Source organism: Nonomuraea polychroma, from assembly GCF_004011505.1.
Lineage (GTDB): Bacteria > Actinomycetota > Actinomycetes > Streptosporangiales > Streptosporangiaceae > Nonomuraea > Nonomuraea polychroma.
In genome coordinates this window covers 11,004,760-11,119,430 of the sequence record NZ_SAUN01000001.1, presented here as the reverse complement: position 1 = coordinate 11,119,430, position 114,671 = coordinate 11,004,760, and the positions used below count along the sequence as shown (strand labels likewise).

The window sequence follows — 114,671 nt, the reverse complement described above, 5'->3', positions numbered from 1 at the left end:
AGTCGTACTCCCAGACGTGGTCCAGGATCTGTCTCTTGGTCACGACCCGTCCGGCGTTGGCCACGAGGAAACGCAGCAGCTTGAACTCGGTCGGGGTCAGGTCGAGCAGGACGCCGTCGCGGCGCACCTCGTAGGCGTCCTCGTCGATGACCAGGTCCTCGAAGCCGAGCAGGCCGCTCTCCGGCTCCGCCGGCTTGGTACGGCGCAGCACCGCGCGAATCCGGGCGATCAGCTCCTCCAGGCTGAAAGGCTTGGTCACGTAGTCGTCGCCGCCGACGGTCAATCCGCCGATCTTGTCCTCGGTGGCGTCCCGCGCGGTGAGGAACACCACGGGGACCTCCGCCCCCGTGGCGCGGATCCTGCGGCACACCTCGGTCCCCAGCACATCGGGCAACATGACGTCCAGAACGATCAGGTCAGGCCGGAAGGAAGCGGTCATGGCCACGGCCGCCGCACCCGTGGCGGCCGTCGCGGTTTCGAAGCCTTCGTATGTCAGTGCGGTCGAAACGAGATCAGCGAGGTAGGGTTCGTCGTCCACGACAAGGATGCGGCTCACGCGTTCAGTCTCACCCGGCGGGCGGGCGACGTCGCGCGGAGATCCACGATTCACATAAGCGTCTAAGAACGCCCGCACGGCCGATGAAGATCATTTTGCTGCACTGGAGTCATGGAGAGACTCTCGGCCTTTGTCCTGCGACGTAAGGGACTGGTCACGCTGCTCGCCGTCCTGGCGTTCTTCGTCGGCATGGGAGCGACCCCGATCGCGATCCAACGTCTGTCCGAGGTGTACGCCCACCCGGGCATGCCCGCCTTCGACGCCAACCAGGAAATCGTCACGATCTATGGCAACGGCGGCTACCAGCGGCCGTTCGTGCCGGTCGTGGTGCTGCCCGAAGGGCAGCGTGCCGACGCGAGCAAGGAGGCGCTCGGGCGGGCCTTCGCCGCCGTGGCGACCAAGCTGCCTCAGTCCCGCGTCGTGTCCTACGCCGACACCGGCGACCCCCGCCTGGTCGGCAGCGACGGCCGGACCACGTTCGGCCTGGTGTTCCCCGGGACCTACTCCGACGGCAGCCCGCCCGGCGGCGGCCTCGGCGAGACACCCGACGAGAGCCCGGTCATCATCGAGGCGATGACCCAGCATCTGCCCCCCGGCAGCAAGATCCACGTCACTGGCCTGGACACCCTGGCTCCCAGCGTGGACGCGGGCGGTGTCGACGTGCCCGCCAAGATCGGTATCGGCGTGCTGGCCGCGGTGCTCGTGCTGTTCCTGGTGTTCCGCTCGATGCTCGCGCTGGTCCCGATCCTCATTTCCGTCTTGTCGATCTTCGCGTCGTTCATCGTGATCCTGCTGCTCACGCTGGTCATGACCGTGCATGATGTGGCGCTGACCACCATGCCGCTGCTCGGCCTCGGCATCGCCGTCGACTACTCGTTGTTGCTGGTCGCCCGATGGCGCGAGGAGCAGGCCAACGGCTTCCGCGGTGACGAGGCGGTGCATCGCGCCATGGCGGGAGCGGGCCGCGCGGTGCTGTTCAGCGGTGTCGCGGTCGCCATCGGGCTGGTGACCATGGTGGTGCTCCCGGTGCCGTTCCTGCGGAGCCTGGGCATCGCCGGCATGATCATCGCCGCGATGAGCGTGGCCGCGACGCTGACCGTCCTGCCGGTCCTGCTGGCCCTCACCGGCCAGCGGCTCGACCGCCGCGCCACGACCGGCAAGCGGTTCGCCCGCGAGGCGGACGCCGGCCGTGCCTGGTCGGCCTGGGCTCGCGGCGTCGTACGGCTGCGCCGGCCCGCCGCGCTGGTCTCCGGCGGCCTGCTGGTGGCACTGTCGCTGACCGCTCTCGGAGTCGACCTGGGCCTGCCGGAGAGCCGCCACCTCAAGACGACGGGCCCCGGCCATGACGGGCTGGTCGCGTTGACCAGCGCGGGCATCCCGGCTGGTGTGGTCACGCCGATCGACACCCTGGTCACCGGCGACCCGGCCGCGGCCATCGGGCAGATCAGCCAGGTGGAAGGGGTGGCGACCGTGCTCGCGCCGGAATCGGCCGCCTGGCGGCGGCAGGGGTCGGCGGTCGTCTCGGTGCTGCCGGTCGCGGAGAACGGCACCGCCGCCGGCGAGGCGACCATCACCAGGATCCGCGAGACCGTGCCGGACAACGTCCGGGTCGGCGGCAATGCGGCGCAGAGCATGGACTTCCAGTCCCGCACCTACGGCGCGTTCCCTTGGATGCTGGCGCTGATCGGGCTGGTCACGTTCGTGATGCTGACACGGGCGTTCCGCTCGCTGCTCCTGCCGCTCAAGGCGATCGTGCTCAACCTGCTGTCGCTCGGCGCGGTGATCGGCGCGATGGTGCTGCTGTGGCAGTTCGGCTGGGGCACCAGGGAGCTCCTCGACATCCAGCCCACCGGCTCGATCGGCGAGTTCGTCCCGCTCACGATCTTCGCCTTCCTGTACGGGCTCAGCATGGACTACGAGGTGTTCATCCTGGCCCGCATGCGTGAGGAGTACGACAGGACCGGCAACACCCACCAGGCGGTCATCGAAGGCGTCGGGCGCACCGGGCGGCTGGTCACCTCGGCGGCGCTGATCCTGTTCATCTCCTTCGCGGCGCTGGCCATGACCCCGGAACTCGATGTCAAGGTCTTCGCCAGCGGCCTCGCCCTGGGCATCCTGCTGGACGCCACCCTCATCCGGGGCGTGCTCGTCCCGGCGGTGGTGGCGATGATGGGCCGCTGGAACTGGTGGCTGCCGGGCTGGGCCGCCCGGCTCCTGCGGGTGCGGCCCTCTGCCATGAAGGACGTGGCGCCGGACGGCGTCCCCGCCCACGGCTGAACAGCGGATGCCCCTCGACACGTGCGGCCATCCAAGATGGTGATGAAGGCGTCATGGCCGGGACCCCGCTATGCCGCCACACCCCGGCCCAGTTCCAGGCGGGAGCCGGTGAACGTGGCCCGCATGCGCCGATCGTGCGTCACGACCACCAGCGCTCCCTGGTAAGAGGTCAACGCCTCCTCCAGTTGCTCCACGAGCAGCGGCGACAGGTGGTTGGTCGGCTCGTCGAGCAGGAGCAGGTCCACGGGCTCGCTCACCAGCCGGGCCAGCTCGATCCGGCGCCGCTGACCATAGGAGAGCTCCTCGAGGCGCAGACGCAGGTCGGACGGCCGGAACAACCCCAGGGCGAGCAGCGCGTCGGCGTGCTCGTCCAGGGTCCCGGGACGCCCGTGCGCGTAGGCCCGCAGCACGGTCCAGTCCGCCGTCCCGACCAGGTCCCCGTGCTGCAGGGTCCCAGACCGGCCCGCCCGCCGCACGTCCTCAACAGCCGGCTCGTCCTGGCGGAAGAACCCGACCCGACCGGTCTGCCGTACCTCGCCCGCGTCCGGCCGCAGTTCCCCCGCGAGCACCCGCATCAGTGTGGTCTTGCCGGCTCCGTTCGGGCCGGTGACGAGCAGCCGCTCACCGGCGCGGAGGGCCAGCGAGTCCAGGCGGAGTCGCCCCGCGACCACCACGCCGTCGAGCGCGGCCACCTCGGCCCCGGCGGCTCCCGCGGTGGCGAGGGTGGCGGTGAAGCGCAGCGGCTCGGGCGGTGGGGGCGCCGGGTGGTCGGTGAGCTGGCGCAGCCGCTGCTGGGACTGCCGGATACGCCCGGCTGCCCCATGCGTACGCGAGCGCGCCCGCCAGGCCCCGGTGCCCATGCCCGCCTTGGCCGACTTGCGCGGGATTACCGCCAGCCTGCCCGCGTTGGCCGCCACCAGCGTGGCATGCCGGTCCAGCTCCGTCTTCCACTCCTCGTACGCCCGCGCCTGGGCGAGGCGTTCGGCGGCCTTGGCCGCGAGGTATCCGGCGTACCCGTCGCCGTAGCGGCGCACCTTCCCGTCGGCGACCTCCAGGATGGCGGTGGTCACCCGCTCCAGGAACACGCGGTCGTGGGTGATCGCCACGACCGTGCCCCGGTGGGCGCGCAGACGTTGTTCGAGCCATGCCACGGCCTGGTCGTCCAGGTCGTTGGTCGGTTCGTCGAGCAGCAGCAGTTCAGGAGCGGACGCCAGCGTGGCGGCCAGGGCGAGCCTGGAGCGTTCGCCACCGGAGAGCGTGCCAAGCCGGCGGCTCCGGTCGAGCCCGGGCAGCCCGAGCCCATGCAGCGCGACCTCGACACGAGTGTCGGCCTCGTAGCCGCCCCGCGCCTCGAACTCCGCCACCAGGCGTGCGTAGACCTCCATCCCGTCACGAATCGCTGTCCCCGCCCGACCCTCCGTCCCTGCGCCGCTCGCCGCGCCTGCGCGAGCCTCCACGCCTGCCTCCCCGAGCGACCGTTCGGCCACCCGCATCCGGGCTTCGAGCTCTCGCAGGTCGGCCAGCGCCAGATCGACGGCGTCACCCACCGTCGCGTGCGGCGGAAGCGCGAGCGACTGCGGCAGGTATCCGACGCCGCCTGGCGCGACGGCCACGAGCTCGCCGTTGTCCGGCCGCTCGACGTCCGCCATGAGCCTGAGCAGCGTGGACTTGCCCGACCCGTTGTCGCCGATCACTCCGATCCGCTCGCCGGGTTTGACGGTGAGCGACACCCGGTCCAGGACGACGCGCGTGCCGTAACGCTTCGTGATCTCGGTGAGTGCCAGTTGGGCAGCAGTAGGCATAGGGCCCACCTCCTCTTCTCTGCGCGGACAGGACTCCTCAGCCCATCTGATGACGGTCAGCCGGGCGCCTTCCGGCTGAGGTGCTCCCAGGCCCGGTACTCCTCCGCGCGGGCCTGGTCCTTCTGCTGGACCAGGTCGTACGAGGCGCCACCGACGATCAGCCGCAGCGGCGGCTCCGCCAGGTCGACCAGCTCCATGATCACCGGCGCGGCGGTGCTCGGGTCGGGACCGGCGTCCTCCCCCCACATCTCGGCCAGCCGGGCACGGAGCGACTCGTACTCCTGCCGCGGCTCCGTCATCGTGGTGCCCCGCGTGAACAGGTCCGTGCCGTACCCGCCCGGCCCCACGATCGTCACCTTGACCCCGAACGGCGCCACCTCCATCGCCAGGGCCTCACTCACCGAGTCGAGCGCTGTCTTGCTCGCCGAGTAGAACCCGACGGACGCGAACCCTCCACCGGCCCCCATCGACGTGACCTGCAGGATGTGGCCGGACCCCTGCGCCCGCAGGTACGGCACCACGGCCTGGGCCACCCAGACCGCGCCGAAGAAGTTGACGTCGAAGTGGGCGCGGATCTGCTCCTCCGTGGCCTCCTCCACCATGCCGAGCAGCATCACGCCGGCGTTGTTGACCACGACGTCGAGCCGGCCGAACGCCGCCGCCGCCTGGTCCACCACCTTCCGCACGGCCGCACGGTCGGAGACGTCCAGCGTCAGCCGTACGAGGCTGTCCGGGTGGGCGGCGGCCAGGTCGGCGAGCGGGTCGAGGTCGCGTGCGGCGGCCACGACGCGGTCTCCGGCGGCGAGCGCCGCCTCGGCGAAGGCCCTGCCCAGGCCTCTCGACGCGCCGGTGATGAACCATACTCGGGCAGTCGTCATGCGGTCTCCTCGCTCCAAAGAGACGATACGCTCCGTCTCGTCACGCGAGACTATGGGCCGAGCCATCCTGCTGTCAAGACGAACCGTATCGTCTCGTCTATCCGACGTCACACTCCCGGACGGTCCGGTCCCCGACCACCGAGCCCGGCTCGGTCGCCGGCATCGGCGGCAAGGCCGAGACCGGCGACGCCGAACCGCTGGTCAGGCAGGCCCGGCCGCCCTGCGGTACCGCGCGAGGACGGCCGCGCCGGACTGCTCTGCCGACAGGCACTCGAGGTACGTGGGCGGGCCGCCGGCGGGAAAGAGCCGCTCTCCGGTGCTGAGGGCCGCGGGGAAGGTCAGCAGCCGGTACTCGTCGATCAGGTCCGCGGCCATCAGGGTGTGCACGACGCTCAGGCTGCCGGTGATGACCACATCGCGCGGCTCCCGTTTGACGGCGTCGATGAGGTCGCCTCCGACGACCTGGGAGTTCGCCCACGCCGACACGTCGGTGACCGTACGGGAGGCGACCAGCTTCGGCACGGCGTTCATCCGCGTGGAGAAGGGGTCGTCGCGCCCCGGCCAGAGCCGGGAGAACAACTCCCAAGTCCGCCGCCCCAGCAGCAGGACCCCCTCGTCCAGCACGCTCCCCAGCCGGAACTTGTCCCCGGCGACCGCCTCGGGGCCGTGCCGGAACGCCCAGCCGCCGGTCGGCGTGCCGCCGGATCCGTCCGGGTCCGACACGATCCCGTCCAGGGTGATGAACTCAATGACGATGACGCTCACGATGGCTTCCCTTTCGCTCGATGCTCACCCGTACGTACCGGCGGCATCGGCCCGGCTCATCGCGCCTGACGAAAATTCGTTGAACTAAATCTTTTCGGGCAGGTCGAACGCCTCGAACACGCCTGGATCGGCGAACACGACGTTGTGCGAGACCCGGCCGCCGGTGACCGTGACGACCTGCAACGTGTGCAGCCGATGCCCGCCGCCGGGATCCGGCACGTACGCGGCGAGCGCGGGCTGCCCGTTGGCGGTGAGGTCCCTCATGCGCCAGCCCGTCCCCCGCATCTCGAACACACGGCGCATGAACAGGCCGTAGTCGCGGCTGCCCCGATACCACAGCGGCACCGGCGGCATCTCCAGGACCGCCTCGTCGGTGAGCAGGCGCACGAGCGCGGGGACGTCGGCCGCCTCGAACGCCCTCACGTACCGTTGGATGACCGCGCGCACCTCGGGATCGTCCGGCTCGGTGACCTGCCCCACGTCGCCGACGTCCGCGAGGGCGGCGCGGGCCCGCTGCAGAGCGCTGTTCACGGCCGTGGCCGTGGTCCCCAGCTGGGTGGCGACCTCGGCGGCGCTGAACTCCAGCACCTCGCGGAGCACGAGCACGGCCCGCTGCCGCGGCGGCAGCACCTGCATCGCCGCGACCAGCGCCAGCCGCAGGTCCGCCCGTGCCCCCATATCGAACCGCGCGTCGGGAAACGGCTGCAGCCAGGGGATGTCGAATGCCGGGGTGAGCGGCGCCCCGGGATCCTCGCTCGGCGCGCCCAGCCCGGACGGCAGCGGCCGCCGTGCCCGCCCCTCCAACGCGGTCAGGCACACGTTGGTCGCGATCCGGTACAGCCAGGTCCGTACGGACGCGCGCGTGCTGTCATACCGGTCACGGGCCTTCCACGCCCGCAACATCGTCTCCTGCACCAGGTCCTCGGCCTCGTGGTACGAGCCCAGCATCCGGTAGCAGTAGGCCACCAGCTCACCCCGGTAGGGCTCGAAATCCACGACCCCATCATGGCGTACACGACCCGGTGGCGACGACTCAGCGGTCGCTACTCGGAGGCCTTCGTGGCGTCGTCGGCCACGCCGGGCTCGGCGGGGTAGAGGAGTTCCGCGCCGAACTCGACCTGGCACGTGCCGGCGGTGGCGAACGTGCCGGTGCCGGCATGGGCGGGGAGCGATGTGCACGCCTGGGCTGGTGCGGTACGTCAGCGGTCAGGACGTGGTGCCAGGCGGTGGACCGACGCCGTGGTCCGCGACGCCGCGGCCGGCGACTCGGACATGGCCGCCCAATGGGCCACCAACAGCGAGCAGCGGCACACCGCTCACGGGGAGTTCGTCGCCATCCTGGACCGCCTCCAGGCCCTGCGACCCGGCCTGACCAGCAGGCGAGCCACCGACATCACCGTCGGGCTACTGTCGCCGGATCTGTTTCTGGTGATGGCCCGCGAATGCCGATGGACCACGGCGCAGTGGAAGCCGGAGCGCCGATCAGCTGTCCCACGCCCTGCTGGCACCCTGACGGCCCTCCTCCGGTCAGTGTGCCGACCGGACGTTCTCGCGGACGTCGTTGGTCGCCACTCCCAGTAGCTTGCCGGTCAGATCGATCAACGCGCGACCGACGGCCAGCTCTTCGCCGATCCGCGGGGCGGGCGGGTCGGCCGGGTTGCGGTGGGCTTCACCGCAGCCGGTCAACCGTACGTCGGCCGGGCTGGTCAAAGTGACGTACGCGGTGGCTAGGTCTCCGGACTCGGCGATGTCGATTTGAATGGACCATTCCTTGCCGGCCATGGATCTCACCTCCTGGCCCTTCACTGTTGGGCTACCCCAGGTCATGGTGGCAAACGCGGCCTCCTGGGGGTGGCGGGACAGCGGGGCCGATCAATTACCCCCATAGAAACCGATTTGATTCAACTTCGATCACTTTCGATCGCTACTATGGGGGCGTCGCGAGGAGGACCATGACGAAGAGTGCAACCGACCGGACCGAGAGCAGCCGGGAGGATGGGGCCGTCGGTCCTCTGGGTGTCGTCTGGGGGACCGCGATGTCGCCGGAGGCTCTGGTCCGGAGCTTGCTGCCACCTGAAGCGGCCTTGCCGGTGCCTGGCGCCGGGCATTCTTCCTGGGATCGGGTCGCGACGTCCGGCATCCTGGTCGCCGTGCGGGAGCGGGCGGAGGCGGAGCTGGGCACACCATGGCCGCAGCCGCTGGCCTCGCAGTACGCGCGTTACTTCCGTGACGGCAACCGCACCGGCTACGAGAGCCAGGTGTTCCAGCGCCAGGACCGGCTGACCCGGGCTGTGCTCATGGCGGCCGTGGCGAGCGGCGAAACGATCGGCCGTGAGCAGGGCTGGCTGGACGAGGCCGCGGACGGGATCGTGCAGCTGTGCGAGCAGAGCTCGTGGTGCTGGCCGGCGCACGAGGACACCTGCCGGCCCCGCGGGACCGTTCTCCCCGATGTGGCGACCCCCTGCCTCGACCTGGGGGCCGCTGATGTCGCCGCCCAGCTGGCGTGGGCCGACCAGGTGCTCGGGGACCGGCTGGCCGAACGTTACCCGGGCTTGCGGGAGCGCATCCGGTCCGAGGTGCGCGTGCGGGTGCTCGACCCGTTCGTCCGGCGGCGCGACTGGCACTGGCTGGGGCTGGACGGCGACGTGCACAACTGGTGCCCGTGGATCTGCGGCAACGTGCTCGTCGCCGCGCTGCGCCTGGCCGAGCCGGGCCCGGAGCGGGCGCACCAGGTCGCCTGGGCAGTGGCGGGCCTCGATCGTTACCTCGCGGCGCTGCCGGCGGACGGCTCCGTCGACGAGGGCTACGAGTACTGGTGGAACGGGGCCTGCCGGGCGATCGAGGCGCTCGACGTCCTGGCGCACGCCACGTCGGGACTGCTCGACGCCGCGGAGGTGCCGGTCGTGCGGGAGACGGTACGGTTCCCGCACCGGATGCATCTGGGCGGGCCGTGGTATCTGAACCTGGCCGACGCGCGGGCTCGGCCGCCGGCCGAGCAGCCGTGGCAGGTGCCGCACCGCTGGGCTCGCCGGCTCGGCGAGCACGACGCCCGCCGGCACGCGGAGTCGCAGCGTGCGGCCACGATCTCCCCTTGCGCCGAGCTCGGGCGGGCGCTCTGCGAGCTGGCCGACGTCGAGTGGCAGGCCGCGGGGCGCGGCGATCCGCCTCTCATCGCCGGGGTCTGGTTGTCCGGGACGCAGGTCGGACTCGCACGTACGGCGACTGGGACGGCGCACGGCCTCGCGCTCGCGGTCAAGGGCGGGCACAACGGAGAGCACCACAACCACAATGACGTCGGGTCCGTCGTCGTCGCCGTGGACGGGGTTCCCGTGCTGGTCGACGCGGGTCGGCCGACGTACACGGCGCAGACGTTCGGGCCGGACCGCTACGCGATCTGGACGATGCAGAGCAGCTGGCACAACGTTCCCGAGGTACGCGGCGCCCCGCAGGGGCAGGGGCACGGGTTCCGGGCCCGTGACGTCGAGGTGGTGGACGAGCCGGGCCGGTTCGAGGTGCGGATGGACCTGGCCGCCGCCTACCCCGTACCGGAGCTCGAGCGGTGGTGGCGGACGGCGGCGCTGGATCGGCACGCGTCACACGTGACGATCGGGGACGCCTGGGCCTTCACCGGCGACGGCGCCCCGAGCGTGCTGCATTTCCTGGTGAACGGGCAGGTGAATCAACCCTCCGCCGGCCAGGTCGTCGTCCGGCCGCCACACGGCGCGCGGGCGGTGCGCGTCGCGTGGGACCCTGGGGTCGCGACAGCCGCGTTCACGGTGCGCCGGCTGGCGGATCCCATGCTCTCCGAGGTGTGGGGCGAGCAGCTGACCAGGCTGGAGCTGCGCCTGCCCGGCACGGCGCGGGGCGCCATCGAGGTCCGAGTGGGGGTGGGGGAATGACCGTGTCCGATGCGCCCGGCGCGCTGCCGGACGAGCGCCGCGCCCAGATGGTGGAGTTGCTGCGCCGGCGCGGTGTCGTACGCGTCAACGAACTGGCGACCGAGCTGGACGTCTCGGCCATCACCATCCGGCGCGACATCGCGCTGCTCTCGTCCCAAGGGCTGATCCGCCGGGTCCGCGGTGGGGCCGTGCTCCACGACGGGCCGGTGGCCGAGGCGCTCGCCGGAGCCGCCGAACCGGAGGACACACCGGAGGCAACCGACGCGGAGGGGCCGCAGATCACGATCGGCATGGTGGTGCCTTCGTTGAACTATTACTGGCCCGACGTGATCCGCGGCGTCCGGGAGGCCGCCGCGGCCGCCGGTGCGCGGCTCGTCCTGCGTGGCGCCACCTACCGCGCCACCGACGAGCGCCGCCACCTGTCCCGGCTGGTCGAGGCGGTGGGCGTGGACGGGCTCCTCGTCGCGCCCACCACGACCGGCGACGAAGGGGCGGAGCTGGTGCGGTGGTTGCAGGACGCCGACATGCCCATGGTGCTCATCGAGCGCACCGCCGCCTCCGGCCCCTACCACGAGGCCATGGAGTCGGTCGTCAGCGATCACGAGCTCGGGGCCGCAATGGCCGTACGGCACCTGGTCGAGCTCGGTCACCGGCGGATCGGACTGGTCACCACCATCCCGAGCCCGACGAGCCCGCACCTGCGGCGCGGCTGGCGGCAGGCGTGCGAGGAGTTCGGCCTCCCGCTGGACGACTCGCTGGACATCAGGACGGTCGATCAGTGGGCTCCCGAGTGGCCCAAGACGGTCGAGAGCCTGATCGAGCGGTGCGTCGCCTCCGGGACGACGGCGCTGCTCGTGCACTCGGATCCGGAGGCGATCGATCTGGTCGAACGTTGCCAGGAACGCGGCATCCGGGTGCCCGGCGATCTCGCGGTCGTCACCTACGACGACGAGGTGGCCGAGCTGTGCGAGCCGCCGCTGACCGCCGTCCGCCCGCCCAAGACGGCGATCGGGCGGGCGGCGTTCGGGCTGCTCGCGGCGCGGCTGACGGACCCGGACCCGGAGCGGCCCACCCACCGCATCGTCATCGAGCCGCGCCTGATCGTGCGCTCGTCCTCGGCGTCATGAGGGCGTCGTGGGCGGCGTCACGCGCGGACCGCGCCTGATCGAGCACTCGGTCACGGCACGCGGAGCGCGGCGGACGGGTCCAGGAGGTCGGCCGTCCCGTCCGGCCACGTCACGCGGGCGAGCGCCGGGCCGTCCCAGGACAGGACCGGCGGCCGGCCCGGCTCCTGCGCGCCGAGGAACACCGCCACGTCGTACCACGTGTCCGGCCGCGCCGGCCCCGTGGTGGCGCGCCAGGGGACGAGCGTCCAGGGGCCGAGCGGCGCGGAGTCCCCGGCGCTGACCACGCCGCCCAGGTCCAGCCCGATGACCTGGGAGCACATGGTGCCGTTCGACACGGCTGCCGTGCCGGTCCGGACCGGCTCGGCGGCGGGGAGCGGCCATCCGCCGATGCGCAGCGGACCGCGCTCCAGTTCCGTGGCCGGCACCCGGATCAGCCGCAGCTCCCAAGGGCCGCGCACGGCGGAGATCAGCTCCATCCAGGGCCCGAGGTGCACCGTCCCCGGCCGCCCGTAACCGTGGTCCCCGCGGTCGTCGCCCTCCGGGGTGACCCAGTGGGCCTGCCAGCGCGAGGCCCCGATCATCGTGCCCGAGGGAAGGCGGTCGAGGAGGAGCGTCTCGAATCCGGTGCGGTGGCTCGGCCGTCCGTGCTCGTCCAGGAGCACGACCGACTGGTCGAGGGGATCGGCGGCGTGCTCACCGGCGAGCACGGGCGAGGTGGCGGTCGAGTAGCCCAGCCGCGCGTACAAGGGCGAGTCGGTCAGGTGCGTCCCGGGATGGGAGTGATCGGTGCCGTGGTTGATCACGCGTACGACACCGTCGGATCGGGTGCCGCTGACCAACCAGCCGGGCGCGCGCACGACGCGGTGGTAGTCGCCGGACTCCACCGGCAGCGGCTCCTCGACGGCCGTCCACACCGGATGGTCGGCGGGCAGGGACAGGCCGAAGAAGCCCTTGGCGGCCCAGTACGGCGAGCCGGGCCCGGAGTAGGACTGGGCTATCGGGCGCCAGGCTCCATGCCAGCCCAGCGTCAGGACCCCGTCCTCGTCCGGCGCCCCGTGTTCGGTGAAGTGGCGGGCGATGCCGGAGGCGGCGCGCCGCAACAACCCGGGGGCGGGCGTCGCCGTCCCGGCGCGGGCGCCGGTCCAGAACTGGGTGGCGGCGGCGAACCGGTAGGTCAGGCTGCGCCCCTGGACAAGGGGGGATCCGTCGGCGCCGACGAGGTGGACGGCGTCATGCAGGTAGCGTTCGAGCCGGTCCAGGTAGAGCGGTCGCCGTGAGTCCGCCGCCGGGTCCCCGGCGGCCATCTCGCTCCACATCACCGGGTAGAACTGCAGCGCCCAGCCGGCGTAGTGGTCGTAGGCGCGTTCGGCGCCGTCGGCGTACCAGCCGTTCTCCCTGGCGAAGCCGTCGGTGAACGCGAGCCCGTCCTCGATGTCCTTGCGTTCGAAGGGGCCGCCGACGGAGGCGAGGAACTGCTCGACCACGATCTGGAACCAGATCCAGTTGATCGGCGGGTAGTCGCCGCCGACCGCGGGCGCGAGGTAGTCGACGATCTGCTCCTGCACGATCGGATCGAGCCGGTCCCACAACCACGGCCTCGTCAGGTGCAGCACCAGCGCGAGGGACGCGGCCTCCACCTTCGCCTGGCCGTGCTCGTCGAGGCGCACCCAGCGCTCGGGCGAGCGCGGGTCCGTCCCGGTGGCGAGGCCCTGCGCGTACCACTCCATCAGGCCCAGCGGATCACGCCCGTGCTCCCCCGCCACCCGGAATCCGGCGGCCAGGAACGTCCGCGCGAACCCTTCCAGCGCGTCGACGTCGGCGCCATATCCGCCCGGCGGGCCGGGGAAGGAGATGCGCGCGTGTGAGGCCGAGGCGTAGCGCCGGGCGGACAGGAGGAGATGATCGGCGAGCGCCGCCCAGTGGTCACGGGTCCATCCGGTGTAGGGCGAGAGCCGCCGGTCGTCGAACTCCCGCAGCATGAGCATGGATCCTCCTGATCGTGATCGCGCACGTGTGTCCCGGGAGTCAACGCGAACGTTTCGTCCCACGTCAAGACGACACACTATTCGTTTTCGTACGAGAGCGATCAATATCGATCAGATAACGTGATCGTTCTGATTAACCGGGTATTGACGTGATTGTAACGATCAGACATGATCAGCGGCACTGGTAAGCGCTTGCCGCCGAAGGGACGCTAGTGAGACGACCCCCTGCCCTGCTGGTCATGGACCCCGCGAAGTTCAGCGTGCAGTTCCAGGAGCCGCAGCTTCGCCGGTTGCATGATCTGGTCGAGGTGGGCGATCCGATCGTGACCACCGACCTCGACGCACCCTCCGTGCGCCGCAGGCTGCGCGAGGTCGAGGTGCTGGTGACTTCATGGGGCTGCCCGCCGCTGACGACCGAGCGGCTGGCCGACGCGCCGCGGCTGCGAGCGATCTTCCACTGCGCGGGAACGGTACGCACGTTCGTCACCGACGAGGTCTGGCGGCGCGGGATCCTCGTCACCAACGCCGCCGACGAGAACGCGATCCCGGTGGCCGAGTTCACCCTGGCGGCGGTCATCTTCGCCGGGAAGAAGGCCCCGTTCCTCGCCCAGGACGCCCGCAGGTTCCGTGCGGACTGGTCCTTCGGCTCCAGCCGCGGCGAGCTGACCAACCGCGGGCGCACCATCGGCGTCGTCGGCTTCTCCCGGGTCGGACGCCGGGTCGTCGACCGGCTCCGCAGCCTCGAGGTGGACGTCCTCGTCGCCGACCCCTACGCCGACCCGGCCGCGGTGCGAGCGCTGGGCGCCCGGCTGGTCCCGCTGCCCGAACTGCTGCCGCGTTGCGACGTGCTCACGCTGCACGTCCCGGCGCTGCCGTCCACGCACCACCTCATCGGGGCGCCCGAGCTCGCCCTGCTGCGTGACGGGACGACCGTCATCAACACCGCGCGCGGCGCCGTCCTGGACACCGCGGCTCTGGAACGGGAGTGCGTCCAGGGCCGGCTCGACGCGATCCTCGACGTCACCGAGCCGGAGCCGCTGCCCTCTTCCTCACTGCTGTACGACCTGCCCAACGTCATGATCACCCCCCACATCGCCGGATCTCTGGGATCGGAGACCCGGCGCATGAGTGAGAGCGCGCTCGACGAGCTCGAACGCTACCTGTCCGGTCAGCCGCCCCGCGCGGCCGTGACCCCCGACGACTTCATGGTGAGCGCCTGAGCCCTGAGACCGGCTCAAATGAAAGGAGACCGGAGCAATGACCGCTTCGAACACGCCAGCAAGGGTGCGCCACCCCCTGGTGAAGGCCCTGGCCACCGCGGCCGCGCTCTCGCTCGCCGTGACCGCCTGCGGCGGGTCCGCCGAACCCGCGGCCGGCGGCGACGGAAACGTCACGCTGTCGGTCACGGTGTGGAACATGGCCAAGACCCCCGAGTTCAAGGCGCTCTTCGACGCGTTCGAGGCGGCGAACCCCGGCATCAAGATCAAGCCGGTGGACATCCTCGCCGACGACTACGCCGAGAAGGTCACCACGATGCTCGCGGGTGGTGACAAGAGCGACGTGATCACGATGAAGAACGTCACCGACTACTCGCGTTACTCCAGCCGCGGGCAGCTCCAGGAGATCACCGACCTGGCGAAGTCGGGCGACGCCGCGAAGCTGGCCGGCCTGGACGCCTTCGACGTCAGCGGCAAGTACTTCGCGCTGCCGTACCGGCAGGACTTCTGGCTGCTCTACTACAACAAGACGTACCTCGACAAGGCCGGCGTCAAGGCCCCCGAGACCCTGACCTGGGACGAGTACGCCAAGCTCGCGCAGCAGCTCACCAAAGACGAGGGCGGCAAGAAGGTCTACGGCACCTACCACCACACCTGGCGCTCCGTGGTGCAGGCCATCTCCGCGGCCCAGACGGGCGGCGACCAGCTCAGCGGCGAGTACTCCTTCTTCACTGACCAGTACAACGTGGCGCTCGGGCTGCAGAAGGCCGGCGCGACCCTCGACTTCGGCACCGCGATGGCGCAGAAGTCGGACTACAAGACGATGTTCGAGACCGGTGCCACGGCCATGCTGCCCATGGGCACCTGGTACATCGCCGCCCTCATGGAGGCCAAGAAGAGCGGCAAGACCGACGTCGACTGGGCGCTGGCCCCGATGCCGCAGCGCCCGGGCGGTTCGGGTGTGACGACGTTCGGCTCGCCGACCGCCTTCGCCGTCAACAAGAAGGCCGAGCACGCCGACGCGGCCAAGAAGTTCGTGCAGTTCGCCGCGAGCAAGGCGGGCGCCGAGGCGATCAGCAAGGTGGGCGTGGTGCCGGCGCTGCAGAGCCCGGAGATCACCAGCGCCTACTTCGCGCTCGACGGCATGCCCACTGACGAGGTGTCCAAGAAGGCGTTCGAGCCGGACAAGGTCAATCTGGAGATGCCGGTCAGCGAGAACACCTCCGACATCGACACCATCCTCAAGGAAGAGCACGAGCTCATCATGGTCGGCGACAAGTCGGTCGCCGACGGCATCAAGTCGATGAACGAGCGCGTCAAGAGCGAAGTGCTCAACTAAGGACCGGCCGGGGCGGGCCCGGAGGCCTCCAGGCCCGTCCCATGTCGCCGTATGTCCTGCAGGAGAAGGAAGCCACGAAGGACGGCCATGGCTCACGTCGCAACACAACCGGCGCCCACCGCCCCACCCCGCCGCCGACGGGCGTGGCGCCACATCCTCGTCGGATGGAGCTTCATCCTCCCGAACTTCGTCGGCTTCGCCCTGTTCACGCTCGTCCCGATGCTCGCGGCCTTCGCCCTGGCGTTCCTGGACTGGGACTCCTACAGCACGCCGGAGTGGGTGGGGCTGAAGAACTTCCAGCGGCTGTGGGCTGACGAGAACTTCCACGTCGCCCTGCGCAACACCCTCTACTACGCGGCAGGCCACATCCCGTTGACGCTGGTGGCGGCGCTCGGCCTGGCCATCGCGCTCAACCGGAAGCTGCGCGGGGTGGCGTTCTTCCGCACCGCGGCGTTCTTCCCGTACATCACCTCGCTGGTCGCCGTGGCGATCGTGTGGAACACGTTGTTCAACCCGACGGCGGGGCCGATCAACCAGATCCTCGAAGCGCTCGGCGTGGCCGACCCGCCCCGGTGGGTGGCCAGCACCGACTGGGCGATGCCGGCCGTGATCGTCACCAGCGTCTGGCGGGACATGGGGTACTACATGGTGCTCTACCTGGCCGGGCTGCAGACGATCCCCAAGGAGTACTACGAGGCCGCGCGGGTGGACGGCGCGAGCACCTGGCAGCGCTTCTGGAACATCACGCTGCCGTGCCTGCGGCCCACGACGTTCTTCGTCCTCGTCATGCTGACGATCCAGAGCTTCAAGGTCCTCGACCTCATCGTGGTCATGACCGACGGCGGCCCCGGCCGCAGCACGCTGGTGCTGGCCCAGCTCGTCTACCGGGAAGGCATCACCGAAGGCAAGTTCGGCTACTCGTCGGCGGTCGCCCTGGTGTTGTTCGTCATCGTCCTGACCGTCACCGTCGTCCAGTTCCGTATCAACGAGCGGAGGAGCGCCCGATGACGTTCCGTATCGACGCGGGGAGGAGTGCCCGATGACCACGCTGCACGACGCTCCCCCGGCCGCCGCCCGGCCGCGCCCGCCCGCGACGTCCGAGCACGGGGACCGCTCCGGCGGCAGCCCCGTCCGCAAGGCCCTGGCCTACCTCTCGCTCACCGTCGTCACGCTGCTCGTGCTCGTGCCGTTCGCCTGGATGTTGTCGTCCTCGCTGAAGCGCGACAACGAGGTCTTCGCCATCCCCATCCAGTGGATCCCCGAGGAGCTGCGCTGGTCGAACTTCGTGGACATCTGGGAACGCATCCCGCTGCTGACCTACCTGGGCAACTCGGCGTTCCTGTCCATGACGATCACGCTGTTGCAGGTGCTCACCGGGAGCTTCGCGGCCTACGGCTTCTCCAAGGTGCGCTTCCCCGGCCGGGACGCGCTCTTCCTCGCCTACATCGCCACCATCGCGGTGCCGTGGCAGGCGTACATGGTGCCGCAGTACATCATGATGCAGCAGGCGGAGCTGACGAACACCTACTGGGCGATCATCCTGCTGCAGGCGTTCGGCGCGTTCGGCGTGTTCCTCATGCGCCAGTACTACATGTCCATCCCGGACGACCTGTGCGAGGCGGCCAGGATCGACGGGCTGAGCGAGTACGGCATCTACTGGCGGATCATCCTGCCGCTGTCCAAACCGGCGCTCGCCAGCCTGGCCCTGCTCACCTTCGTCAACACGTGGAACGACTACATGGGGCCGTTCATCTACCTGTCGGACAACGAGTTGTGGACCGTCCAGCTCGGCCTGCGCTCGTTCGTCGGGCAGTACGACGCCGACTACGCGATGATGATGACCGGCGCGGTGGTGTCGGTGCTGCCGATCCTGGTCATCTTCCTGCTGGGGCAGCGGTACTTCATCCGCGGCATCGCGACGAGCGGGCTGAAGGGATGAGCGGGCACGATGCCGGGTCGGCGGTCCGCCGCCTGCTCCGCCCGGCCGAACAGGCGACGTACGAGAAGCTGTTCTCCACCGTCTACGTCGGTCTCATGACGAACGTCCTGCTCACCGTCGCGTGCGCGCCGCTCCTGGCGGCGCTCGCGATCGTCCGGGACCCGCTGGCGTCGTGGCCGTTCTTCACCGTGTTGTCGTCGCTGTGCGCGCCCGCGCTGACCGGGGCGTTCAGCTGCTTCACCGCGCTGGGCGACGGCTCGACCGCCGTCTTCCGCACGTTCTGGCGCGGCTACCGCCGCTGCGCCGGCCGCGCGCTACTGCTCTGGGCGGCCGGCGCCGCTGCCGTGAGCATGCTCACCGTGGACGCCGTCATCGTGGCACGCACCACCTGGGGCCCGGCGCTCGCGCCGTTCTTCGCCACGGCGGCGGCCCTGGTCATGGCCGTGGTCTGGGCCTCGCTGGTGCTGCTGGCCGAGCCCCGGCACGAGCCCGTACGACTGCGCGACCTCGTGCGCCCCAGCCTGTACCTGGTGGCGCGGCGCTGGTACCTGGCCGCGGCCGGCATCGCCGTGCTCGCGCTGGCCGCGGCCGTCATCCTGGTCAAGCCGGTGATCGGCCTGCTGGTGGTGTGCTCGCCCCTGCTGTACCTGGCGTGGGCCACGACCAGGTTCGTCCTCGCCCCTGTCCTACCGGATTCCACCGCGGTCGGTGTCAGCCCCCCTTCGTGACGGGGACCGCCGCCGCGGTGAGCTCGGCCTCGTCAGGACACGGCTCGTCGACGTGGATCGCAGCAATAATCCGGCCCCCCGATAAATACGGCATGTCTTCAAATTTGATGCTCGGTCGAGGTAGAACACCGGCATCGAGCCGGTGTGGTTCTCGGCCAGGTTGGCCATGACGAAAGTGCGGAGTCCGCGGTCGCTGATCTCAGTAATGCCGCCTCACGCATGCTTGCCGACGAGGGGGACGAACTGGGCGGGCGTCACCGTTCGCCGCTGTTCCAGGCGGTCGTGCCGCTTGGCGTACAACGTGACGATGTCGGCCACGCCCGCCGCGATGGGCATGACCAGGCGACCACCCTCCACGAGCTGCTCGGCCAGCGGCCCCGGCACGGAGGCGGCCGCTGCGGAGACGATGATCGCGTCGAAGGGAGCGTGCTCGGGCAGTCCGGCAGTGCCGTCGCCGACCACCACCTCGACGTTGGTCACCCCCATCGCGTCGAGGTTGGCCCGTGCGTGCTCGGCCAGGTCGGCATAGCGCTCCACCGAGTACACGCGATCGGCCAGGTGCGCCAGCAGGGCGGTCTGGTAGCCGTACCCGGTGCCGATCTCCAGGACGGTGTCCTCGCCCGTCGGCGCCAGCGCGTCGATCATCTGGGCGACCAGGGACGGCTGGGAGGTGGGCTGCCCGTGGCCGATCGGGATCGGCTCGTCCCGCTCGGCACGCGCGGCCGAGCGTGGCGGCACGAACTGCTCGCGCGGTGTGGCGGCGACGGCGGCCAGCAGGCGGGGGTCGGTCATCCCCATCCGCCGGACGATCTCCACCAGATTCCCGGCCATGACTTCCCGCTCCCCCGGCACCCGGGAATCACACCTGGTCAGGCCGGTGGTATCTGCTGTGCCGGTCCCACGTCCCGGACGCCCGGCGGCGTACCGGATCGACCGGGTGCGCGGCGTGGAGGTGCTCGACGACGCCTTCAGCCCGCCCGCCGGCCTTGACCCGGTCGCGATGCTCGAGGAGCATCTCGCCGTCGAAATCCGGGAGGCGGCCCGTGTCCCCGGGCGGCGACTGCTAGGGGCGGGTGAGCACCCCTAGGGTCAGTCGGTGCCGGACTCCATCGCGGCGTGATCGAGCAGCTCGTCGCCAGGGACCTCGCCGGTGGAGGCGATCGCCTCGGCCCCGCCCTCGGGCATGGCGCCGATCAGCTCGGTCGGGGACGCCTGTGCGGCGCCGATCAGGGTCGGGTGCGGGCTGCCGACGATGCCGATCCGGGAGTACTGCTCCAGCTTGGCTCGGGAGTCGGCGATGTCGAGGTTGCGCATGGTCAGCTGGCCGATGCGGTCGACCGGTCCGAAAGCGGAGTCCTCGGTCCGTTCCATGGAGAGCTTGTCCGGGTGGTAGCTGAACGCCGGTCCGGACGTGTCCAGGATCGAGTAGTCCTCGCCACGCCGCAGCCGCAGGGTCACCTCGCCGGAGACCGCCATGCCGACCCAGCGCTGCAGCGACTCGCGCAGCATCAGCGCCTGCGGGTCGAGCCAGCGGCCTTCGTAGAGCAGCCTGCCCAGCCGCCGGCCCTCGACGTGGTACGCGGCCAGGGTGTCCTCGTTGTGGATCGCGTTGACCAGCCGCTCGTATGCCGCGTGCAGCAAGGCCATGCCCGGCGCTTCGTAGATGCCCCGGCTCTTGGCCTCGATGATCCGGTTCTCGATCTGGTCGGACATGCCCAGGCCGTGCCGGCCGCCGATGGCGTTGGCCTCCAGCACGAGGTCGACGGCGGAGGGGAACTCCTTGCCGTTGATGGCCACCGGCCGTCCCTGCTCGAAGCGGATCGTGACGTCCTCAGCGGAGATCTCGACCTCGGGGTCCCAGAACCGCACACCCATGATCGGTTCGACGATCTCGATGCCCGTGTCGAGGTGCTCGAGCGACTTGGCCTCGTGGGTCGCGCCCCAGATGTTCGCGTCCGTGGAGTAGGCCTTCTCCGTGCTGTCCCGGTAGGGCAGGTCGCGGGCGAGCAGCCACTCCGACATCTCCTTGCGGCCGCCGAGCTCGCTGACGAAGTCGGCGTCCAGCCACGGCTTGTAGATCCGCAGGGAGGGATTGGCGAGCAGGCCGTAACGGTAGAACCGCTCGATGTCGTTGCCCTTGAAGGTGGAGCCGTCGCCCCAGATCTGCACGCCGTCCTCGAGCATCGCGCGCACCAGCAGGGTGCCCGTGACGGCCCGGCCCAGCGGGGTCGTGTTGAAGTAAGTGCGGCCGCCGGAGCGAATGTGGAAGGCCCCGCAGGCCAGCGCCGCGAGTCCCTCTTCCACGAGGGCGGCACGGCAGTCGACCAGCCGCGCGACCTCCGCGCCGTACGCCGTGGCGCGGCCGGGCACCGAGGCGATGTCAGGCTCGTCGTACTGGCCGATCTCGGCGGTGTAGGTGCACGGCACTGCACCTTTCTCGCGCATCCACGCGACCGCTACCGAGGTGTCGAGGCCGCCGGAGAAGGCGATGCCGACACGTTCACCGACAGGCAGGGAGGTGAGTACCTTGGACACGAGCAGAAGTATATACACATCAATGCATGACCATGCAATGCGGCCGTGCGGCCGTGGGCGGGGCCGCGCGCGGGGCCGCCGAGGTAGGCGATGCGGCGGTGACCGAGGGCCAAGACAGACCGGCCGAGGCGGCGACGGTGGCCAGCGTGGTCCGCCGGGATCTGCTCGGCGATCTGCTCGGCATCGATTCCTCCCTCACGCACCCGCTCAGTGCTCGGGCAACCGGCCATCACGGCTCCCCGATGCACGTTGCACCCGCGATGCCAGTCAGGAACCCCGCGCTGGCGACCGGGCCGGGCTGGCGGCTGTCGATCCTCCCCCGTGGCCGGCGCGTTGTTCGGCGTCGTGAGCTCGATCTTCGGCGTGGCCCAGCTCAGCTACCGCCAGCGCGTCACCCTCGAGCGGTTGCTCGGCCGGGTCAACGCCGGCCTGCGTTTCCTCATGTGGGGCGCGGTGCCGCTCGGCGGCCTGGCCGGCGGGAGCTCCGGGGTGCTGGGCGAGTGGCTCGGCGGGTACGCGGCATTTGCCACGGGCATCGCCGTGATGAGCCTCGCCCACCTGTCCGTGGTCTCGGCACCCGCGATCATGCGCAGGGCCGCCGCGACACATCAGACGAGGGCTGCTCCCTGCGAGCCCCGCCGAGCGGCTCCGGGCCCTCGTCAGCGGCGGATGCCGATGGCCTCCAGGTATTCGCCGTCGGCCAGCACGGTCCCGTCGTCGGCCCGGTTGAACTTCTTGGGCACCTCGGCCAGGTCAGCGGCGAAACGCGCCCGCGTGGCCTCGTCCAGGGTGCCTCCCAGGCGGTGGATCGGCCCGTAGTTCGTCAGGAACCATTCCGCGAAATGCTCGGGAGAGCGATAGCAGAACTCGAACGTGCGCGTCTCGAGCGCGACCCACTCCACCTCGTCGCCGAACAGCTCCCGCAGCCGGTCAGGCGTGCCCCACAACATCGGGGACCTGACCTGCGGCGGGGGCGGCGCGTACGTCCCGATCGTCCGGAACAGTGCCCCCACCGCCCCGTCAGGCGTCCAGCTGGCCAGCCCGATCGTCCCGCCCGGGCGGGTCACCCGCGCCAGCTCCGCCGCGGCCCGCTCCTGGTCGGGCGCGAACATCACGCCGACCGTGCTGAGCGCGACGTCGAAGGACGCCTCGGGGAACGGCAGCCGTTCCGCGTCCCCTTCCGTGAACGTCACCTCCAGGTGCTCGGCGGCGGCCCGCTCGCGGCCCTGATCGAGCAGGCCGGCCACGTAGTCGACGCCGGTCGCCGCGGCGAAGCGCCGCGCGCCGGCGATGGCCGCGTTGCCCTGGCCGCAGGCCACGTCGAGGATGCTCTGCCCGGCGCGTACGCCGGCCGCCTCCACCAGGCGTTCCGCCATGATCTGCAAGGTGACGCCGACGCGTGCGTAGTCGCCGGACCCCCACGCCACACGCTGACGTTCCTTGAGCGCGACGAGGTCGACGCTCGCGGGCGCTGGTGATGTCCCCATGATTCCTCCCCTGATCCAGGCGCCGTCCCACACGGAGGCGCCCCCATCACCTAGGGCGTTCCATGCCGTGACATCACATGGAACGGAGGGGCGGAAGCATCGTCCAGCGGCCCGTTCGAGTACGACAAGAACGGTTTCGTGGAGGATGGAAGCGCGCCCATCGTTTCCGGCACCGCGCAGGAGGAGCCCGCATGACCACCGCACTCCCGGTCACCCTTGACGACGTCCACGACGCCGCCGCCCGGCTCAAGGGCGTCGCCCACCGTACGCCCGTGCTGCGCTCGCGTACGCTGGACGCCCTGGTCGGGGCGGAGGTCTTCGTCAAGTGCGAGAACTTCCAGCGCATCGGCGCGTTCAAGTTCCGCGGCGCCTACAACGCCGTGTCCAGGCTGTCGCCGGAGCAGCTGGCCAGGGGCATTGCCGCGTACTCCTCGGGCAATCACGCCCAGGCCGTCGCGCTCGCCGCACGGGAGCTGGGCAGCACCGCCGTGATCGTCATGCCCGAGGACACGCCCCGCTCCAAGGTGGAGGCCACCGCCGGATACGGCGCCGAGATCGTCACCTATGACCGCTACACCGGCGACCGGGTCGCGATCGGAGAGGCGCTGGCCGCCGAGCGCGGGCTGGCGCTGATCCCTCCGTACGAGCACCCGCACGTCATCGCCGGTCAGGGCACCGCCACGCTGGAGCTGATCGAGGAGGTCGGCGAGCTGGACGCGCTGCTGGTACCCATCGGCGGCGGAGGCCTGATCGCCGGCAGCGCCACCGCGGCCAAGGGCCTGCGCCCACGCATCCGGGTGATCGGCGTGGAACCCGAGGCCGGCGACGACACCAAGCGCTCGCTGAGCGCGGGCCGGCGGGTGTCGATCCCCGTCCCGCGCACGATCGCCGACGGCCAGGCCGCGGAGATCCCCGGAGAGCTGACCTTCTCCATCAACAAGCACCTGGTCGACGACGTCGTCCTGGTCTCCGACGACGAGATCCGGGCGGCGATGCGGCTTGCCTTCGAACGCATGAAGATCGTCATCGAGCCGAGCGGCGCCACCCCGCTGGCCGCGCTGCTGGCCGGCCGCCTGGACCGCGTACCGCCCCGGATCGGCCTGATCGTCTCCGGTGGCAACATCGACGCCGGCCGCTTCGCCGAACTGTGCTCATAGAGGGTTGGCGGGCAGCCACCCTCGCCCGCCCGATGATCCACTAAGCATGCTAACGCTCCCAGGCCCGGAATGTCCCGAGTCGCCGACTACTACGAGGCACGCTAGTGGCCGGCGGCCGGCCCGCCTCGCTCCCGTTGCGGGCGCGGTGCGCGACTACGACGGCCGGTAGCATCGACGGCATGATGCGCGGGTTGGGCGAGCTCGAGTCCACGATCATGGATCGGATGTGGGCGCGACGCCGGCCTGCCTCCGTGCGCGAGGTGCTGGAGGAGCTGCGGCAGGAGCGCGAGATCGCCTACACCACCGTGATGACCGTGATGGACAAGCTGCACACCAAGGGGCTGCTCAAGCGCCGGGCGGTCGGCCGGGCCTACGTGTACGAGCCGGTCGCCTCGAAGGAGGCCTACACCGCCGACCTGATGCGCAGCGCGCTGGCCGGCAGCGGCAACCAGGCCGCCACGCTCGTGCACTTCCTCGAACGGCTCACCCCCGAGGAGGCGACCGCGCTGGAGGCGGCGCTGCAGGTCTTCCCGCCCAAGGGCAAACGGTCGTGATCGCCGCCGCCGTTCTGACGCTCTACGCGGTCGCCGCCGCGGTCGGGTTGCCCGCGCTCGGGCGGCGGGTGGCGAGCCGGGCCGACCGGGCGCCGCGCCTGGCGATCGTGGTGTGGCTGGCGGCGGCCGGCTCCGTGGTGGCCTCGGCCGTGCTGGCGGCGCTGGCCTTCGCGGTGCCCGCCGACGTGGTGGCGCACGGCCTGGCCGGGTTGTTCGAGATCTGCGCCGACATGTTGATCCACGGCTCCGCCCTGACCTGGGCGGGCGTCGCGGCGTTGCTGGTCGCGGGCGCGGTGCCGGCCCGGCTCCTCTGGTGCGGCGTTGCCGTCCTGGCCAGGACGGGGCGGGAGAGGCGCGAGCATGCCGCGTTGCTCGGGCTGCTCGGCCGGCGCGACCGCGATCTCGACGCGATCGTGCTGGACTACGAGGAGCGGGTGGCGTACTGCCTGCCGGGCCGGCACGCGGAGACCGTGATCACTACGGGCGCGCTCCGCAGCCTGTCGCGTGCGCAGGTCGCCGCCGTGCTGGCCCATGAGCAGGCCCACCTGCGGGGCCGTCATCACCTCGCGGTCGCCGCCGCGCACGCCTTGACCAGGGCGTTTCCCAGGGTTCCCGTGTTCGAGGCGGCCCGGGTGGAGATCGCGCGGCTGATCGAGCTGCGGGCCGACGACGTGGCGGCCCGCCGCCATCCGCGCGTGCAGATCGCCGCCGCGCTGGTCGGCCTGGCCACCGGCCGGGCGCCGGCGTTCGCGCTGGGTGCGGGCGGCGCGACGGCACTGGTCCGCGTACGCCGCATGCTCAACCCCGAGCGCCCGCTCAGGCGGACCGAGCGCCTGGTCGGGCTGCTGGCCGTGGGCGCGTTGCTGGGTGGCCCCGCGCTGGTGGCGCTGGTGCCCGGCATCGCCTCGTTCCTCGCGCACCACTGCCATTCGGTGCTGGATTCGTTCTTCGCGTAAGCCTCACGCGCGGGGCAGCCCGCCGGAGGCCACGAAGATCGGCAGGGCCAGGAACATCCGGTGTGCCCGGGCGCGCTCGGTCTGCTCGGACACCCAGGCGGTCTCCTGCTCGGCAGTGATGGCCCCGGCGGCGCGCACGGCCGCGGCGTGCCGTACGAGCAGCGGCGCCATCGTCACGTCGGTGAAGACGGCCGTGTGCACCTCCACGGCCACGTCCTCGAATCCGGCGTCCAGCAGCAGATTGCGGTAACGGCGGGCGGCCCGGGGATCGGGGAGCAGGTCGGCGCGGGCGTGCACGATGGTCCTGGTGAGCGCGGGGTCGTCGGAGTCGATGACGAGCGTGTCCCAGTCCTGGCCGATCAGCACGGCCCGCCCACCCGGCGCGAGCACCCGCCTGGCCTCGGCCAGTGCCTTCGCGGCGTCGGCGAGCAGGTGGAAGACCTTGTCGGCGCGGTATCCGGCCACCGCGCCGTCCCCGAGCGGCAGGTCGCAGGCGTCCCCCACGCGGAAGTCGGCCTGGGGCCAGCGTTCGCGGGCCACCGCGATCATCTCCTCGCTGAGGTCCACGCCGGTCGCCCGCGCCCCGCGCTCCGCCAGCTCGCCGACCGCCCGCCCGGCTCCGCACCCCACGTCCAGCACGCCCGCTCCCTCTTGGAGGTCGAGCAGCTCGTACGAGCGGGCACGCAGCCTGGCGACGGCCGGCATGGCGTCGGCGGCGTCCAGCACTTGGATGAGATCTGTATTCGACATGGCAGCCAGCATGCGACTTCAAGCCGACTTGAAGTCAACGGCACGATCACCAGTTCCCGGTCTCGGGGCCCATGGCGCCGTACTTCACCTCGCCCTCACGTGCGTACGTGCTGACCACGACACCGGTGCTCGTCGTCGTGCCACCGATGAGCCGAGGCCGGCGGGCACGGTCCCGGCTCCGAAGAGCCTCTTGCCCGAGCTGTGGCACGGCCCAGCCGGCGTGCTCGAACCCGCCGTCGCGGTCTTCGTCGGGCCCGCCCGGCCCCTGCACCACGCAGTCCAGCGTCATGAACGACGTCACCATGAGCCTGCGCATGTCGATTCCCTTTCGCTCGGGTGCCTTGTCGACTCGACCAACGGGACGGGCCGAAATCGACAAGGCGCGCCGAACTTTCTGGATCCCGGGTTCAGCGGGTGAGTGTCGCCAGGCGGGCGATCGCGGCGGTCTCCGCCTCGTATATGGCGCCGAGCCGGGCGCTGAGGTCAGCGAACAGCACGACCGTGTCGGCGGCGGCGAGTGACTCGTTCGCGGTGGCCCGCGCCTGCCACAGCAGCCGGCCGCTCTCGGCCGCCTCCTCGCCGCCCGCGCTGCCGTCTGCCAGAACGCTCTCCTTGATCGCGGCGGTCAGCTCGCGGACACGGGCGAACTCCGGCACCTCGGCCGGGAGCGCCGCCTCGGCCAACCCGTGCCACAGGTCGGAGATCTCCCTGAACCGGCCGGCCAGATCGGCCAGCTCCGGCTCGGCCAGCAGCAGGGCGGCCTCGTCCAGGGCGTCGGCGAACAACTCGCGCAGGTTGCCGCCGTCCATGCCGACCGGCTCCGCGCCCTCCCACACCGACAGCAAGGCGTCGGCCAGACCGCGGCCGTCGGCGAAGACCTTCGGCCAAGCCTTGGCGTTGCGGGTGTCGGTCAGCAGCCGCGCCCACTTCCGCCAGGCCGGCAGCGAGAACGAGTCCGAGGTCGCCGACAGGTGGGCGGCGCAGTCCCGCAGCCCCTCGCGTGTCGCGTCCGCCAGCGTCGCCTCGTCCAGCTTGGCCTCGCCGAGCACGTGCAGGACGTTCCGGTACGAGGGCACCCGCGCCCGCGCGGCGTCCAGCCGCTCCCGCGGGATGCGGATCGGCGCCTGGCCGCGGTCGTCGAGGTATACGCCGCTCTCGTCACGCCGGTAGGCCACCACCGGGCCACCACCGTGCCCGTCGAACGTGGCGGGCAGGTGCCAGTAGCCGAGGTGATAACGGTCGGGCAGGATCACGCACGGCCGCCCGGCATCCAACTCGGCGGCGAGCCTGTCGCTTGCCGCCCGGTTGCCGCCCGTCCGGTGCTCCTCGTACGGCACGCCGAGCCGGCCGAGCGTCTTGGCCATCCACCGGTCGTGGTACTGCCACTGGTTACGGAAACCCAGGGTCACATGGCGGGACTGGTCGTGCTTGAACTCCCACAGTATGTAGCCCGCTCCGATACCGCCGCCGGCCAGGAACACCAGCGGCTCGCTGACGGAGGCGCTCTGGTTGACCAGGATGGCGGTGATCGCCGCGCTGGACGGATGCCGCCCGCCGGCGAAGCGCCACCCCGCGTCGGTGCGCGCCTCCGCCTGGCCGACCACGTGGTCGCGGGCTGTCGTGTAGCTCTCGCCGGTCTTGGCCATGCGCGCGCGGATGCGTGCCTTGAGCTGCTTCTTGCTGGTCATGACGGCTCTTCCTGCGACCGTTGCCAGGACCCGGCCCACGCCCGCGGCCCGTGGCGGCCGCGAAAGCATCGCCTGCCGGTCAGACCACCGCTCCCGAGGCTCCTTGCGTCCCCTTTGCCCCCGCAACCGGCGCGTCGCGTGGGGACGCGCTCAGGGGGTTGGGCGGGAGAGCACCGCCACGCACCGGATCGTAGTACAGCCACCGGCACGCGGCCAGCCACCGACTTTTGCTGGGGTAGTTGGGGCACAAGGTTATGGTCTGCCCCAGAATGGGGGGATGGCATACCCTCCACAGCCTCCGCAGCCCCACCAGCCACAAGGACCGTGGGGCCCGCAGGCACAGGGAGCACCGCAGGGACCCGGCCAGCAGCCCCCTCAACCGGGCTATGGCCAGCAGGGCCCCTACGGCCGACAGCAAGGCCCAACGGCCCCCCAGCCGCCCGGGCACGGCCAGGGCGGCGGCACTCCGTACGGGCCGCCGCAGAACCCCTACGGCCAGCAGAACCCGCACATCCCGCAGGGCCAGTACCCCCAGAGCCAGTACCCGCAGCACAACCCGTACGGCCCAGGCGGGCAGCACCGCCCGCCGCCCCAGCGGAACAACGGCCTGATCATCGGCTTGTCGGTCGCTCTGGGGGCGCTCCTCCTGGGTGGCGGCACGATCGGCGCGGTCGCCTACCTCGGCTCTCCCGACCCGGCGCCGACCGTGGCCCTGCAGAGCGCCGCGCCGTCCGCCCCCGCGACGACGCCCCAGCAGTCGGATCCCCCGTCAGCCACCCCGTCGGACCCGCCCTCGTCCGATCCCAGCACGCCCCCCTCTGACACCCCGCCCACGTCGAAGCGGGCCCAGCCGGGCTCGCCGATCACTCACAACGAGTTCGACGACTGGAACTTCGGCCTGAGTGGCGTCAAGTTCAAGGCCAACAAGGTCGGCGGCTGGACGTACAACACGTGCGACCCCGTGGACGGCGAGGGTGTGCTGGCCAGGTACGACTGCGAGCGCGCCATCGAGATCGCGTACTCGGCGTACGGGGGCCACCTCAAGGCGGTGCAGCTCATGATGGCGTTCCCGAACGACAAGGCGGCGAAGAACACCGCCACGCGGCTGGCCAAGCTGACCTCGGACGCGGTGACGTGGCGCAAGGACAAGGCGCACACCAGGTACGCGTACGGGAAGATCCGATCGGGCGCTTCCAAGAAGTACCTGATCATCACGATCGTCACCGCGGACAAGTCAGCCAAGAGCCAGGCCGAGAAGTTCCACGCGTACCTGCAGACCGACCACGCGAGCTACTTCCTGATGCGCGACCTCACGATCACCAGTTGACTCGGCCGCCGGCATCGAGGACGACAGCGGGCCGGCCCCGTACGCCCCCGAAGCCGGCCCATTACGCGCTCAAACCATTCAGCCGATGCTGAAGGCGCCCTTGAACTCGGCGTTCATGACCCCGCCGTAGAGGGCTGCTGCCGAGCACTTCCCCGCGCCCGTGAGCAGGCTCGTGTTGAACTTGCCGGTGAACCGCTGGCCCGCGAACGGGCCCTCGGTCACCACGCCGGACACCTGGGCCGTGTTGAGCACGGTGTCGTCAATGGTGATGTCGGCGTGGCTGGTCTGCCTGGCGCCGTTCGCGTCCCACACGATGGTGGCCACGCCGGTGCCGGTGCCGAACCTGCTGGCCACGCAGCTCAGGTCGACGTCGTCGAAGCTCGCGGTGATGCGGGCGGAGGTGATCCCGAGGCCGCTGTGGTCGACGCAACTGCTGCTGACGCCCCGGTACGTCACGAACTGCGACTGCTGGAACATCTGCACGCCGGGCGTGAAGTGTGTCTCACCGGCGGCCTGACAGGAGACCGAGTCAGCGGCGTACGCGGCCTGCGGGGCGGCGAGGAAGAGAGCGGACACGCCGAGTGCGGCGACGGCGGGCAGGGTTTTGCGGAGAGTGGACATGGAACTGCTCCTTTCGAGGGCAGGACGAGCACGGCGAAGGGGCGATGTGCGGCCGCCGCTCCTCCGTTGAGAGGGTTCTCGGTCACTGGACGCTACGGGCCGTAACGCAAAGGCCCCTCAAAACGACCGCCCGTGGCGGACAAGATGTCCTGGGTCGCTATGCCAGCAGTCCGCGCCGGCGTGCTGCCGCGGCGGCCTGGGTGCGGGTCGAAACCTCCAGCTTGGCCAGGATGTTCGACACGTGCACGCTCGCCGTCTTCTGCGCGATGAACAGCCGCTCCGCGATCTCCCTGTTGGTCAGCCCTTCGGCGACCAGCCGCAGCACCTCGGCCTCCCGAGCCGTCAGCCCGGCCTCGCCCTGCCGCGGGCCGTCCTCGGCCTGCGCCCCGCCGCCGAACCGGGCCCGCCGCCCGAACTCCAGCAGCGCATTCTCCAACGGCGCCGCCCGCAGCTTGCCCGCCGTCTCCCTGGCCAGCTCCCACTCCGCCTGCGCGGAGGCCCGGTCACCGGTCGCGAGCAGCGCCTCGGCCAGGCGCCAGCGGGCCCGGGCCACCTCGTAGACGAAGCCGAAGTCGAACGCCGACACCACCTTGCGCCACAACTCCACCTCGTAGCGGCCATGAACGCGGTGCCACTCCGCCTCGGCCCGCAGCGCCCACGCGATTCCCTCGGGCCCCAGTTGTCCGCGTTCGCCTGTGGGGCCGCGCTCGACGGAGAAGCGGACGCGCTCCAGCAGGTCGTCGGCGCCTTCGGTGGTGCCGAGCTCGGCCAGCGCCCACAGCCCGACGGCGGCCGTCCGCAACACGCCGTTGTCGCCCGGGACCAGCGTCGCCAGGACCTCGCGCACGTGCTCCAGCGCCCCGGCCGGGTCGCCGTGCCACAGGGCGTGCTCGGCGGCCAGGCCTCTGGACATGTAGCCGGCCAGCTCATTCGACCAGAACGGCCGCACCCAGCTCAGCCTGCTCTCGACCGCGGGCAGGTCTCGCCCCACCTCGATGAACAACGCGAACGACGACAGGACCGCCTCGGAGAGGGTGCCGACCCGCACGGGGAAACTGCTTGCCACGTTCTCCGCCTGGTCCCACTCCCCCGCCACGTAGTGAATGAGGAACCGCAGGAAACGCAGGTCGGTGCCGTAGGTGCTCCACTTGAGCCCCGCGTCGAAGGCCATGTGGATGCCGTCATCGGCTATCTCGGCGGCCTGGGCCAGCAGCCCCTGCTCGTAGTGAACGCGTGCGTGCTGAAAGCGGGCCCGGAGGTCCATGGCCAGATCGCCGGTCCTCTCCGCGGAGGCCAGCTCGAACAGCTCATGGGCCCTGGCCACGTCGCCCTGGTGCTCGACGAAGGAGGCCAGCACGATCAGCGCGCCGACCTCGGCGTCCTTCGTCCCCGCGGCGCGCGCCGTCTCCAGCGCCCTCGTGGCACGGGCCTCCACCTCCCGGTGACGGGGGCTCCAGAGCAATGTGCGCGTGTGGGTGGCCAGGGCACGTGCGAGCGCGGCCTGGTCCTCGGCGCTCTCCACGGCCCGCTCGGCCGCCACGATGGCGCCCGGCTGATCGTCGATCTCGTAGAGGTAGTAAGCCAGGCGCTCGCTGACCTCGGACGTCTGCGGCAGGGCACGGAGCTGGACGATCGCCCGGTGGTTGTCGCCGCTGTCGGCCGCCGTCACCGCGCTGCGGAACGCCAGCGCGATCCGGCTCTCCCCGGCCAGCTCCTCCGCGCCGTCCACCCGATCCCACAGGCTCAGCGCCTGGTCGTAGTGGCTGTGCGCCTCGGCGGGAGCGCCCAGCCGCTCGGCCAGCCGGCCCGCCTCGGCGGAGGACGCGAGCGCGCCGGCCAGGTCGTGGCCCGCGAGGTGGTGGTGCGCCAGCTCGGCCGGGGACGTCAGCAGGCGGGCGAAGGCGGCGTGCAGCCGGGTGCGCTCGCCGGGCAGCAGGTCGGTGTAGACGGCCTCTTGCAGCAACGCGTGGCGGAAGGTGTAGCCGAAGCCGTCGACCCTGAGCAGGCCACGCGAGACGATCTCCCTCACCGCGTCCTCGAACTCGGCCAGCGGCAGCCCCGACACCTCCCGCAGCAACTCGTCCTCCACCCGCCGCCCGGCCACGGCGGCGGCCCGCAGCACCTGCTGGCCGGCATCGGGCAGGACCTCGACCCTGGACATGAGCAGGCTGGCCAGCCCGTCGGGCAGGCTGTCGCCCTCCGCCACGGCCGCGAACAACTCCTCGGCGTAGAACGGGTTGCCGTCGGCCCGCGCGACGATTTCCCCCAGCTCACGGGCGTCGACCTCGCCCAGCGTGGTGACGTAGTCCGACAGGTCGCCCCGGCCGAGCGGCCCCAGCTCGACGCTCGTCACCGTCGGCAGGCGCTTGAGCTCGGCCAGCACGGACCGCAGCGGATGACGGCGGTGGATGTCGTCGGTGCGGTAGGTGCCCACCACGCAGACCTGCTCGGTCTGCACCATGCGGCTCAGGAAGACCAGCAGGTCGCGGGTGGAGCGGTCGGCCCAGTGCAGATCCTCGATCACGAACAACACCGGCTGCACGTCGGCCAGCAGCCCGAGCAGCGAGCCGAACAGCCGCTGCTGGGTGAGCCCGGTCGAGGGCGCGCTCTCCGTGCCGGGCAAGAGCTGGCCCAGCATGGGGTGGGCGGCGGCGGCCTCGCGCACGGCCGACTGCGCCCCGCGCAGGGCGTCGGCCAGCGGCAGGTAGGGCAGCGCGTCGCCCAGCTCGGCGCACTGGCCGACCAGCACGTGCACGCCGCGCTCGCGGGCCTGCCCGACCAGCTCGGCGACCAGCCGCGTCTTGCCGATGCCCGCGTCCCCGCCGACGAGCGCGACGCCGGCCGTGCCCTCGATGGCGGACTGGAGCACCCGCACGAGTCTGGCCAGCTCAGCAGAGCGCCCGACGAGAAGACCGTTCACGCCAGCAACTATGCCACGCCGCACCGACACTCGATTGGTCCAGAAGACTGACCTGACATTGGCTCTCATCGCCATACCAAAGCCGCTCTAAGCTGCCTGTTGTGATCTCCCCGACGACGTTCGCCTTCTTCGTCAGCGCCTCGCTGGCCCTGGTGATCATCCCTGGTCCCAACCACCTCTACATCACCGCGAGAGGGCTGGCCCAAGGCCGTGCGGCCGGCCTGGCCAGCGCGTTCGGCGTGGAGGCGGGCACGCTCGTGCACATCGCCGCCGCCGCGGCCGGCCTGTCGTATGTGATCTCGCAGTCGGCCACACTGTTCGCCCTCGTCAAGTGGGCCGGCGTCGCCTACCTGGTCTACCTCGGGATCCGCGCGTTCACCGGCACGCAGGAGGAAGGCCGCACACCGCCCCCGCAGCCGCTGCGCAAGGTCTTCCTCGAAGGTGTGCTGGTCAACGTGCTGAACCCGAAGGTGGCGCTGTTCTTCCTGGCGTTCCTGCCGCACTTCGTGGACCCGGACGCGGGCTCGCCCGCGCTGCAGGTGGTCGTGTTCGGCCTGACGCTGCTGCTCCTGGGCCTGATCTCGGACATCGTGTACGCGTGCACGGCCGGTGCCCTCGGCGCCCGCCTCACCAAGCAGACCAAAGCGCTGCGGTACGTCAGCGGCGTCGTCTACCTCGGCCTGGGCGTGGCCACGGCGTTCGCCGGGAGAAAATGACCCGTATGGCGCCGAGGAAGCAGCAGGAGATCTTCGATGCGACGTTGCGGCTGGTCTCCGAGAAGGGCTACGACGGGCTGACCGTGGAGGGGGTCGCCGAGCGCTCGGGCGTCAACAAGACGACGATCTACCGGTGGTGGCCGTCGAAGGCCGCGCTGCTGGGGGCGGCGCTGGTGGAGGCCGACGTGCTGGAGTTCGACACGCCGGACACGGGCAGCCTGCGCGGTGACCTGGTGGCGCTGGTCGAGGCCGTCATACGGCTGCTCACCGAGCCTCCGGCCAGCGACATCGCCGTCGCCGCGCTCGCCGCCGCCGTGCGCCACCCGGAGCTGGACGGGCGCCGGTTCTTCGCCGACCGCTTCGCGCGGGAACGAGAGATCTTCGAACGCGCGGTACGCCGGGGCGAGCTCAAGGAGTCCGTGGACCCGATGCTGATCGTCGACATGCTGGCCGGGGCCGTGTGGATGCGTGCGGTGTTCCGCGGCCTGCGCGTGAGGGACGACTTCGCCGACGAGGCGGTCGCGGCGCTCCTCGACGGCATCTGAGTCAGTAGATGAGCTCGTACGCGTCTGGCCGCACCCGCCTGGTACGCGCCCAATACTCGAACGTGAACCCCGGCCAGATCGTCCGGTTCACTCCGTGCTCGTCCAGATACCAGGAATGGCAGCCGCCGGCGTTCCACACCAGCGGGTCGAGCCGCGCCCGCAGCCGCCGGTTGAACGCCCGCTGCGCCTCCGTGCGCACGTCGAGGGCCCTGGCCTGGGTCCTGGAGAGCAGGCGCAGGCATTCGACGACGTAGCGCGCCTGCGATTCGATCATGAACACGACCGAGTTGTGTCCAAGGCCGGTGTTGGGGCCGAGCAGGAAGAACAGGTTCGGGAAACCGCTCGTGGCGATGCCGTAATAGGCCTCGACACCGTCCTTCCAGGCGTCCTGGATCGTCAGTCCGCCCCGGCCGGCGACGCGCTGGTCGGCGAGCGCGTCCACCACCTTGAACCCCGTGCCGTAAATGATCACGTCTACCTCGTGCTCGACGCCGGCGGCGTCGATGATCGAGCGCTCGCGGATCTCGATGATCCCGTCAGTGACGAGGGAGACGTCGTCCCTGGTCAGGGCCGGATAGTAGTCGCTGGAGATCAGGACGCGCTTGCAGCCGATCAGGTAGTCGGGGGTGAGGGCGCGGCGCAGCTCCGGGTCGGGGACCTGCGCCCGCAGGTGCCTGAGCGCGAGCCTCTCGTGCGGCTTCATCAGGCTCGGGTGCACGGCGAAGCCCAGTGCCCTGGTCTCCAAGGCCCAGTAGATGGCGTTGCGCAGGGTCCTGGTCGCGCCGGGCAGACGCAGGAGTTTGCGCACGCCGGGTGAGAAGGCGAAGTCGGGCTTGGGGATGAGCCATGGCGGCGTGCGCTGGAAGACCGTCACGTGGGCGGCCGACGGGGCGATCTGGGGGATGAACTGCACGGCGGAGGCGCCCGTGCCGATCACGGCGACGCGCTTGCCGGCCAGGTCCACCGTGTGGTCCCACTCGGCTGAGTGGAAGGCAGGGCCGGCAAACACCTCGCGCCCCGAAATTTCAGGGAATTTCGGGATGTGGAGGGCGCCTCGGGCGGCGACCACCGCATTGGCCCGCAGGATCTCGCCGTCCTCCGTGGTGACCGACCAGGCGCGGCGGTCGTCGTCGTACTCGAGGGCCGAGACGTTCTTGCCGTACCGGATGTGCGGGGTCACGCCGTATTTGCCGGCACACGAGCGCAGGTAAGCCTGGATCTCCTGCCGCGGGGCGAACATCCGGGACCAGCCGGGGTTGAGCTCGAACGAGAAGGAGTACATGGGCGACGGCACGTCGCACGCGCAGCCGGGATAGGTGTTGTCGCGCCAGGTGCCGCCCAGCTCGCCGGCCTTCTCCAGGATGACGAAGTCGTGGTACCCGGCTTCCTTCAGCTTGATGGCCATGCAGATCCCGGCGAAGCCGGATCCGACGATCACTAACCCTGGGCTGCCCACGAGGACCTCCTATTGGACTCTCAGTCCAATGTAGGTCAACAAGGGAACCACGAAAACCCGCCACGGCGTCGGGGCGGGTGATCCTGGTCTCGGGGCCTACTGGAGGAGAAGGAAGGCGGCCACTCCGACGATCACGATCGCCGCGACGACCGCGATGATCGGCAGCAGGGGCGACTTCTTGGGCTTCGCCGAAGCCTCCTGCTCGCGCGCCTGCGCGAACGCACGGAACGCCTGGGTGTTGCCCGCGGGGTCGATGTGCTGGTCAGACATGGGCAGCAGCCTAGCGTGATCGGCTGTGCCGTTTGTGCCGTTTGGCGGGATCTTATGGACAACCCCTGATGGGAGGACCACCCCATTCGGCGGATAGCTTTGAAGCATGCTCAGGACCCTCCTCTCACCCCGCGTCATGGGGTTGCATGTGCTCACGATCGGGGTCCTGATCGCCTTCATCCTGCTGGGACGCTGGCAGCTCGGTGTCTTCCAGGACTCGGGAAAGCCTCGCGCCGCCGCGGATCCCACGCCTGTCGCGGTCGCCACCCTCGCTCCGGTCGGCGCTCAGATGGACGGCGAGGCCGTCGGCCGCAGGGTAACGGCGGAGGGCGTCTACGAGGCCGATCGCCAGTTGCTGGTGGCCGACCGGCGGGCCGACGTGGACGCCCCCGGCGGCAAGGCCTCGCACGATGCCGGCTTCTGGGTGCTCACCCCGCTCCGGCTCGACGACGGCACACTGGTGCCGGTGGTGCGGGGCTGGGTCGCCAAGGGCGACGACCCGGCGGTGTCCGCGGTGCCACAGGGCAGGGTCGCGGTGGCCGGGCGACTGCGGCCCCAGCAAGGCACCGACAGCGTGCAGCGGCGCGCCGAGGGGCTGCCGGCCGGTCAGGTTCAGACGGTGTCCACGGGCGAGCTGATCAACCTGTGGACCGGGCAGAAGGTACGCACCGGCTATGTGGTGGCGCAGCCGCCGTCCGGTTCGCTGACTCAGGTCAAAGTCGCGCCGCCGGAGGTCGGTGGCACGCTGACCTGGCGTAATCTGGCATATGCCGCTAACTGGTGGATCTTCGCGGGATTCGCCGTTTTCATGTGGTTCCACTTCGTCCGCGACGCCGTACGGACGGATCGGGACCGCGCCAAGTCCCCTGAGATGGCTCTGGAAGGTTAAATCGTGGAATCGGCTCTGAAGCCCTTCCGGGTGCTCGCCTACGTGGTCGGCGTCATGCTGCTCGTGCTCTGCCTCGCCATGGTGCTGCGTTACGGCTTCGGCGACGCGACCATGTCGAAGATCACCGCGCCGATCCACGGCGGGTTCTACATGATCTATCTGCTCACGGTCATGAATCTGGGTATGAAGGCGCGCTGGACGTGGCAGTACATGCTCGGCGTGATGCTCGGCGGCACGGTGCCGTTCCTGTCGTTCTACGTCGAGCGCAGGGTGACCCAGCGCGTGCAGTCGGCGCTGGCCGCGGCGGAGGCCTGAGCGGCCCCCGCCGGCCGCGGGCTCAACGGCCGATGCCGCGCCTGCGGACCCTCTTGAGCCGCTCGCGCTGGGACGGGTCGAGCATGAAGTAGCCGACCACCGGCGCGGCGATCACGCCGAGCACGACCAGCAGGGTGATCGTGCTCCACCCGAAGATGATCAGTGAGAGCAGGACGGCGGCACCCGCGCCGATGGCGTACTTCTGGACTGGCGACATAGTCAACTTCCTCCGAGCCTCTCGAGCACGGAGCGCACGCCCCGCCTCTCCCACATTGTGCGTCGTGGATTCAACGAGTGAGCCTATTGTCTTGGTTCCCCATCGCGATGTATCTCAATGACGCGCCAGGATTGTCAGCTCCCGGCGCAGCTCGTCCAGTGACGGCCGGTCGGCCGGATTACCCGACAGCAGCCTGAACAGGATCGGGGCCAGCGGTCCCGCCCTGCCCAGCGACGCGCCCGGCGCGGGCGGCGTGCCCTCGACGGCGGCGAAGAGCGTGGCCCCCAGCGACCACAGGTCGGCCGCCGGGCTCTGCACGCCTTCGGGGGCCGTGTACGCGGGCAAGGTGCCCGAACGCAGTGACGGGAGCAGGGTCGCCCGGCCGTGCGCGTCCATGAGAACGTTCCCCGGCTGCACCCCGCCGTGGATCCCCCGCTGGAGCCGCTCCAGTGCGGCCAGGCCGATCGCGGCCACCTCGGCGGGCGGCAGCGGTCCCAGCGACTCGATGAGCAGGTCCAGCGGCTGCTCCAGGGCCAGCCGTTCGAGCGTCTCGCGGATCAGCTCGACCGGCGGCGGTCCCGAGGGGTGCAGCGTCGCCCTGATCAGCGACCTGAGCGGGTCCGGGCCCTCGGCAGGGGTCTGTCCCGGCGGCCGGCCCTCGATCGCGAAGTGCAGCGTGGCGCCCAGCGACCACAGGTCGGCCGACGGCCAGGTGCTGCGGCTCGGCAGCCCGAACCCGGTCAGCACCGCCCGGCCCGTCCTGGTGAGCAGCACGTTGCCGGGTTCGACGTGCCCGTGCACGATCGCCGCCGCGTGCGCGGCGGTCAGCGCGGACAGCACACCGACGCCGACCCTGGCCGCCTGCATGACAGGGAGAGGACGGCGCGAGCGCACGGTCTGCTCCAGCGACGACCCCGAGACGAACTCCGTGATCAGCCACGGCGTGCCGTCCTCGACCACCACGTCGAGCACCCGCACGATCGAGGCGTGCCGGAGCGCCATCGCCCGGCGTGCCCGGTGCAGCACGGCGTCACGCAGCTCCGCGGCGATCCGCAGTTGCCTGACCGCGACGTCGCGGTGCCCCGCCTCGTCGAAGGCCAGGCGCACGGAGCCGTCGCCCAGGGTGTTGAGCAGCCGGTATCTACCGGCTAGCTTCCTGGTCTCTCCCATTTCGAGGTGCACGATAACCTCCGTCCGCACCCCGTGGCCATCACGCCGAGCCGCCGGCCAGCCAGGCCTCGTGCGCGTCGTGCACCTTCCGCCAGAGCTTGTCCTTCTCCTCGGTGCTCACGTCGTCGAGCGGCAGCAGGAAGATGTCCGCCAGGGCCGCGTAATAGTCGCGGGACGTGCTCAGCGTGACGGAGTTGGCGCCGGCGCCGATGCGGGACAGGACGAGCCCGCGCAGGCTGTCCACGCCCCACGCGTCCCGCCGCTGCACCGCGGCCACGCGGACGAAGCCCGACGTCGGGGAGGTGGTCAGGTGTTGGTGCATCTCCACGAACGCGGACATGTCCGTAGGGGTGGGATCGAAGTCCATGCCTTGGAACGAACCACTCGGATCGTGGTCGAACCGCCAGCCGCCGGGCGCGATCTCCGACGGGCGCAGGACGTACTCGAAGGGCCCCTGCCGGTACGTGCCCGCCACCAGCGGCAGCGGCTCGTGCAGCGCGTCGCCGAGACCGAGGTCCACCAGCCACTCGCCGCCGGGATTGTCGTCGGACGGCAGGCCGCGCACGGTGAGCACGAGGTGGTTGGCGGTGATGCCGGGCTCGCCGCCTCGGTTCTGCACGCCGCCGACGTGCCTGGTCACGTCGTAGCCGAGCGCCGTGGCGAGCGCGGAGAAGCCGCCGTTGAGGTGGAAGCAATAGCCGCCCCGGCCCCTGATGATGCGCTCGGCGGACTCGAGCGGATCGACCGTGGTGGGGCGGCCCAGCCAGATCTCCAAGGCCTCGTACGAGACCTTCTCGATGTGCGCGATGTGCAGCGCGCGCAGGTTCTCTGCGCTGACGGGGGCGTTGAGCAGGTGGGGCAGACCGATGCGGCGGAGGTATCCGGCTGTGTTCACCCGCCAAGTCTGCACCGTATATGCACGCTTAAGGAGGTGTCGTCTGCACAGCGCGCTTCTAGTCTTTCGTACGTGGCAGAGCAGCGACGCATCCTCGTGGTCGAGGATGATCAGACGATCGCGCTGGCCGTACGGAATCGGCTGGCCGCCGAGGGCTTCGACGTCAGGGTGGCCGGCGACGGGCAGGACGCCCTCGTCCAGTACGGCAAGGCGGAACCCGACCTGGTGATCCTCGACCGGCTGCTGCCGGGTATCGACGGGCTGGAGGTGTGCCGCCGCATGCAGGCGGCCAGGCCGGTGCCGGTGCTCATGCTGACCGCGCTCGGCGAGGAGACCGACGTGCTGGTCGGGCTCGGGGTGGGCGCCGACGACTACCTGGCCAAGCCGTTCAGCATGCGCGAGTTGGTGGCGCGGATCCACGCGTTGTTGCGCAGGGTGGAGCGGGCCGCCCAGCTCGCCGTCGAGGACACCGTGATCAGGGTGGGCGAGGTGGAGATCGACACCGCGGCCCGCCGGGTGTTCGTACGGGGCATCGAGGCACAGCTCACCAGGACCGAGTTCGACCTGCTGCGCCGCCTGGCCGAGCGGCCCGGGCACGTCTTCGAGCGCGACCGGCTGCTGTCCGACGTGTGGGGCTTCTCCGAGGCCGCCGCGACCAGGACCGTGGACAGCCACGTCCGGGCCTTACGCCGCAAGCTGGGCTCCGACGTGGTGCGGACCGTGCACGGCGTCGGCTACGCGCTGGTGCGCCGATGAGGCCGCTCGACTTCCTCGGCCGGATCAAGGTCAAGCTCGGCATCGTGATCGTGCTGGCCGTGGGCACGGCCTTCGTCGTGAACGAGGTCGGGCTCAACTCCGGGCTCTCCCGCGAAGTGCGGATCGCGGTGGCCGTCGTGCTGGCACTGATCATGGTGCAGGTCCTGGCCATGGGGATGACCAAGCCGCTGCGCCAGATGGCCAGCGCCGCCCAGACGATCGCCAAGGGCCGCTACGGGCTGCGCGTCAACGCCACCTCGCGGGACGAGGTGGGCGAGCTGGCCAGGGCGTTCAACGCGATGGCGGCCGACCTCGGTGAAGTGGACAGGCAGCGCCGCGAGCTCGTCGCGAACGTCAGCCACGAACTGCGCACCCCGATCACGGGGCTGCGGGCCGTGCTGGAGAACGTCGTGGACGGCGTCTCCGCGCCCGACCCCGTCACCATGCGCACCGCGCTCGCCCAGACCGAGCGCCTCGGGCGGCTCGTGGCACAGCTGCTGGATCTGTCGCGGCTGGACTCGGGAGTGCGGCTCATCGAGCCCGAGGCCGTCGCGCTGGCGCCGCTCATCGAACAGGCGGTGCGCGAGGCGGCGCTGTCCCGTGAGGACGTCGTGATCCGGGCCGTGGTGTCCGGCGATCTGGTGGTGCGGGCCGATCCCGACCTGCTCGCGCAGGTCCTGGCGAACCTCCTGGACAACGCGGTACGGCACAGCCCGCCGGATGGGTTGGTGACCGTGAGCGGGGCCGCAGAGGGGTCCGGAATGCGCATGGTCGTCGCCGACCAGGGGCCGGGGATCCCGGTCTCGGCCCAAGGACGCGTCTTCGAGCGCTTCTCCCGGCTGGACACGGGGCGGGCGGCCGACTCCGGGGGTGCGGGGCTGGGCCTGGCCATCGTGAAGGAGATCGTCGAACTGCACGGGGGTTCCATTCGCATCGACGATGGTGCGGGGTGCCGCATGGTCGTCGATTTACCAGGGAGGACGACGATGGCTGACGCGCCGTTAGAGGCCGGGCAGCATGCGGCGGAGGTACGGCGGCCGGTCGCGGCCGCCGTACCCGCCGAGAGGACGGGGGAAGCCCCGACCGACGGGCGCGCCTCGGATGACCGGCGCGCCTCAGATGACCGGCGCGCCTCAGATGACCGGCGCATCCCGGACGACGAGCACCCTCCGGAGGGCGAGCGTGCCGCAGGCGACGGGCGCGCCTCGGAGGACCAAGCTGCCGCAGCAGACACGACTGCCTCGGAGGACCAGCGTGCGACCGGCGACCGGCGCGCCACAGGCGACCGGCGCGCCGCCACGGACGATGCCGTGCCTGCGTGGCCGGTGACCGCAGGAGGCGCCATGGCCGCACGAGGCACCGCGGCCGCAGAAGGCGTGCTGACAGCAGGCAGCGCGGCTGCGGATGCCGGCGCCCTCACGGCCGGCCTCATGGGGGCGGTCGCGACGGCGGACGGCGCCGGCACAGCGGTGGGTGCGGGCACGGCCGTGGGGCCGGGCACGGCGGCGGCCGCAGGCACAACCGTGGGCGCAGGCACAACGGCAGGTCCGGGCACAACCCTCGGCGCAGGCACAACGGCAGGTCCGGGCACGACGGTGGGCGGCGGCACGGTGGTGAGGGCGGGTGATCGGCGGGCCGGTGCGGGAGCGCCGATGCCGCCGACGCCGGGGAGCGCGTTGGCCAGGATGATCGGTGGCGGCGTCGTCGGAGTGCTGCTCGGCTTCCTCGTCGGCATGTTCGCCGCCGTGGTGGTCAGCGTGACTGTCAGTGACGCGATGGCGCTCGTCACGTTCGTCCTCTGCACCGCGATCATGGGAGCACTCGGCGCGGCGCTGGGCGCCGGCTCGGCCCGTCGCGCGGCCGACGCGGCTTACCGGTCGGCCTACCACGCGCCGACCCACCCCGTGGCGCAGGCGGCCCATGGGCCGGCCCCTGTTCCGGGTCAGCCCGCAGGCCGGCCGGGAATGCAGGCGGGTGGCCGGTTGGCGGCGCAGGCGGGCGGCGACCCCATGAGCCAGGCAGCCGTCCAGGGAGCTGAAGAGCCCGCGGGCCAGAGGGTGGTACATGCCGGGCAGGCGGCGACGCATGCGGGCGAACAGCCCCGAGGGCAGGGGGCGGCGGCAGGGCATGCCGCCGAGCCATACAGGGGACAGGCGGCCGAGGCATATCGAGGGCAAGCGACCGAGCCATACAGGGGACACGTGACCGAGGCATACCGAGGGCAGGCGACCGAGCCATACAGGGGACAGCTGCCGCCGCCTCCCTACGTGCCGCCGCCGTTGTTCCCGAAGCCCGAGTTGCCGGAGCCGCCGCGATGGTTGTTGCCCGCCGCGGCCGGAGCCGGGGTGTTCGCGGCCGTGGCGCTGCCGGAGGCGCAGGTCGGGCTGGGGATCGTGCTGGTGTCCATGGTCCTGGGCGCGGCGGCGCTGCCGGCGGTCGCGCGGCGGATGACGCCGTGGACGGTGGCGTTCGGCCTGACGGCGTACTGGCTGATCGCCATGGCGGCGGTGCGTGATGCCGACTGGCTGGTGACGATCCTGCTGATGGCGGGGACCGGACTGGGCGCGCTGGCCGTGTCGGGGGCGGGCGCCGGATGGCTGGGGGTGATCAGGGGCGGCGCGTCCGTGCTTCTGGCGCTCGGCCCGGTGCCGTGGTTCCTGGCCGTCCCGATGAAGAAGCTGACGGCCCGGCGGCGCGTCATGCCGATGCTGGCCGCGCTGGGCATCACGGCGGTGCTGCTGCTGGTGTTCGGGCTGCTGTTCAGCTCGGCGGACGCGGTGTTCGCCTCCTACGTGGAGCGGCTGACCACCGCGCCCGCCTGGGCCGAGTCGGCGCCGATGCGGATCTTCCTGTTCGCGGTCTTCGCCGTGGTGCTGGCGGCCGTGGTGCTGGTGGCGCTCAGGCCGGTGGTCGACCCCGTCGGCCCGGACACCAAGTTCACGGTGAGCAGGAGCGTCTGGATGGTCCCGCTCACGGCGGTGAACCTGCTGTTCGCGTCGTTCGTGGCCGTGCAGATCACGGCGTTGTTCGGCGGCAACACGTGGGTGCTGAAGACGGCGGGGCTGACCTACGCCGAGTACGCCAGGGAGGGATTCTTCCAGCTCGTGATGGTCAGCGTGTTCGTGCTCGGCATGGTCGCGGTGGCCGGCGGGCTGCTCAAGACCGAACGCCGCGAGCGCTGGGTGCTGGCCTGCCTGCTCGGCGTGTTGTGCGGGCTGACCATGGTGGTGCTGGCCTCGGCCCTGCACCGCATGAACCTCTACACGGAGGCCTACGGCCTGTCCCGGCTGCGGATCTCGGTGCAGGCCACGGTCTGGTGGCTGGGCGCGGTGTTCGCGCTGGTGCTGCTGGCCGGGGCGGTACGGCTCGCGGGCCGCGGCTCAGGCTGGCTGCCGCGCACGATCGTGCTGGTCACCGGCCTCGGCCTGGGCGCGTTCGCGATCGTGAACCCCGACCTGCGGGTCGCGTACACCCAGGTGGAGGTGCGCGGCGTCACCAACATGGACTCCGACTACCTGGGGGACCTCGGCGCGGAGGCGGTGCCGGCGCTGGACCGGCTGCCGGAGCCGCAGCGCAGTTGCGTGCTGGCCGACGTCGTCAAGGTCAACGGGCTGGATCGGCCGGACCCGTGGAACGGGTGGAACCTGGCCCGAGCCCAGGCCCGCGACCTGCTGGCGGCGCGGCCGATCGACAAGTCGGTCAACTGCGCGGGAGCGGTGTCGCGCTCTGATTGAATCTTGAGGTGAGGTTCGACGTAGTCATCAGCGGTGGGCGGGTGCTCGACGGGACGGGCGCCCCGCCGTACCGGGCGGACGTGGCGATCGCCGGCGATCGGATCGCGGCGGTCGGCCGGCTGGACGGCGCGCAGGCGGAGACCGTGGTCGACGCGGCAGGGCGGTTCGTCGCGCCGGGCTTCGTGGACTGCCACGCCCACGGCGACGCGGCCGTGTTCGATCCGGCGGTGCAGCGGGCGGCGCTGCGGCAGGGGGTGACGACGTTCGTGCTCGGGCAGGACGGGGTGTCGTTCGCGCCCGGGTCGGCCGAGACCGTCGCGTACGCGTCGCGTTACTTCGCCGCCGTCAACGGCCCGCCGGCCACGAGTGCCCGGTCCGGCGAGCACCCGCAGCCGTTCGACGGCCCCTTGAGCGTCGGCGAGTTGCTCGGCTCGTACGACCGCGCGGTGGCGCTCAACACCGCCTACCTGCTCCCCCACGGCACCATCCGCTACGACGTCATGGGCCCGTCCCCGGATCCGGCCACACCGGACGAGCTGGCGGCGATGTTGCGGCACGTCGAGCGCGGCCTGTCGGAAGGCGCGGCCGGGCTGTCGAGCGGGCTCGAATACCTGCCGGGCCGCTACGCCACCGCCGAGGAGCTGGCCGCGTTGTGCGCGCCGCTCGGCGACCTCCCGTACGTCACCCACATGCGGGCCTACGGCGCCCGCGCGGGCGTGGGCATGGCGGAGGTCATGGACATCGCCGGGCGCTCGGGCGCGCCCGTGCACGTCTCCCACCTGCACGGACCGGCCGACGTGCTGCTGCCGCTGGTGGAGAAGGCACTTGCCCGGGACGTGGACCTGACCTTCGACACCTACCCCTACCTGCGGGGCAGCACGATCCTGGCCATGATGGTGCTGCCGCCGTCCGTGCCGGGCGCCGACACCGGCCGCGCGCTGAAGATGATCGCCTCGGAGGAGCTGGACGACTGGTGGCCGACGCTGGCCGAGACGTGGCCCCGGCTGACCGTCTCGCACGCTCCCGGAATGGAGTGGGCCGAGGGACTGACCATCGTGGCGGCCGCTGAGCAGGCGGACATGGAGCCGGCCGAATTCTGCCGCCGCCTCCTGACGGAGACGCGGCTGACGGCGGGCGTCGTCTTCGCCCGGCCGGACGAGGGTCCTGAGGGCGAGGAGTCGGTACGCCGGATGTTGCGCCATCCTTCGCACACCGGCGGCTCCGACGGCATCTACGTGGGCGGGCACCCGCATCCGCGCGGTTTCGGGGCGTTCGCCAGGTTCCTCGGGCGGCATGTCAGGGAGCTCGGCGACTGGACGTGGGAGCAGGCCGTCGTGCACCTGGCGTCGCATCCGGCCCGGCGGTTCGGGCTGGCTGACCGGGGGCTGGTGCGGGCGGGGCTCGCGGCCGACGTGGCGGTGTTCGACCCGGCCGAGGTGGGTGACCGGGCGACGTACGCGGCGCCGCGCACGCTCGCGACCGGCGTCGACGACGTGCTCGTGTCGGGGGTTCGCGTGCTGGCCGGGGGCGAGCTGACCGGAGCCACGCCGGGGCGCGCCCTCGGGGCCTGACCTGGGGGCGCTGGACGCGTTCCCTTGCTGATCGGTGGGATAGGGTCGGACCCGGATGAAGGGGGTGCTGTGCAGTCCGTCCTCGAGCAGGCCATCCTCGATCAGGCCGCGCGGCGGCTGTCGATTTTCGACGGGGGCCTCGGCTTCCCGCTGATGGTGGTGCATCGGGACGCGCTGGAGCACAACGTCGCGACGATGGCGGCGTTCGTCCGCGACCACGGGCTGGAGCTGGCCCCGCACGCCAAGACGCACATGTCGGCCGAGATCGCCGCCCGGCAGCTCGCGGCGGGCGCCTGGGGGCTGACCGTGGCGACGCCGCGGCAGGCGCAGACGGTCCGGGGGTTCGGGGTGGATCGGATCATGGTGGCCAACCAGGTCGTCGATCCGGCCGGGCTCGCCTGGGCGGCCGGGGAGCTGGAGCGGGATCCGGCGTTCGAGTTCCTGAGCTTCGCCGACTCCGTGGCCGGGGTGGACCTCCTCGCCCGGCACGCCGGGCCGCGGCCGTTCCGCGTGCTGGTGGAGGTGGGACACGAGGGCGGGCGGGCCGGCTGCCGCACGCTCGACGAGCTGCTGCGGGTGGCCGGGCACGTGCAGGAGACGCCCGGGGTCGAGCTGGCCGGGGTGGCCGGGTACGAGGGCGCGCTGAAGAGCGCCGCCGAAGTCCGGAAATATCTGGACTCGCTGCAGGAAGCCGTCGAGTACGTCCGGGTCAAGAGCCCGATCCTCAGCGTGGGCGGCAGCCAGTGGTTCGACGTGATCGGGCGGGAGCTCGTCGCCGCCCAGGCCAGGATCCTGCTGCGCAGCGGCGCGTACGTGAGCCACGACGACGGCTATTACCGCGAGCGCACCCCGTTCAACCGCATCGACGGCGAGCTGCGCCCGGCGCTGGAGGTGTGGGCGCACGTGTTGTCCACCCCGGAGCCCGGATTGGCGATCGTGGGCATGGGCAAGCGGGACGCGCCCTACGACGAGGGCTTGCCGATCCCCCGGCGTGCCGGCGTCACCGTCGTGAAGATGCAGGACCAGCACACGATCGTGCGGGCCGACGGGCTCAAACCCGGTGACCTGCTGGCCTTCGGCATCTCCCATCCCTGCACCGCCTTCGACAAATGGCGCGTGCTGCCCCTGGTGGACCCGGACTACCGTGTCGTTGGCACGATAACGACCAACTTTTAGGGAGATCGCGTGAAAAAGGAGCTCCGGACGAGCGAGGGGGCCGCCCCGATCGGCGCCTACTCGCAGGGCCTCGTGGTGGGCGACTTCGTCTACACCTCCGGCATGGGGCCGCTCGACCCGCAGACCGGCGAGGTCGTCGGCGACGACGTGGCCACCCAGACGCACCAGGTCATGCGCAACCTCGGCGCCATCCTCGCCGCGCACGGCCTCGGCTTCGACGACGTGGTCAAGTCCACGGTCCACCTGCAGCACCTCAAGCGCGACTTCGCGGCCTACAACGAGGTGTACCGGTCATACTTCAACGCGCCCTACCCCGTGCGCACCACTGTGGGGTCCGAGCTGCTGGACATCCTCGTGGAGATCGACTTCGTCGCGCACAAGAGCGCATAAGGTCGGCTCGTGGACAGTTCGGTTTACGTCTTCGTCGAGGACCTGCGCGGCGAGGGCGTCGAGCGGGTGCTCGACAGGATCAGCGGGTACGGCGTGGCCGGCATCACCGTCGGTGCCGTGCACCACGCCTCCCGCGACGTCACCCCGCACGGGCTGTCCAGGCTGACCGTCCGGCAGGACGGGGCACACTTCGCCCCGTCGGCCGGCTTGTTCGACGGGCTGCGGCTGTCCCCGGTGCCCGGCTATGCGGATGCGTTCGACGGTCTTCGGGAGGCCTGTGCGAAACGGTCCATGAAGCTCCACGGTTGGACGGTCTTCCTGCGTAACGCCACGATCGGCATGGAGCATCCGGACGTGACCGTACGCGACTGCTTCGGCGACCGCGGCTCACCGGCCGACCTGTGCCCGGCCCATCCGGACGTGCGCGACTACGCGGTCGCGCTGGCCAGAGCGGTGGCCAGGCTGGGGGTCGACAGCGTGGTGGCCGAGTCGCTGCACTTCCGCCAGTTGGAGGCGCAGCGGTCGTTCGTGCCGCTCGGGCCGATGGACGCGTACCTGTTCGGGCTCTGTTTCTGCGACTACTGCATGCGCCGGGCCACCGACCTGGGCGTGCAGGCCGAGGTGGCGCGGGAGGAGTGCGCCGGGATCGTGGGGCGCGTGCTCGACGGCGACCCGCCTGCGCAGGGCGAGGTGACCAGGGCGGCGCTGACCGCGTATGCGGGGCCTGATGTCGTGGCCTACGCGCGGGCCCGCTCCGAGACCGTCACGACGCTGGTGTCCGAGGTGGCCTCCGCGGTGGCAGAGGAGGGCTCCAAGCTGGTGTTCGTCGACTCGACGGGCGCGGTCAAGGGGTACGCCGACGGGCTGCCGACGCCCGGACTCGCGGCGCACGACGCCTGGCAGCTCGGGGTCGATCTGGTGGCCCTGGGTGACCTGGTGCCGGCGTTCGGGGTGCTGGCGTACGCGCGGGACGCGGCGCGGGTCGCCGACGACGTGGGCGCCTACCTGCGGTCCGTGGGCAAGGACCGGGAGGTGCGGGCGGTGTTGCGGCCGGGCCATCCCGACAGCGACTCCGCCGACCGGCTGGTCGCCAAGGCCCGCGGGGCGAAGGCGGCCGGGGCGCTGGCCGTGGACTTCTACGCGTACGGGCTGGTGCCGCACCCGGTGCTCGACCGCATCCCGGCCGCCCTGTCAGAAGCTCTGTGACTCCCCTCGGCCCCTTTTCCCGCACGTCCACGCTCCCCGCCGTGCTTCGGTGGCGGCCCTTGGAGGTTGGGGGTCCACTCGCAGGGCGGGCGCGGGCGTCTACGGCGGCGGCGCTGCGATGAAGCGGCAGGCGCGGAACCCGGGACTAGGCGGTGCTGAACAGGCAGAACTCGTTGCCCTCGGGGTCGGCCAGCACCACCCAGTCGTCGTGCGTGGCCTGCAGGGTGGCGCCCAGCGCGGTCAACCGGGCGAGCTCGGCGTCGGGGTCGGGGCTCTCCAGGTCCAGGTGGAGGCGGTTTTTGACGATCTTGCGTTCGGGCACGCGCTGGAACCACAACCGCGGCGGGCCGCCCTCCACCAGCACCGTCGGATCGTCTTCCGGGTCGTCGACACCTTCGGCACGCAGCCGCGCCAGCTCGGCCTCGTCGTAGGGGGCGACGGCATAGCCGTCCAGCACGGCAGCCCAGAACCTGGCCAGCGAGGCGGGGTGCCGGCAGTCGATCACGATGTCACGCAGCCTGGCCACCGGGCCTCCTCGCCTCGATGAGGAACCTGCTGGAATGCGCCACGAACGGCCCCTCGGCCTCGATGCGCTCGTGCAACGCCCGCAGCTTGTCCTGGTGCCGCTCCACGGAGAACCCGGGCACGATCCAGATCACCTTGCGCAGGAAGTAGATCACCGCGCCGATGTCGTGGAACTCCATCCGCAGCCGCTCATGCCTCAGGTCCACGACCTCCAGACCGGCGGACTCGGCCGCCTCCCTGGCCCGCTCGGGGTCGCGGCCCGAGCCGTCGTGCGGCCCGAGGAAGTGGTCCGTGAGCTCGGCGACGCTCCACGGCCCGACCTGCTGGGAGAAGTAGGACCCGCCGGGCCGCAGCACCCTGGCGATCTCCGCCCACCACGTCGCCACCGGGTGGCGGCTGCTGACCAGGTCGAAGACCCCGTCGCCGAACGGCAGCCGCGGCGCCTCGTCGTCGGCCACCACCCACGCCCCGCGCGGGCGCAGCCGGGAGGCGGCCAGCTGAAGGTTGGGCGGCCACGACTCGGTGGCCACGGTCACCGGCGGCAGGGTGGGCAGACCGGCGAGGATCTCGCCGCCGCCGGTCTGGATGTCGAGCGCGGCACGCGCCCCGGCCATCCGACCGGCGAGCAGCCGCGCGTATCCCCACGAGGGCCGTTCCTCGCTGGCCCGGCCGTCGAGCCAGGAGAAGTCCCACCCATCAACGGAGACGGTACTCGCCTCCTGGACCAGGTCGTCGTACGTGCACCGCATCCTTTGACCTTGTCAGCGGACAGGCACGGCGCTCAACCGAATTTCGGTCATGCGAGGCGGCCGCGTACGGCCGCCCGGTCGATCTTGAGTTGGTCGATCAGCTCCGCGACGGGGTCCGGCCGCCGCTGCGCCAGCAGGGTGAGCGCCAGATGCCGCGGCGCCTCCTCGGCCCTGGTCTTCGCCGGCGTGGCTTTGACGGCCTGGTTGATGACCTCCCGGGCGCTGGACGTGAGCGCCGTCCCGGGGACCGGCGGATGGTTGTGCGGCGCCTCTGGCATGTCGGCGACGTCCAGGCCGAGCATGCGCAGCGCCGCCTGGTCGAGCGCTTTGAGCGCGGCCCGCGCCCCCTCCAGATCCACGCCGAGTGCCCGCGCCGAGTCCGGGTGGTGCAGGAGGCCGAGCAACAGGTGCTCGGTGCCCACCCGCCGGTCACCCCGCTGCCTGGCCTCCTCGAACGAGGCCGTGACGACCACATGAAACGGGGTTTTTTGCTTGCCGAACATCGCGAGTCCTCATTTCCCGTACTTGGCGTGCACAGACTGCCGCGACATGCCGAGTGCGTCGCCGATCTGCTCCCAGGTCCAGCCCTGCTCCCTGGCCAGCCCCACCGAAACCGCCTCGACCTGCTCGGCCAGCCGGTGCAACGCTCCCACCGCCCGCAGGCCCATGGCCGGGTCATTTGCCCTGATCTGCCCGAAGAAATCTGCTCCATCCACGCTGTCAGTCTAGCTTGACAACTCGAGGCGTGTCAACCCAGCCTGACATCAGGGAGGATGGACCGTCACACCCAGCCCGGCTTGACCAGCCCGGACTCGTAGGCGATCACGACCAGCTGGGCCCGGTCGCGGGCGTGCAGCTTCATCATGGCCCGGCTCACGTGGGTCTTCGCGGTGGCCGGCGACATGAACAGCTTGGCGGCGATCTCGTCGTTGGTCATGCCGGTGCCGACCAGGGTGAGCACCTCGCGTTCGCGCTCGGTGAGCTGATCGAGGCCGTCGGTGGTGACCGGCTCCTTGGCACGGGAGGCGTACTCGGCGATCAGGCGGCGGGTCACGCTCGGCGACAGCAGCGCCTCGCCGGCCGCGACCACGCGGACGGCCTGGATCAGCTCGGCCGGCTCGGTGTCCTTGACCAGGAAGCCGCTGGCGCCGCCGCGCAGTGCCTCGAAGACGTATTCGTCCAGCTCGAACGTCGTCAGGATGATGATGCGCGGCCCTTCGGGCATCTGGCGGGTGGCGGTCAGCCCGTCGGTGCCCGGCATGCGGATGTCCATGAGCACCACGTCGGGCCGGTGCTGGGCCGCCAGCCGCACGGCCTCTGCGCCGTCGGAGGCCTCGGCCACCACGGTCATGTCCGCCTGGGCGTCGAGCAGCGCCTTGAAGCCCGCCCGGACCAGCGCCTGGTCGTCGGCCAGCAGCACCTTGATCATGAGGTCTCCTCGGGTAGGGGCAGCCGGGCCTCGACCTGGAAGCCCGCGCCTGACGGGCCGGCGACCAGCGTCCCGCCCAGCGCGGCGGCCCGCTCGCGCATGCCGGGGATGCCGTTGCCGCTGCCGGACTCGGACAGTACAGCAGGCGTGGTCGCGCCGGTGTCGGTCACGCGGACGGCGAACTCGCGTTCGCCGTACTCCAGCCGCACGGTCACCGCCGCGCCGGGAGCGTGGCGGGCGGCGTTGGTGAGCGACTCCTGCACGATCCGGTACGCGGCCCGCTCCACCGAAGGCGGCAATGGGCGTGAGCCGACCCGCTTGAGCGTCACCTCAAGCCCCGAGCGCTCGATCAGCTCGTCGAGCCGGTCGAGCCCGGCCGTGGGCGAGCGCGGGGCGCCCTCGCGCAAGACGTTCAGCACCGAGCGCATCTCGCCCAGCACCTCCTTGGACGCCGTCTTGATGGCGGCCAGGGCCGTCCTGGCCTGTTCGGGGTTGTCGTCGATGAGGTGCAGCGCGGTCGAGGCCTGGACGTGGATGAGCGAGATGTTGTGCGCGAGCACGTCGTGCAGCTCCTGCGCCATGGTCAGCCTCTCCTCGCTGGCCTGCCGTCTGGTCTCCTCCTCGGCGGCGCGCTGCTGCTGGGCGCGGCGCTCACGGGCGATCCTGACCAGCTCGGCGGCCACCATGGTGAGCAGGATGAACGAGGACACCGCCAGGTCGTGGAAGAGCCCGCGCTCCGGCTGGGTGGTGGCCCAGGGATAGACGATGAAGGTCACGAGCGTGGCCCCGGCCAGGATCCAGGCCGTCAGCCGATGCCGCCGCAGGACCAGCAGGACGAGCATGACGATCGGCGAGATGAAGACCCCGCCGTAGGGATAGCCGCCCCAGACGTAGACGTAGGTGGCCAGGAGCGTGACGACGGACGTGGTGATCGGGAACTTCCGGTGCAGGGCGATCATCAGCGGCCCGACCAGCAGCAGCCCGTAGGCGAACGGGTCGAGCGGCTCCCTCCACGTCTGCCCGCGCTGCGCACCCTGGGACAACACCACCTGGAACACGGCGGCGATCAGGGCGAGGTAAGGGGCGAAGCCGGACTTCGAGCGCACGCCTCAACGCTAGGTCACCACCCTGACCAGCGCATCACCCTCATGTCGCAGGGGGCCCTACCACGACGGGCGTACCTGGTGACATGGTGGAGATCATGCGTCGCATGCTCGTTCCCGCAGTAGCAGTCCTCATCACGCTCGTGCCCGCGTCTCCCGTCGCGGCCGAGCCCCAGCAGAAGGTCCCGGTCGCCAAGGGGTACGGCGGCGCCGTCGCCACCGTCGACCTGGACGCCAGCAAGGCCGCCCTCTCCGTGTTGAGAAAGGGCGGCAACGCCGTGGACGCCGCGGTCGCGGCCGGGGCGGTGCTCGGGGTCACCGAGCCGTACTCGGCCGGGCTGGCCGGCGGCGGCTTCATGGTCTACTACGACGCCAGGCAGCGTAAGGTCTTCACGATCGACGGCCGCGAGACCGCCCCGCAGGCCATGACCTCGACCTCGTTGGAGGGCATCCCGTTCGCGGAGGCCGTCACCAGCGGATTGTCGGCCGGCGTGCCGGGCACGGTCGCGAACTGGGACCTGGCCCTGCGCCGATTCGGCACGATCTCGCTCAAGCAGGCGCTCCAGCCGGCGATCGAGGTGGCCTCCAAGGGCTTCCTCGTGGACCAGACCTTCCACGACCAGACCGCCGCCAACGCCGACCGCTTCAAGGACTTCACCTCCACGGCCGCGTTGTACCTGCCGAACGGCGCCCCGCCGCCCGTCGGCTCGGTCTTCAGGAACCCTGAGCTCGCGGACACGTACCGGGAGCTGGCCAAGCGCGGCCCCGGCTGGTTGTACGGCGGGCAGCTCGGCAAGGACATCGTGGCCACCGTCAAGCAGCCACCGGTCACCCCGGGCACCACCCGCAACGTGCGACCCGGCCTGATGGAGCTGGCGGACCTGCGGGCCTACCGCGCCCTCATGCGCGAACCCACCAAGATCTCCTACAAGGGCATGGACGTGTACGGCATGGCGCCCCCGTCCTCCGGCGGATCCACCGTCGGCGAGGCGCTCAACATCCTGGAGTCCCTGCCTGAGGTCGGCCTGCACGAGTACCTGGAGGCGTCCAAGCTGGCCTTCGCCGACCGCGGCAAGTACGTCGGCGACATTCCCGGCGTCCCGCTGACCGAGCTGCTGTCCGACGGCTTCGCCAAGGAGCGGGCGTGCCTGATCGGCGAGCAGGCGATGAAGCCCCCGGTCGCGCCGGGCAACCCGGACGGCTCGTACGAGTCCTGCGCCCAGCCCACCGGGAGCGCCACTCCGGTGGCGGACGAGGGCCCCGAGACCACCCACCTGGTCGTGGCCGACCGCTGGGGCAACGTGATCGCCTACAACCTGACCATCGAGTCCACCGGCGGCAACGGCATCGTCGTGCCCGGCCGCGGCGTGCTGCTCAACAACGAGCTGACCGACTTCACCTTCGGCCCGGCCCCCGGCGACCCCAACCTGCCCGCCCCGGGCAAGCGGCCGCGCTCGTCGATGGCGCCGACGCTGGTGTTCGACGACGGCAGGCCGGTGCTGGCGGTCGGCTCCCCCGGCGGCTCGACGATCATCACGACCGTGCTGCAGATCCTCCTCAACCGGTACGAGTTCGACATGGAGCTGCCGGAGGCGCTGGCCGCGCCGCGCGCCACGCAGCGCAACACCGCGCAGACGCAGGCCGAGCCGGCGTTCCTGGGCCTGTACCAGGACCAGTTGACGGCCCGCGGGCACAGCTTCGTCTCCACACCGGAGATCGGCGCCGCCACGGCGCTGGAGTTCCTGGGCGGGGGCCGCATCCAGGCCGTGGCCGAGCCGACGAGACGAGGCGGCGGCAGCGCGATGGTGGTCGTGCCGACCAGGTAAACATCGCTCAGGGCGCAACTACTGTCACTGGCCGCGTCCAGGGGATCGCGTTACGTTGCGTGTACGGCTTCCGAGTGAGTGGGGACACGCATGCAGTCGATCGCCAGGTTCTGCGGCCAGTGCAACTGTGGTGTGGAGGCCGCGAAGAGCGGGTCTCCGGACAGCCTGGCGCTCGCCCACTGAGCGACCAGTGAGTACAGCCGCGGCCTTGCTGGCCGGCGGGGTCGCCGCGGGGCTGGTGGCGGGGACCGCGACGTGCACCGCCGCGCAGGGCGGGCTGCTCATGGGCCTGGTCGACCGGGAGCACGGCCGTGATCCGGCTCTGGTGGGGTGGTTCCTGGCGGGGCGGCTGGCCTCGTACACGCTGGCCGGGGCGCTCCTGGGGCTGCTCGGCTCGGTCGTCAGCCTGCCGCCCGAGGCACGGGCGGCGCTGCTGGTCACGGCCGGTGTCACGGTGATCGTCTTCGCCGTCCGAGCCATGCGGCGCCGGCACTGCGCGGCGCCGCGCGACGGCCAGATCTCCCGCTACAAGGCCCCGCTGCTGGGCGCGGCCACCATCCTCGTGCCGTGCGGCGTCACGCTGAGCATGGAGATGATCGCCATCTCCAGCGGCTCGCCGCTGGCGGGGGCCGCCGCCATGGCGGGCTTCGTCGTCGGGACCACCCCGGCGTTCGCGCTGCTCGGCTACGCATTGCGATGGATCTCTCGCACCAGCCTCGTCAGGCTGGCCGGGGTCGTGGCGATCGCCGCCGGGCTCTGGACCGTGGGCGCCGGGCTCAGACTGGGCGGCTGGCTGCCCGAGACCGCACCACCCGCGACGACCGGTCCCGTGTCACGGACCGTCACCATCTGGGCGACGCGTGACGGCTACCGTCCGGCCACGGTGCCCGCCCCCGCGGGCGTCCCGGTCGAGATCGTCTTCAAGCAGGCCGACCGCGGGTGCACCGGCACGGTGGTGATCGACGGCCGCGACGTCGTGCTGCCGGCCACCGTACGGCTGCCGCCCCAGCCGCCCGGCACGCTGCGTTACGTCTGCGGGATGGGCATGTACGCGGGCTTCATCAACTTCTCGTAGTTCCTTATCTTGTCGGTGATTACGCTCCGCGATCGCGCGATCACATGTCACCCTGTCGCCATGGCCTGGCAAGGAGAAGTGGCGGCGCCTGCCATACCGGCGCCCCGCGTGGGAGACGAGCCCGAGTTGCTGGCCGCCGCGCAAGCCGGCGACCCGCAGGCCGCGCACCGGCTCGGCAAGCTCTATGCGCAGCACGGCGACAAGGTGGCCGCCCGACACTGGTGGGAGCGGGCCGCCCTGGGCGGCAACGTCGACAGCGCCTTCAACCTGGGCGTCTGGCACGAGAAACACGGCAGCCTGGACGCGGCGATCACCTGGTACGAGACGGCCGCCGCGACCGGCGACGCCGAGGCCGCGACCAACCTGGCGACGCTCCTGCTGGAGCAGCGTGGCGACGTGGCGGCGGCCAGAAGGTGGTTCGAGAACGCGGCCCTCGCCGGTTCCAGGGCCGCGGCCCGCAGGCTGGCGCTGGTGTGCGAGGACGCGGGCGAGCTCGGGGCGGCACGCGAGTGGTATCGCCGGGCGGCGGTCGACGGCGACCCGGCCTCGGCGCACGACCTCGGTTTCCTGGCCTACGCGGCGGGCGACGACGAGGAGACCGTGCGCTGGTGGGAGTACGCCGCGAGGGCCGGCCACGCCGAGTCCGCGTACTGCATGGGCCTCTATCTGAACGCCGGCCGCGACCCCGAGGGCGCCGAGGCGTACTTCCGGCTGGCCGCCAAGAGCGAGCACCCGGGCGCCGCCTCCTGGCTCGGCGGGATCGCGCTGTCCAGGGGCGACCTGAGGACCGCACGAGCCTGGTTCGAGCAGGCCGCGAACGCGGGCCGGATCGAGGACCAGCGGATGGCCGGGTTCGTCTGCGTGGAGCTGGGCGACTGCGGGGCGGCCAGCCACTGGTTCGGCCGGGCGGCGGCCGGCGGGGACGCCGAGTCGGCCTTCAACTACGGCCTGCTGCTCATCGCCGAGTTCGGCGACCTGGCCGGCGGCCGGCACTGGTTCCGCCAGGCCGCGCAGGCCGGCCACCACGGGGCGGCACTCGAGCTGGGCGGGCTGTTGACGGCGGCCGGCGAGCTGGGCGAGGCACGGGAGTGGTTGTCCGACCCGCCGCCACCCTCCTGGACCGGCCCCGCCGAGCCCGAGCTGGCCGCGCGGGCCGAGCTGGCCGCCGCCGCCACAGGCCGCAGGGACGGCGTCCCTCTGGACGTGGCGGCCTTGACCGAGGTCCTGGGCACCTGGGACGTGGTGACCAGGCCGCTGCACGACCATTCCGACGTGGTGGGGTGGCTGGTGCAGCGCAGCGGCGTGCACCTGAGCGCCATCGAGCACCTGGCATCGGTACGCGGCACCCTGCTACGTCCGGGCAGCGCGCCGTGGCCGAGCCCCGGCGAGATCCAGCACGTCCTGGCCACCGCCCGGGACCTGCGGAAGCGGCTCGGCGTGCGCTAACGCTGGCCGAGGTGGAACAGGTTGCCCTCGTCGTCCTTGAAAACCGCCGACCAGCCCCACGGCTCCTGCTTCGGCGCCTGCGTGAACTCCACGCCGCGGGCGGCGAGCTCCTCGTGCGTCTTGACGATGTCGTCCGCCTGGAACAACACGTAGTTGGGCATGTCCTTGACCAGCGCGGGCCACTTGGGGTCGGCCTTGATGATGACCAGCCGGGTGCCACCGGCGGGCGGTTCGACCTCGATCCAGCGGTCCTCGCCGTACGGCATGTCTCTGGTGACGGTGAAACCCGCCTTGCCGCTCCAGAAGTCGACGGCCCGCTGCTGGTCCTCGACGTAGATGGTGACCTGGCTGATGCCGAGCGACATTGCTCCTCCTCATGGTTGTATCCGAGTTGGATATAACCACCGCGATGCTATGGTGTCAATCATGCTCACCGCCGCCGGCTTCTACGTGCTGCTCGCCCTGGCCGGCGGCGCTGGGCACGGCTACGCGGTGATGCGGTTCGTCGAGGAGGTCAGCGGCGGCGCCGTGCGCCTGGGGCCCGGCACGCTCTATCGGACGATCAGCCGGCTGGTGGCCGACGGCCTGGTCGAGGAGTCCGACGACGCCGACCCCGCCGCGCCGCACGACGCCAGGCGGCGCTACTACAAGCTGACGCCGGAGGGCGAGCGGGCCGCGCGGGCCGAGGCCGAGCTGATGGCCCGCATGGTGAGCGCGGCGAGAGAGGCAGGATTGATCGCATGACATCGCTACGCCCCCAGGGGCTGTGCCCGCACCTGTTCGTCCGCGACGCGGAGTCGGCGATCGCCTTCTACCGCGAAGGCCTGGGCGCGGTGGAGGTGTTCCGCAACACGCTGTCCGACGGGACGATCCTCTTCGTGGAGCTGCAGCTCGGTGCCGGCCGACTGCTGGTGAGCGAGGAGACGCCGGGCCTGGGCGCGCTGGCGCCGCCGACGCTGGGCGGCAGCCCGGTCCTGATCCTGCTGGAGGTGGGCGACCCCGACGCGATGGCCGAGCGGGCGATCGACGCCGGGGCCGAGGTGGAGCAGCCGGTGCGAGAGGTGTTCTGGGGCGAGCGGTACGGCGTGCTCCGCGATCCCTTCGGCCACCGGTGGGCGGTGACGACGGCAAGGGAGCAGCTGACACCCGACGAGATCGTCCGGGGCACGACATACCGCTCGGAGGAGGACTAGACGACCTCGGCGACCGGCGTGAACGGCAGGCCGAGCGCCTCGGCGACCGGCTGGTTCGTCAGCAGGCCTGCGTGCGTGTTGAGGCCGCCCGCAAGGCCGGTGTCCGCCTTGACCGCGTCGCGCCAGCCCCGGTTGGCCAGCTTGACCGCGTACGGCAGGGTCGCGTTGGTCAGCGCGTACGTGGAGGTGTTGGCCACCGAGCCGGGCATGTTGGCCACGCAGTAGAAGACCGACTCGTGCACCTTGTACGTCGGCTCGGCGTGCGTGGTCGGGCGCGAGTCCTCGAAGCAGCCGCCCTGGTCGATGGCGATGTCGACGAGCACCGAGCCCGGCTTCATCCGCGCGACCAGGTCGTTGGAGACCAGCGTCGGGGCCTTCGCGCCGGGGATCAGCACCGCGCCGATGACCAGGTCGGCCTGCAGGACCTCCTGCTCGATCGCGTACCGGGTGGAGACCAGCGTCTTGAGCCGGCCCTGGTAGATGGCGTCGATGTAACGCAGGCGGTCGATGTTGGTGTCGAGCACCGTGACCTCGGCGCCCATGCCGACGGCGATCTGCGCCGCGTTCAGCCCGGAGACGCCGCCGCCGATCACAACGATCTTCGCCGGCGCCACGCCCGGCACGCCGCCCGGCAGGATGCCGCGGCCGCCGTTGAAGCGCATGAGGTTGTACGCGCCCACCTGCGGCGCCAGGCGCCCCGCGACCTCGGACATCGGGGCGAGCAGCGGCAGCGCGTTGCCGACCTGGACGGTCTCGTACGCGATGCCGGTCGTCCTGGCGGTCAGCAGCGCGTCCGTGCAGGCGCGGGAGGCGGCCAGGTGCAGGTATGTGAACAACACCAGCCCTTCGCGCAGCCGGTGGTACTCCTCGGCGATCGGCTCCTTGACCTTGAGCACCATCTCCGCCTCGCCCCACACGGCGTCGGCGCTCTCGATGATCTTCGCGCCCGCCGCGAGGTATTCCTCGTCCGTGATGTGCGAGCCCAGGCCCGCGCCCTGCTGGACGAGGACGTCATGGCCGTTGCGCACCAGTTCGTGAACGCCCGCGGGCGTGGCGGCGACACGGTACTCGTGGTTCTTGACCTCGGCGGGGACGCCGATCTTCATGGCGGTGGTTCCTTTCGGGAACCGGCACACCGTTGTGCCGGATGGAGGGGGTACTACAACCGGGCCCAGGCCTCGGTCAGCACGCCGCGGAGGACGGATCCGATCTCCTCGAACTCCTCGGGACCGGCGATGAGCGGGGGCGCGAGCTGGATGACGGGGTCGCCGCGGTCGTCGGCCCGGCAGTAGAGCCCCGCGTCGAACAGCGCCTTCGACAGGAAACCGCGCAGCAGCCGCTCCGACTCGTCCGCGGTGAACGTCTCCTTGGTGGCCTTGTCCTTGACCAGCTCGATGCCCCAGAAGTAGCCGGCGCCGCGCACGTCGCCGACGATCGGCAGGTCGCGCAGGTCGTCGAGGGTCTGCTTGAACAGCGGCTCGTTCCTCGTCACGTGCCCGAGCAGGTCCTCGCGCTCGAAGATGTCGAGGTTGGCCAGCGCCACGGCCGCGGACACGGGGTGCCCGCCGAAGGTGTAGCCGTGCGCGAACATTTCGTCGCCGCTCTTGAACGGCTCGAACAGCCGATCGTGCGCGATCATGGCACCGATGGGCGAGTAGCCGCTGGTCATGCCCTTGGCGCAGGTGATGATGTCCGGCACGTAGTCGAACTTCTGGCCGCCGAACATGGTGCCCAGCCGGCCGAAGGCGCAGATGACCTCGTCGGAGACCAGCAGCACGTCGTACTCGTCGCAGATCTCGCGCAGGCGCTGCCAGTAGCCGGGGGGCGGCGGGAAGCAGCCGCCGGCGTTCTGCACGGGCTCGGCGAAGACGGCGGCCACCGTGTCGGGGCCCTCCATCTCGATGGCGCGGGCGACGCGGTCGGCGGCCCAGATGCCGTACTCCTCGGGCGTCATGCCCTTGACGCCGGTGATCTCGTCCGCCCGGTAGTGGTTGGTGTTGGGAACGCGCACGGACCCCGGCACCAGAGGCTCGAACATCTGCTTGAACGCCGGGATGCCGGTGATCGACAACGCGCCCTGCGGGGTGCCGTGGTAGGCGATCTGCCGGCTGATGACCTTGTGCTTGAGCGGCTTGCCGATCAGCTTGTAGTACTGCTTGGCCAGCTTCCACGCGGTCTCGACGGCCTCGCCGCCGCCGGTGGTGAAGAAGACGCGGTTCAGGTCGCCGGGAGCGAGCGCGGCCAGACGCTGGGCCAGCTCGGCCGCCTTGGGGTGGGCATAGGACCACAGCGGGAAGAACGCCAGCTCCTGGGCCTGCTTGGCGGCGGCATCGGCCAACTCCTGGCGTCCGTGGCCGACCTGGACCACGAACAGACCGGCCAGGCCGTCGAGGTAACGCTTGCCGTGGATGTCGTAGACGTACGCACCTTCACCCCGCACGATGGTCGGGATCTCGGACTGCTCGTACGCGCTGTGTCTGGTGAAGTGCAACCACAGGTGATCTTGCGCGGCCTTCAGGACGTCGTGTTCCGGCTGCGTCATGGCTATCTTCCCTCGTCAGTGAACTCCCCACAGTCTGCATGTTCACTTCGAATTTGCCAAGCGAATCGGTCGCGGCATTGTGCATGAAAGTCGGGATCCGCAGAACCACTATGTAACAGCAACGAAATCCGCATGTAGATTGGGCCGGCAGGTCGCGCGTGTCCCCGCATCCATGGGGCTTGTGTGATCCAATGAGAGGCAAACTGTCCAGATTTTGTTGACCGGGGGACCGTCCGTTGACTCCTGACCAGATTGAGAGCGCCGTCGCCGCCTCGATGCCCCAGGCCATCGAGGAGCTCAAGCGACTGGCCGCCATCCCCTCCGTGGCCTTCCCCGGGCACCCGGAAGAGCCGGTGTTCGCCGCCGCCGCGGTGACGGAAGAGCTGCTGCGTTCCGTCGGCCTGCCGCACGTTCAGCAGGTGGCCGTCGAGGGCAGTTTTCCCGCGATCTACGGCGAGGCCCCCGCGCCGCCCGGCACGCCGACGGTCCTGCTGTACGCGCACTACGACGTGCAGCCCGCGGGCGACCCGGCTTCCTGGCGCACGCCGCCCTTCGAGCCGACCCTGATCGACGGCCGCCTGTACGGCCGGGGCTGCGCGGACGACAAGTCGGGCATCATTTCCCACATCACTGCCCTGCGTGCTTTCCAGGGCCGTTTCCCCGTGGGCATCAAGGTCATCATTGAGGGCCAGGAGGAGTACGCGGGCGAGCGCCTGGAGGCGTTCGTCGAGCGCAATCCCGACCTGCTGCGGGCCGACGCCATCGTGGTGGCCGACACCGGCAACCCGCGCGTCGGCGACCCGGCCGTCACCACGTCGCTGCGCGGCATGGCGGCCTTCACCATCGAGGTCCGCAGCTTGAAGGAGGCCGTGCACAGCGGCTCCTTCGGCGGCGCCGCTCCCGACGCGCTGGCCGCCCTGATGCGCATGCTGACCGCACTGCACGACGACAACGGCGACATCCGCGTGCCCGGGCTGCCGCGCGGATCCTTCCTCGGGCACGGGCCGTCGGAGGAGGAGTTCAGGAAGACGGCGGGCGTCCTCGACGGTGTGTCGCTGGTGGGCTCGGGGTCGCTGGCGGACCGGCTCTGGTCCTCCTACGCGATCACCGTCACCGGCCTCGACGTGCCGACGGTGTCCGGCGCCGTGAACGCCGTGCAGCCGGTCTCGCGTGCCCGCGTCACGGTGCGCGTGCCCCCGGCCGGAGACCCGAAGACGACCGTGAACGCGGTGGTGGAGTTCCTGCGTCAGGTCGCGCCGTGGGGTGTGCAGGTGTCGTTCGGCGACTTCACGGTGGGCTCGGGCTTCCAGGCGGACTCGGGCGGCAAGGCCCGTTCGGCCCTGAACCGGGCGATGGAGCGGGCCTTCGGCCGGCCGCCGCGCGACGTCGGCGCGGGCGGCTCGATCCCGCTGGTGAACACGCTGCTGAAGCAGTTCCCCGCGGCGGAGATCCTGTTGTTCGGTGCGGAGGATGAGGACGCGGCGATCCACGCGCCGAACGAGCGGGTGGATCTGGAGGAACTCCGCAAGGTGGCCACGACCGAGGCCCTGTTCCTCCAGGAGCTCAGCCTTCCCTCGGCGCTGGGCATCTAGAGGTGTGAGCAGAGCTCGATCAGCTGCCGGTGGGAGCCCTGTGTGCCCTCCGGCAGCTGATCGGGCCGGCACCACTTCGCTTCCAGGATCTCCAGCGGGTCGAGCTTGAGCGTGCCGCCCGTCAGCACGGCCTCGTAGGCCACCTCCACCCGCAGGCTGAATCCGCTCTTCAGCCGGATGAGCCGGCCTGTCTTCACGGTCAGGCCGGTCTCTTCGAGGACCTCCCGTTCGACGGTGTGCTCGAACGTCTCGGACCGCTTCGCGTACCCGGTGGGGAATCCCCATTGGCGGCCGTCCGGCCACAGCCGGTGCTTGAGCAGGAGCACCCGGCCTTCGTCGTCGCGTACGACGCCGGTGACGCCGACCATGAACGTGGCGTGCTTCAGCCACACCAGCCGCCACTGCAGGCGGCCGCCCAGCGACCTCCACACCCGGGTGAGCAGCCGTAGCACTGTGCCCCCTTCGACGTGATCGTTCTCTAGAGTCTGTGTCATGGACTGGCAGGAATGGCATGACGAATACGATCGCCCGGAGTCACGACTGTCCCAGCGGCTGCGGGTCGTCCAGAGCCGTATCCGGCAAGCGTTGGACGCCGCGGCGCCCGGGCCGGTGAGAGTGATCAGCATATGCGCGGGGCAGGGCCGTGACCTTCTCCCCGTGCTGGCCGAGCATCCACGCCGTGGTGACGTGCGAGCACGTCTTGTGGAGCTGGATCCGGGCAACACCGAGGCCGCGCGATCCGCGGCCGAGGCCGCCGGGCTGGATCAGGTCGACGTGGTGACGGGCGACGCGACGCTCACCGACCAGTATCAGGGCATGGCGCCGGCGGACATCGTGATGTTGTGCGGGATCTTCGGCAACATCAGCGATGACGACATCAAGCGCGCCGTCGGGTTCTCCCCGCACCTGTGCGCCGGCGGCGGCACGGTGATCTGGACCCGCCATCGCCGTGCACCCGACCTCGTCCCGGTGATCTGCGGTTGGTTCGAAGAGCTCGGCTTCGAGCGGGAATGGGTGTCGGACCCGGAGGCCGGCTTCGGTGTGGGCGTCCATCGTTTCCCCGGCCCGCCCCAGCCGCTGGCGGTCGGTGAGCGGATGTTCAGCTTCGCCAATCGATGAGGGCGAGGAGCCGTTCCGCCTGAGCCGTGTCCGCGGCGGTCAGGGCGATGCCCTTGATGAGGGCCAGCAGGTCCCGTACGTCGAGGTCGGCGCGAACGGCATGCGCCTGCTTGGCCGCGTCCAGCAGCGCGGACGCGGTGGTGAGCATGGACTCGTGCCACTTCGCGACCAGGTCCGTGCTCTGGCCGTCGATGGCGGCCAGAGCGAGGTCGCGTTTGGCGGTGATGTGCGCCATGAACAGGCGCAGCCACTCGTGAAGGGCCTCCGCCGCGCCGTCGGCGGCCAGGAGTGCCTGGCCGCGTGCGCAGAGCCGGATGACCTCGTCGGCGTAGACGGCCACCAGGAGATCTGATCGGGTCGGGAAATGTCGGTACATGGTGGCGTTGCCGACCCCGGCCCGACGGGCCACCTCGTCGAGGGGAGCGTCAGTGCCGCGCTCGGCGAAGACCTGAGCGGCTGCGGCCAGCAGCAGATCGTAGTTGCGCTGCGCGTCCGCGCGGCGGGGGCGCGTTGCCGCCATTCGTCTCCTTGCTAAATGGGGAACTCTCCGGCTGCCCCGGACGACCGACGATCTGCACCGCCTCGAGCACATTCGCGACCTGCTCGTCGGCCTTGGCTGGGACGCCACCGGCGCCTCCTTCGCGATCTTCTCCCACGAGGGTTTCGCGGCCGACCTGGAGGCGGCCGCCGATGGACGGGTCCATCTCCTCGACATCGAGTCCATGTACGCGCCTCAGTAGCGCAAACGATCAGCCCGTTTCTCAGCCCTCACAACCCGGCCACGGGGCATTTGCGCAACTTTTCTTTTCTATCTCGAGAAGCGCCAGCTGGTCTGGCTATATTCGCCCTTGCGGAAGCCCAGCACCTTGACCGGGCGCACCTGGAACACCAGCGCCTCCCCGCCCTGCGGGTGGGTGAACACGCCGTCCCCCACGTCGAAGTGCCACGCGCTGCCGTACTTCGACTCCCAGGCGTCGGCGAGGCTCTTGAGCGCGCCGGGGTCCGTGACGCGCTCGGCGGCGCCCTCGACCACCAGGTCGAGCCCTTCGTGCAGGGTGCTGGCACCGGTCGTGAGCGCGCAGTTGCGGTTGGACTCGAGGTTTCTGGCCTTCTGCTCCTCCGCTCCGGTGCAGAAGTAGATCGCGTCGTCCTGCCAGACGGCCAGCAGCGTGGTGACGTGCGGGCGGCCGTCGGCGCGTACGGTGGCCAGCCAGTACGTCTCCGCGCGTTCCAGCTGTTCGCGGGCCTGCGCCCAGGGGGTGGCCGTGGCGGTGGGATCGCTGAAACGGGCATCCAGTTTCGTGGTCGGTTCCATGGCATCTCCTAAGCCGGGCTCCTACGTTTGGACAGACCTACAGGAACTCAGGAACTCATCGGCGGAAGGTGAAGCGATGGCGACGTTCGCGCTGATTCACGGTGGCGGCGGGTCCGCCTGGGAATGGCATCTGGTGGCGGAGGAGCTGCGCGGCCGCGGCCACGAGGTCGTGGCGGTGGACCTGCCGATCGAGGACGAGTCCGCCGGGCTGTGGGACTATGCCGGCGCCGTGGTGGACGCCGTCGGGGAGCGGCGGGAGCTGGTCGTGGTGGCGCACTCGTGGGGCGGGTTCGTCGGCCCGCTCGTCTGCGCCCGCCTGCCTGCCGACCTCCTGGTGCTGGTCACGGCCATGATCCCGGTCCCGGGCGAGCCGCCGAACGACTGGTGGGAGAACACCGGCTTCGGGCACCAGGACATCAGCGACCCGATCCCGGTGTTCCTGCACGACGTGCCCAGGGAGCTGGCGGAGGAAGCGATCGGGAGAGGGCGCCCGCACGTGGGCAGGGCGCTGCGGGAGCCGTGGCCGCTGGAGGCGTGGCCGGACGTGCCGACCAGGTTCCTGTTGTGCCGCGACGATCGGTTCTTCACGCCGGAGTTCATGCGCGGTGTCGTACGCGACCGGCTGGGCGTCACGCCGGACGAGATCGACAGCGGCCACGCCCCGATGCTCGCGCGCCCCAAGGAGCTGGTCGATTACCTGACCGGCAGGTCGTAGACGCGGCGGACGCTGCTGCCGAGGCGGCTCACGTCGGCTCCGTACACGTGGATGGACACCCCGACCTCGCCGCTGGTGTTGAGGACCTTGTGGATGTCTCCGGGCGGGGCGAAGCCGCTGACCTCACCCGGCCGGTTGTCGGCGCGGCCGATCTCCAGCAGATGGTCGCCCATGTCCCGGTAGAGCGTCTCGTGCTCGATGCCGCTGATGATCCCGAACGTGCACCACGCCACGTGGTCGTGGATCACCGTCTCCTGGCCCGGGCGCCACACCACGGACACGATGGAGAAGTCCTCCTGGGCGTGGAGCGGGCGGGAGACGTACCCGTCGGGCGAGCCTTCGCGCTCCAGCGGCGTGAGGATGTCGAGGCCGGGGAGGCGGTCGCGGAGCAGGTCGGCGACGGTGTACGCGGTCCGTCGTGGCCCGAGCCGCCGGGACACGATGTCGGAGATGCCGGTCACGAGCGGCTCGAGGCCCGGCCTGGCAAGTGCAGTGGCGCCCATATTCATGGTATCCCCCTAGGGAAATCGGATCATCCTTCCCCTTCTACGGTCCTACGTCGCGACCGATAGGTCCAACAGAAGTCTTATAGGCGATCCATAGATATGATTGATGAATGCTGGATGTCGTCCGTCTCCGCGTCCTCCTCGCGGTCGCCCGCAAGGGCTCGCTGACCGCCGCCGCCAAGGAGCTGCACTACTCGCAGCCGTCCGTCAGCCACCACCTCGCCCGGCTGGAGGCGGAGACCGGCGCCCGGCTCATCCAGCGCGCGGGGCGCGGCATCAGGCTCACGGAGGCGGGCAGGCTGCTCGCCGAGCGGGCCGCGGAGATCATCGGCCGCCTCGACGCCACCGCCGAGGAGCTGGCCGCCCACGTGGGGCTGCGGTCCGGCCGCGTGCGGCTGGCCGCCTTCCCCTCGGCGCTCGGCACGTTCGTCCCGAAGGCGGCCACGCTGCTGGCCGCCGGCCATCCCGGGCTGCGCCTGCACCTCACCGAGACCGAGCCCCCTGAGGCACTCAGGCTGCTGCGGGCCGGGCGGGTGGACGTGGCGGTGGTCTTCAGGTACGACGACACCGCGCCCGAGGACAGCGGCATCACCATGATCCATCTCCTCGACGACCCCAGTTACCTGGTGTCCAGCACACCGACGGACGGGGAGCTGGCCGGGCATGCCGAGGCGTCCTGGATCGCGGGCTGCGACCGGTGCCGCAGCCACCTGCTGGACGTCTGCGAGAAGGCGGGCTTCGAGCCGCGGATCTCGTTCACCAGCGACGACATCGTGGCCGTGCAGGCGCTGGTGGCGGCGGGGCTGGGGCTGACGATGCTGCCGGGGCTGGCGTTGCGCGCTCACCAGCATCCTGACGTGGAGGTGGCGGAGGTGCCGGGCTCGACCAGGCACGTGTACGCCGCCGTCTACGGCGAACCGCCCCATCCTCCGGCCACCGACGCGCTGCTGGAGGCGCTGCGCATGGCGCTCAAAGAAAGCCTTTGACGCCGCCTCCTACGATGGCCACATGCCGGATATCTCGACACTCGTCTTCTTCTCCCTGGCCACCCTGGGGCTGCTCATCGTCCCCGGGCCGGCGGTCCTGTACATCGTCACCCGGAGCGTCTCCCAGGGCCGCGCCGCCGGCCTGATCTCCGTGCTGGGTGTGCACGCGGGCTCGGTCGTGCACGTGGCCGCTGCGGCACTGGGCATCAGCGCGCTGCTGGCCGCCTCCGCCACGGGGTTCACCGTGGTCAAGTACGTCGGCGTCGCCTACCTGATCTGGCTCGGCGTACGCAAGCTGATCCGGAAGTCCGAGGGCGAGCAGGCGATCGAGCTGCGCGTGCAGTCGAAGCAGCGGCTGTTCTGGGAGGGGTTCGTGGTGAACGTGCTCAACCCCAAGACGGCGATCTTCTTCCTGGCGTTCCTGCCGCAGTTCGTGTACCCGGACGCCGGGCCCGTCGCGTCGCAGATGTTGCTGCTCGGCCTGCTGTGGATCGTGCTCGGCATGGCCTCCGACGGCACGTACGCCATGCTCGCCTCGGCGCTCGCTGATCGGGTACGCCGTTCGGCCCGCGTACGGCGGCGGCTGGATGTGGGCAGCGGGCTGGTGTACCTCGGGCTGGCGGCTTGGCTCACAACCGAGAAGGCCTGACAAGCCAGGAAATTTCTGGCGCATAGTGCGATAGTGAGATCACACGCTGATCGAGGGGACGGCACGTCCGGACGTACGTAAGAGGCCTATAGGCGGAGCCCATGGACACGCCACCACACCGCCTCGGGCTCGAGCGGGCCGTCGAGGTGTATTCGGGTCACGACGACCTCGTCGGCGTGACCGGCTCGGGCTATGCGATCGGCGCCGACCTCGTGCTGACCTCCGGAGATCTGGTGGATCCCGAGGCGCCGTGCCAGGTGCGGGCGGCGTGGTCGGAGCGGTGGGTCCCGGCCGAGGAGGTGTGGCGGGGGCGCGGCGGAACGGGCGCCGTGCTGCTCCGGGTGGCGGAAGCTCCGGCGCATGCGATCGCCGGCGGCTCGCCCTGGCGCGGGGTACCCGGCATCGACCAGGTGCGCTGGGCGAGGATTGACGGCCGAGCCCGGCATGGACTGCGCTGCGTGGCAGGGGGCTTTCCCCGAGCCGGGCAGCGGGCCGGGGAAAGGGCTGCGCAGACGCTGTCGGGTCTGGCGGATCCGCCCACGAGCGCGGTGTCGAAGGCATTGGCGCTCAGCGTGCTCACCCCCGAGCCAGAGCACCTGCCGATCTCCCTCTGGGAGGGCATGTCGGGCGCCGCCCTGCTGGCCGAACCCGCCGGGCAGATCGTCGGCGTGATCGCCACCGGCCGCAACGGGTACGCCCAGCGCCGCTTCGACGTCATCCCGGCGACCGCGCTGCTGAGTGACGAACGGTTCCGCGAGCTGGCGGGCGTACCGCCCGGGCGGCTCGAGACCGTGGCCGAGGGTGACGCGTCGGTGATCCTGCCCCATCTGCTCTGCCCCGCCCGGGATGACCTGCCGCCGGACTGCCCCGACTGGCGGCTGCTGGCGCCGCGCCACGCGGTGGTGCCGTTCCTGGGCAGGGAAGAGGAGCTCGCCAGGCTGCGGAAGTGGGCCGGCGAGCCCACGGCGCTGTCGATCGCCGTGCTGAGCGGGCGTGGCGGCACGGGCCGGACCAGGTTGGCGGTGACCTTGTGCGAGGAGCTCGTGCGGGCGGGGTGGGACGCGGGATTCCTGCCGCTGGACGCCGTCTGCGGCCCGTTGTCCGGCGACGACGCGGCAGCCAAGGCGTCCACGGGCGGGGTCGTGACGTTGGACGCCCTGCGCCCGACCTTGGTGGTGGTGGACCACCCTGAGCCGTCCTCGCCGCTGGTCGGGGAGCTGGCGCGGCGGCTGGCCAAGCACGAGCACAACCCGCCTGTACGGATCCTGCTGCTGGTTCGCGAGCCGGGCGAGGCCGAATGGTGGCGGCGTCTCGACACGGCCGCGGGCGGCTGGTTACGGCGGCTGAACACCACGACCGTTCAGCTCAACGCCAGTCCGCTCACCCTGGCCGAGCGCACGGAGCACGCGCTTGCGGCCATGAAGGCGTTCGCGCCGAGCAGGGCCGCTCTCCCCGCGCCACCGCCCCTCGACGACCCGGAATTCGGTTTGCCGCTCCATGTGCACCTGGCCGCCCTGATGCGCCTGCGCGACGGGGCCCGCGGCGACCGAGCCGCCGAACGGAGTGAGGCCGTAAGAACAGCCGGCGGGCTGGTCGGCCGGTTCCTGGAGCGCGAATACGAGCAGTGGGCACGCGTACGGCCGGATGATCAGGTGGACGACCTGACGGCGCGGCACGCGGTGGCGGTGGTCACACTGACCGCTCCCACCCTCACCGAGCTGCCCGGCCTGTTGACGGCCGTGCCCGGGCTGCGTGCCGGCCCGGCGGGCGCCGTGGCGCGGTGGCTCGGTCAGATCTTTCCCGGCGGCGAGCGGCTGACGCCGCTGGAGCCCGATGTGCTGGCCGGGCGGCTCCTGGCCGGCACCGACGGCCTGGCGGAGCTGGTGCTCGCCCTCCACGATCACGAGGGACGTACGGCGCGCCACCTCGTGCGGATGCTCGACGCCCTCCGCATGTCGGCGGGCTCGCGGCGGGTCAGGTCGGCGCTGCGGGAGCTGGTGGCGACCAGGATCGGCAGGATGGTGGCGGAGGCCGCCACGGCGTCGGGGACACGGTTGGGGGACGCGCTCAACGCGGCGCTGGGCTTGTTCGCCGACGATCGGGAGATCGCCGGTGCCGTGGCCAGGCTGCCGGTACGGCGAGGGGTGCGGCTGGGGCTGCGGGCCCTCGACGTGACGGTCGGAGAGCTGGCCGTGCGGCACCTGCGGGCGCAGAGCCGGCCGCTCCCCCTGGCCAGGGCGTTGTCCGTGGTGTCGGGTCTGCTGGCGGCCGTGGGCCGGGTGGGTGAGGCGGTCGTGGCGGCCGCCGAGGCCGTCGACATCTTCGCCGCCGCTCCCCCGTACGAGGCGGCGGGCGCGCGAGCGGAGGCCCTGTACAACCTGGGTGCCTGCCTGCTGCTCGCCGGCGAGCCCGGCAGCGCGCTCAAGCCCGTGCAGGAGGCGGCGGCCAGGTTCCGCATCCTGGCGGAGGAGGAGCACCCGGCCCGGTATGCGGGGTGGGCCGCACAGGCGCATTACAACCTGGCGTGCGCGCTGCTGGGAGTCGGGCGGACGGGCGAGGCCGTCGAGGCGTTCGCGGCGGCAGGCGGCGATCCCGAGGTCGTGGCGAACGTGGCAGGCGTGCTCTCCGTGGCTCCGCGGCAGGCGACCCCACCCCACGAGCCGACGTCGCCGCCGACGCCGTTCGAGGAGCCCGCCGGACCGCTCACCGCCGCGCCGCTGGCTCCGTTCGAGGGACTCGAGAGCGGCGGGCCGCCCACCACGGCCCTGCCGGAGCTGGCCGCCTGTCTCGCCATCGCCGCCACCACGACCGTCAGGAGCGTCGCTCCCACCGACCGTGACCTCGCCCACCGCCTCCACCTGCTCGCCGCCTGGCTCCATGACCACGGCAGGACCGCCGACGCCCTCGTCCCGGCCGCCGAAGCAGTGGCGCGGCTGCGCGGCCTGGCCGCCGAAGAGCCCGAGCTGCGGTCCCTGCTGGCCACGGCAACAGGCCTGCTGTCGAGGGTGCACGGCGCCCTGGACGACCTGGACGCCGCCACGCGGTCCGCCGCCGAGACCGCGCGCAACCTGCGTGCGCTTGTCGTGCTCGACCCGGGCGAGTACCGCCCCGCCCTGGCCGGACAACTGCTGGACCTGGGCGAGCTGCTGCTGCTCGACGACCGCCCCGAGGAGGCGCTCGACCCGCTGCGAGAGGCCATGGGCCTGGCGGCCGAGCGGCACCCGCAGGCCAGGGCGCGGCGGCTGCTCGGCCTGAGCCTGGACGAGCTGGGACGATCCGCGGACGCGGTGGCGCAGCTGGAGCTCGCGGCCGAGCTGTACGACCTCCTGAGCGCGGACGACAGCGCCTGCCGACGCCATCTCGCCGAAGTACGGGCCAGGCTCGGCCGTACGCGAACGGCCCCGCCGCCCGCCGGTACGCGGCATTGGATGCTGGCGCTGGCCACCGCGCGACCGGACGAGGCCGTGGGCCGGGCGGAGCAGCTGGTGGCCGAGCGCCGCGATGCCGTCGAAGGCGCCGGCGAGCCGGGGCTCGAGGAGATCCACGCCTATCTGTCCGCCCAGGCCATGCTGGCCCGCGCCTGGGCGGACACGGGCCGGGCGGCGGACGGGTTCGCGCTGGCCATGCAGGCGGCAGAGCTGCTCCAGCGACACGCGGCGCCGGATCGACCGCACGCGATCGCGGTCGGCCAGGTGGCGGCGGCGCTCGGGCGCACGCTCGTGGGGCTCGGGCGGCACAAGGAGGCCGTGCCCCATCTACGCACCGCCCTCGAGTCCCATGGCCAGGCCGGAGCCAGCCCGGCGTCGGGGAAGGAGCTGGCCGAGCTGGTCATCCTGGAGGCCGTCGCTCTGTCCCGCTCCGCCTGCGCGGCGGAGGCGGAGGCGGCGGCGGATCGGCTGGTCAGGTTGTACGCCGCGCTCGTGTCCGAAGGCATCGAGTCCCCTGTGGCCCTCGCCGGGGCACTGCGCCTCCAGGGCGGCATCCGCTTCGCCAGGCAGGACGTGGCGGGCGCGTTCAAGTCGGCCACCCGGGCGCTCGACGTCCTCACGCAGGAGCCGTCGAAGGGCGACCGGCTGGTGACCGCCGCCTGCCTGGAGTTGAGCGGCCTGTGCCTGGCCGAGCTGCACGACGAGGACGCCGCCAGGGCCAAGCTGGCCGAGGGCACCGCGCTGATGGCCGAGCACGGTCACCCGCCCGCGGATCTGGCGGACGCGCATCTGGCGGCCCTGCTCCGTCTGGCCAGGCTGCGTGCCCGCAAGGAGGGCCCGGCCGCCGGGATCGCCATGTACGCCCGGATCCTGGAGCTACGCCCGCTCCCCGAGGCCGACGTGCTCAGGACCCTCATCGACGACTTGTCCGCGTACGTGACCGACCTGCCGGAGGACGCGGATCCAGGCACGCTGCTGCCGCCGCTCACGGCGTTCACCGAGGCACTCGAACGTGAGGTGCCGCTGAGCGCCGACGCCGATCTGCACGACCGGCACGCCCGCTGCCTGTCCCGCCTCAGCGCCGCGGCCGCGCAGGCGAACGACACCGAGAGCGCCGTCCGGGCTGCCAGGCTGGCCGTCCACGTGCACCGGGATCTGGCCGTCTTCTCCAGCGCGCACCGCGGCCGGCTGGGACTGGCGCTCGCCGCCCTGGCCAGGCTGGACTCTGCTGATCTGGCCGTCGCCGAGCAGGCCGTCGCGCTGCTCGGCGACGCCGAGCACGGCAGGGAGCTGGCCTCCACCCTCGCCAGGTACGCGGCCGAGCTGCTCGATCGCGGCCGCCCGATGGAGGCTCTGGCCCACTGCGAACGGGCCGCGGACCTGTGCGACGAGCTGGACGACCCGGCCGTCGCCGCAGCCGTCTACGCCCAGCTGGGCGACAGCCTGGCCATGCTGGACCGTCCGCACGCTGCGCTGGAGGCGGTCACCTGGTCGCTGGCCGAACTGACCCGAGCCGGCGAGCGGGGGCAGGAGTTGCCGCATGTGCGCGCCCAGGCGATCCAGGTGCGGGGCCGGGTGCTGCGGGCCTCAGGAAGGAAGCAGGAGGCGCTGGCGCACCTGGTGGAGGCGCTGCAGATCTACCAGCGGCTGCCACGACCGGAGGCCGGCGCCGAGGTGGCCGCGATGATCGCCGATGACCTGCTGGCGGCCGGCCGCGCGGAGGAGGCCGCCGAGTACGCCAGGACCGCCACGACCGGGCACGAGGCGGGCACGGTCAAGCACGCGCTGGCACTCCAGCGACTGGCCAGGTGCCACATGATGCTGGGCGAGCTGACCGAGGCCCATGCGCTCGTCGAGCAGCTCATCCCGCTGGCCAGGCGGTCACCGGACGATCTCACGTACCGGGCGATCCTCGCCGACTCCCTGGCCCAGAGCTCGGAGCTGCTGCCACTGCTGCGGCTGGACGGCGGCACCGAGGCCGAGGCCAGAGCCCGCGAGGCCATCGCGATCTACGACGACCTCATGACCACGGGCATGAACGCCGAGGCCCTGTACACGAGCCGGGCGGGGGCCAGCCTCACCCTGGCCGCCGCGCTACGCATGCGGGACCTGGCCGCGGACGCGGTGCGGCCGCTCCGCGAGGCGGTGGCGGCGCTGGAGCGGTACGCGCCGGGCAACCCGCCGCTGTCCGGGCTGCTGGCCAGGGCGATGCTCATGCTGGGCGACGCGCTCATGGAGGCGGGGCGGCCGCTGGAGGCCGGCCTGGTCTTCCACCGGGGCACGCAGGTGACGCGCGACGTGCTCTCCAGGGCCGTCGCGCATGCCCGGCTCGGCTTCTGCCAGCTGGAGCTGGGCAGGGACGACGCGGCCGACGCCGCGCTCAGGGTCGCGGCGGGGCTGCTGCGCGAGCTGCTCGTGGACGAGCGCGACGAGGGCCTGGCAGACCTGCTGCGCGACGTGCTGCGCAGCAGGCTGACCCTGCTGGAGAAAGCCGGCAAGAACGGCGAGGCGCGACAGGTCGAGGACGACCTGCGCGCTCTCAGGACGTGATGGCCTGCACCGTCTCCCGCGCCCACCGGTAGTCGGCCTTGCCGGCCGGCGAGCGCACCATCTTCTCGACGAACGCGTACGACCTGGGCACCTTGTAGCCCGACAGCAGCTTCCTGCAGTGCGCGTCCAGTTCCTCGGCCGTGACCTCGACGCCGGGCCGCGGCTCGATGACGGCCGCCACCTTGTTCCCCCAGCGCTCGTCGGGCACCCCGGTCACCACCGCGTCGAACACCGCGGCATGCCCCTTGAGCACCGCCTCGACCTCTTCGGGGAACACCTTCTCCCCGCCGGTGTTGATGCACTGCGAGCCCCGGCCGAACACGTTCACGGTCCCGTCGACATCGACGGTCGCCAGGTCGCCGGTCAGCAACCAGCGTGTGCCCTGCTCATCGGTGACGAACGTGCGGGCGGTCTTGTCCGGGTCGTTGTAGTAGCCGAACGCGACCCGCCCCGACCGCGCCACCGTCCCGAGCTGCCCGGACCCGGGCTCGACAGGCCGGCCCTTCTCGTCGAGGACGGCCAGGTTGACCACGGAGTTCGGCTGGTAGCGCAGGCCGGTCTCCGGCGTCGACCCGGCCGCGCCCGACGCCGTGTAGCCGGACTCGGTGGAGCCGAAGTTGTCCAGGATCATGACGTTCGGGAGCAGCTCCTGCAGGCGGTCGCGGACCGCGCCGGACAGGATGGCGCCGGTCGAGCTGATCACGATCAGCGACGAGACGTCGTAGGAACTCTCCGCCAGCGCCTCGGCCATGGGCCTGGCCATGGCGTCGCCGGTGATGTTGATGGTGTTCACGCGCTCGCGCTCGACCGTCCGCCACACCTCGGCGCCGTCGAACTTGCGGATGTAGGCGACGCTCCCGCCCATCCACCAGGAAATGAACGTGGCCATCTGCGCGGCGCCGTGCATCAGCGGCGCGACGGGCAGCATCAGCATGGGGCCAGACGCGACCGCGGCGTCGATCACCTCCTGCGGCGTGGCCCGCGGCTCGCCGTACGGGTTGCCGCCGCCGAAGCCCATGAACAGGTCCTCGACATGCCACATCGCGCCTTTGGGCATGCCCGTGGTGCCGCCGGTGTAGATGATGTACACGTCCTGCCCGGAGCGCGGCGGGAAACCCCGCTCGGGCTTGCCCTGCTCCAGCGCGCTCTCGTACGGCACCGCGGAGCCGATCGCCGACTCGCCGCCCACCGAGATCAGGTGCTGCAGCAGCGGCGCCTCGCCGGCGACGGCGGCCACCCGCGCGTCGAACTCGACGTCGTAGATCAGCGCCCGGATGTCGGAGTCCCGGTACAGGTAGAGCAGCTCGGCCTCGACGTACCGGAAGTTGACGTTGATCGGCACCGCCCGGATCTTCAGCGCGGCCAGCATGCCGGCGATGTACGGGATGCCGTTGTAGAGCTGGATGCCGACGTGCTGGCCCGGCTGGATGCCCAGGTCCATGAGGTAATGGGCGAGGCGGTTGGCCTCGACGTCCAGCTCGGCGTAGGTGCGGCGGTCCGCACCGCAGATGACGGCGGTCCGGTCCCCGATCGCGTCGGCTAACCCCTCGTACAGGTCCGCATGGTTGAACTCCATCAGGGCTTCTCCCGTCCGACGATCCACATCGCGAAGAACTGGGCTCCCCCGCCATAGGCGTGGCCGAGCGCCGTGCGGGCGCCGTCCACCTGGTGCTCGCCGGCCATCCCGCGCACCTGCAGCGCGGCCTCGGCGAACCTGATCAGCCCGGACGCCCCGATCGGGTTGCTGGACAGCACACCGCCCGAGGCGTTCCACGGAATGTCACCGTCGAGCGCGGTCGCGCCCGACTCGGTGAGCTTCCATCCCTCCCCTTCCGCCGCGAACCCCAGGTTCTCCAGCCACATCGGCTCGTACCAGGAGAACGGCACGTACGTCTCCGCCACGTCGATCTGCCTGCGCGGGTCGGCGATGCCGGCCTGGCGATAGACGTCGGCCGCGCAGTCCTTGCCCGCCTGCGGGCTGACCGTGTCGCGGCCCGCCCGGAAGATCGGCTCGGAGCGCATGGCCGTGCCGTGCACCCACGCGGGGGTGCCGGTGACCGCGGACTCCGACGACAGGACCATCGCGCAGGCGCCGTCGCTGGACGGGCAGGTCTCCAGGTAGCGGATCGGCTCCCAGAGCATGGGCGTGGACTCGACCATCTTCTGGTCGATGCCGGGGATCTTGAGGTGCGCGTACGGATTCTTGAGCGCGTTGAGCCGGTCCTTGACCGCCACGATCGTGCCGATGTGATCGGGAGCGCCGGACCTGCGCATGTACTCGCGGATGTGCGGCGCGAAGTAGCCGCCCGCCCCCACCACCAGTGACGAGTTGAACGGCAGGTGCGTGGACAGGGCCCAGGTGGCGTTGGACTCCGACTGCTTCTCGAACGCCACGACCAGCACCCGATCGTGCACACCGCCCTGCACGAGGCTGGCGCCGACCAGCGCTGTGGAGCCGCCGACGCTGCCCGCGGTGTGCACCCGCATCATCGGCTTGCCGGCCGCGCCGAGCGCGTCCGCCAGGTACGCCTCGGGCATCATGACGCCCTCGAACAGGTCCGGCGCCTTGCCGATGACGACGGCGTCGATGTCCTTGAACGTCAGCCCGGCGTCCTCCAGCGCCCGCAGCGCCGCCTCGCGCACCAGCCCGGCGATCGACACGTCCCTGCGCCTGGTCGTGTAGTGCGTCTGCCCGACGCCGATCACGGCGCAACGGTTACCCATCAGGCCTCCAGTACGGTGACGAGATTGTGCTGCAGGCACGGACCGCCGGCGGCGTGGGCGACGGTGCGGCGGGCCTGGCCGTCGAGGATGCGCTGCGCGGCCTCGCCGATGCGGATGAGTCCGGTGGCCATGACGGGGTTGGCGGCCAGCGGCCCGCCCGACGGGTTGATCACCGTGTCGCCGGTCAGTTCCAGCGCCTCGCGCAGGATGATCTCCTCGTGCGGGAACTGGGCATGCAGCTCGGCCACCTCGACAGGCCCCTTGCCGACCCCGGCGGCGCGTGCCGCGTCGGCAGCCGAGACCGACCGTGCCAGGTGGCGCATGCCCAGGTAGTGGGGCTCGATGCGGTGCGCGATCCCCCTGACGAAGGCGGGACTTTCGGACAGCTCCCTGGCCAGGTCTCCGGCCGCGAGCACGATGGCGGCCGCGCCGTCCGTGCTCGGCGGCACGTCCGTCTGCTTCAGCGGCTGGACGGCGAGGTCCTCGCCCTCCGGGTCGGGCAGGTCCAGCGCGTACGGGTTGGCGCGGCCGTCGGCACGGCTGCGGCGCACGATCTCGTCCAGTTCCTTCCGGTCCGCGCCGACGGCGGCGGCCTGCAGCGCGGCGTAGGAGAGCTGGTCGAGCCCCAGCGGCGCCAGGTAGTAGGGATCCAGCTGAAGCGTCATGATCGTACGCAGGTCGCCGAGCGACGACTTGCCGAAGCCGTAGACCAGGGCCGAGTCGACGTCGCCGTGCTGCAGGCGCACCCACGCCTCGTACAGCGCCCAGGCGCCGTCCATCTCCACGTGGCTCTCCGAGATGGGCGGCCAGGCGCCCAGCGCGTCGAGCGCCGACACGAACGAGAACGGCGCGCCCGCGAGGTAGTCGCAACTGCCCGAGCAGGTGAAGCCGAACCGCTCCAGCCCGGTGCGCCGCTTGACCTCGTTGATCACCGGCAGGATCAGCTCGGGCTCGGTCAGCCCGGTGTCGTGCGGGGTGTGCCGCGTCTGGGCGAACGCGACGATCGCCACTTCTCTGGTCGCCAATGCTCTCATGACAACTCCACGTCGGGCTCGCCGGTGGGGGCGAACCAGCGGATGTTCGCCATGGACGCCGTACGCTCGCTCTCGGGCACCCACACGGCCTTGACGCGCATCCCCTGACGCACCTCGTGAGCGGGCACGTCGCCGATCAGGGCGATCATGGGGACGTCGGCTCCGTCGAGCAGGATGTACGCCGACACGAAGGGCACCTGAGGGGCCCGCGGGTCGGGCAGGTTGTTGATGGCGAACGTGGTGATCGTGCCGGTGTCGGGGAGTTCGAGCGTGTCGGGGATGGCGTTGCCGCATGCCGGGCAGGCCGCACGGTAGGGGACGTACACCTTGTCGCACTGGTCGCAGCGGCCGCCGAGGAACACGCCGCGCCGAACGCCTTCGAGGAAGACACGGAGTGCGCCGCCGGCCTGGAGGCGGTACTCGGAGCGCACGTTGGACACGATCTTGGTGACTTCAGGGACGAAATACGAAATGTCGGTGATGTGGCCGGACGGCTGGTCCCGCCAGACCGGCCAGACCCGCATCCCGGCCTCCATGGCCTTGGGATGCTCGGGGCACACCGCGTGCACCAGCGCCGTGTCCGCGCCGTCCAGCTTGATCAGCGCCCAGGCGAAGGGCCGGTCCACCGGATGGCCGTCCAGCGGTTCGTGCACCCAGGCCCACGTGGTGACCGTGCCGGCCGGGCCGACCTCGACGTACTCGCCGGTGACGGGCTCGCCGGTGGCGGGGTCGTACTCGAGGGGCGGCACCAGCACCCGCCCCTCCGCCGTACGCGCCCCCACGATGCGGCGGCCGCGCAACTCGCTCAGGAACCGGCCGATCACCGGTCCCGTCGTCCGCGTGTAGCCGCCGGGGAACTCCAGGACGTGCTGGGCGACGAGCGGATCAGATGGCACGGTCATGTCCCTCCCAGTACGGGGCGCGGAGTTTGCGTTTGAGCAGCTTGCCGTTCGGCTCGCGGGGCATCTCGGCGATGAAGTCGATGCTCTTGGGCCACTTCATCCTGGCCAGCCGGCCCTCAAGCGAGGCCAGCAGCTCGGCGGCCAGCTCCGGGCCCGGCTCGACGCCCGGCGCGGGCTCGACCACGGCCTTGATCTGCTCGCCCCACTCCTCGTCCGGGATGCCGAACACGGCCACGTCCGCCACCTTCGGGTGGATCATGAGCTCGTTCTCGATCTCGGCCGGGTAGATGTTCGCGCCGCCGGAAATGATCATGTCGGCTTTGCGGTCGCAGAGGTAGAGGAAGCCGTCTTCGTCCAGGTATCCGATGTCCCCGACGGTGAAGAAGTCCTTGAGCCGGTTCGCGGCGGTCTTGGCGGGGTCGCCCTTGTACTCGAACTGGACGCCCATCATCTTCATGTAGATCGTCCCAGGGGTGCCGGCCGGCACCGGCTCGCCCTGCTCGTCCACGATGAGCAGTTCGCTGATGGGCCAGGCCTTGCCGACCGTGCCCGGGTGCGCCTTCCAGTCCTCCGGCGTGGCCAGGGTGCCGCCGCCCTCGGTGGCCGCGTAGTACTCGTAGACGCAGTCGCCCCACCAGTCCAACATCGCCCATTTCACCGGGACCGGACAGGGGGCGGCCGCGTGGATCATCCACGTGAGCGAGGACAGGTCGTACTGCTTGCGGGTCGGCTCGGGCAGCGCGAGCAGCCGCTTGAAATGCGTCGGGACCAGGTGCGAGTTGGTCACGCGGTGCCGCTCGCAGAGCCGGAGCATTTCCTCGGCGTCCCACTTGTCCATGTAGACGAGCGTGTGCCCCATATGCAGGGCCGTGCCGCCGAACTGCGTGACGGCGGTGTGGTAGCACGGCGAGGTGACCAGGTGGGCGTTGGGCCGGCCCGGCGTGATGCCGAACAAGCCGAGCAGGAACGTCATGAGCTCGGCGGAGTCGTCCGGATCGAGGCCGTTCAGCGGGCGCTTGACGCCCTTGGGCTTGCCGGTGGTGCCCGACGTGTAGTGCATGGTGGCGCCGGCGGTGCGATCGGCAGGCACGCTGTCGGGCCGCCCGTCGGTCAGCTCGCTCGCGGGGCGGAACCCGTCGGCCTCGTCCCCGAGCACGAAACGCCGCTCGGGCGCGATGACGTCCGCCGCCTTGGCGCCCTCTCCCAGGAACCGGGGGTGGACGAAGAACGCCTTCGCCTCGCTGTCGGAGACGATATAGGCGATCTCCGGGCCGGTGAGGTGCCAATTGATCGGCGTGTAGTACCAGCCGGCCTGCATCGCGGCCAGGTAGAGGACCAGGCCGTCGGCGCCGTTGGGCACCAGGCCGCAGATGCCGTCACCGGGCTTGAGCCCGAGGTCGCGCAGTCCGTGGACGAGGCGGTTCGATCGGGCGAGGAGGTCGCCCGCGCGGTGCTGCGTGCCATCGGGGTCCACGGCCGCGATCCACTCGGGATCCGCCTGCGCGAGCCTCCAGAAACCGAGCGTGCCCATGTGCACTCCCTTGTGGCGCGAGCAAAATAGGAACCTGTTCTCGTTTGCTGCTCGGAGCGTATCCTGGGGCGCAATGCGTAGCAAGCGCTTGATACAAGACCGGAGGCACCCGTGGAGCTCCTTCCGATCAGTACCCCTCACTGCCGGGTAGAACGCGACGGCCACGTCCTCATCGTCACCATGAACCGGCCGGAGGCCCGCAACGCGCTCTCCTCGGACATGCTGATCGGCCTGGCCTCGGCATGGGCGTACGCGTCGGCGGAGCCCGAGATCAGGGTGGCGATCCTGACGGGCGCGGAGGGCACGTTCTGCGCGGGCGCCGACCTCAAGGCCATGGGACAGCCGTCGTCGGACCCGGAGGTCCAGGCCAGGGCCGCCCAGATCCCCAACTTCCACTGGAAGGGCCTGCTGCGCGAGGACCTGCCGACCAAGCCGATCATAAGCGCGGTGGAGGGCTACGCGGTGGCCGGCGGTACCGAGTTGCTGGTGGGCACGGATCTGCGGGTGGTGGCGGAGTCGGCCACGCTGGGATTGTTCGAGGCCAAGCGTGGCCTGTTCCCCATGGGGGGCAGTGCCATCCGGCTGCCCCGGCAGATCCCGTACTGCCACGCCATGGACCTGCTGCTCACGGGTCGCGCGATCACGGCGGCGGAGGCCCTGTCGATGGGGCTGGTCAACCGTGTGGTCCCGGACGGTCAGGCGCTGGCGGCGGCCCGCGAGCTGGCCGCCGACGTGGCCGCCTCCGGCCCGCTGGCGGTCCAGGCGATCCTGCGCACATACCGCGACACCCTTGGGCTGTCCGAGCCCGAAGCGCTCAAGGTGTCGGACGACCTGGGCTGGCCGGTCATCGGCTCAGAAGACGCCAAGGAGGGCGCCCGCGCCTTCCGCGAGAAGCGCCCTCCGACGTACCAGGGCCGCTAGTCCTGGGTGAGGCGGGAGAGGCGCTCCAGCGCCTCCCCGTACTCCTCCACCAGGCCGAACACCACGTCCTTCGTGGAGCGGACCTGGTTCGTGATGCCGATGATCTGCCCGGCGGGAAAGGTCGCCAGCTCGCTGACGTCCGAGCGGCCGATGCGCCGCAGCGCGTCCGAGACCAGCATGAACTGCAGCGGCATCGGCAGCGTCCCCGGCGACTCCTCCGACTCCCACGCGTCCGTCCACTCGTTCTTGAGCAGCCGCGCCGGCTTGCCGGTCCAGCTGCGCGAGCGCACGGTGTCGCGGGAGGTCGCCTCCAGGATGCGGCGCTTGGCCATCTCCGGGGTGTCGGCCTCCTCGACGGTGAGCCACAAGGAGCCGGTCCAGACGCCCTCGGCTCCCAGCGCCAGCCCCGCCGCCATCTGGCGGCCGTTGCCGATGCCGCCCGCGGCCAGGACGGGGACGTCCACCGCGTCCACCACCTGGGGGATGAGGACCATCGTGGAGATCTCACCGGTGTGACCGCCGGCCTCCGTGCCCTGGGCGACCACCACGTCCACCCCGACCTCGACCTGCTTGAGCGCGTGGCGGGGCGTGGAGGCGAGGGCGGCAACCTTCACCCCGTGGGCGTGGGCCTGGTCCACGACGTCGGCAGGGGGCGGGCCGAGGGCGTTGGCCAGGAGCGCGATCGGGTGTCTCAGGGCCACCTCGACCTGCGGGCGGGCCGTGGCGTCCGTCCAGCCCAGCAGGACCTTGCCGGCGTCGGCGTCCGAGGACAGGGGCGGCACGCCGTGCTTGGCCAGGAGGTTCTCGACGAACGCGCGGTGCCCGTCGGGGATCATCGACTGCAGGCGGCCCACCAGTTCCTCCGGGGCGAAGTCGGCGCCCTCGTAGGAGGCGGGCATGACGACGTCCACGCCGTACGGCTTGCCGTCCACGTGGTCGTCGATCCACTTGAGCTCCATCTCGAGCTCTTCAGGCGTGAAGTAGAGAGCCCCCAGCACCCCCATGCCGCCCGCCCGGCTGACGGCCGCCACCACGTCCCTGCAGTGGCTGAAGGCGAAGATCGGGAGCTCGATTCCGAACATGTCCGTGACACGTGTCCGCATGGCCCGACGATAAGACGCGGAACCCCTAACTGCAACGTGTTCTACTCTAGAACCTTTGATCGGTCAGCTCGGTGGAACGAGTTCTAACGTGGCATCCTGCGCCACAGGGCGCGAGGCAGCAGCCGCATGACCGCGAAGATCGGCCCGAGCGCGCGCGGCACCCAGACGGAGGACGCCCCCTCGCGCAGCGCCCGCACCGTGGCCGAGGCCACCTGGCGGGGTGTCGAGGACAGCGGAGCGGGCGTGAGTCCTTTCGTCATCCGGCCGATCACGAAGCCCGGCCGCACGATCAGCACCCTGGCGCCAGATCCGTGCAGGGCGTCGCCGAGTCCCTGCGCGAACCCGTCGAGCCCGGCCTTGGCGGAGCCGTACACGAAGTTGGACTTGCGGACACGCGCGCCCGCCACCGACGACAACATCACGAGCGTGCCGTGTCCCTGCTCGCGCAGCACCCTGGCCGCGTGCAGCCCCACCGACACGTGGGCGCCGTAGTTGACCGCCACGTCCCGCGCGGCGGCCGCGGGGTCGGCGTCGTAGTCCGCCTGGCTCCCCAGCACACCGAACCCGGAGATCACCACGTCGAGATCGCCCACCAGCTCCACCGCCTTGTCGAAGACGGCGCCGTGCCCGTTGACGTCCAGCGCGTCGAACGGCAGGACGTGGAACTCCGCGCTCAATGCGGGCGGGGCGAGGTCGCCGCGGGCGGCCAGCACCACGCGGCTCGCGCCCAGGCCCACCAGCAGCTTGACGATCTCCAAGCCGATCTCGCTGCGCCCGCCGAGCAGCAGCACGGTGTCCACCGCGCCGAGAGCGTTCTTCACAGCCGGAGCCTCCTGGCCAGGTCGGAGCGGAACAGCCCGGCAGGATCGGCCTCGTCCTTGATCCGCCGCCACCGCTCCAGCTCGGGATACATCGCCGCCATCATGTCAGCGCGCAGCCGCGAGTCCTTGGCGAGGTAGACCCGCCCTCCGACGTCGGCCACGCGCCGGTCGAAGCCGCGGAGCAGGCCGTCCAGGCCGCGCTGCCCGACCGGGATGTCCAGGGCCAGCGTCCAGCCGGGCATGGGGAAGGACAGCAGCCCGCCCGAGCCCGGCCCGAACCTCTTGAGCACGGTCAGGAACGACACCGTCCCGTGTGCCGACAACGAGCCGACGATGTCGCGCAGCGTGTCCTCGGCGCCGAAGGGCACCACGAACTGGTACTGGACGAAGCCCCGCGGGCCGTACACGCGGTTCCAGCCCTCGACGAAGTCGAGCGGATGGAAGAACGGCGCGATGCCCTGCACGATGGTCTTGCGCCGGGGCGCCTTGCGATACCAGACCTCGTTGAACGCGCGCACGCTCACCCTGTTGAGCAGCCCCCCGGGCACCCAGGCGGGCGCCCGCAGCGACGCGCCCGGCGCGAAGGCGGGCGACTCCTTCCCGTCGTCACGCGGCAGGTGATCGCCCCTGGTGAGCACGCTGCGCCCCATCCGGCTGCCCTGGGCGAGCAGGTCGATCCAGGCCACGGTGTAGCGGTAGCGGTCGTCGGTGGCCTCCATGGTCGCCAGCGTCTCGTCGAGGTCGGCGGTGCGCTGCACGTCCACCCGCATGAGGGCGGTCTCGACGGGCACGCAGGCGAACGTGGCCTCGGCGATCACCCCGGTCAGCCCCATGCCGCCCACGGTGGCCCGGAAGAGCGGATCGCCCGGGTGAAGGGTGCGGACCGTCCCGTCGGCGGTCACCAGGGTGAGCGAGCGGACGTGCGCGCCGAAGGAGGAGTCGCGGTGGTGGTTCTTGCCGTGCACGTCGGCCGCTATGGCGCCGCCGACGGTGACGTGCCGGGTGCCCGGGCTGACGGGGACGAACCAGCCCCGGGGGACGAGTGCCGTCATCAGGTCGTGCAGGCTGACCCCGCCGGAGGCGGTCACCAGGCCGCTGGCCTCGTCTTGGGTCCACGTGTCGAGGCCGGTGCAGTCGAGGACGAGGCCGCCGGCGTTCTGCGCGGCGTCGCCGTACGACCTGCCCAGGCCGCGCGCCACCACGCCGCGCCCGCCTGCCGCGGCGGCGACCAGCTCGCTCAGGTGCTCGACGGAGCGGGGCCGCGCGAGTGTGGCCGGTGTGGGCGCCGTGCGCCCCCAGCCGGTCAGGAATGTCGTCATGTGTAGATCCCCAAGGCGACCAGGACGATCAATGCGGCGACGAAGAGCAGGGTCGGGCGGTCGCGCGCCGCCAGTTCCTCGGGCTCCTCGCCCCTCCCCCGGTCGACCAGCAAATTGTGCCTGAGCACGAGCAGAAGGAACGGGATGATGCTGAGCCCGTAGAAGAGGTCGGCGTGCGCGTTGAGCGCCCACAGGCAGTACGTCACGATCATCGCGCCGGAGCACATGATCCGCACGTGCGCCAGGTAAGCAGGAGAGTAGGCGGCCAGCGTCGCACGGGTCCCCGTGGTGCCCTGGGCCCGCAGCTCCGCCTCGCGCTTGCCCACCACGAGCTGCAGCGCGGCCAGCGAGACGACCACCAGGAACCATCCGGTCACCGGCACGTCCACCGCGACGGCCCCGGCGTAGGCCCTGATCACGTGGCACCCGGCGACCGCGATCAGGTCCACGACCTCCTGGTGCTTGAGCCACACCGTGTACGACAGCGTCAGCGCCACGTATCCGGCGACCACGGCCGACGGCTCCCACCGCCCCGTGAGCGCCGCGAGTGCGGGCGCCAGGACCAGCAGGATGACGCCGGTCACCCGGGCCGTCCGCACGGACACCGCCCCTGCCGCGATCGGCCGGTGCCGCTTGCGCGGGTGCAGCCGGTCGGCTTCCACGTCGGAGGCGTCGTTGAGCAGGTAGGCGCCGCTCGCGGCCAGGCAGAACGCGGTGAAGACCAATAACGCCGCCAGCAGGCTGCGCGGCTCGCCCAGCACCCCGGCGGCCATGGGCGCCGCCAGGACCAGCACGTTCTTCACCCATTGGCGCGGCCTGGCCGCTCTCAGTAACGCCAGCGCCGGTGTGGTCGCGCGAGGCCGCGCGACCACACCCTGGCTCATGAGGTCCTGCGGCCGCGCACAGTCAGAAGCACGCCTCCCACGAACAGCACGATACCCGCCACCGCGAGCACGATCGGCAGCGTGGTCTTGATCAGCGTGATCTGGCTCTTGCCCTCGCGCGCGGTGGTGACGAGCTCGTTGACGGTGTCGTCGGTCATCTTGGCCGTGGCCACGAAGGCCTTGGAGCGCTCGATGCCGTCCTGGCTCTTGAGCACCTCGTTGCGCTGCTGCTCCTGCCGGACGGGCGCGCCGGTGGTGGGTTCGATTTGCCGTCCACGTGGTCGCCGATCCACTTGAGATCCATCCGCATGGCCCGAAAACACGTTGACAGACTACCGCGCTGCAACGTGTTCTACTCCGTTTGGCCGACCGGAACCCCGGCCGGCCAAACGCTTCACGCGTCGGCCGACTCCTCAACGGTTCGCGGCGCGCGGCGACGGGCCACCACCAGCGCGGCGCCAAACGCGAGCAGGCCCGCCGCCAGCAGGGCAATGGGGATCGTGGTCTTCACCAGGGTGATCTGACTCTTGGCGTCCGTGGCCGTGGACACCAGGTCGGAGACGGTCTTCGGGGTGAAGGAGGCGGTGGCGACCAGGGCCTTGGCTCGCTCGACCCCGTCCTGGCTCTTGAGCGTCTCGTTCCTGCGCACCTCCTGCTTGACCGGCGCGCCGCTGGTGGGCTCGACCCAGTACGTGTCCACGCCCTCGTACCAGCGGTCGACCTGGACGTCATCGGTCCCGCTCATCCCCAGCAGCGAGGCGGGTACGGTCAACGTCGCGATCTTGGTCGGCGGCACCTTCAGCTGGAATTTGTAGACGGGCAGCCCGTTGACGGCGTCCTCACCAATGAACGTCGCGTCGAAGGCGCGCTTGGCCGTCTGGTTGAAGTATTTGTAGGTCTTCTTCTCCACGCCGAACGGGAACAGATAGATCTGCCCCTCCAGGTTTACGGGCTCCTTGTTGACGCTCACCCCGCAGCAGTTGACGCCCACGCCAGTGTGCCGGTCGAAGGCGCTGCGCCGCTCGGAGATGTTGATCTGCCGCTTGTTGTTGGTGACGTCGTCCACCACGGTGAACTCGTCCCAGACGACCCGCGATTCGGTGGCCTGCGAGACGTCGCCCCGCGTGGTGACCAACATCTTAAGGTCGGCGGTCAGCACCTTTCCGTCAGCGACGGAGAAGTATTGGGCCGATGGGGCCTCCAGCTCGACGGTGTTGAAGTGCGCCGCCGGTGCCGAGATGATCCTTTCGGCCATCCAAAATCTGGTCATCCCCGCCAGAACGACCAGAAACGCACCAACAGCGACGAGAACGAGTACAGGTGTGCGCTGCATTCAAGATCCTCCTGGCGTCGAGGGTGCGAGGACTGGTTACATACTCAGCACCCCGCCCCCCGAGCATCAAGCCGCGCGTGTGATGTACGTAACATGATCGTTACTGGAAAGTAGCATCCAGCGAGACGTCTTCACAGCCACATCCGAGTAACAAATCGGAACAGGTTCTACGAACGGCGGCGGCCGGAGCGGGGTATTACGGTGCGTCCCCGACCGGACGCCGCCTCAGCCGGCACCTGGCGGATCGCGCATTCGTGTTGACCGACACCACCATCGGCAAAGGTCTCGCCCCACCACCTGGCTGTCGCCCAGACCATGCTTCTACAAGCAGGCCCGGGCCAGCTCCCAAGCCGGCCCGGACAGTGGCCCTCTCGACGACGAGCCCCCTCCTGTCGAGTACCGCCGTTACCAGCTCGAAGTCCCCAACCAGAGACTGGCTGACCAGTCCAGGCGCGCCCGATAACACTGCCGGTTCGCCCCTTGCTCTCCGCTTGCGGCTCCTGGGCTTGACGGCAAGGGCCGCGTCTCCGCACTGATGTTCCTTTTCGTACTCAGCGATGAGTGCCTCCCAAACCGCGCGCGTGCTTATGGAGCCCTCTGCCGGTCTCTTCGTAGGGAGTTCGGCGGCATGCCCGAGGGCGTCCCCGTCTTCGAGATCGTGCCGGGGCCACGTAAGCATCGCAGAATGCTACGCGGTGACCGTGTAGAACTGGCCATTGCTGACCCGACCGCCGATGGAAGCGCCTAAGCCGCGGCTGGAAAAGCTGTGCTTGTGAACTTCTGGAACCCAGACACGCCCAACACGTGTGGGCTTGTGGTGCCTCGGCCACACCGCTAAGGAAGGCGATAGACGGCCGCGCACTCCCGCCTGGGCGCGGAGGCGCGGCCGGTTGCGACGTTGTGGGGCGGATTACTGCGGCATCTTGCCTCGGACCGAGTTGGATTGCGTCTTCTCCGGCTGCAGCCAGATATTGCTCGGAACCAGATACCACTCGAAGAGGTCACCCCGGTCCGCGGGGTAGTCATCGAGCGGGGCAATGAGGCGCGGCGGGCCAAAGGTCCAGTCCCACGGCCAATGCCGCCGGGCATTCTCGGTCACGTTGTATTCGTGAACCTTGTACCCGACGTCCAGTCCAACATGACTCCAGGTCAGATCCACCCATCCCCATGCACCGTCGCGGACGTGAGCGGCCAAGTCGGTCGGCGCGGCAATGTAGGGGCAGCCGACGTGGTTGTTCGCCTTGTCGGTATCGCTCTGGTAGCTCCAGGAATTGTAGTAACTCTTGTCCACCTGGAGAGCGTTCAGCCGCATGATGCTCGCCGCCGTCTGATTGGGGGGTATTCCGTCCGCAGCAAACTTGTCCGGGAATGGTGTGTACTTGGCTCCGCGCATCTCCCGGCGGTCGCTTCTGTATGCTGCGGTGTCGGGAACGACGCTCGCGGATATCGGGGCCACGGTGGTCGTCGCAGCGCTGGGATCGAAACTCGCCTTCGGGATATTGACGAAGCGGGCCCGGTAGATGGACGGCTCGTAGTCATTCTCCGCACGGCAACCCAGGGTGACTCCAGTGGAGTTGACATTGTAGGAGATCACCACAGCGCTGCTGTCCGATGACAGCCCTTCATGTAGGTGTAGATCGTAAACTATTTTGAAGTCGGGCGCCTGCTGTATCTTGTCGGGCAGAGTGTAGAGCTTGACCCGGGCCGTGGTGAAGCCGTACCGAGTAGTGGAGGGGTAGGCCACCACTTCGTGAGTCTTCGGGTCGAGCGACACGATCCAATGTCGGCCGTTGAGGGTCACGACGCTGTACATGGCGTCCGTATAGCGGGTGTTGAGCGGGACCGCCTTGGTCTGCCCGGTGGCTCCCCCGTCCGTGGACCACTTGCCGGCGCCAGCGTAAAAGCGCCAGGCGTTGAAGTCCGTAAGATTCGTTCGTGGAACTCTCGCCAGGAAGGGTTTCTTGTTGAAGTTCGCGTCGACCACGCCCCAGCCGTAGATGTAGGTGTAGCCGTCGGGATCGTCGACAACGGCGTCGCCCCATACAAGGGGGTTGTCGGACCCGTAGTAGGAGAAGGCCGGGAGATCCTGTGGGACCACGTTGACGGTATTGGAGGTCTCCAGGCGGCTGATCGGGATCGTGGCCATGCTGGTGTTCTTGAACGCCAGGCCTCCGCCCTTGAGGTAAAACCAGATGAGATTGTTGCCCACGACCTTACCGGTGGCGCTCCAGTAGTAGTCGCCGCCCGTGTCGGGACCTGTGGTGTTACCCCGCACGGGCGTCCATGCATAGCGCTGTTCGATGGGAAGGGAGGTATCCCTTTCTTTGCAGGTGTTTCCGCCAGTGACGGTATTTAAAGTGGCGCTCGCCGGATCTGGGCCATCTTGCACGACGATCGAGTTGCGCAGCATGCTTCGGTCGAAGGTAGGGCGGTACTGTGAGTCCCCGAGGTATGTGTCCGAGAAGAACCACGCACGTTTTCCGCTGGGCAGCACGACTGACTGAGTGCCGTCACCGCCGCTCCAGTTGCCGCACATGAGTTCGTACCCGGCGCGGTCGCCGTGCCGAGTCCACATGCTGTTGAGCGCGAGGTTGGGCCCTGCGGGGGGTGTGACGGTGCCATTGGTGAGTGAGGCCTGCCAGGTCACCGGATAAGGGATCGGGTCGCCATCGGCCTCCACCATAAAGTCTGTGCGGGCGACGATCAGCGTTGCCACCTCTCCGCCCTTGATTGAGACCATTAGGTCCTTGGCTTGATCGTCCCCGGTGGCGTCAACGCGCGCCCAGCGTAGCGGCTTTCTACCGATGAAGTCGTTCCACACAACCAGCAGGTAGCGGAACTCGGGGTGGGGAACCCCAGTTGAGGTATCGACGTGGATCTTCAGCTGTCCTTGCCCAGTTGCCGGTGGGAGGAAATCAAAGTAGGAGGAGCCTCCATGGGAGATCTGCTCGTTCTCGCTTGGCGGCTGCCAACTGACCGAGCCTCCCCAGGCCAAGCTTCGCTGGGCGGCACGAGCAGGACGTAGGCCTGGCAGGAGATTCGACCAGACGAGGCTGGCGTCCGGATCGGCGTATCCAGCGTTCGCTCCTAGGAAGTCGCCGAGCCCGTCTGAATCCGCTCCCAGTCGGTAGTTGGCGATTGCGAAGCCCAATAGGTCATTTGGCAGATTTCGCCCGCGTCCGGCCATGACCTGTGCGATCGCACTCAGAGGCAGTTTGTCCGGCATGGCCTTCCATGTGTCCAGCACGAACTGCTCGTCGGTAAGCTCGGTCAGGTACGCGGGAAGCAGGAAGGCCCCGTACTGCCGGGATCCGCCGAGGCCGTCGGTTGCGTCGATCGCCAGTTGCGGCTTACTGAGGAAAGTGCCCACGTTCCGGGCGTACGCATCCGCGCCAGGCGCGGTGGCGCCCGTCTTCACGTATACCTGGTGCACCGCCCATTCGGCGGTCGCCTCCATCCACCAGTTAATGGCATCGACCGCGTCGAGAAAGTGCAGTACGGACATGTAGTGGTACTGGAATGCATGGAAAAGCTCGTGACGCGGAAGATAGGTGTACCAAATGGAGCCGTTGCCGTCGGCCGGGTCCGGAGGGAGGAGTATGACCGGCCCGCCGTTGATCACGTCTCCCGTAGGGAACGTGATTCCGGGATTGTTGTTGGTGCTGACCCCGGCATAGATCGAGATGTCCGGCCCGGTCACCTCGAATCCCCAGTTGCGGTACTGCGTGGCGGCCGTCGTCGAGGATGCGATCATCTCGTCGACGGCATCCGGAATTTTGTTCCCGTCGGCGTCGACCGCCGGCACTCCGTCGAGTGGCTCCCAGCCGCACACGCTGCCGCTACAGACGCTACGCCCGCTCACGCCGTCGATGTTGTAGTAGAACTTGATCGGCGGCGTGGTGGCAATGGTGTGCAGACAGTCGAACCAGTAGGCCAGGAACTTGTACTGGACCGAGCCGCATTCCGGCCAGTTGACTGCGGCGCTTGTCGACCTTTCCGGCCGGCTGTGTTCCCGCGCGACGAGGACGTCCTTCAGCCAGGCGCGCGTCTGGGTGCTTGCCTGGGGCGCGAGTGAGAGGGCGTAAGCCATCGCCAGTCCAGTCGTCTCGCCGAGGTCGCCGTCCGACCGGAGATGTTTCGGAAGGCTTTCAGGCCTGGACAGGCGTTCCACCGACAATCGGATGTAGTTGTCGACGGAGATTTCTTTGCGCGCCCACGCGCGGGAGAGCTTGTCGGCTTCGCCGAAGTCCGGACGCTCACGCTTTGGCCGGTCAGGCGGGTCGGGCGTCTTCTGGGCGGCGACGGGGCCGGTGGCCGGCGGGCTGGCGTGAAGGATGGATGACTCGGAGTCTCCAGTCACAGCATGTGCCGGGTTGATCACATATAACGGGTTGATCGCACATAAAAGGACGGCTGCGGCGGCGGCCATCAGCCGGCCCCACCGAGGTGAGGGGTGCATAATCACGCCTTTCTTGTCGGCTTAGTATTCGGGAGCCTGGCGGAGCGTAGCTGCTGGGTGCTCTTAAGTAGAATCTTGACGCTATGGGCAATTTGTGCTATTTTTTCAAAATGGCTTCATGCTGGCAGGGTGGACATGATTACAGGAAAAGCGTGCCTTAACTTCCCAAGTGCGACCTTCGTTCTGGTCCTAAGCTTAGGTTTCGTCGTTGGCTGCCAGCCGCGTGCCGACCAGCAACTTTTCGTGAAGAACGAGACAGATAAGTCTGTGGTCGTGACGTGGAGAGAAGACGGCCGACCGAGAGCGACAATTCCGCCGTATACTCAGCAGAACCTGGGGGGTTACGGCAACTGGTGCGAGACGTCCGAGAAGACGGCGGTTTTTGATGCCACCATCGCTGATGGCAAAGTCCGCACCCTTACCACTCCGATCTGCCCTGGGACGGTGTGGCGGATTCTCCCCTGAGCTGACGCGAGCGGCACAGCGCGTACCGGCTGAAGTCTTCATTGATTGAGATTTCCCCGTCTTGACGGTGCGGACCGCTGCGGGCTCGCGGGAGCCTTGGCGAATGAGTGGCTCCTCGTCAGGATTCGATACCCCGAACGGGAGCGCCGCCGCCGTACCGCGCCGCGCCCACCACCGTCTCGATGCCTTGGCCCACCTGGCCGACTTCATCTGCACACAGGTTGCCTTATGTCATTGCGGGGGCGGCTTGTTACGCCGCGGCCTGCGTCGCCCGAACCGTCCAGGACGGCACGCTCGTTCCCATCGAGCACGTCGCTGACGAGCGACCTTACGCATGACAACATCTAGCCATGTCCCCGTTCCTCGCTTATCAGTAGCCTTCCGACTAGTAATGTCGCGACGGCGGCGATACGATTGCTGCTGCCTGTCGGTATGATGATCGCCTGCTCCATTTCGCTTGGCAAGAGCTCGAATAGGAAATTCCGGCTTTCTGACTGACAGGCGCCGCGATCATCGCTCGTGCTGGTAACAAAATTGCCATTCTTGCCGATGAGAACTGATCCGACCAGACCCAACTTTTGCTGGTCTGAATAAGAGTCACGCGGCGTCTTCCCAGGCCAGCAGGTCGGCCAGGATTTCCTCGGGTTTAGCTGGTCACGGTGACCTCTCCGACATTTCGCAGTGATGAAGGCGCGGCGCAGGGCGCCATGGGCGTCGGCGGTGGAGATGGTGGTCTTCGTGGCGTACCAGGGACGAGCATCGCGTGTGCGGCCAGGTCGCGGTCGTGCTGGCCGTGCAGGGCCTACCAGCAGATCGTCAATGTTGTGGGCGGTCAACCCGAAGGGGGGACGGTGCGCTGCACGGCGCGCGGTGTCGCGGGCCTGGCCGACGCCGAAGGCCTGCTTGATGGCTTCCAAAATCGCGGATTCTACGGACCAACGTGCGGCGTATCTTTTCGATCATGGCCGCGGGTGTGGCGCTCGGGCGATCAGGTAACTGCGCAACGCGTCCGTGCACCTGGAGGAGCAGTCTGTCTTGACGTCACCTGCTGATTACCTGTACCCAGGCATCGGAACACGTTCTATTCTGGGTGTCTTCTCACGGACGGGAGTCGCGGGCATGCGTGCCGATCTGGCCAGGTCCATCCGGCTGTTCCGCGCGTTCAGATCAGAGCAGACCACGCCGGACGCGTACTACACCACCCTCGCCGCCGACACCGCCGCCCAACTCCTGGACTACGTGTCCTTGGCCGACGCCACCGTACTCGACGTCGGCGGCGGCCCGGGATACTTCGCCGACGCCTTCAGGCGGGTCGGCGCCCGGTGCGTGTGCGTGGACGTGGACGCGGGAGAGCTGACCGGCCAGGGCGCACCGGGGGGCGGCGTGCTGGGCAGCGCCCTGGACCTGCCGCTCGCCGACGCGTCGGTCGACGTGTGCTTCTCGTCCAATGTGCTGGAACACGTTCCAGACCCGTGGCGGATGGCGGCCGAGATGGCCCGGGTCACCCGCAAGGGCGGGCTGATCTTCCTCGCGTACACGAACTGGCTCTCCCCGTGGGGAGGGCACGAGACCTCGCCCTGGCACTATCTGGGTGGCGAGCACGCCGCCCGCCGGTACGCGCGGGTGCACGGCAAACCGCCCAAGAATCGCTACAGGCGCTCGCTCTTTCCCGTCTCCGTCGCGCAGGGGCTGCGCTGGGCGGCGTCCGCGCAGGACGTCGAGCTGGTCGACGCCTTCCCGCGGTACCTGCCGTGGTGGTGCCGCCTGCTGGTCAAGGTCCCCGTCGTCAGGGAGTTCGTCACGTGGAACCTCGTCCTGGTGCTCAGGAAGATCCGGTGACAGCCGCCGGGGGAGCCCCGTCTCACGAAGGTCCGGCCACCGGGCGGGACGCCGCGCTCGATGGCATACGGGCCCTGGCCGCGCTCGGCGTCTGGGTCCTGCACGTGGGCGGCAATACCGGGATGATCTACCGGGAGGGCATGTTCCCCTGGATGACGGCCCGTCTCGGCATCGCCGTGCCGATCTTCTTCCTGCTGTCCGGGCTGCTGCTCTACCGGCCTTGGGCCCGTGCCGTGCTGGAGGACGCGCCGTCGCCGCAGGTTGGCCGCTACCTGTGGCGGCGGGCGATGCGAGTGCTGCCCGCCTACTGGCTGGTCACGGCGGTGGCGCTCTGGGCCTGGGGGACGCTCGACTGGACGGGCTGGCTCAGGTGGCTGCTCCTGCTGCAGAACTACTTCGAGCAGGAGCGGGCGCCCGACGGGCTCTACCAGATGTGGACAATGCCCATCGAGATGGCCTTCTACCTGGTCCTGCCGGTGCTGGCCTGGCTCCTGCATCGGTGGGCGCGCGGCGGCAACCGGCCCGTCAGGCTCCTCGGCGGCATCGCGGTGCTCCCGTTGATCTCACTGGCCGGCGTGGTCGTCTCGCACGTGCTCGATCAGCCACAGCTGGCACTGTGGCTGCCGAACCACCTGATCTTCTTCGCCTGCGGCATGGCGATGGCCGTGCTGTCGGTGTGGATCAAGCGGCGCGAGGTGGTGGACGCGCTGGCACCGCAGCTCCTGGTGCTGGCGCTGCTGCTGTTCGCGGTGCTGAGCACGGAGCTGGCCGGGCCGCGTACCCTCGCGCTGCCCACCCTGTCGCAGTCGGTCTGGCGGATGGTGCTGGAGACGGCGGTGGCGGTACTGGTGGTGGCCCCGTTCGCACTGGGCTCCCGGCACGACACGCTGCCGCACCGGGTGCTGGGCAACCCGGTGACCGCCTATCTGGGGCGCATCTCGTACAGCTTCTTCCTGTGGCACGCGCCGGTGATCACGCTCTTCTACAAGATCACCGGCGAGCGGGTGTTCAGCGGCGACTTCGTGGGCGTGGCGGTGCCCACGTTCGTCGGCTCGCTGCTGGTGAGCGCAGTGAGCTACCACCTCGTCGAGGAGAACGCGCTCCGGCTCAGCCGCCGGTGGCGGTCAGCACCTCCTGCTCGGCCGGAACCTCAGGCTCCTGCGCCGGCGGCTCCGGCGCCGTGACGAGCTGGCCGAACAGCGACCCCATCGCCGCGCACGACAGGAGCTGCGGCACCTGATCGAGCAGCGGATCGACGTCCACGCCCCGGTTACGCAGGAACACCCCGGCGGCCAGCGCCACCGTCGCCGCGCCGAAGAGGCCAGCCGGCGCCCAGTGCGTGTGCCGACGGCGCACCCGCACCCAAAGGGTGACCACGACCGCGGCGAGCATCACGAGCATGCCCGGCCAGCTCGCCACCCAGCCGCCGAAAGCCAGCCCTAGCACCACGACATACGGCACGCGCCAGCGCGAGAGCCGCGAGTCCGCCGCGGGGGCGGTCTCCTTGATGTGCTCGGGGCGGGGGCCTTGCAGCACCAGGGAGAGAAGCACGAGCAGCGCGATCCCGGCCAGGCCGAGCCCGAGCGCGAGCCGGTAGAGCTGGTCGGGCTCGTACGTCAGCCGTATCGTCCCCGCCGTGCCCGCAGGCAGCTGCCAGCCCTGCTTCCAGCCGTCGATCCGAATGGAACGCAGCTCTTGGCCGTCCAGCTCGGCCCGCCAACCGGCGTTGAAGTTCTCGTTGACCACGAGGAAGGAATCCTCGGGCGCAGTCACTCGTACCGACCGCTCGACGGAGGACCAGGCGCCGCGGGCGGCGGAGCTTTCCTCGGCCGCCCGCCGGGACGGCAGCGCGCCAACCGCGAGGTTCTCCACGGCGAACGGCTCCCAGCCGGCCACCCGGACCCGGTTGTCCCCCACCCGCAGCGTGACCTGCGCGCACGCGGTGATCTGCACGGGCCGCCGCTCCAGCAGGTCGGCGTAGGCGCCGGTGACCTTGGTCTTCACGGCCTCGCCGTTCACCTGGAGCGTGGGGCCCAGCCCGCAGCTCAGCCGGAGCTCCGGCCCGGCCGGTCGGCTCGCCGGGCTGACGCCGGGGATCACCAGCTCGGTGACCTGGAGCCGGCGCGAGGCGGGGTGGAAGCGCAACTTCAGCCCGTTCGTGGTGAGGGGCTTGAACCGCAGCGTCCCGCCGGCGTCCACTCGGCCGCTGCGGACCTCACCCTTGGCGCCGGTCACGATCACGTCGAGCGCCTGCCGATCGCCACCGGGGCGGGCGACCTGGATCTGCGAGACGGTCCGCTTGCCCTTCCAACCCAGTGTGAGCGTCGGCTCGGCGTCCTCCGGCGAAGGCACCCACGTGGTGGAGCTGTCGGCGTCGAACGCCGACCTCGGCGCGATCACCGCTTCCTTGCTCATCGCCGACGACCCGGTCACCGTGGTCAGGTCGTCGCTCAGCCGGGTGAACCGGTCGACGAGCGCGACGTCCCGGAGCACCGCCGAGCCCCGCAGGGTGGTCTTCCGCCCCGACTCCGAAGTGAACGTCCGGTCGAACCCGGCACCCTCCTCCCCTGACCTGACTAGCAGCGGATTGCACACCCAGCGGGCCCAGTTGCGCATGCAGCGCGGCCGCTCGTCCAGCCCGCGGTCCATGACGAAGACGTCACCGCCCTGGCCCGGCAGCCTGATGGTGCGGCCGGGCAGGATCCCGGGGATCGCGACCTCGGTGATGCCGACCCGCTGCACGAAGCTCCACCGCGCGTCGTACGTGCCGAGCACCCTGATCCGCACCCAGCTCGTCGGCCCGGCGGGCACGTCGAGCGACTGAGCGTCGTTGCTCCTGGCGACGTCCTGCACCAGCCGGCCGCCCTCGGTCTCCACGGCCACCTGCCGGACCGACTGGCCGATCAGCAGGTTGTTGGTGAAGGTCACCTGCAGTCGGGGGATCTCCTGGGATCGGCGGAGGTCGATCCTGAGCCATTCGTTCTGCGGCCGCTTCCAGCCACCGCTCTCCCAGCCAGTCTCCAGGTCGCCGTCCAGCGCAGCCCAGGGGCCGCGGCCGGGGGTGCTGAGACCGGGCACGGCGTCCGCCTCGGCGACCGAGGAGGAGGCCGTGACGTCCGCGATGCCGTCGTACTCGGCGGTGGCCGTCTCCTCCAGCCAGCCGTCCTCCAGCAGGTCGAGCTCTTTGACGCCGGTGAAGTCGTCGCGCCGGTCCGCGGTCAGGGTGGGCGACCAGTTGGACCTGATCTCGCCGAACTGCCGCTCGCGCAGCCGCAGCCCGTCGCCGACCACAGTGGGCAGGTCGAGCTTGGCCGCGTCGCCGTTGACCAACGCCGGGCCCTCGCCGAGCAGGCCGAGGTCGCCCATCGTCAGCAACGAGTCCGGGCCGCCGCGCACCTCCAGCGCCGCCGCGGCGGGCTGGACGCTGACCAGGCCGGTGCTGTTCGACACCGCGTACAGCTCCAGCGCCGGAAAGGGCCAGTCCACCGAGTCGACGGCGTCGTCGGTGCTGGTGTCGCCCACCTCGCCGCCGAACGAGGCGACCTTGGTGATGCCGGGCGACTCGCGCAGCGCCTCGTAGACCCGTGACGGCCACGCTCCCTGCAGGTTGGCCCGCATCAGGTCGTTCCTGACGAGCAGGTAGTGCACGCCCATCCTGCGTAGCACCTCAGTCAGCCCGGCCGAGCCGTGGCCCGATGTGAGCCGCTGGTCGATGGCGTCGAGCAGCCTGGTCATGCCGACGGAGCCGGCCGCCGTGACCTGCCGGGCGGTCCAGCGGGCGGTGGACAGCGGCTGCAGTGGGTCGTCCATCGGCCGGCCCCACAGGTACTCGCCGAACTTGGCGCCGGGCACGACGAGCACCCCGTCGTCGCCGGCGTTCTGGTTGAGCCACGCCGCGGCCTGCCGCCAGTAGAGCGGCACCTCCTTGAACTCGCCGGGTGGGGCCAGTCCCTGGTTGAAGACCGGCAGCACCAGTGCGGCGAACGACGCCACGGCCACCGACCGGATCGGCAGCCGCGCCCCGGCCAGCAAGTGGGCCAGGCCGAACGCCAGCGCCAGCCGGACGAGGGGATCGAACTTGCGCAGGTTGCGCAGCGGCGCGAGCGGCCCGTCGAGCAGCCAGCGCACGGGCTCGGCGACGACCGGCTCCAGCGCGCTCATGTGTCCGGCGACCAGTGCCGCCGTGCCGATCAGAAACAGGATGATGACGAAGCCCTTGGCGGGCAGGTCGCGCCGGGCCAGTCCGGCCAGGCCGAGCGCGGCGAGCAGGCCGGTGACCACGACCATGGCGGCCGACGTGGAGATCTCGTACCCGGGTGGCTGCGTGGTGACGCCGTTGACGGTCAGGTAGCGCACCCAGTCGGAGGCGCCGCGCAGCACATTCGTCAGCGAGGTGACCTGCGTAGTGGTGGAGGCGGTCTCGGTGTACGGCAGGAAGGAGAACGCGTAGCGGCCCACCAGGAGCAGCGGCAGCCACCAGAACAGCGTGGCCACCGACACGGTGCCGGTCCACCAGGCGAGCAGCCGCCAGCGCGGCACGGGGCGCGGCCGGGTGACGATGTAGACGGTGGGGGCGACCAGCACGGCCAGCACCGCCACCGCGTTCACGCCGCCGCACAGCGCCACGGCCAGCCCGGACCTGATCGCGCCCCGGCCACGCTGCCCCGTCTCCGCCGCGGTGAGCAGCGGGATCAGGATCCACGGCAGCATCGCCGCGGGCAGCCACTCGATCGAGATCTCACCGAGGATCGACAGTGTGCGCGGCGCCAGCGCGTACGCCAGCGCACCGGCGATCCTGGTTCCGGGACCGCCGATGCCGAGTTGCCTGGCCAGCCGCTCCACGCCGAGGAAGGCCAGGCAGAGCAGCGCCGTCAGCCAGAGCCGCTGGGTCACCCAGGCTTCCAGCCCGGCCAGCTCTCCGAGCGCGAAGAACGGCCCCATCGGGAACACGTAACCGGCCGCCTGGTTCTGGAGCTGCCCGAAGTGCTGCAGGTCCCACAGGTGGCCGACGCGCTCCAGCCACCCGATCGGGTCGAGCGCGAGGTCGAGCTTAGTGTCGGGGATGATGCTGCCGGGTTTGGTGGTGAACGACAGCACGGCGAAGCCGAGGCAGCAGATCGCCAGCCACAGCCGATGCCCCGCCCGCTCGGTCACAGTTCCTCCCACTGCAGGACGGCCAGGGCGGTAGGAGGCCGACGGATGAGGGCGGAAAGCCGCGCTGTGCTGCGGTCCCAGGAGAACCGAGCTGCCCATTCCCGACATTTCACGCTATAGGTGTCTGCGGCCACCGTGAGCTCGTCGATGGCCGCGGCTATGCCCTTGGCGAGGTCCCCGCCCTCGGGCACCAGCCAACCGGTCTCGCCGGGCCGCACCGCGTCGCGCAGCCCGTCCACGTCGTACGCCACCGTCGGGACCCCCAGCGCGGCCGCCTCCAGCACGCACAGCCCCCACCCCTCGCCCTGAGAGGTGTTGACCTGCAGCCATGCGGCGGAGACCAGCCGCTCCTTGTCCTCCTCCGACAGGTAGCCGTGGAGAACGACGCCATCGGTCGCCGCGGTGCGCAGCCGCGCCTCCTCCGGCCCCCTGCCGACGACGTCCACTACCAGGTCCGGCCAGCGCTTCCTGAGCTCGGGCACGGCCTCCAGGAGCAGCTCCACCCGCTTGTGCGCGACGAGCCTGCCGACGCACACGAGCCGTGGCCGCGGGCTCCGCGCGGCCCTCTCGCGCGGCGCCCGCAGCCGGTCGGACACCCCATTCGGGACGAGATGGATGGGCCCGCGCCAGCCAAGCCGCTCCCGCATGGCGTGCACGGTCGACGGCGACACGGCCACGCTCTCGCGCCCGCGGTACGCCCACCGCGACACCGGCCCCTCCAGGAACCGGCCGAGCGCGGCCAGCCACCACGGCAGGTGCACGGCAAACTGCCGGTCGTGCACGTGGTGCACCACGCACAACACCCTGGTACCCCGCCCCGCCACCAGCGGCGTGAAGAACGGGATGCCGTTCTGGCAGTCGAAGACCACGTCGAACTGGCCGCGCCGGCATAACATCCAGAGCAGCACCAGGGGGTATACGGTGAACGGCCCGCCCATGCGGACCAGCCGCACCCCTTCGACGATCTCCTCGCGGGCCTGCCCGGGCGAGCGGGCCGTGACGAACCACACCCGGTCGCCGCCGACCGCGAAGCGCCTGGCCAGCTCCCAGGCGTAGACTTCGGCGCCCCCTGCGGCGGGATGCCATGGGTCGCGCCAATTGACGATGGCGATGTTCACGGATATCCGACGGAGTCCAATGGTTGCTTCACTTTGAGCGCCCCGCGCGACTCCGCGCGCAGCCGCGCCCAGATCCGCCAGAGCTCCAGCAGGATGCCCAGACTGTGCCGGGCCGGAGAGAAACGCGAGCCGGGCATATCATGCCACGTCACCGGGATCTCCAGCACCGAGACGCCGCCCGCGACGCAGCGCGCGAGCAGCTCGACGTCGAAGGCGAAGCCGTCGGTCTGCAGCCGGGCGGCTATCTCGCGGGCGAGCAACCCGTCGAAGAACTTGAACCCGCACTGGGTGTCGCTCACCCCGGGCACGAGCACTCTGGCCAGCGCGCGGAATCCGAACGCCCCCAGCTCTCGGATAGGACTGTGCCGGTTCTCCACCTCGGCCAGGGGATGCGCGCGCGAGCCGATGACGATGCGCTCGCCGGAGAGCAGCAGCCCAAAGGCGCGCTCGACGGCCCGCAAGTCGGTGGCCATGTCTGCGTCACAGAACCCGACGAAGGGCGCGGTGGTCTCCAGCAGTCCGGCGCGAACCGCTGCTCCCTTGCCGGGCGTGGTGCACTCGGCGAGCCGTACCGGGACCGACTCTTGCGGCCAGCTCCTGACGATCTCCGCGGTGCGATCGGTGCTGGCGTTGTCCACGACGATGACAGCGGTGGGGAACGGAAGGCGGGCAAGCTTCGCGCACAGCTGCAGGAGCCCCCCAGGAAGTCGCCGTTCCTCGTTGTGCGCGGGAACGACGATCTCAAGCAGTGTCGGTCGGCTCGTCCTCTCGTCCCCTCGACGGGAGGGCGGCATGGCACGTGTTACCGGTCGCCGTAGTTGTAGAGCGGCCGGTTGACCGGTGTGGCCGTGGCACCGGTGAGCGACACGGTCGTGACGGTCGCCACCAGTGCGGCTAGGGCGACCCCGATGATCGCTGCTAAGAGGATCTTCATCACCGAGAATTCCTCCTTTGAGGCGGCAATGACCCGAGCGCACCCAACTTAGAACCAATTCTCCTTACTCGCTAGTAGTTAGACTGAATTTTAATAAAGTCGCTGATCAAGTGGGGTGATCAACCGAGGCGCAAGCGTGGCAGGCGCTTGAAATCTGTACAACTGCAGCTCAGGCCGATCGACCACCAGAGTGGCCCGCTGAGTCCACCGGGCGAAGCGGTCACGCTCCTCGGCCGTCCCCGCGTCCACCACGACGTACCGGAAGCCCGCTGCGGCAAGGTCTGGAGAAGATCCATCTAGTACGCGTTCCACCTCACGTGCCCGGCGATCCTCGGCCGCGACGACCATGCTGCCGACCCGTACCGAGTCGTTGGCCACTACCTCGCGCCCCGGCGCGGCGAAGAATCGCTGCGCCGGGTCGAGCACCGCCCGCCCGCCGTTCCACGGGAACCTGCGGTACGACTCGAACGGCAGCACCAGGACGTCCCCCGGCGCCGCGTCCGCCAGAATCGCCGCCCTGGCCTCGAACCAGCCCCGCGGATACTCCACCGCCTCCAGCCGGCCGAACACCCCCCAGGCCAGCGTCGGCAGCGCCGCCACCGGCGCCAGCACCAGGAGCGACACCCCGGCCCGCATCAGGCGCCCGCCCTCGGCAGCGGCCCGCGCGGCGAGCAGCCCAAGCCCCACGGCGGCCAGCAGGGCGAGCGGCGCCACGAACTGCTGCGCGTCACGCAGCACCGCGAACCCGCCCCAGAACTCCACCAGCCACCTAAGCGCCGCCCGGCCGGCTGCGGTGACGCCGAGGCAGGCGATCGCGAACCCGACGGCCGCCGCCATGGCGAGCCCCGCCCTGCCGGGCAGGTCCCGGGCGCGCGCGACTGCCGCGATCCCCGCGAGCACCAGCACGAACCTGGCCAGGGCGGCGACCGGAGTGTCGTACCCGGCCGGCACCGCATCGGCGTTCCACACCCCGCCGAGCGACAGCAGGCTCCCCACCGTGCCGAAGGGACCGTCCGCCCGGGCGGCGAACGCGTCCACGCCCACGCCGTCACCATTCAGCGCCTCGGGCCGGGCCAGTGCGGGCACCAGCCAGGGCAGGCTGAATGCCAGGACGACGCCGGCCGCCAGCGCAGTGTCCGCGATCCTGCGTCCGTGGCGGCTGTGGTCGGCGGTCGCGCTCACGTGGCCCTCAGGTGTCACCGCTCTCTGACCTGAGCGTTCGCCGCTCCGGGCGTACCAGGCCGAGGGGATGACAGTGATCGCGGTAACGGCCATCGCAGCGAACCCACCCACCGCGGCCGGCACCATCGCGACGGCCAGGCCGCGGCGCCCGCGTGCCGCCCGCACCACCCAAGGCAGGCCGGCGTAACCCAGCAGCAGCGCCCACTGCCCCATCAGCAGTCGCTCGGCGACGTACGGGTTCCACACGTAGAACGCCCCCGCCACCAGCCTGGGCCCCAGCGCGGCCGACGGCACCAGCAGGCCCGCGCCCGCGCAGCCCAGCGCGAACACTCCCAGCAGGACCGCCTTCTGCACCAGCTCCGCGGGAAGGACCGCGGCCACCGCGGTCACGACGGCGTCGCTCGGCACGACCCGCGGCGCGCCGCCGGCGAGCCCGAAGGTGAAGCGCGAGAAACGCGGCTCTGGCACGAACACCATGTCCTGGACGAGGACGAACCCCCACCCCAGCGCGGGCCCCAGCGAGAGACAGCCCAGGACGAGACCGAGCAACGCGCAGGCTGCCCCGGCTCTCCTGGTTTGCGGCATCCCGCTATGACATCACAACCCAGCCACAGACATTCCCGGCCTGTCCCTTGAGGGTTGCACAGATTGAATCCGTAGAGCCGGGCATGTGATTGAGGGCTGTTCGGTCTGCACCGCCGCCACCGCGGCTTGGATCGACCCCCAACCGGATCAAGTCCTGGGCATCGTCCGCATCGTGCGCCGCTCCGGTCATCGACCGCGCGGCCCTTTCCCCTTGAGCTACCCGACGCCTCCTGGACCCGGGCCCTCCACCAAGTCGCGCACCAACGGAACGTGAACCCTCGCCACCGCCACCGTCCCTACCCGCGAGCCGTCAAACGCTCTCGCAAGAGCAGCTACCGTGAGCGATGCCCCTCCGACTAGGGCATCCGGTACGCGGGTCCACCGACCGTCACGCTCTTGCCCACACCGTCGGCCGCGCAGCAAAGACCATGATGAGTTGCTATTTAACAGCATTGGGCCCGAGTCTGCGTGCGGCAAGCTCTGACTTCCGGATGGTCGATTGGCATGGTATCCAGGGCACTACGATGCGCCGTATGCCGACGCCTAAGTCTTGGATAACCTTGACCCATGCCAGCCCTTTCTGCCGGTCTTGATCACCGATCGCCAATTGTCGGTTAGGGAATTGAGGCTGACAAGAGGGAAGTTTTGACGACAAATCGTGTCCCGACAATCACCATGAGTGATCATCCGGTGTGGGGCTGCCAAGAAGTTCTTGGAACTAACGCTCTTGTCTCCCTTTGTCAAGCCCAGAGAGCGCCACGGCCTCCAGTCCGGAAATCTGGATTTCCGAGCTTGCTCTTGTCGAATCGGCTTGTGTCAGCGATCATCTCCACTGATGCACGAAGCGCTGAATAGCTGGAAACGCATAGGAGGAGAGCGGATACTGAACCCGAGTTTTCGGGTGGGTTGGAGGCTCCCAAAACTGGAATGGTGTGAGTCGTGGCCGCGCTGACGAACTATTCCCGAGAGCCCATGTGAACGGGCCACCGAGTTGCTGTTGAGCTCCGTACAGTGACCGATGGGCGAGGCTGCGGCGATCGCTCGCGACCTCGGCGCCGACATACAGTGCGAGGCACTGGGCTCATAGGCGCGACAGGCGGGAAATCTTGAGCTTACAGGAATTGTGATCTCCAGCATTTCTAGGGCGCTTCCAGCCGGACCTGGCGCCATCGCTGCTTACTCTCGAAAGGACCTCATATGAGCGAATCATCCCCACCCGGTCCGCCAGCCTTTGTCCGCTTCGCTCCTGTAATCGTCGATCTGATGATCGCTACCGTCACTATTGTGATTTTCGTTGCCGTGGCTCTCGCCACGGGCGTACGGTCGCCCTGGCCGTACACGATTCCCGTTGCTCTATTCCTGGGCGCTCTTCTCTTGTTCAGGAGACAGTGGCCCATGACGGTCCTACTGCTGTCGGTGGCTGCGCTCATCGCTTATCATCTGGCCTCCTGGTCCCCTGCTGGATGGATTTGGCCGATCTCGGCCGCCTATTTCACCGCCGCCACAACGCGCCACTTTCTATGGGTGATCGGTATCGGAATCGCCCAGCTCGTCTACTCCGCCATAGACGCACAATGGATCCTCGACCACAACATCCGCCGATATCTATTCCACACCTTGGGAGAGACGCTACTACTAGCAATTCTTATTGGCGCTGGCCTTGCCCATGCTGCAGCGCAGCGCTGGCACAGGCAGCAGGCAAATCCTTGAAGCGCCCAACGACTTAGCACGTCCCCATCATGCTTATGCGAACGACTCGGGGTTGCAGCCGTCACCTGCTTAACTCGGCGAACGTGTGCAGAAAATGCGCCACACTCAAGTTCTATCTCCCGCATATCTAAGCGACGGAGTTCAACGCGATCGAACGTGTCGGGCCACGAGCAGGTGGTTTTCTTAGGAAAGTGTCTTCGATCGAACATATTCCTACAGTAAGCCCTACACTCGTCGGCTTATTCAGCGTGAAATAACATTTCACGCTCAGGGCGAACAGTTAGGATGGGCGTCAAAGTGCCGCACGCTTCTTCGATGCCCGAACTTGAAAGGGAGATTCATGAAATCCAGTGTTCGCTGGATCCTCGCATTCAATGCCTCCTGTCAGCAATGTCGCGGACTAGCCGAAAGAGTCAAGCGGCACGGCGGGACGCGCCTCGATATCATGCCACTCTCTCATCCAGAGGTGATCGATTGGCGAAAGACCGCACTTGGCGAGGACGCTCCATACGCTCCCACGCTCATCAAAATAACGGAGTCAGGTATCTATGCTTGGACCGGGCTGGCCATGGCGGTGCGGCTTGCAATACGCCTGGGGCTTCGCGGCACTTCTCGCCTGCTCGCTGCCCTCGGCGAGTCACGGCAGATAGGTAAAGAGGAAAATGCCACCGAGGGAAGCCGTGGCAGCCGCAGGCAATTCCTGCGCATCGCAGGGCTTGGCCTCGCATTCTCCGCGATCGCCGGCAAGACATCGCCAGCACAAGCTTCTGTAGCCACTCCTTCACCCGCCGAGTTATGGGTTCAGGCGAACAAGGCAAGTCTTCCTCGAACCTACGAGGCCTTCAGCTCGTATGACCTAGAATATCGGCGCGCGATATTCCATGCCCTCTCTCCGCAAGAGCGGAGCAACCTTTGGGTTGCGCATATCCACTCATATCAGGCTGCTCGACCGCATCTTAATGCAAAGCAGAGAAACGTAATTGATTTGGTCTTAGAGACTTTCGGTGAAGCCTCGACTTTCGAACAGCCTCTTACCGAAGACATACGCAGAAAGATGGAGTCCCTGGTCAAGATGGCTATCGACGCCTTAGGCAAGGACGAGGCCTACAGCCTCGGCGCAAATCTAGGCCCTCGCCCAACATCCAAGCCGTCAACCCACCAATCGCAGGGCCTCCTCTCAGTCTGCGACTGCGCCACAAACGATGACTGGTGCAGCACGCACCATGGCAACCCTTACCGCTGTTTCCGCGGCGGATGTGGTTATACATCCAGCGGCTGCGGATGGGGCTGGGGTGAACCATGTAACGGGGAATGCTGCGTTGCCACGACTCAGGGAACACTTTGCATTACTTGATATCAGGGGTGCTGTGACCGGAAAGGTTATCGGGTTCCAAGCAGTTCAGATTGACGACAGCGGCCGGGGACCATCCCCGCGTACTCGGACACTCTCGCTGACTTGTATTTAGCGGCTGCCAACGCAGTTCCGAAGCGCTTTAGTAGAATCGGACATCTCGGGACTCTCCGGGTAGAGATCGAACTGTGTGAAGCGGCCACGTGGGGTGCACAAACACGTAACCTCGACACAAGAGGGAGCAGCTTGGCCGTATATCGATTTCTGCATGTTGATGACGTCCCCGGCACGCCGGGCTCGGGGACACGGTGATCCCGACGCTGACGGTCTACGTGGCCCTGCAGTGTGTTGCGCGACGTTCGTGGTGTCTATGAAGACGTCGTGGATGGAGAGCCTGGTGGACGTACAAAGGCCTCGCCCGGTCGGTAACGGGTGAGGCCTTCAAGGACACGCTGTCGCTGTAGCGCTCACGATTGCTCGGTACCAGGTACCACTCGTAGAGATCAACCCGATCTTTGGGGTAGTCATCGAGTGGAGCAACGGTTCGGGCGGACCGAATGTCTAATCCCAGGGCCAATGCCGTCGAGCTTTTTCGGTCACGGACGTAGGGGCTGGGCAGCGCGAGATGAGTCATGCCGAGGGAGTGGGTTTTGCCAAGGTGTCGTCGGGTCTGGTAGGTGTGCCGTGCCAGGAGTCCTTGCATATAGTCTTCCGGCCAGACCCACATTGCGGTGATGGCCTTATCCGCCGTCCCGGGCGCTGATGCGGTCGGTGTTTCTTGTCGGTGACACATCGCGCAAAAGGGTGGCGCGGGGAGCGAGCGAGTGAAGAACGGTGCTAAAGACCGCCAGGTGACGACGAGCGAGGCGACGGCCGAGAGCCGCCCGTGGACGCACGGCGACGTGGTGCTGGCCGCCGGACTGGTCATGGTGGCCGTCCAGCTGGTCTGGAAATTCGACCTGGTACGGCGCTCCTACTTCAGGCAGGACGACTTCACCTTCATCGCCCGCGGCCTGGAGCACGGCCTGACCTGGGACTACCTCATGCGGGTGGACTATGGCCACCTCGTGCCCGGGCCGTTCGCGATCCAGTGGGCCATGGGCCGGCTGGGCGTCTACAACGACGTGCTGGCCCACGCCGTAGCGATGACGCTGCTCGGCGCCGCGGGCCTGGCCCTGCTCCAACTGTTGCGGCTGCTGTTCGGGTCGCGCCCGGCGATCCTGGTGCCGCTCGCGTTCTACCTGCTGACCCCGATGACCATCTCGTCGCTGTCGTGGTGGGCGGTAGTGATCGAGACGCTGCCATTCCAAATCGCGCTGCCGATGGCGCTGAGCTCGCACGTGCACTATGCCAGGACCGGCCGCTTCAGGCACGCGCTGGCCGCCGCGGCATGGACGGCGGTCGGCATGGCGTTCTTCGTGAAGGCGCCGTTCATCCTGGTGCTCGCATTCGCGCTCAGCGTGGGGTGGCTGCGCCGCCCCCGGCAGTGGCCAGCCTGGGCGCTGTACGCCGGGGTGGTCGTGGTCTACGCGGTGATCTTCTTCCGTCAGCTCTTCACCTCCGAGCAGCTCACGGACAACACGGTGCAGCCGAACATGCCGAGTCTGCCGGTCGCGGCCAGGTTCGCCTGGACGCTGCTGTGGGGCTCGCTGTCGCCCGCTGCGTTCGGCGGGCCGTGGAAGTGGCATCCCATCGGGGACGACTACGCCATCGCCGCCACGCCGCCGCCGCTCGCCTGGGTCGCGCTCGGGCTGGCGGCCGTGGTCGTGGCAGCGTCGATCCGCTACCGCAGGCGGGCCTGGCTGGCATGGCTGGTCCTGCTCGGCTACGTGGTGCTCGCCGACATGGTGCCGGTACTGATCGGGCGCGTGGAGCAGCTCGGTCCCGAGCTGGGCGGCTACGAGCTGCGCTATATCTCCTCCACGTCCACGGTGCTGGCCCTGGTGATCGGCCTGGCGTTCATTCCGCTGCGGGACGAGGAGCAACCCTGGCTGCGCCCTCCGCCCCGGCTGAGGCTCGCGTGGGCGCCGCTGGCCGCCGCCGTCGCGGCGGGCTCCATCTGGTCGGTGACGGCCTACGGCAACCTGCCGCTCGGGCAGCACGTCAAAAGCTACGTGGAGACGGCACGGGTGGCACTCAAGCGCACTCCGCCGGGCACCGTCATCCTGGACACGTACGTGCCGCCGAAGGTGGTCATGGCAACGTTCTTCTACGAGTACGCGCTGACGTCCAAGGTGCTCGGCCCCATCGCCACACACCCGGTCACCTGGACCGGCCGGCTGAACGGGCCGGTCAGCGGCCCGCTCGCCTTCGACGAACAGGGCCGCCTGCGCCCGGTGTCCATCGAGGGCGCCGTCGTCCCCGGGCGGTCCCCCTGCATGCCGGTGGGTCCGGCGGAGGTCCGTTTCCGCCTTCCCCTGACCCTGCCCAAGGGTGTGTGGACGGCCCAGATCGGCTACCTGAACCCGGTGGAGACCACACTGTCCGTGCGGCTCGGCGGCCCCGAGACGCGGGTGACAGCGGGCAAGGACCTGGGCTCGACGTACGCGGCCGTCGCGGGCGGCGGGACCTACCTGGTCCTGCGCACGCTGGACGGCCGGTCCGCCTGCGTCGGCGAGATCAGAGTGGGCGTCCCAAGGCCCGCCATGAACGCCACCTCCATCCCCCCACGACCCGTGGGGGGATGATGCTCACTTCCCCGGCTCAGGATCTCTCGGCAGGCCGAGCATGCGCTCGCCGATGATGTTGAGCTGCACCTCCGTGGTGCCGCCGTAGATCGTCATGGCCCTGGTGGCCAGCACCGCCCGCGTCCAGTAGCCGGCGTCGCCGAGCTTCATGTCGGCCGCCGTCGTGGCGGCGGCGCCGAGCAGCTCCACGGCCGTCTCGGAGACATGCTGGGCGTGCGAGGTGGACAGCAGCTTGCGTACGGAGGCGTCCGCACCCGGCTCTGTCCCCGCGAGCTGCTTGAGCGTGACCCGCAGCGAGAGCGCGTTGATCGAGTGACCCTCACAGACGACCTCGGCCACCTTCTGGGCCTCGACCGGCGTCAGCTCGCGGCCGAGCCGCCCGATGAGGCCGAGCAGGTCCGGCACGGACGCGCCGGTGCCGCCCGAGCCGGACGACAACGAGACGCGCTCGTTGGACAGCGTGTTGCGGGCGACCTTCCAGCCCTCGCCGACCTCGCCCACGACCAGGTCGTCGGGGACGAAGACGTCGTCGAGGAAGACCTCGTTGAACAGGTTTTCGCCGGTCATCTCGGTCAGCGGCTTGACGGTGACGCCCGGCGCCTTCATGTCGACCAGGAAGTACGTGATGCCCTCGTGCTTGGTGCCCTCGCTGGAGTTGCGGGCGATGCAGATGCCCCACTCGGCCACGTGGGCGACCGAGGTCCAGATCTTCTGACCGGTGAGCTTCCAGCCGCCCTCGACCTTCTCGGCCTTCATCTGCAGCGAGGCCAGGTCGGATCCCGCGCCGGGCTCGGAGAACAGCTGGCACCAGATCATCTCGCCGCTGAGCGTCTTGGGCAGGAAGCGCTCCTGCTGCTCCGGGGTGCCGTACATGGCGATGGACGGCACCACCCACGCGCCGATGATCAGCGCGGGCGGGCGTACCTTGGCGGCCTTGAGCTCCTGGGCGATCAGCACCTGCTCCAGCGGCTTGGCGTCGCGCCCCCAGGGCTTGGGCAGGTGGGGCATGACGAAGCCACGTGCGGCCAGGGCCCGCTTCTGCTCCTTGCCCTCCGACTGGGCGATCTCCGCGATCTCGGCGCGGATCGACTCGCGCAGCTCCTCGGCGTCCTCCGGCAGGTCGATCTCCATCTCGCGGGAGACACCCTGCAGCGCCAGCGAGGCCACCGTGGCGGCCCACTCGGCCGACGAGCCGAGCAGGGCGCGCAGGCTGAGCGCGCGGCGGTAGTAGAGGTGCACGTCGTGCTCGAACGTGTAGCCGATGCCGCCGAACGTCTGGATGGCGTCCTTGGCGCACTGGACCGCGGCGTCGGGAGCCATCACGCCGGCAATGGCCGCGGCGTAGTCCAGCTCCTTGCCCTGCGCGCGCGTGGCGTCCCAGACGGTGGCGCGGGCCTGCTCCAGCGCGACGAGCATGCGGGAGAGCTTGTGCTTGATGCCCTGGAACTGGCCGATCGGGCGGCCGAACTGCACGCGGACCTTGGCGTAGTCGGCGGCGGCCGACACGCACCAGGAGGCCAGACCCGCGGCCTCGGCGCCGAGCAGGATCGCGGCGAGGTTGCGTACGTCGGAGCTCTGCACGCCGTCCAGGATGGCCTCGGCCGGCACGGTCACCTCCGACAGCTCCACCTTGGCCACCGGCCTGGTCAGGTCGAGGGACTTGAGCTCGGTGACGGTGGCGGAGGAGGCCTCGACGAGGATCCACTCCTCGCCGTCGGCCGTGGCGACGGGCAACACCAGCGCGTCGGCCAGCGAGCCGCCGAGCACGGGTTCGGCCGTGCCGGAGACGACCAGGGAGCCGTCCTCGGCCCGGGTGCCCCGGAAGTCGCCGGCCAGCGCGACGGCGCCGGTGAGGGTGCCGTCGGCGAACGACTCCAGGTGCTGGGGACGCTTCGACGCGTTGATCACGGCGCTGGCCAGCACGGTCGGCACGTAGGGCCCGGGGGCCACCCGCTCGGCCAGCGCCTCGACGGCCACCGCCGTCTCCAGCAGCCCGTAGCCGGAACCGCCGTACTCCTCGGGCACGTGCAGGCCGAGCAGCCCCTGCTCGGCGAGGCCGGCCCAGAACGGCGGACGTCCGTCCGACCCGGAGCGCAGCAGCTCCGAGGGGATGTGCCGCTCAGCCCAGCCGCTCACCGACTCGCGGAGCGCCTCGTGCTCCTCACTCAACCCGATCGCCATCGCACATCCTCCAGCCAGGTTCCGATGTCCCGGGGCCGGCGCGCCACTGCCGACCCGCTAGAACCATATTCTAGAGGATGCTTCTGACTTCCTGGCTAGAGCGGGCGAACTCGCTGGGCGAGGGTGTTCAGGTCACGCCAGCGTTCCTTGTTCGGCTCGGGGATCGAGGCCATGAGCATCGCCGGCTTGGTCTTGCCCACCTCGATGATGCTCATCAGGGCCTGGGCGACCTCCTGCTTGCCGCCGTTGGTGTACGTCACCTTGTATCCGAGCGTCCAGCCCTTGCCGAGCGGGACCTTCCTGGAGGCCGTCCACTCGACCGTGGCGCCCTTGGGGTACTGCGTGCGGATGCTCCAGCGCACGGCCTGGGTGGCGATCTCGCGGTAGTCGGCGTCCGAGTCGGGCTTCTTCTCAGGTGACTCACCGGGGTACATGGCCGAGGCGATCAGCGTGAACGGCATCTCGACCTTGCCGATCCGCTGCGCGACCGAGTACGGCGGGTACGACCTGGCCTTCCACGGCGAGCCCAGCCGCGGATAGCTGATGCCGACCTTGTTGTCCCTGATGGTGCTGGTGACCGCGGACGCCGTGCCCGACAGGTTCTTGTACGCCTTGCTCTCCGGCACCGGCGGCAACACGATCGGGCTCTCGGTGGCGGTCGGGCTGGGCGCCACCGTGGGCGTGGCCGACGTCGGTAAGGGCGCGACGCGGACGACCTGCTCGGTCGGCTGGTTGTTGTCCGGCACGTCGCCGGAGAAGACCACGAAGACCAGCACGACCGCCAGGACGGTGGCGAGGACGGCGCCGAGCAGGTAGACCACCTTGATCGGAATGTCCCCGATGCCGCGGCTCGGAGGCTTCGGCGGCAGCGGCGGAGGCATGGGGGGCAAGGACGGCATGGGAGGCTGCCGCACCGGAGGCGGCATCGAAGCCTGCACGGGCGGCGGGACCGGAGACTGCTTCGTAGCCTGCGCGTGGGGCGGGACCGGAGGCTGATTCGCAGCCTGCCCGGGAGCCTGGACCGGAGACTGCTTCGCGGGCTGCGCCTTCGCGGGCTGCGCCTTCGCGGGCTGTGCCTTCGCGGGCTGCGCTTTGGAGGGCTGCGCTGGACGCTGAATCGGCATGGATGGGCCTGGCGCCGGAGGGCGAGGGATCCTGACCGTCTCCTCCGCAGGAGGGACGACCTTGGGGAACGGGGTGGTGGGTGAATCGAGGGAGGGTTTCTGGTCGCCGACGTCCGCCATGGCCTTGAGATTACGTCACTACAGAGAGGGATAATTCCCCCACTCCCCTTGCAGAATCTAATTCTGTAAGGTCAGCGGACATGAGGGGTTTCTACGAGATCGCGGCCGAAGACCCTGAACGCCCCGCCCTCCTCGGCGAGGAAGGCACGACCTACGGAGAGCTGCTGGCCCGCGTCAACCAGGCCTCCAACGGCCTGACCTCGCGCGGAGTACGTCCAGGCGACTGCGTGGTGACCGTGCTGAAGAACGGGCTCGACGCGCTCACCATGATGCTGGCGACTTACCAGATCGGCACGTATCTGGTCCCGGTCAACTGGCACTTCACAACCGAGGAGATCGACTACATCGTGGCGGACTGCGGCGCCGGGATCGTGGTCTCCCCCGAGGCCCTCGCGGTCGCCGAGCTCGTGGCCGGGCAGCCCGCCGGACCGCCCGCGCACCGGCGGGCCGGGTCGATGATGCTCTACACGTCCGGGACCACCGGGCGGCCGAAGGGCGTGCGGCGGCGGCTGCTCGACCTGACGCCCGAGGAGATGTACCCGATCCTGATGCGGAAGAGCTGGCGGCACTTCGGGCTGCCGCACGGCGGGGTGCACCTGGTGTGCTCGCAGCTCTACCACTCGGCGCCGTACGGGCAGGTCATGATGGCGCTGCAGCTCGGGCACTCGATCGTGGCGCCCGAACGGTTCGACGCGGCCGGGACGCTGCGGCTCATCGAGCGGCATCGGGTGACGAACGCGTTCATGGTGCCCACGATGTTTCACCGCCTGCTCGCGGTGCCGGAGCGGGAGTCGTACGATCTGTCGTCCCTCACCCACCTCTACCACGGTGCCGCCCCGTGCCCGCCGGCCACCAAGCAGGCGGTGATCGACTGGCTGGGGCCCGTGTTGTGGGAGTACTACGGCTCCACTGAGGCGGCCGTGGCCACCATGGTGTCCTCGCAGGAGTGGCTGGCCAGGCCGGGCACGGTCGGCCGGGCGCTGGACGGCATGGCGTTCACCATCGTCGGGGAGGACGGCCGGGAAGTGCCCCCAGGGGAGCCCGGGCTGGTCTACATCGGCGGGATCAACCGGTTCGAATACCACGGGGACCCGGAGAAGACGGCGGCGGCCATGCGCGGGCGGGACTACACGCCGGGCGACATCGGGTATGTCGACAAGGACGGCTACCTCTTCCTGCTGGACCGCCGGACCGACCTGATCATCTCGGGCGGGGTGAACATCTATCCCGCCGAGGTGGAGGCGGTGCTGCTCGAACACCCGTCGGTCGCGGACGTGGCGGTGATCGGCGTGCCGGACACCGAGTGGGGTCACAGGGTCGTGGCGCTCGTCGAGCCGGCGGCCGGGGTGACGGGCGGGACGGAGCTGACCGCGGAGCTGCTGCGGCACTGCGGTCCCCGGCTGGCCAAGCTGAAGCACCCGCGGACGATCGAATACCGCGAGGCGCTGCCGCGCACGCCTACCGGAAAGCTGAGCCGGCGCAACGTCAGGGAAGCGTATCTTTCCCGCTGAGCTGGGCAGGGACCTCCCATGAGGGAGCCCATCAAGGAGATCGTCGCGGGGCTGGCCGTCGCCGTGCTGCTCACCGGCTGCGGCCCGATCGCCACGACCGGCGCCTCACCCACGGCCACGTCTCCGTCACCGTCGCCGACGGCGTCCGCCGCCGCTCCGGCGCAGTCGCTCGAGGCCGCGTACGAGAAGGTGATCACGGACGTCCTGCCCTCCATCGTGCAGATCAACACCAAGGTCGGGCTCGGCTCGGGCATCGTCTTCGACTCTCAGGGGCACATCGTCACCAACGCCCACGTGGTCGGGCAGGCCAAGGAGATGAACGTCACGATCGCCACCGGCGGTCCGCCCCGCTCCGCCCGCCTGGTGCGGTCCTTCGCCGCCGGCGACCTGGCGGTGATCAAGGTCGACAAGCCCGACGGGCTGCGGCCGGCCAAGTTCGGGGACTCCTCCAAGCTGCGGGTCGGGCAGATCGTGCTCGCGATGGGCAACCCGCTGGGCCTGTCGGGCAGCGTGACGAACGGCATCGTCTCGGCGGTCGGCCGTACGGTCACCGAGCCGCAGAACCCCGGCTCGCCCGGTGCCACGATCGCGGGCGCCATCCAGACCTCGGCCGCGATCAACCCGGGCAACAGCGGCGGCGCGCTCGTTGACCTGTCCGGCCAGGTGATCGGCATCCCGACGCTCGCCGCATTGGACCCGGACCTGGGCGGCGGCACCGCGCCCGGCATCGGCTTCGCGATCCCGAGCAACACCGCCACCGACATCGCCGGCCAGATCGTCAGGGACGGCAAGGTCACCAACACCCACCGGGCCGCGCTCGGCATCAGGGGCAGGACGGTCGTCGGCGCCGACGGCGAGCCCCGAGGTTGTGGCGTGGCCGACGTGGAGCAGGGCGGGGGTGCGGAGAAGGCGGGCATCCGGGCCGGGGACATGATCGTCTCGATCAACGGCAAGGAGACGCCCACCATGGCTACACTGGCCGAGATCCTGACCACCCTCCAACCGGGCGCCCAGGTGAAGGTGGGCGTGATCCGCGCCGACGGCTCCAAGCAAACGATCAACGTGACGCTGGGCCAACTGCCGGGCGAGTGACGGCCCGCCGGTTCACTGCTTGGCGGTGAAGACGATCTCCACGCGGCGGTTCTTGGCGCGGTTCTTCTCCACCGGCTTGCCCTGCACGATGTTGGGCAGCTTGGGGCGGCTCTCGCCGTACCCGCCGGCCTGCAGCGTCATGCCCGGACCGGTCAGCAACCCGCGCATGGCCTGCAGGACGGCCTGCGCCCGGCGCCGCGACAACGCGACGTTGTAGGCGTCCGTCCCCTGATCGTCGGTGTGCCCTTCGATCTTCACCACGCCGCCCGCGCCTTCGGCGTTGACCTTCTCCGCCACCTGCCGCAGCCGCTGCCGGGCCTTGGCGGTCAGCTGCCACTTGTTCAGCGGGAACAACACGTCGCTGGTCAGCGCGACCGTCACCTGGCGGCCTTGCTTGGTCTCGCTCTCGGTGCCGTCCATCGACTCGACCTCGCCGATGATGTCCTCGACCGGCAGGACCAGGTTCTCGACGGGACCCGTGGCGTCGGGCGCGAGCTCCGGCACGCTGGGGGCCGGGGTCGGGGACAGGACGAGGGCGACGGCGACGCTAAGAGATCGGAACATCGGTGAACACGCCGAACATGGGCATCTCAACGTTGACCTTGGTGACGTCCGGGGGCGGCGCGGCGAAGACCGCGTAGAGCGTGGACGCCTGGCCCTCCTCCAGGAACTGGCCCTGGGTGCCGGAGCACACGCACTCGGCGTCCTCTCCGGTGCCGTTGCGGGCGACCCGGTAGCGCTTGGCGTTGACGGGGTCGATCAGGGAGACGCCGGAGACCGTGAAGTCCAGCGCGGCGGTGCCCAGGCCGTTGTGCACGTTGACCTTGCCGTCGGTCGCGGTGACCGTCCAGTTGAGGCTGACGGTCCTGCCCTGGCGCTTGAGTGCGGTGATCTCGACGCGGGCCTTGCCGAACGTGCCCCCGGCCCCCACCTTGGTCTCTCGGCCGGCGATCACCTGGTCTTGTTGCGCGGGCGCGGTCTGCTGCTCCTGGGCCTCCTTGGGAGCGGGTGTCGCCTGCTTGTCCGAGACGGCCTGCGACTGCCTCTCCTCGCCACCGCCGCCCTGCTGGCCCGGGAGCATGCCGCAGCCCGCCAGCGCGATGGAGCTCGCGGCCGAGACGGCCAGCGCGATCGTCCTTCGCATGATCTGATCACCTTCGTCGTTCGGGAATGTGGCCCTCACCCTAGGGAGGCGACCTTCAGGATTCGCATAGTCCGCTATATGCGCTGACCACGTCGCCTGCGAGCCTCCTGTACGAGCCGTACGACCTCGGCCTTGCCTTCCTGACCACCGAGACCGTCAAACTCTCCCATAGCGCTCACAAGCGCATCAACAGCACCATCAGCATCGTCACACTCCAAAGCGGCGCGTACCAGTTGGAGGGCCTGGGCGGCGTTCCTGCGGTCTCCGTACCGGGTGAACGTCTCCAGCGCTTCCCCGGCGGCGCTCACCGCGGCACCGAGGGCTCCCTCCGCCCGCGCCACCTCGGCCAGGACGAGCAGTGCCACGGCCTCGGGCAGGCGGTCGCCGAGGCGGCGGTTGAGTCCCAGCCGGCGTTCCACGCAGTCGCGGGCCTGGGAAAGACGGCAGGCGGCGAGATGCATTCTGGCCAGGTCCAGCAGCGCCTCCGCCTCGCCGCGCGGATCTCCGAGCTCCTGGTACGCGGCCAGGCTCTCCCGCAGCAGCTCGTCGTCCTGACGCAGGGCCCCGAGCGCCCGCAGCGCATCCGCCCGGCCGCGCCGGTCGCCGGCCTCCTCGAACGCCCGCAGTGCCCGTACGAAGGCCTGCTCGGCCTGCGCCGCCTGCGGCGACGGCTGAGTGGCGCCGGGGCGGGGCCGGGCCTGGAGTGCTTGGACGAGGCCGAGCCGCAACGTGATCCTGGCCAGTTCAAGCCCTTCGGCCAGCGGCTGAGCCGCTCGCAGGGCCGCCGCGGCCGCCTCCGTGCGCCCCTCGGCCCTGTGCAGGTCGGCCAGGCCCCGGAGCAGGAGCGCCTCTCCCCGCCGGTGACCCGCCGCCCTGGCAGCG

The 114,671-nt window shown here is 70.2% G+C and carries 98 protein-coding genes (2 of these 98 only partly in view); 42 read left to right on the top strand and 56 right to left on the bottom strand.

Going from position 1 to position 114,671, the window contains the following annotated elements; all coding sequences use genetic code 11:
* Positions 1 to 556, bottom strand: the 5' portion of a protein-coding gene (locus EDD27_RS51890) for a response regulator transcription factor (RefSeq protein WP_127940049.1). The gene continues 131 nt to the left of window position 1, outside the view; the window shows 556 of its 687 coding nt (coding positions 1–556); it begins with the start codon at positions 554 to 556; the stop codon falls past the left edge of the window.
* 111 nt (positions 557 to 667) lie between these two features.
* Here EDD27_RS51890 and EDD27_RS51885 point away from each other — a divergent pair, with 111 nt between their 5' ends.
* On the top strand, positions 668 to 2,833 hold the full coding sequence (locus EDD27_RS51885; RefSeq protein WP_127940048.1) for an MMPL family transporter: 2,166 nt from the start codon (positions 668 to 670) through the stop codon (positions 2,831 to 2,833).
* Positions 2,834 to 2,901: 68 nt separating this feature from the next.
* Here EDD27_RS51885 and EDD27_RS51880 read toward each other — a convergent pair whose 3' ends face one another.
* The 5 genes from EDD27_RS51880 to EDD27_RS51855 form a co-directional block, all read right to left on the bottom strand.
* The gene (locus tag EDD27_RS51880) at positions 2,902 to 4,635 is read right to left on the bottom strand and encodes an ABC-F family ATP-binding cassette domain-containing protein (protein WP_127940047.1); all 1,734 of its coding nucleotides are present in this window, start codon (positions 4,633 to 4,635) and stop codon (positions 2,902 to 2,904) included.
* Positions 4,636 to 4,691: 56 nt separating this feature from the next.
* Positions 4,692 to 5,513, bottom strand: coding sequence for an SDR family NAD(P)-dependent oxidoreductase (locus EDD27_RS51875; RefSeq protein ID WP_127940046.1), 822 nt, complete (start codon positions 5,511 to 5,513; stop codon positions 4,692 to 4,694).
* Between the two features lie 201 nt (positions 5,514 to 5,714).
* Complete coding sequence (locus tag EDD27_RS51870) at positions 5,715 to 6,278, bottom strand: dihydrofolate reductase family protein (RefSeq protein ID WP_127940045.1); 564 nt, start codon at positions 6,276 to 6,278, stop codon at positions 5,715 to 5,717.
* 84 nt (positions 6,279 to 6,362) lie between these two features.
* Positions 6,363 to 7,403, bottom strand: a complete 1,041-nt coding sequence (locus tag EDD27_RS51865) for a sigma-70 family RNA polymerase sigma factor (protein WP_127940044.1) — start codon at positions 7,401 to 7,403, stop codon at positions 6,363 to 6,365.
* 402 nt (positions 7,404 to 7,805) lie between these two features.
* Entirely contained in the window at positions 7,806 to 8,060 is a 255-nt protein-coding gene (locus EDD27_RS51855; RefSeq protein ID WP_127940043.1) for a dsRBD fold-containing protein, read from the bottom strand.
* A gap of 170 nt (positions 8,061 to 8,230) precedes the next feature.
* Between EDD27_RS51855 and EDD27_RS51850 the strand changes: the two genes are divergently transcribed.
* Together EDD27_RS51850 and EDD27_RS51845 are read left to right on the top strand one after the other, a co-directional pair.
* On the top strand, positions 8,231 to 10,177 hold the full coding sequence (locus EDD27_RS51850; protein WP_127940042.1) for a heparinase II/III domain-containing protein: 1,947 nt from the start codon (positions 8,231 to 8,233) through the stop codon (positions 10,175 to 10,177).
* Positions 10,174 to 11,304 carry a substrate-binding domain-containing protein gene (locus EDD27_RS51845; protein ID WP_127940041.1) on the top strand — a complete coding sequence of 377 codons (1,131 nt, stop codon included), beginning with the start codon at positions 10,174 to 10,176 and terminating at the stop codon, positions 11,302 to 11,304. Before EDD27_RS51850 ends, EDD27_RS51845 begins: the two co-directional genes overlap by 4 nt.
* Before the next feature lie 50 nt (positions 11,305 to 11,354).
* On the opposite strand, the gene EDD27_RS51840 is transcribed toward EDD27_RS51845, so the two are convergent.
* Positions 11,355 to 13,289 carry a DUF2264 domain-containing protein gene (locus EDD27_RS51840; protein WP_206642036.1) on the bottom strand — a complete coding sequence of 645 codons (1,935 nt, stop codon included), beginning with the start codon at positions 13,287 to 13,289 and terminating at the stop codon, positions 11,355 to 11,357.
* A gap of 212 nt (positions 13,290 to 13,501) precedes the next feature.
* Here EDD27_RS51840 and EDD27_RS51835 point away from each other — a divergent pair, with 212 nt between their 5' ends.
* The 5 genes from EDD27_RS51835 (at position 13,502) to EDD27_RS51815 (ending at position 18,512) form a co-directional block, all read left to right on the top strand.
* A complete protein-coding gene (locus EDD27_RS51835) occupies positions 13,502 to 14,509 on the top strand; it encodes a hydroxyacid dehydrogenase (RefSeq protein WP_241564713.1) in 1,008 nt (335 codons plus the stop codon).
* A gap of 37 nt (positions 14,510 to 14,546) precedes the next feature.
* Positions 14,547 to 15,845: an ABC transporter substrate-binding protein gene (locus EDD27_RS51830; RefSeq protein ID WP_127940040.1), complete on the top strand. Its 1,299-nt coding sequence runs from the start codon at positions 14,547 to 14,549 to the stop codon at positions 15,843 to 15,845.
* 87 nt (positions 15,846 to 15,932) lie between these two features.
* Entirely contained in the window at positions 15,933 to 16,853 is a 921-nt protein-coding gene (locus EDD27_RS51825) for a carbohydrate ABC transporter permease (protein WP_127940039.1), read from the top strand.
* 31 nt (positions 16,854 to 16,884) lie between these two features.
* Positions 16,885 to 17,784: a carbohydrate ABC transporter permease gene (locus EDD27_RS51820; protein WP_127940038.1), complete on the top strand. Its 900-nt coding sequence runs from the start codon at positions 16,885 to 16,887 to the stop codon at positions 17,782 to 17,784.
* Positions 17,781 to 18,512: a ferredoxin-NADPH reductase gene (locus EDD27_RS51815; RefSeq protein ID WP_127940037.1), complete on the top strand. Its 732-nt coding sequence runs from the start codon at positions 17,781 to 17,783 to the stop codon at positions 18,510 to 18,512. The genes EDD27_RS51820 and EDD27_RS51815 overlap by 4 nt, the downstream gene beginning before the upstream one ends.
* A 213-nt stretch (positions 18,513 to 18,725) precedes the next feature.
* Here EDD27_RS51815 and EDD27_RS51810 read toward each other — a convergent pair whose 3' ends face one another.
* Positions 18,726 to 19,343, bottom strand: coding sequence for a protein-L-isoaspartate(D-aspartate) O-methyltransferase (locus EDD27_RS51810; protein ID WP_127940036.1), 618 nt, complete (start codon positions 19,341 to 19,343; stop codon positions 18,726 to 18,728).
* 58 nt (positions 19,344 to 19,401) lie between these two features.
* Here EDD27_RS51810 and EDD27_RS51805 point away from each other — a divergent pair, with 58 nt between their 5' ends.
* Positions 19,402 to 19,599: a hypothetical protein gene (locus tag EDD27_RS51805; protein ID WP_206642035.1), complete on the top strand. Its 198-nt coding sequence runs from the start codon at positions 19,402 to 19,404 to the stop codon at positions 19,597 to 19,599.
* Between the two features lie 2 nt (positions 19,600 to 19,601).
* On the opposite strand, the gene argG is transcribed toward EDD27_RS51805, so the two are convergent.
* Together argG and EDD27_RS51795 are read right to left on the bottom strand one after the other, a co-directional pair.
* Complete coding sequence (gene argG / locus EDD27_RS51800) at positions 19,602 to 21,047, bottom strand: argininosuccinate synthase (RefSeq protein ID WP_127940035.1); 1,446 nt, start codon at positions 21,045 to 21,047, stop codon at positions 19,602 to 19,604.
* Positions 21,048 to 21,706: 659 nt separating this feature from the next.
* Positions 21,707 to 22,534, bottom strand: coding sequence for a class I SAM-dependent methyltransferase (locus EDD27_RS51795; RefSeq protein WP_127940034.1), 828 nt, complete (start codon positions 22,532 to 22,534; stop codon positions 21,707 to 21,709).
* A gap of 191 nt (positions 22,535 to 22,725) precedes the next feature.
* On the opposite strand from EDD27_RS51795, the gene EDD27_RS51790 reads away from it, so the two are divergent.
* From EDD27_RS51790 to EDD27_RS51780, 3 genes are all read left to right on the top strand, one after another.
* The gene (locus EDD27_RS51790; protein WP_127940033.1) at positions 22,726 to 23,691 is read left to right on the top strand and encodes a threo-3-hydroxy-L-aspartate ammonia-lyase; all 966 of its coding nucleotides are present in this window, start codon (positions 22,726 to 22,728) and stop codon (positions 23,689 to 23,691) included.
* Between the two features lie 179 nt (positions 23,692 to 23,870).
* Entirely contained in the window at positions 23,871 to 24,245 is a 375-nt protein-coding gene (locus tag EDD27_RS51785; RefSeq protein ID WP_277750818.1) for a BlaI/MecI/CopY family transcriptional regulator, read from the top strand.
* Positions 24,242 to 25,201: a M56 family metallopeptidase gene (locus EDD27_RS51780; protein ID WP_127940032.1), complete on the top strand. Its 960-nt coding sequence runs from the start codon at positions 24,242 to 24,244 to the stop codon at positions 25,199 to 25,201. The genes EDD27_RS51785 and EDD27_RS51780 overlap by 4 nt, the downstream gene beginning before the upstream one ends.
* Positions 25,202 to 25,204: 3 nt before the next feature.
* Here the strand turns inward: EDD27_RS51780 and EDD27_RS51775 are convergent, their stop codons facing one another.
* From EDD27_RS51775 to EDD27_RS51765, 3 genes are all read right to left on the bottom strand, one after another.
* Positions 25,205 to 25,951 (bottom strand): methyltransferase domain-containing protein, encoded by a 747-nt coding sequence (locus tag EDD27_RS51775; protein WP_127940031.1) that lies wholly within the window; start codon positions 25,949 to 25,951, stop codon positions 25,205 to 25,207.
* A gap of 46 nt (positions 25,952 to 25,997) precedes the next feature.
* Entirely contained in the window at positions 25,998 to 26,267 is a 270-nt protein-coding gene (locus EDD27_RS51770; protein ID WP_206642034.1) for a hypothetical protein, read from the bottom strand.
* A 91-nt stretch (positions 26,268 to 26,358) separates the two neighbouring features.
* Complete coding sequence (locus EDD27_RS51765) at positions 26,359 to 27,639, bottom strand: BtrH N-terminal domain-containing protein (protein WP_206642033.1); 1,281 nt, start codon at positions 27,637 to 27,639, stop codon at positions 26,359 to 26,361.
* A 277-nt stretch (positions 27,640 to 27,916) separates the two neighbouring features.
* Here EDD27_RS51765 and EDD27_RS51760 point away from each other — a divergent pair, with 277 nt between their 5' ends.
* Positions 27,917 to 28,966 (top strand): hypothetical protein, encoded by a 1,050-nt coding sequence (locus tag EDD27_RS51760; protein WP_127940030.1) that lies wholly within the window; start codon positions 27,917 to 27,919, stop codon positions 28,964 to 28,966.
* A 78-nt stretch (positions 28,967 to 29,044) separates the two neighbouring features.
* Here the strand turns inward: EDD27_RS51760 and EDD27_RS51755 are convergent, their stop codons facing one another.
* Complete coding sequence (locus tag EDD27_RS51755; protein ID WP_127940029.1) at positions 29,045 to 29,587, bottom strand: hypothetical protein; 543 nt, start codon at positions 29,585 to 29,587, stop codon at positions 29,045 to 29,047.
* 157 nt (positions 29,588 to 29,744) lie between these two features.
* Positions 29,745 to 32,507, bottom strand: coding sequence for an ATP-binding protein (locus tag EDD27_RS58210; RefSeq protein ID WP_277750817.1), 2,763 nt, complete (start codon positions 32,505 to 32,507; stop codon positions 29,745 to 29,747).
* Between the two features lie 101 nt (positions 32,508 to 32,608).
* On the opposite strand from EDD27_RS58210, the gene EDD27_RS51745 reads away from it, so the two are divergent.
* Together EDD27_RS51745 and EDD27_RS51740 are read left to right on the top strand one after the other, a co-directional pair.
* A complete protein-coding gene (locus tag EDD27_RS51745; protein ID WP_127940027.1) occupies positions 32,609 to 33,223 on the top strand; it encodes a LysE family translocator in 615 nt (204 codons plus the stop codon).
* Between the two features lie 5 nt (positions 33,224 to 33,228).
* On the top strand, positions 33,229 to 33,768 hold the full coding sequence (locus EDD27_RS51740; protein ID WP_127940026.1) for a TetR/AcrR family transcriptional regulator: 540 nt from the start codon (positions 33,229 to 33,231) through the stop codon (positions 33,766 to 33,768).
* Between the two features lies 1 nt (position 33,769).
* On the opposite strand, the gene EDD27_RS51735 is transcribed toward EDD27_RS51740, so the two are convergent.
* A complete protein-coding gene (locus tag EDD27_RS51735) occupies positions 33,770 to 35,224 on the bottom strand; it encodes a flavin-containing monooxygenase (protein ID WP_127940025.1) in 1,455 nt (484 codons plus the stop codon).
* Positions 35,225 to 35,320: 96 nt separating this feature from the next.
* Positions 35,321 to 35,494 carry a hypothetical protein gene (locus EDD27_RS55170; protein ID WP_164904160.1) on the bottom strand — a complete coding sequence of 58 codons (174 nt, stop codon included), beginning with the start codon at positions 35,492 to 35,494 and terminating at the stop codon, positions 35,321 to 35,323.
* 106 nt (positions 35,495 to 35,600) lie between these two features.
* On the opposite strand from EDD27_RS55170, the gene EDD27_RS51730 reads away from it, so the two are divergent.
* The gene (locus EDD27_RS51730; RefSeq protein ID WP_164904159.1) at positions 35,601 to 36,383 is read left to right on the top strand and encodes an SURF1 family protein; all 783 of its coding nucleotides are present in this window, start codon (positions 35,601 to 35,603) and stop codon (positions 36,381 to 36,383) included.
* Between the two features lie 3 nt (positions 36,384 to 36,386).
* The gene (locus EDD27_RS51725) at positions 36,387 to 36,698 is read left to right on the top strand and encodes a DUF3817 domain-containing protein (protein WP_127940024.1); all 312 of its coding nucleotides are present in this window, start codon (positions 36,387 to 36,389) and stop codon (positions 36,696 to 36,698) included.
* 22 nt (positions 36,699 to 36,720) lie between these two features.
* Here the strand turns inward: EDD27_RS51725 and EDD27_RS51720 are convergent, their stop codons facing one another.
* The 3 genes from EDD27_RS51720 to EDD27_RS51710 all read right to left on the bottom strand — a co-directional run bounded on the left by EDD27_RS51720 (position 36,721) and on the right by EDD27_RS51710 (position 38,980).
* Positions 36,721 to 36,915, bottom strand: a complete 195-nt coding sequence (locus tag EDD27_RS51720; RefSeq protein ID WP_127940023.1) for a hypothetical protein — start codon at positions 36,913 to 36,915, stop codon at positions 36,721 to 36,723.
* A gap of 114 nt (positions 36,916 to 37,029) precedes the next feature.
* Positions 37,030 to 38,097, bottom strand: coding sequence for a protein kinase domain-containing protein (locus EDD27_RS51715; RefSeq protein WP_127940022.1), 1,068 nt, complete (start codon positions 38,095 to 38,097; stop codon positions 37,030 to 37,032).
* Positions 38,098 to 38,125: 28 nt separating this feature from the next.
* Positions 38,126 to 38,980, bottom strand: coding sequence for an arylamine N-acetyltransferase family protein (locus tag EDD27_RS51710; protein WP_127940021.1), 855 nt, complete (start codon positions 38,978 to 38,980; stop codon positions 38,126 to 38,128).
* A gap of 72 nt (positions 38,981 to 39,052) precedes the next feature.
* On the opposite strand from EDD27_RS51710, the gene EDD27_RS51705 reads away from it, so the two are divergent.
* The 6 genes from EDD27_RS51705 to EDD27_RS51670 all read left to right on the top strand — a co-directional run bounded on the left by EDD27_RS51705 (position 39,053) and on the right by EDD27_RS51670 (position 47,813).
* On the top strand, positions 39,053 to 39,736 hold the full coding sequence (locus EDD27_RS51705) for a response regulator transcription factor (RefSeq protein ID WP_241564712.1): 684 nt from the start codon (positions 39,053 to 39,055) through the stop codon (positions 39,734 to 39,736).
* Positions 39,733 to 43,470, top strand: a complete 3,738-nt coding sequence (locus EDD27_RS51690) for a DUF4153 domain-containing protein (RefSeq protein ID WP_241564711.1) — start codon at positions 39,733 to 39,735, stop codon at positions 43,468 to 43,470. Before EDD27_RS51705 ends, EDD27_RS51690 begins: the two co-directional genes overlap by 4 nt.
* Positions 43,471 to 43,478: 8 nt before the next feature.
* Entirely contained in the window at positions 43,479 to 45,041 is a 1,563-nt protein-coding gene (locus tag EDD27_RS51685; protein ID WP_127940019.1) for an N-acyl-D-amino-acid deacylase family protein, read from the top strand.
* Between the two features lie 69 nt (positions 45,042 to 45,110).
* On the top strand, positions 45,111 to 46,217 hold the full coding sequence (locus EDD27_RS51680; protein WP_241564710.1) for an alanine racemase: 1,107 nt from the start codon (positions 45,111 to 45,113) through the stop codon (positions 46,215 to 46,217).
* Between the two features lie 9 nt (positions 46,218 to 46,226).
* A complete protein-coding gene (locus EDD27_RS51675) occupies positions 46,227 to 46,607 on the top strand; it encodes a RidA family protein (protein ID WP_127940018.1) in 381 nt (126 codons plus the stop codon).
* 9 nt (positions 46,608 to 46,616) lie between these two features.
* Positions 46,617 to 47,813 carry a hypothetical protein gene (locus EDD27_RS51670; RefSeq protein WP_127940017.1) on the top strand — a complete coding sequence of 399 codons (1,197 nt, stop codon included), beginning with the start codon at positions 46,617 to 46,619 and terminating at the stop codon, positions 47,811 to 47,813.
* Positions 47,814 to 47,958: 145 nt separating this feature from the next.
* Here the strand turns inward: EDD27_RS51670 and EDD27_RS51665 are convergent, their stop codons facing one another.
* From EDD27_RS51665 to EDD27_RS51640, 6 genes are all read right to left on the bottom strand, one after another.
* The gene (locus tag EDD27_RS51665) at positions 47,959 to 48,339 is read right to left on the bottom strand and encodes a VOC family protein (protein ID WP_127940016.1); all 381 of its coding nucleotides are present in this window, start codon (positions 48,337 to 48,339) and stop codon (positions 47,959 to 47,961) included.
* Positions 48,323 to 49,087, bottom strand: coding sequence for a class I SAM-dependent methyltransferase (locus tag EDD27_RS51660; RefSeq protein ID WP_127940015.1), 765 nt, complete (start codon positions 49,085 to 49,087; stop codon positions 48,323 to 48,325). The genes EDD27_RS51665 and EDD27_RS51660 overlap by 17 nt, the downstream gene beginning before the upstream one ends.
* Before the next feature lie 47 nt (positions 49,088 to 49,134).
* Positions 49,135 to 49,590, bottom strand: coding sequence for a Clp protease N-terminal domain-containing protein (locus EDD27_RS51655; protein ID WP_127940014.1), 456 nt, complete (start codon positions 49,588 to 49,590; stop codon positions 49,135 to 49,137).
* Between the two features lie 9 nt (positions 49,591 to 49,599).
* Positions 49,600 to 49,803 (bottom strand): hypothetical protein, encoded by a 204-nt coding sequence (locus EDD27_RS51650; RefSeq protein ID WP_164903393.1) that lies wholly within the window; start codon positions 49,801 to 49,803, stop codon positions 49,600 to 49,602.
* A 65-nt stretch (positions 49,804 to 49,868) separates the two neighbouring features.
* Positions 49,869 to 50,516, bottom strand: coding sequence for a response regulator (locus EDD27_RS51645; RefSeq protein ID WP_127940013.1), 648 nt, complete (start codon positions 50,514 to 50,516; stop codon positions 49,869 to 49,871).
* Positions 50,513 to 51,622 (bottom strand): sensor histidine kinase, encoded by a 1,110-nt coding sequence (locus tag EDD27_RS51640; protein ID WP_127940012.1) that lies wholly within the window; start codon positions 51,620 to 51,622, stop codon positions 50,513 to 50,515. Before EDD27_RS51640 ends, EDD27_RS51645 begins: the two co-directional genes overlap by 4 nt.
* Before the next feature lie 95 nt (positions 51,623 to 51,717).
* Here EDD27_RS51640 and ggt point away from each other — a divergent pair, with 95 nt between their 5' ends.
* From ggt to EDD27_RS51625, 3 genes are all read left to right on the top strand, one after another.
* Positions 51,718 to 53,445, top strand: coding sequence for a gamma-glutamyltransferase (ggt, locus tag EDD27_RS51635; RefSeq protein WP_241564709.1), 1,728 nt, complete (start codon positions 51,718 to 51,720; stop codon positions 53,443 to 53,445).
* A gap of 190 nt (positions 53,446 to 53,635) precedes the next feature.
* Positions 53,636 to 54,520, top strand: coding sequence for an urease accessory protein UreH domain-containing protein (locus EDD27_RS51630; RefSeq protein WP_206642032.1), 885 nt, complete (start codon positions 53,636 to 53,638; stop codon positions 54,518 to 54,520).
* Between the two features lie 60 nt (positions 54,521 to 54,580).
* The gene (locus EDD27_RS51625; RefSeq protein ID WP_127940010.1) at positions 54,581 to 55,966 is read left to right on the top strand and encodes an SEL1-like repeat protein; all 1,386 of its coding nucleotides are present in this window, start codon (positions 54,581 to 54,583) and stop codon (positions 55,964 to 55,966) included.
* Here EDD27_RS51625 and EDD27_RS51620 read toward each other — a convergent pair.
* Positions 55,963 to 56,331: a VOC family protein gene (locus EDD27_RS51620; RefSeq protein ID WP_127940009.1), complete on the bottom strand. Its 369-nt coding sequence runs from the start codon at positions 56,329 to 56,331 to the stop codon at positions 55,963 to 55,965. The two genes, EDD27_RS51625 and EDD27_RS51620, sit on opposite strands and share 4 nt — an antisense overlap.
* A 61-nt stretch (positions 56,332 to 56,392) precedes the next feature.
* On the opposite strand from EDD27_RS51620, the gene EDD27_RS51615 reads away from it, so the two are divergent.
* On the top strand, positions 56,393 to 56,710 hold the full coding sequence (locus EDD27_RS51615; protein ID WP_206642031.1) for a PadR family transcriptional regulator: 318 nt from the start codon (positions 56,393 to 56,395) through the stop codon (positions 56,708 to 56,710).
* Entirely contained in the window at positions 56,707 to 57,159 is a 453-nt protein-coding gene (locus tag EDD27_RS51610; RefSeq protein WP_127940007.1) for a VOC family protein, read from the top strand. The genes EDD27_RS51615 and EDD27_RS51610 overlap by 4 nt, the downstream gene beginning before the upstream one ends.
* Here EDD27_RS51610 and ald read toward each other — a convergent pair.
* Together ald and EDD27_RS51600 are read right to left on the bottom strand one after the other, a co-directional pair.
* Entirely contained in the window at positions 57,156 to 58,265 is a 1,110-nt protein-coding gene (gene ald / locus EDD27_RS51605; RefSeq protein ID WP_127940006.1) for an alanine dehydrogenase, read from the bottom strand. The two genes, EDD27_RS51610 and ald, sit on opposite strands and share 4 nt — an antisense overlap.
* Positions 58,266 to 58,318: 53 nt before the next feature.
* Positions 58,319 to 59,701, bottom strand: coding sequence for an aspartate aminotransferase family protein (locus EDD27_RS51600; RefSeq protein ID WP_127940005.1), 1,383 nt, complete (start codon positions 59,699 to 59,701; stop codon positions 58,319 to 58,321).
* Between the two features lie 236 nt (positions 59,702 to 59,937).
* Here EDD27_RS51600 and EDD27_RS51595 point away from each other — a divergent pair, with 236 nt between their 5' ends.
* Positions 59,938 to 61,293 (top strand): dipeptidase, encoded by a 1,356-nt coding sequence (locus EDD27_RS51595; protein WP_127940004.1) that lies wholly within the window; start codon positions 59,938 to 59,940, stop codon positions 61,291 to 61,293.
* Here the strand turns inward: EDD27_RS51595 and EDD27_RS51590 are convergent.
* Positions 61,290 to 61,787 carry an NUDIX domain-containing protein gene (locus EDD27_RS51590; protein ID WP_241564708.1) on the bottom strand — a complete coding sequence of 166 codons (498 nt, stop codon included), beginning with the start codon at positions 61,785 to 61,787 and terminating at the stop codon, positions 61,290 to 61,292. The two genes, EDD27_RS51595 and EDD27_RS51590, sit on opposite strands and share 4 nt — an antisense overlap.
* On the opposite strand from EDD27_RS51590, the gene EDD27_RS51585 reads away from it, so the two are divergent.
* Positions 61,786 to 62,412: a class I SAM-dependent methyltransferase family protein gene (locus EDD27_RS51585; protein ID WP_127940003.1), complete on the top strand. Its 627-nt coding sequence runs from the start codon at positions 61,786 to 61,788 to the stop codon at positions 62,410 to 62,412. The two genes, EDD27_RS51590 and EDD27_RS51585, sit on opposite strands and share 2 nt — an antisense overlap.
* On the opposite strand, the gene EDD27_RS51580 is transcribed toward EDD27_RS51585, so the two are convergent.
* Together EDD27_RS51580 and EDD27_RS51575 are read right to left on the bottom strand one after the other, a co-directional pair.
* Positions 62,393 to 62,932: a TetR/AcrR family transcriptional regulator gene (locus EDD27_RS51580; protein WP_127940002.1), complete on the bottom strand. Its 540-nt coding sequence runs from the start codon at positions 62,930 to 62,932 to the stop codon at positions 62,393 to 62,395. The two genes, EDD27_RS51585 and EDD27_RS51580, sit on opposite strands and share 20 nt — an antisense overlap.
* A gap of 288 nt (positions 62,933 to 63,220) precedes the next feature.
* A complete protein-coding gene (locus EDD27_RS51575) occupies positions 63,221 to 63,727 on the bottom strand; it encodes a pyridoxamine 5'-phosphate oxidase family protein (protein ID WP_127940001.1) in 507 nt (168 codons plus the stop codon).
* Positions 63,728 to 63,803: 76 nt separating this feature from the next.
* On the opposite strand from EDD27_RS51575, the gene EDD27_RS51570 reads away from it, so the two are divergent.
* Positions 63,804 to 64,442: an alpha/beta fold hydrolase gene (locus EDD27_RS51570; RefSeq protein ID WP_127940000.1), complete on the top strand. Its 639-nt coding sequence runs from the start codon at positions 63,804 to 63,806 to the stop codon at positions 64,440 to 64,442.
* Here EDD27_RS51570 and EDD27_RS51565 read toward each other — a convergent pair.
* Positions 64,421 to 64,945 (bottom strand): cysteine dioxygenase family protein, encoded by a 525-nt coding sequence (locus EDD27_RS51565; protein WP_241564707.1) that lies wholly within the window; start codon positions 64,943 to 64,945, stop codon positions 64,421 to 64,423. The two genes, EDD27_RS51570 and EDD27_RS51565, sit on opposite strands and share 22 nt — an antisense overlap.
* A gap of 113 nt (positions 64,946 to 65,058) precedes the next feature.
* On the opposite strand from EDD27_RS51565, the gene EDD27_RS51560 reads away from it, so the two are divergent.
* From EDD27_RS51560 to EDD27_RS51550, 3 genes are all read left to right on the top strand, one after another.
* Positions 65,059 to 65,934: a LysR family transcriptional regulator gene (locus tag EDD27_RS51560; RefSeq protein ID WP_127939998.1), complete on the top strand. Its 876-nt coding sequence runs from the start codon at positions 65,059 to 65,061 to the stop codon at positions 65,932 to 65,934.
* A 22-nt stretch (positions 65,935 to 65,956) separates the two neighbouring features.
* Positions 65,957 to 66,583 carry a LysE family translocator gene (locus EDD27_RS51555; RefSeq protein WP_127939997.1) on the top strand — a complete coding sequence of 209 codons (627 nt, stop codon included), beginning with the start codon at positions 65,957 to 65,959 and terminating at the stop codon, positions 66,581 to 66,583.
* Positions 66,584 to 66,684: 101 nt separating this feature from the next.
* Entirely contained in the window at positions 66,685 to 72,561 is a 5,877-nt protein-coding gene (locus tag EDD27_RS51550; protein WP_127939996.1) for a tetratricopeptide repeat protein, read from the top strand.
* On the opposite strand, the gene EDD27_RS51545 is transcribed toward EDD27_RS51550, so the two are convergent.
* The 5 genes from EDD27_RS51545 to EDD27_RS51525 are packed head-to-tail and all read right to left on the bottom strand — an operon-like array spanning position 72,551 to position 78,752.
* The gene (locus EDD27_RS51545; protein WP_127939995.1) at positions 72,551 to 74,137 is read right to left on the bottom strand and encodes an acyl-CoA synthetase; all 1,587 of its coding nucleotides are present in this window, start codon (positions 74,135 to 74,137) and stop codon (positions 72,551 to 72,553) included. The genes EDD27_RS51550 and EDD27_RS51545 overlap by 11 nt on opposite strands.
* Positions 74,137 to 75,285: a thiolase domain-containing protein gene (locus EDD27_RS51540; RefSeq protein WP_127939994.1), complete on the bottom strand. Its 1,149-nt coding sequence runs from the start codon at positions 75,283 to 75,285 to the stop codon at positions 74,137 to 74,139. Before EDD27_RS51540 ends, EDD27_RS51545 begins: the two co-directional genes overlap by 1 nt.
* Positions 75,285 to 76,319: a thiolase domain-containing protein gene (locus tag EDD27_RS51535; RefSeq protein WP_127939993.1), complete on the bottom strand. Its 1,035-nt coding sequence runs from the start codon at positions 76,317 to 76,319 to the stop codon at positions 75,285 to 75,287. The genes EDD27_RS51540 and EDD27_RS51535 overlap by 1 nt, the downstream gene beginning before the upstream one ends.
* Positions 76,316 to 77,221, bottom strand: coding sequence for a Zn-ribbon domain-containing OB-fold protein (locus EDD27_RS51530; RefSeq protein WP_164904158.1), 906 nt, complete (start codon positions 77,219 to 77,221; stop codon positions 76,316 to 76,318). The genes EDD27_RS51535 and EDD27_RS51530 overlap by 4 nt, the downstream gene beginning before the upstream one ends.
* Positions 77,205 to 78,752 (bottom strand): acyl-CoA synthetase, encoded by a 1,548-nt coding sequence (locus EDD27_RS51525; RefSeq protein ID WP_127939992.1) that lies wholly within the window; start codon positions 78,750 to 78,752, stop codon positions 77,205 to 77,207. Before EDD27_RS51525 ends, EDD27_RS51530 begins: the two co-directional genes overlap by 17 nt.
* 111 nt (positions 78,753 to 78,863) lie before the next feature.
* On the opposite strand from EDD27_RS51525, the gene EDD27_RS51520 reads away from it, so the two are divergent.
* Complete coding sequence (locus EDD27_RS51520) at positions 78,864 to 79,673, top strand: crotonase/enoyl-CoA hydratase family protein (protein ID WP_127939991.1); 810 nt, start codon at positions 78,864 to 78,866, stop codon at positions 79,671 to 79,673.
* On the opposite strand, the gene EDD27_RS51515 is transcribed toward EDD27_RS51520, so the two are convergent.
* From EDD27_RS51515 to EDD27_RS51480, 8 genes are all read right to left on the bottom strand, one after another.
* The gene (locus tag EDD27_RS51515; protein WP_127939990.1) at positions 79,670 to 80,776 is read right to left on the bottom strand and encodes an NAD(P)H-dependent flavin oxidoreductase; all 1,107 of its coding nucleotides are present in this window, start codon (positions 80,774 to 80,776) and stop codon (positions 79,670 to 79,672) included. The genes EDD27_RS51520 and EDD27_RS51515 overlap by 4 nt on opposite strands.
* 83 nt (positions 80,777 to 80,859) lie before the next feature.
* Positions 80,860 to 81,597, bottom strand: a complete 738-nt coding sequence (locus EDD27_RS51510; protein WP_127939989.1) for a decaprenylphospho-beta-D-erythro-pentofuranosid-2-ulose 2-reductase — start codon at positions 81,595 to 81,597, stop codon at positions 80,860 to 80,862.
* Positions 81,594 to 82,916: an FAD-binding protein gene (locus EDD27_RS51505; protein WP_127939988.1), complete on the bottom strand. Its 1,323-nt coding sequence runs from the start codon at positions 82,914 to 82,916 to the stop codon at positions 81,594 to 81,596. The genes EDD27_RS51510 and EDD27_RS51505 overlap by 4 nt, the downstream gene beginning before the upstream one ends.
* On the bottom strand, positions 82,913 to 83,800 hold the full coding sequence (locus EDD27_RS51500; protein ID WP_127939987.1) for a decaprenyl-phosphate phosphoribosyltransferase: 888 nt from the start codon (positions 83,798 to 83,800) through the stop codon (positions 82,913 to 82,915). The genes EDD27_RS51505 and EDD27_RS51500 overlap by 4 nt, the downstream gene beginning before the upstream one ends.
* Positions 83,797 to 84,093: a porin PorA family protein gene (locus EDD27_RS51495; protein WP_241564706.1), complete on the bottom strand. Its 297-nt coding sequence runs from the start codon at positions 84,091 to 84,093 to the stop codon at positions 83,797 to 83,799. The genes EDD27_RS51500 and EDD27_RS51495 overlap by 4 nt, the downstream gene beginning before the upstream one ends.
* A 101-nt stretch (positions 84,094 to 84,194) precedes the next feature.
* Positions 84,195 to 85,133, bottom strand: coding sequence for a cell envelope lipid trafficking protein PgfA (gene pgfA, locus EDD27_RS51490; protein WP_127939985.1), 939 nt, complete (start codon positions 85,131 to 85,133; stop codon positions 84,195 to 84,197).
* 910 nt (positions 85,134 to 86,043) lie between these two features.
* Positions 86,044 to 89,562 carry a hypothetical protein gene (locus EDD27_RS51485; RefSeq protein WP_127939984.1) on the bottom strand — a complete coding sequence of 1,173 codons (3,519 nt, stop codon included), beginning with the start codon at positions 89,560 to 89,562 and terminating at the stop codon, positions 86,044 to 86,046.
* A gap of 839 nt (positions 89,563 to 90,401) precedes the next feature.
* Positions 90,402 to 90,974 (bottom strand): hypothetical protein, encoded by a 573-nt coding sequence (locus EDD27_RS51480; RefSeq protein WP_127939983.1) that lies wholly within the window; start codon positions 90,972 to 90,974, stop codon positions 90,402 to 90,404.
* Positions 90,975 to 91,176: 202 nt separating this feature from the next.
* Between EDD27_RS51480 and EDD27_RS51475 the strand changes: the two genes are divergently transcribed.
* Both EDD27_RS51475 and EDD27_RS51470 read left to right on the top strand, forming a co-directional pair.
* Entirely contained in the window at positions 91,177 to 91,896 is a 720-nt protein-coding gene (locus tag EDD27_RS51475) for a class I SAM-dependent methyltransferase (protein WP_127939982.1), read from the top strand.
* A complete protein-coding gene (locus tag EDD27_RS51470; protein WP_164904157.1) occupies positions 91,893 to 93,080 on the top strand; it encodes an acyltransferase family protein in 1,188 nt (395 codons plus the stop codon). The genes EDD27_RS51475 and EDD27_RS51470 overlap by 4 nt, the downstream gene beginning before the upstream one ends.
* On the opposite strand, the gene EDD27_RS51465 is transcribed toward EDD27_RS51470, so the two are convergent.
* The 5 genes from EDD27_RS51465 to EDD27_RS51450 all read right to left on the bottom strand — a co-directional run bounded on the left by EDD27_RS51465 (position 93,004) and on the right by EDD27_RS51450 (position 100,869).
* Entirely contained in the window at positions 93,004 to 97,050 is a 4,047-nt protein-coding gene (locus EDD27_RS51465) for an alpha-(1->3)-arabinofuranosyltransferase domain-containing protein (RefSeq protein ID WP_164904156.1), read from the bottom strand. The two genes, EDD27_RS51470 and EDD27_RS51465, sit on opposite strands and share 77 nt — an antisense overlap.
* Positions 97,047 to 98,168 carry a glycosyltransferase family 4 protein gene (locus tag EDD27_RS51460; protein ID WP_127939979.1) on the bottom strand — a complete coding sequence of 374 codons (1,122 nt, stop codon included), beginning with the start codon at positions 98,166 to 98,168 and terminating at the stop codon, positions 97,047 to 97,049. The genes EDD27_RS51465 and EDD27_RS51460 overlap by 4 nt, the downstream gene beginning before the upstream one ends.
* Positions 98,165 to 98,962, bottom strand: coding sequence for a glycosyltransferase (locus EDD27_RS51455; RefSeq protein ID WP_127939978.1), 798 nt, complete (start codon positions 98,960 to 98,962; stop codon positions 98,165 to 98,167). The genes EDD27_RS51460 and EDD27_RS51455 overlap by 4 nt, the downstream gene beginning before the upstream one ends.
* An 8-nt stretch (positions 98,963 to 98,970) precedes the next feature.
* Complete coding sequence (locus tag EDD27_RS58205; protein ID WP_277750863.1) at positions 98,971 to 99,102, bottom strand: hypothetical protein; 132 nt, start codon at positions 99,100 to 99,102, stop codon at positions 98,971 to 98,973.
* A gap of 90 nt (positions 99,103 to 99,192) precedes the next feature.
* Positions 99,193 to 100,869, bottom strand: a complete 1,677-nt coding sequence (locus tag EDD27_RS51450; RefSeq protein WP_127939977.1) for an MmpA family trehalose lipid delivery protein — start codon at positions 100,867 to 100,869, stop codon at positions 99,193 to 99,195.
* Positions 100,870 to 102,066: 1,197 nt separating this feature from the next.
* Here EDD27_RS51450 and EDD27_RS51445 point away from each other — a divergent pair.
* From EDD27_RS51445 to EDD27_RS51435, 3 genes are all read left to right on the top strand, one after another.
* Complete coding sequence (locus EDD27_RS51445) at positions 102,067 to 102,579, top strand: hypothetical protein (protein ID WP_127939976.1); 513 nt, start codon at positions 102,067 to 102,069, stop codon at positions 102,577 to 102,579.
* 340 nt (positions 102,580 to 102,919) lie between these two features.
* Entirely contained in the window at positions 102,920 to 103,933 is a 1,014-nt protein-coding gene (locus EDD27_RS51440; RefSeq protein WP_127939975.1) for a bacteriocin fulvocin C-related protein, read from the top strand.
* A gap of 848 nt (positions 103,934 to 104,781) precedes the next feature.
* Positions 104,782 to 106,617 (top strand): hypothetical protein, encoded by a 1,836-nt coding sequence (locus EDD27_RS51435; protein WP_127939974.1) that lies wholly within the window; start codon positions 104,782 to 104,784, stop codon positions 106,615 to 106,617.
* A 3-nt stretch (positions 106,618 to 106,620) separates the two neighbouring features.
* Here the strand turns inward: EDD27_RS51435 and EDD27_RS51430 are convergent, their stop codons facing one another.
* Complete coding sequence (locus tag EDD27_RS51430) at positions 106,621 to 108,798, bottom strand: acyl-CoA dehydrogenase family protein (RefSeq protein WP_127939973.1); 2,178 nt, start codon at positions 108,796 to 108,798, stop codon at positions 106,621 to 106,623.
* Between the two features lie 95 nt (positions 108,799 to 108,893).
* Positions 108,894 to 109,688 (bottom strand): hypothetical protein, encoded by a 795-nt coding sequence (locus tag EDD27_RS51425; protein ID WP_127939972.1) that lies wholly within the window; start codon positions 109,686 to 109,688, stop codon positions 108,894 to 108,896.
* Between the two features lie 434 nt (positions 109,689 to 110,122).
* Here EDD27_RS51425 and EDD27_RS51415 point away from each other — a divergent pair, with 434 nt between their 5' ends.
* Together EDD27_RS51415 and EDD27_RS51410 are read left to right on the top strand one after the other, a co-directional pair.
* A complete protein-coding gene (locus EDD27_RS51415; protein WP_127939971.1) occupies positions 110,123 to 111,553 on the top strand; it encodes an AMP-binding protein in 1,431 nt (476 codons plus the stop codon).
* Between the two features lie 18 nt (positions 111,554 to 111,571).
* Positions 111,572 to 112,645: a S1C family serine protease gene (locus EDD27_RS51410; RefSeq protein WP_127939970.1), complete on the top strand. Its 1,074-nt coding sequence runs from the start codon at positions 111,572 to 111,574 to the stop codon at positions 112,643 to 112,645.
* A gap of 12 nt (positions 112,646 to 112,657) precedes the next feature.
* On the opposite strand, the gene EDD27_RS51405 is transcribed toward EDD27_RS51410, so the two are convergent.
* The 3 genes from EDD27_RS51405 to EDD27_RS51395 all read right to left on the bottom strand — a co-directional run.
* Positions 112,658 to 113,209 (bottom strand): OmpA family protein, encoded by a 552-nt coding sequence (locus tag EDD27_RS51405; protein ID WP_164904155.1) that lies wholly within the window; start codon positions 113,207 to 113,209, stop codon positions 112,658 to 112,660.
* Entirely contained in the window at positions 113,193 to 113,789 is a 597-nt protein-coding gene (locus EDD27_RS51400) for a hypothetical protein (protein WP_127939969.1), read from the bottom strand. The genes EDD27_RS51405 and EDD27_RS51400 overlap by 17 nt, the downstream gene beginning before the upstream one ends.
* Before the next feature lie 74 nt (positions 113,790 to 113,863).
* A protein-coding gene (locus tag EDD27_RS51395; RefSeq protein ID WP_127939968.1) for an AfsR/SARP family transcriptional regulator crosses the window boundary here: on the bottom strand, positions 113,864 to 114,671 show its 3' end. 2,177 nt of this gene lie beyond the right edge of the window; only the last 808 of its 2,985 coding nucleotides appear in the window; its start codon lies off the right edge, out of view; the stop codon is at positions 113,864 to 113,866.

Excerpts from the sequence above, each read along its gene's own strand:
- EDD27_RS51885 (WP_127940048.1), top strand. The coding sequence starts at position 668 with ATGGAGAGACTCTCGGCCTTTGTCCTGCGACGTAAGGGACTGGTCACG.
- EDD27_RS51880 (WP_127940047.1), bottom strand. The coding sequence starts at position 4,635 with ATGCCTACTGCTGCCCAACTGGCACTCACCGAGATCACGAAGCGTTAC.
- EDD27_RS51875 (WP_127940046.1), bottom strand. The coding sequence starts at position 5,513 with ATGACGACTGCCCGAGTATGGTTCATCACCGGCGCGTCGAGAGGCCTG.
- EDD27_RS51855 (WP_127940043.1), bottom strand. The coding sequence starts at position 8,060 with ATGGCCGGCAAGGAATGGTCCATTCAAATCGACATCGCCGAGTCCGGA.
- EDD27_RS51850 (WP_127940042.1), top strand. The coding sequence starts at position 8,231 with ATGACGAAGAGTGCAACCGACCGGACCGAGAGCAGCCGGGAGGATGGG.
- EDD27_RS51845 (WP_127940041.1), top strand. The coding sequence starts at position 10,174 with ATGACCGTGTCCGATGCGCCCGGCGCGCTGCCGGACGAGCGCCGCGCC.
- EDD27_RS51840 (WP_206642036.1), bottom strand. The coding sequence starts at position 13,289 with ATGCTCATGCTGCGGGAGTTCGACGACCGGCGGCTCTCGCCCTACACC.
- EDD27_RS51830 (WP_127940040.1), top strand. The coding sequence starts at position 14,547 with ATGACCGCTTCGAACACGCCAGCAAGGGTGCGCCACCCCCTGGTGAAG.
- EDD27_RS51825 (WP_127940039.1), top strand. The coding sequence starts at position 15,933 with ATGGCTCACGTCGCAACACAACCGGCGCCCACCGCCCCACCCCGCCGC.
- EDD27_RS51820 (WP_127940038.1), top strand. The coding sequence starts at position 16,885 with ATGACCACGCTGCACGACGCTCCCCCGGCCGCCGCCCGGCCGCGCCCG.
- EDD27_RS51815 (WP_127940037.1), top strand. The coding sequence starts at position 17,781 with ATGAGCGGGCACGATGCCGGGTCGGCGGTCCGCCGCCTGCTCCGCCCG.
- EDD27_RS51810 (WP_127940036.1), bottom strand. The coding sequence starts at position 19,343 with ATGGCCGGGAATCTGGTGGAGATCGTCCGGCGGATGGGGATGACCGAC.
- EDD27_RS51795 (WP_127940034.1), bottom strand. The coding sequence starts at position 22,534 with ATGGGGACATCACCAGCGCCCGCGAGCGTCGACCTCGTCGCGCTCAAG.
- EDD27_RS51790 (WP_127940033.1), top strand. The coding sequence starts at position 22,726 with ATGACCACCGCACTCCCGGTCACCCTTGACGACGTCCACGACGCCGCC.
- EDD27_RS51785 (WP_277750818.1), top strand. The coding sequence starts at position 23,871 with ATGATGCGCGGGTTGGGCGAGCTCGAGTCCACGATCATGGATCGGATG.
- EDD27_RS51775 (WP_127940031.1), bottom strand. The coding sequence starts at position 25,951 with ATGTCGAATACAGATCTCATCCAAGTGCTGGACGCCGCCGACGCCATG.
- EDD27_RS51770 (WP_206642034.1), bottom strand. The coding sequence starts at position 26,267 with ATGCGCAGGCTCATGGTGACGTCGTTCATGACGCTGGACTGCGTGGTG.
- EDD27_RS51765 (WP_206642033.1), bottom strand. The coding sequence starts at position 27,639 with ATGACCAGCAAGAAGCAGCTCAAGGCACGCATCCGCGCGCGCATGGCC.
- EDD27_RS51760 (WP_127940030.1), top strand. The coding sequence starts at position 27,917 with ATGGCATACCCTCCACAGCCTCCGCAGCCCCACCAGCCACAAGGACCG.
- EDD27_RS51755 (WP_127940029.1), bottom strand. The coding sequence starts at position 29,587 with ATGTCCACTCTCCGCAAAACCCTGCCCGCCGTCGCCGCACTCGGCGTG.
- EDD27_RS51740 (WP_127940026.1), top strand. The coding sequence starts at position 33,229 with ATGGCGCCGAGGAAGCAGCAGGAGATCTTCGATGCGACGTTGCGGCTG.
- EDD27_RS55170 (WP_164904160.1), bottom strand. The coding sequence starts at position 35,494 with ATGTCTGACCAGCACATCGACCCCGCGGGCAACACCCAGGCGTTCCGT.
- EDD27_RS51730 (WP_164904159.1), top strand. The coding sequence starts at position 35,601 with ATGCTCAGGACCCTCCTCTCACCCCGCGTCATGGGGTTGCATGTGCTC.
- EDD27_RS51720 (WP_127940023.1), bottom strand. The coding sequence starts at position 36,915 with ATGTCGCCAGTCCAGAAGTACGCCATCGGCGCGGGTGCCGCCGTCCTG.
- EDD27_RS51690 (WP_241564711.1), top strand. The coding sequence starts at position 39,733 with ATGAGGCCGCTCGACTTCCTCGGCCGGATCAAGGTCAAGCTCGGCATC.
- EDD27_RS51660 (WP_127940015.1), bottom strand. The coding sequence starts at position 49,087 with ATGCGGTGCACGTACGACGACCTGGTCCAGGAGGCGAGTACCGTCTCC.
- EDD27_RS51655 (WP_127940014.1), bottom strand. The coding sequence starts at position 49,590 with ATGTTCGGCAAGCAAAAAACCCCGTTTCATGTGGTCGTCACGGCCTCG.
- EDD27_RS51645 (WP_127940013.1), bottom strand. The coding sequence starts at position 50,516 with ATGATCAAGGTGCTGCTGGCCGACGACCAGGCGCTGGTCCGGGCGGGC.
- ggt (WP_241564709.1), top strand. The coding sequence starts at position 51,718 with ATGCGTCGCATGCTCGTTCCCGCAGTAGCAGTCCTCATCACGCTCGTG.
- EDD27_RS51625 (WP_127940010.1), top strand. The coding sequence starts at position 54,581 with ATGGCCTGGCAAGGAGAAGTGGCGGCGCCTGCCATACCGGCGCCCCGC.
- EDD27_RS51620 (WP_127940009.1), bottom strand. The coding sequence starts at position 56,331 with ATGTCGCTCGGCATCAGCCAGGTCACCATCTACGTCGAGGACCAGCAG.
- EDD27_RS51615 (WP_206642031.1), top strand. The coding sequence starts at position 56,393 with ATGCTCACCGCCGCCGGCTTCTACGTGCTGCTCGCCCTGGCCGGCGGC.
- EDD27_RS51610 (WP_127940007.1), top strand. The coding sequence starts at position 56,707 with ATGACATCGCTACGCCCCCAGGGGCTGTGCCCGCACCTGTTCGTCCGC.
- ald (WP_127940006.1), bottom strand. The coding sequence starts at position 58,265 with ATGAAGATCGGCGTCCCCGCCGAGGTCAAGAACCACGAGTACCGTGTC.
- EDD27_RS51600 (WP_127940005.1), bottom strand. The coding sequence starts at position 59,701 with ATGACGCAGCCGGAACACGACGTCCTGAAGGCCGCGCAAGATCACCTG.
- EDD27_RS51585 (WP_127940003.1), top strand. The coding sequence starts at position 61,786 with ATGGACTGGCAGGAATGGCATGACGAATACGATCGCCCGGAGTCACGA.
- EDD27_RS51590 (WP_241564708.1), bottom strand. The coding sequence starts at position 61,787 with ATGACACAGACTCTAGAGAACGATCACGTCGAAGGGGGCACAGTGCTA.
- EDD27_RS51580 (WP_127940002.1), bottom strand. The coding sequence starts at position 62,932 with ATGGCGGCAACGCGCCCCCGCCGCGCGGACGCGCAGCGCAACTACGAT.
- EDD27_RS51575 (WP_127940001.1), bottom strand. The coding sequence starts at position 63,727 with ATGGAACCGACCACGAAACTGGATGCCCGTTTCAGCGATCCCACCGCC.
- EDD27_RS51570 (WP_127940000.1), top strand. The coding sequence starts at position 63,804 with ATGGCGACGTTCGCGCTGATTCACGGTGGCGGCGGGTCCGCCTGGGAA.
- EDD27_RS51565 (WP_241564707.1), bottom strand. The coding sequence starts at position 64,945 with ATGGGCGCCACTGCACTTGCCAGGCCGGGCCTCGAGCCGCTCGTGACC.
- EDD27_RS51560 (WP_127939998.1), top strand. The coding sequence starts at position 65,059 with ATGCTGGATGTCGTCCGTCTCCGCGTCCTCCTCGCGGTCGCCCGCAAG.
- EDD27_RS51555 (WP_127939997.1), top strand. The coding sequence starts at position 65,957 with ATGCCGGATATCTCGACACTCGTCTTCTTCTCCCTGGCCACCCTGGGG.
- EDD27_RS51550 (WP_127939996.1), top strand. The coding sequence starts at position 66,685 with ATGGACACGCCACCACACCGCCTCGGGCTCGAGCGGGCCGTCGAGGTG.
- EDD27_RS51545 (WP_127939995.1), bottom strand. The coding sequence starts at position 74,137 with ATGGAGTTCAACCATGCGGACCTGTACGAGGGGTTAGCCGACGCGATC.
- EDD27_RS51540 (WP_127939994.1), bottom strand. The coding sequence starts at position 75,285 with ATGGGTAACCGTTGCGCCGTGATCGGCGTCGGGCAGACGCACTACACG.
- EDD27_RS51535 (WP_127939993.1), bottom strand. The coding sequence starts at position 76,319 with ATGAGAGCATTGGCGACCAGAGAAGTGGCGATCGTCGCGTTCGCCCAG.
- EDD27_RS51530 (WP_164904158.1), bottom strand. The coding sequence starts at position 77,221 with ATGACCGTGCCATCTGATCCGCTCGTCGCCCAGCACGTCCTGGAGTTC.
- EDD27_RS51525 (WP_127939992.1), bottom strand. The coding sequence starts at position 78,752 with ATGGGCACGCTCGGTTTCTGGAGGCTCGCGCAGGCGGATCCCGAGTGG.
- EDD27_RS51515 (WP_127939990.1), bottom strand. The coding sequence starts at position 80,776 with ATGCGGACACGTGTCACGGACATGTTCGGAATCGAGCTCCCGATCTTC.
- EDD27_RS51505 (WP_127939988.1), bottom strand. The coding sequence starts at position 82,916 with ATGACGACATTCCTGACCGGCTGGGGGCGCACGGCGCCCACACCGGCC.
- EDD27_RS51500 (WP_127939987.1), bottom strand. The coding sequence starts at position 83,800 with ATGAGCCAGGGTGTGGTCGCGCGGCCTCGCGCGACCACACCGGCGCTG.
- pgfA (WP_127939985.1), bottom strand. The coding sequence starts at position 85,133 with ATGCAGCGCACACCTGTACTCGTTCTCGTCGCTGTTGGTGCGTTTCTG.
- EDD27_RS51485 (WP_127939984.1), bottom strand. The coding sequence starts at position 89,562 with ATGGCCGCCGCCGCAGCCGTCCTTTTATGTGCGATCAACCCGTTATAT.
- EDD27_RS51475 (WP_127939982.1), top strand. The coding sequence starts at position 91,177 with ATGCGTGCCGATCTGGCCAGGTCCATCCGGCTGTTCCGCGCGTTCAGA.
- EDD27_RS51455 (WP_127939978.1), bottom strand. The coding sequence starts at position 98,962 with ATGCCGCCCTCCCGTCGAGGGGACGAGAGGACGAGCCGACCGACACTG.
- EDD27_RS58205 (WP_277750863.1), bottom strand. The coding sequence starts at position 99,102 with ATGAAGATCCTCTTAGCAGCGATCATCGGGGTCGCCCTAGCCGCACTG.
- EDD27_RS51450 (WP_127939977.1), bottom strand. The coding sequence starts at position 100,869 with ATGCCGCAAACCAGGAGAGCCGGGGCAGCCTGCGCGTTGCTCGGTCTC.
- EDD27_RS51445 (WP_127939976.1), top strand. The coding sequence starts at position 102,067 with ATGAGCGAATCATCCCCACCCGGTCCGCCAGCCTTTGTCCGCTTCGCT.
- EDD27_RS51440 (WP_127939975.1), top strand. The coding sequence starts at position 102,920 with ATGAAATCCAGTGTTCGCTGGATCCTCGCATTCAATGCCTCCTGTCAG.
- EDD27_RS51430 (WP_127939973.1), bottom strand. The coding sequence starts at position 108,798 with ATGGCGATCGGGTTGAGTGAGGAGCACGAGGCGCTCCGCGAGTCGGTG.
- EDD27_RS51415 (WP_127939971.1), top strand. The coding sequence starts at position 110,123 with ATGAGGGGTTTCTACGAGATCGCGGCCGAAGACCCTGAACGCCCCGCC.
- EDD27_RS51410 (WP_127939970.1), top strand. The coding sequence starts at position 111,572 with ATGAGGGAGCCCATCAAGGAGATCGTCGCGGGGCTGGCCGTCGCCGTG.
- EDD27_RS51405 (WP_164904155.1), bottom strand. The coding sequence starts at position 113,209 with ATGTTCCGATCTCTTAGCGTCGCCGTCGCCCTCGTCCTGTCCCCGACC.
- EDD27_RS51400 (WP_127939969.1), bottom strand. The coding sequence starts at position 113,789 with ATGCGAAGGACGATCGCGCTGGCCGTCTCGGCCGCGAGCTCCATCGCG.